The 115343-nt window shown below is 49.2% G+C and carries 88 protein-coding genes and 2 pseudogenes (2 of these 90 running past the window's edge); 72 read left to right on the plus strand and 18 right to left on the minus strand.

Annotated elements, in window-relative coordinates; translation table 11 throughout:
• The 12 genes and pseudogenes from JW799_RS13600 to JW799_RS13655 all read left to right on the plus strand — a co-directional run.
• Positions 1–154, plus strand: partial view of a rhodanese-like domain-containing protein gene (locus JW799_RS13600; protein ID WP_205430253.1) — the 3' portion only. It extends 167 nt beyond the left edge of the window; the window shows 154 of its 321 coding nt (coding positions 168–321); the start codon falls outside the window, past its left edge; its stop codon occupies positions 152–154.
• A 26-nt stretch (positions 155–180) separates the two neighbouring features.
• Positions 181–758: pseudogene (locus JW799_RS13605) on the plus strand (sulfurtransferase TusA family protein).
• A gap of 24 nt (positions 759–782) precedes the next feature.
• Complete coding sequence (locus JW799_RS13610; RefSeq protein WP_062494102.1) at positions 783–1181, plus strand: DsrE/DsrF/DrsH-like family protein; 399 nt, start codon at positions 783–785, stop codon at positions 1179–1181.
• Between the two features lie 19 nt (positions 1182–1200).
• Positions 1201–2340 (plus strand): MBL fold metallo-hydrolase, encoded by a 1140-nt coding sequence (locus tag JW799_RS13615; RefSeq protein WP_205430254.1) that lies wholly within the window; start codon positions 1201–1203, stop codon positions 2338–2340.
• Positions 2341–2364: 24 nt separating this feature from the next.
• Positions 2365–2589: a sulfurtransferase TusA family protein gene (locus tag JW799_RS13620; protein ID WP_205430255.1), complete on the plus strand. Its 225-nt coding sequence runs from the start codon at positions 2365–2367 to the stop codon at positions 2587–2589.
• Between the two features lie 379 nt (positions 2590–2968).
• The gene (locus JW799_RS13625; RefSeq protein WP_205430256.1) at positions 2969–3448 is read left to right on the plus strand and encodes a DsrE/DsrF/DrsH-like family protein; all 480 of its coding nucleotides are present in this window, start codon (positions 2969–2971) and stop codon (positions 3446–3448) included.
• A gap of 64 nt (positions 3449–3512) precedes the next feature.
• Positions 3513–3779: a metal-sensitive transcriptional regulator gene (locus JW799_RS13630; protein ID WP_205430257.1), complete on the plus strand. Its 267-nt coding sequence runs from the start codon at positions 3513–3515 to the stop codon at positions 3777–3779.
• A gap of 11 nt (positions 3780–3790) precedes the next feature.
• A complete protein-coding gene (locus JW799_RS13635) occupies positions 3791–4162 on the plus strand; it encodes a rhodanese-like domain-containing protein (RefSeq protein WP_205430258.1) in 372 nt (123 codons plus the stop codon).
• Positions 4163–4228: 66 nt separating this feature from the next.
• Positions 4229–4618, plus strand: coding sequence for a DUF302 domain-containing protein (locus JW799_RS13640; RefSeq protein ID WP_205430260.1), 390 nt, complete (start codon positions 4229–4231; stop codon positions 4616–4618).
• Positions 4619–4722: 104 nt separating this feature from the next.
• Positions 4723–5409: a response regulator transcription factor gene (locus tag JW799_RS13645; RefSeq protein WP_205430261.1), complete on the plus strand. Its 687-nt coding sequence runs from the start codon at positions 4723–4725 to the stop codon at positions 5407–5409.
• Positions 5410–5440: 31 nt separating this feature from the next.
• Positions 5441–6523, plus strand: coding sequence for a sensor histidine kinase (locus tag JW799_RS13650; RefSeq protein ID WP_205430262.1), 1083 nt, complete (start codon positions 5441–5443; stop codon positions 6521–6523).
• Entirely contained in the window at positions 6504–6671 is a 168-nt protein-coding gene (locus JW799_RS13655) for a class I SAM-dependent methyltransferase (protein ID WP_205430263.1), read from the plus strand. Before JW799_RS13650 ends, JW799_RS13655 begins: the two co-directional genes overlap by 20 nt.
• Before the next feature lie 192 nt (positions 6672–6863).
• Here JW799_RS13655 and JW799_RS13660 read toward each other — a convergent pair whose 3' ends face one another.
• Together JW799_RS13660 and JW799_RS13665 are read right to left on the minus strand one after the other, a co-directional pair.
• Positions 6864–7142 (minus strand): transposase, encoded by a 279-nt coding sequence (locus JW799_RS13660; RefSeq protein ID WP_205430264.1) that lies wholly within the window; start codon positions 7140–7142, stop codon positions 6864–6866.
• Positions 7143–7712: 570 nt separating this feature from the next.
• The gene (locus tag JW799_RS13665) at positions 7713–8474 is read right to left on the minus strand and encodes a C40 family peptidase (protein ID WP_205430265.1); all 762 of its coding nucleotides are present in this window, start codon (positions 8472–8474) and stop codon (positions 7713–7715) included.
• Positions 8475–8647: 173 nt separating this feature from the next.
• Here JW799_RS13665 and JW799_RS13670 point away from each other — a divergent pair, with 173 nt between their 5' ends.
• The 10 genes from JW799_RS13670 to JW799_RS13715 all read left to right on the plus strand — a co-directional run bounded on the left by JW799_RS13670 (position 8648) and on the right by JW799_RS13715 (position 16817).
• Positions 8648–9328: a hypothetical protein gene (locus JW799_RS13670; protein ID WP_205430266.1), complete on the plus strand. Its 681-nt coding sequence runs from the start codon at positions 8648–8650 to the stop codon at positions 9326–9328.
• Complete coding sequence (locus JW799_RS13675; RefSeq protein ID WP_205430268.1) at positions 9321–10043, plus strand: cytochrome c biogenesis CcdA family protein; 723 nt, start codon at positions 9321–9323, stop codon at positions 10041–10043. Before JW799_RS13670 ends, JW799_RS13675 begins: the two co-directional genes overlap by 8 nt.
• 18 nt (positions 10044–10061) lie before the next feature.
• Entirely contained in the window at positions 10062–10619 is a 558-nt protein-coding gene (locus JW799_RS13680) for a peroxiredoxin family protein (RefSeq protein WP_205430270.1), read from the plus strand.
• 18 nt (positions 10620–10637) lie between these two features.
• Complete coding sequence (locus JW799_RS13685) at positions 10638–11285, plus strand: thioredoxin domain-containing protein (protein ID WP_205430272.1); 648 nt, start codon at positions 10638–10640, stop codon at positions 11283–11285.
• A gap of 363 nt (positions 11286–11648) precedes the next feature.
• On the plus strand, positions 11649–12476 hold the full coding sequence (locus JW799_RS13690; RefSeq protein WP_205430274.1) for a response regulator: 828 nt from the start codon (positions 11649–11651) through the stop codon (positions 12474–12476).
• Positions 12477–12708: 232 nt separating this feature from the next.
• Positions 12709–13266 carry a hypothetical protein gene (locus tag JW799_RS13695; RefSeq protein ID WP_205430276.1) on the plus strand — a complete coding sequence of 186 codons (558 nt, stop codon included), beginning with the start codon at positions 12709–12711 and terminating at the stop codon, positions 13264–13266.
• A gap of 608 nt (positions 13267–13874) precedes the next feature.
• A complete protein-coding gene (locus tag JW799_RS13700; RefSeq protein WP_085170049.1) occupies positions 13875–14294 on the plus strand; it encodes an RNA polymerase sigma factor in 420 nt (139 codons plus the stop codon).
• A gap of 118 nt (positions 14295–14412) precedes the next feature.
• Positions 14413–14820, plus strand: a complete 408-nt coding sequence (locus JW799_RS13705) for a DUF6075 family protein (protein ID WP_205430278.1) — start codon at positions 14413–14415, stop codon at positions 14818–14820.
• A gap of 32 nt (positions 14821–14852) precedes the next feature.
• A complete protein-coding gene (locus JW799_RS13710; RefSeq protein WP_205430279.1) occupies positions 14853–16448 on the plus strand; it encodes a hypothetical protein in 1596 nt (531 codons plus the stop codon).
• Positions 16449–16502: 54 nt separating this feature from the next.
• Complete coding sequence (locus tag JW799_RS13715) at positions 16503–16817, plus strand: C40 family peptidase (protein WP_205430280.1); 315 nt, start codon at positions 16503–16505, stop codon at positions 16815–16817.
• A gap of 270 nt (positions 16818–17087) precedes the next feature.
• Here JW799_RS13715 and JW799_RS13720 read toward each other — a convergent pair whose 3' ends face one another.
• Together JW799_RS13720 and JW799_RS13725 are read right to left on the minus strand one after the other, a co-directional pair.
• Positions 17088–18527 (minus strand): tetratricopeptide repeat protein, encoded by a 1440-nt coding sequence (locus JW799_RS13720; protein ID WP_205430281.1) that lies wholly within the window; start codon positions 18525–18527, stop codon positions 17088–17090.
• A gap of 256 nt (positions 18528–18783) precedes the next feature.
• On the minus strand, positions 18784–20085 hold the full coding sequence (locus tag JW799_RS13725) for an IS1380 family transposase (protein WP_205429816.1): 1302 nt from the start codon (positions 20083–20085) through the stop codon (positions 18784–18786).
• Positions 20086–20393: 308 nt separating this feature from the next.
• On the opposite strand from JW799_RS13725, the gene JW799_RS30110 reads away from it, so the two are divergent.
• The 4 genes from JW799_RS30110 (at position 20394) to JW799_RS30115 (ending at position 23584) form a co-directional block, all read left to right on the plus strand.
• A complete protein-coding gene (locus JW799_RS30110) occupies positions 20394–20996 on the plus strand; it encodes a DUF6431 domain-containing protein (protein ID WP_420830679.1) in 603 nt (200 codons plus the stop codon).
• A gap of 172 nt (positions 20997–21168) precedes the next feature.
• Positions 21169–22551 carry a DDE-type integrase/transposase/recombinase gene (locus tag JW799_RS13730; protein WP_080832306.1) on the plus strand — a complete coding sequence of 461 codons (1383 nt, stop codon included), beginning with the start codon at positions 21169–21171 and terminating at the stop codon, positions 22549–22551.
• Positions 22548–23246 (plus strand): ExeA family protein, encoded by a 699-nt coding sequence (locus JW799_RS13735; protein WP_205428197.1) that lies wholly within the window; start codon positions 22548–22550, stop codon positions 23244–23246. Before JW799_RS13730 ends, JW799_RS13735 begins: the two co-directional genes overlap by 4 nt.
• A gap of 116 nt (positions 23247–23362) precedes the next feature.
• Positions 23363–23584, plus strand: a complete 222-nt coding sequence (locus JW799_RS30115) for a DUF5348 domain-containing protein (RefSeq protein ID WP_176220599.1) — start codon at positions 23363–23365, stop codon at positions 23582–23584.
• 114 nt (positions 23585–23698) lie between these two features.
• On the opposite strand, the gene JW799_RS13745 is transcribed toward JW799_RS30115, so the two are convergent.
• Positions 23699–24397, minus strand: a complete 699-nt coding sequence (locus JW799_RS13745; protein ID WP_205430282.1) for a hypothetical protein — start codon at positions 24395–24397, stop codon at positions 23699–23701.
• A 117-nt stretch (positions 24398–24514) separates the two neighbouring features.
• Here JW799_RS13745 and istA point away from each other — a divergent pair, with 117 nt between their 5' ends.
• From istA to JW799_RS13760, 3 genes are all read left to right on the plus strand, one after another.
• A complete protein-coding gene (gene istA, locus JW799_RS13750; protein WP_201317745.1) occupies positions 24515–26068 on the plus strand; it encodes an IS21 family transposase in 1554 nt (517 codons plus the stop codon).
• Between the two features lie 2 nt (positions 26069–26070).
• The gene (gene istB, locus JW799_RS13755) at positions 26071–26823 is read left to right on the plus strand and encodes an IS21-like element helper ATPase IstB (protein WP_201317746.1); all 753 of its coding nucleotides are present in this window, start codon (positions 26071–26073) and stop codon (positions 26821–26823) included.
• A gap of 114 nt (positions 26824–26937) precedes the next feature.
• On the plus strand, positions 26938–28230 hold the full coding sequence (locus JW799_RS13760; protein WP_205428370.1) for an ISNCY family transposase: 1293 nt from the start codon (positions 26938–26940) through the stop codon (positions 28228–28230).
• A 59-nt stretch (positions 28231–28289) separates the two neighbouring features.
• Here JW799_RS13760 and JW799_RS13765 read toward each other — a convergent pair whose 3' ends face one another.
• Genes JW799_RS13765 through JW799_RS13780 form a run of 4 tightly spaced genes read right to left on the minus strand, consistent with a single transcriptional unit; the run spans position 28290 to position 32421 of the window.
• Positions 28290–28688: a DEAD/DEAH box helicase family protein gene (locus JW799_RS13765; protein WP_205430283.1), complete on the minus strand. Its 399-nt coding sequence runs from the start codon at positions 28686–28688 to the stop codon at positions 28290–28292.
• 31 nt (positions 28689–28719) lie between these two features.
• Complete coding sequence (locus JW799_RS13770; RefSeq protein WP_205430284.1) at positions 28720–30693, minus strand: DUF3732 domain-containing protein; 1974 nt, start codon at positions 30691–30693, stop codon at positions 28720–28722.
• A 2-nt stretch (positions 30694–30695) separates the two neighbouring features.
• Positions 30696–31193: a three component ABC system middle component gene (locus JW799_RS13775; RefSeq protein ID WP_205430285.1), complete on the minus strand. Its 498-nt coding sequence runs from the start codon at positions 31191–31193 to the stop codon at positions 30696–30698.
• Positions 31177–32421 carry an ABC-three component system protein gene (locus JW799_RS13780; RefSeq protein WP_205430286.1) on the minus strand — a complete coding sequence of 415 codons (1245 nt, stop codon included), beginning with the start codon at positions 32419–32421 and terminating at the stop codon, positions 31177–31179. The genes JW799_RS13775 and JW799_RS13780 overlap by 17 nt, the downstream gene beginning before the upstream one ends.
• Positions 32422–33359: 938 nt before the next feature.
• Between JW799_RS13780 and JW799_RS13785 the strand changes: the two genes are divergently transcribed.
• Positions 33360–35531 (plus strand): recombinase family protein, encoded by a 2172-nt coding sequence (locus JW799_RS13785; protein WP_205430288.1) that lies wholly within the window; start codon positions 33360–33362, stop codon positions 35529–35531.
• Between the two features lie 323 nt (positions 35532–35854).
• On the opposite strand, the gene JW799_RS13790 is transcribed toward JW799_RS13785, so the two are convergent.
• A complete protein-coding gene (locus tag JW799_RS13790; protein ID WP_080834426.1) occupies positions 35855–36982 on the minus strand; it encodes an IS630 family transposase in 1128 nt (375 codons plus the stop codon).
• Positions 36983–37078: 96 nt separating this feature from the next.
• Between JW799_RS13790 and JW799_RS13795 the strand changes: the two genes are divergently transcribed.
• Genes JW799_RS13795 through JW799_RS13805 form a run of 3 tightly spaced genes read left to right on the plus strand, consistent with a single transcriptional unit; the run spans position 37079 to position 40943 of the window.
• Positions 37079–38578: a spore germination protein gene (locus JW799_RS13795; RefSeq protein ID WP_205430290.1), complete on the plus strand. Its 1500-nt coding sequence runs from the start codon at positions 37079–37081 to the stop codon at positions 38576–38578.
• A gap of 35 nt (positions 38579–38613) precedes the next feature.
• Complete coding sequence (locus JW799_RS13800; RefSeq protein WP_205430292.1) at positions 38614–39843, plus strand: Ger(x)C family spore germination protein; 1230 nt, start codon at positions 38614–38616, stop codon at positions 39841–39843.
• A complete protein-coding gene (locus tag JW799_RS13805) occupies positions 39840–40943 on the plus strand; it encodes a GerAB/ArcD/ProY family transporter (protein WP_205430294.1) in 1104 nt (367 codons plus the stop codon). Before JW799_RS13800 ends, JW799_RS13805 begins: the two co-directional genes overlap by 4 nt.
• A gap of 40 nt (positions 40944–40983) precedes the next feature.
• Here JW799_RS13805 and JW799_RS13810 read toward each other — a convergent pair whose 3' ends face one another.
• Complete coding sequence (locus JW799_RS13810) at positions 40984–41880, minus strand: AraC family transcriptional regulator (protein WP_205430296.1); 897 nt, start codon at positions 41878–41880, stop codon at positions 40984–40986.
• 123 nt (positions 41881–42003) lie between these two features.
• On the opposite strand from JW799_RS13810, the gene JW799_RS13815 reads away from it, so the two are divergent.
• From JW799_RS13815 to JW799_RS13885, 15 genes are all read left to right on the plus strand, one after another.
• A complete protein-coding gene (locus JW799_RS13815) occupies positions 42004–43065 on the plus strand; it encodes a Gfo/Idh/MocA family protein (protein WP_205430298.1) in 1062 nt (353 codons plus the stop codon).
• A 2-nt stretch (positions 43066–43067) separates the two neighbouring features.
• The gene (locus JW799_RS13820) at positions 43068–43802 is read left to right on the plus strand and encodes a ThuA domain-containing protein (RefSeq protein WP_205430300.1); all 735 of its coding nucleotides are present in this window, start codon (positions 43068–43070) and stop codon (positions 43800–43802) included.
• A 149-nt stretch (positions 43803–43951) separates the two neighbouring features.
• Positions 43952–45634, plus strand: coding sequence for a glycoside hydrolase family 13 protein (locus JW799_RS13825; RefSeq protein ID WP_205430302.1), 1683 nt, complete (start codon positions 43952–43954; stop codon positions 45632–45634).
• Between the two features lie 182 nt (positions 45635–45816).
• A complete protein-coding gene (locus JW799_RS13830) occupies positions 45817–47148 on the plus strand; it encodes an extracellular solute-binding protein (protein WP_205430304.1) in 1332 nt (443 codons plus the stop codon).
• A gap of 100 nt (positions 47149–47248) precedes the next feature.
• A complete protein-coding gene (locus JW799_RS13835) occupies positions 47249–48199 on the plus strand; it encodes a carbohydrate ABC transporter permease (protein ID WP_205430307.1) in 951 nt (316 codons plus the stop codon).
• Between the two features lie 12 nt (positions 48200–48211).
• Positions 48212–49045 carry a carbohydrate ABC transporter permease gene (locus JW799_RS13840; protein WP_205430309.1) on the plus strand — a complete coding sequence of 278 codons (834 nt, stop codon included), beginning with the start codon at positions 48212–48214 and terminating at the stop codon, positions 49043–49045.
• A 26-nt stretch (positions 49046–49071) separates the two neighbouring features.
• Positions 49072–50859 (plus strand): glycoside hydrolase family 66 protein, encoded by a 1788-nt coding sequence (locus tag JW799_RS13845; RefSeq protein ID WP_205430311.1) that lies wholly within the window; start codon positions 49072–49074, stop codon positions 50857–50859.
• 130 nt (positions 50860–50989) lie between these two features.
• A complete protein-coding gene (locus JW799_RS13850; RefSeq protein ID WP_205430313.1) occupies positions 50990–52795 on the plus strand; it encodes a cache domain-containing sensor histidine kinase in 1806 nt (601 codons plus the stop codon).
• On the plus strand, positions 52792–54366 hold the full coding sequence (locus JW799_RS13855; RefSeq protein ID WP_205430315.1) for a response regulator transcription factor: 1575 nt from the start codon (positions 52792–52794) through the stop codon (positions 54364–54366). Before JW799_RS13850 ends, JW799_RS13855 begins: the two co-directional genes overlap by 4 nt.
• Positions 54363–55658 carry an extracellular solute-binding protein gene (locus tag JW799_RS13860; RefSeq protein ID WP_205430318.1) on the plus strand — a complete coding sequence of 432 codons (1296 nt, stop codon included), beginning with the start codon at positions 54363–54365 and terminating at the stop codon, positions 55656–55658. Before JW799_RS13855 ends, JW799_RS13860 begins: the two co-directional genes overlap by 4 nt.
• Before the next feature lie 99 nt (positions 55659–55757).
• The gene (locus JW799_RS13865; RefSeq protein WP_205430320.1) at positions 55758–57794 is read left to right on the plus strand and encodes a methyl-accepting chemotaxis protein; all 2037 of its coding nucleotides are present in this window, start codon (positions 55758–55760) and stop codon (positions 57792–57794) included.
• Positions 57795–58024: 230 nt separating this feature from the next.
• Complete coding sequence (locus tag JW799_RS13870; RefSeq protein ID WP_205430322.1) at positions 58025–63370, plus strand: glycoside hydrolase family 66 protein; 5346 nt, start codon at positions 58025–58027, stop codon at positions 63368–63370.
• Between the two features lie 176 nt (positions 63371–63546).
• Entirely contained in the window at positions 63547–64188 is a 642-nt protein-coding gene (locus tag JW799_RS13875; RefSeq protein WP_240353660.1) for an ROK family transcriptional regulator, read from the plus strand.
• Complete coding sequence (locus JW799_RS13880) at positions 64107–64739, plus strand: ROK family protein (protein ID WP_240353275.1); 633 nt, start codon at positions 64107–64109, stop codon at positions 64737–64739. The genes JW799_RS13875 and JW799_RS13880 overlap by 82 nt, the downstream gene beginning before the upstream one ends.
• 282 nt (positions 64740–65021) lie before the next feature.
• A complete protein-coding gene (locus tag JW799_RS13885) occupies positions 65022–68405 on the plus strand; it encodes a glycoside hydrolase family 31 protein (protein WP_205430328.1) in 3384 nt (1127 codons plus the stop codon).
• A 563-nt stretch (positions 68406–68968) separates the two neighbouring features.
• Here JW799_RS13885 and JW799_RS29330 read toward each other — a convergent pair.
• Complete coding sequence (locus JW799_RS29330) at positions 68969–69097, minus strand: hypothetical protein (protein WP_275901461.1); 129 nt, start codon at positions 69095–69097, stop codon at positions 68969–68971.
• Between the two features lie 99 nt (positions 69098–69196).
• On the opposite strand from JW799_RS29330, the gene JW799_RS13890 reads away from it, so the two are divergent.
• The 4 genes from JW799_RS13890 to JW799_RS13905 all read left to right on the plus strand — a co-directional run bounded on the left by JW799_RS13890 (position 69197) and on the right by JW799_RS13905 (position 75930).
• The gene (locus JW799_RS13890; protein WP_205430330.1) at positions 69197–71332 is read left to right on the plus strand and encodes a carbohydrate-binding protein; all 2136 of its coding nucleotides are present in this window, start codon (positions 69197–69199) and stop codon (positions 71330–71332) included.
• Between the two features lie 139 nt (positions 71333–71471).
• Positions 71472–73031 (plus strand): IS1182 family transposase, encoded by a 1560-nt coding sequence (locus JW799_RS13895; protein ID WP_420830625.1) that lies wholly within the window; start codon positions 71472–71474, stop codon positions 73029–73031.
• 183 nt (positions 73032–73214) lie between these two features.
• Positions 73215–75320 (plus strand): sensor domain-containing diguanylate cyclase, encoded by a 2106-nt coding sequence (locus tag JW799_RS13900; RefSeq protein WP_205430332.1) that lies wholly within the window; start codon positions 73215–73217, stop codon positions 75318–75320.
• Positions 75310–75930, plus strand: coding sequence for an ABC transporter substrate-binding protein (locus tag JW799_RS13905; protein ID WP_205430334.1), 621 nt, complete (start codon positions 75310–75312; stop codon positions 75928–75930). The genes JW799_RS13900 and JW799_RS13905 overlap by 11 nt, the downstream gene beginning before the upstream one ends.
• 1 nt (position 75931) lies before the next feature.
• Here JW799_RS13905 and JW799_RS13910 read toward each other — a convergent pair whose 3' ends face one another.
• The gene (locus tag JW799_RS13910; RefSeq protein ID WP_205428726.1) at positions 75932–77380 is read right to left on the minus strand and encodes a transposase; all 1449 of its coding nucleotides are present in this window, start codon (positions 77378–77380) and stop codon (positions 75932–75934) included.
• 180 nt (positions 77381–77560) lie between these two features.
• Here JW799_RS13910 and JW799_RS13915 point away from each other — a divergent pair, with 180 nt between their 5' ends.
• The 10 genes from JW799_RS13915 (at position 77561) to JW799_RS13950 (ending at position 89758) form a co-directional block, all read left to right on the plus strand.
• Positions 77561–78142 carry an ABC transporter substrate-binding protein gene (locus JW799_RS13915; protein WP_205430336.1) on the plus strand — a complete coding sequence of 194 codons (582 nt, stop codon included), beginning with the start codon at positions 77561–77563 and terminating at the stop codon, positions 78140–78142.
• Positions 78143–78171: 29 nt separating this feature from the next.
• Positions 78172–79944 carry a sensor histidine kinase gene (locus JW799_RS13920; RefSeq protein ID WP_205430338.1) on the plus strand — a complete coding sequence of 591 codons (1773 nt, stop codon included), beginning with the start codon at positions 78172–78174 and terminating at the stop codon, positions 79942–79944.
• 312 nt (positions 79945–80256) lie between these two features.
• On the plus strand, positions 80257–80859 hold the full coding sequence (locus tag JW799_RS30120) for a DUF6431 domain-containing protein (protein ID WP_420830679.1): 603 nt from the start codon (positions 80257–80259) through the stop codon (positions 80857–80859).
• Positions 80860–81031: 172 nt separating this feature from the next.
• Positions 81032–82414 carry a DDE-type integrase/transposase/recombinase gene (locus tag JW799_RS13925; RefSeq protein WP_205430340.1) on the plus strand — a complete coding sequence of 461 codons (1383 nt, stop codon included), beginning with the start codon at positions 81032–81034 and terminating at the stop codon, positions 82412–82414.
• Positions 82411–83109 carry an ExeA family protein gene (locus tag JW799_RS13930; protein WP_205428197.1) on the plus strand — a complete coding sequence of 233 codons (699 nt, stop codon included), beginning with the start codon at positions 82411–82413 and terminating at the stop codon, positions 83107–83109. Before JW799_RS13925 ends, JW799_RS13930 begins: the two co-directional genes overlap by 4 nt.
• 116 nt (positions 83110–83225) lie before the next feature.
• Complete coding sequence (locus JW799_RS30125; protein WP_176220599.1) at positions 83226–83447, plus strand: DUF5348 domain-containing protein; 222 nt, start codon at positions 83226–83228, stop codon at positions 83445–83447.
• A gap of 1805 nt (positions 83448–85252) precedes the next feature.
• Positions 85253–87112: a recombinase family protein gene (locus JW799_RS13940; RefSeq protein WP_240353276.1), complete on the plus strand. Its 1860-nt coding sequence runs from the start codon at positions 85253–85255 to the stop codon at positions 87110–87112.
• Complete coding sequence (locus JW799_RS28670; RefSeq protein ID WP_080832319.1) at positions 87039–87575, plus strand: DUF6431 domain-containing protein; 537 nt, start codon at positions 87039–87041, stop codon at positions 87573–87575. The genes JW799_RS13940 and JW799_RS28670 overlap by 74 nt, the downstream gene beginning before the upstream one ends.
• Positions 87576–87612: 37 nt before the next feature.
• Positions 87613–88965, plus strand: coding sequence for a DDE-type integrase/transposase/recombinase (locus JW799_RS13945; protein WP_080832320.1), 1353 nt, complete (start codon positions 87613–87615; stop codon positions 88963–88965).
• Positions 88958–89758: an ExeA family protein gene (locus JW799_RS13950; RefSeq protein WP_080832321.1), complete on the plus strand. Its 801-nt coding sequence runs from the start codon at positions 88958–88960 to the stop codon at positions 89756–89758. The genes JW799_RS13945 and JW799_RS13950 overlap by 8 nt, the downstream gene beginning before the upstream one ends.
• Positions 89759–90063: 305 nt before the next feature.
• Here JW799_RS13950 and JW799_RS13955 read toward each other — a convergent pair whose 3' ends face one another.
• The 3 genes and pseudogenes from JW799_RS13955 to JW799_RS13965 form a co-directional block, all read right to left on the minus strand.
• Positions 90064–90462, minus strand: coding sequence for a retropepsin-like aspartic protease (locus tag JW799_RS13955; RefSeq protein ID WP_080834995.1), 399 nt, complete (start codon positions 90460–90462; stop codon positions 90064–90066).
• 1 nt (position 90463) lies between these two features.
• Positions 90464–90706 carry a hypothetical protein gene (locus JW799_RS13960; RefSeq protein ID WP_080834992.1) on the minus strand — a complete coding sequence of 81 codons (243 nt, stop codon included), beginning with the start codon at positions 90704–90706 and terminating at the stop codon, positions 90464–90466.
• Between the two features lie 350 nt (positions 90707–91056).
• Positions 91057–91483 (minus strand): annotated as a pseudogene (locus JW799_RS13965) (transposase); the annotation flags it as partial.
• Positions 91484–91683: 200 nt separating this feature from the next.
• On the opposite strand from JW799_RS13965, the gene JW799_RS13970 reads away from it, so the two are divergent.
• The 7 genes from JW799_RS13970 (at position 91684) to JW799_RS14000 (ending at position 105644) form a co-directional block, all read left to right on the plus strand.
• Positions 91684–92073, plus strand: a complete 390-nt coding sequence (locus JW799_RS13970) for a DUF6508 domain-containing protein (protein ID WP_205430342.1) — start codon at positions 91684–91686, stop codon at positions 92071–92073.
• A gap of 307 nt (positions 92074–92380) precedes the next feature.
• Positions 92381–93331 carry a helix-turn-helix transcriptional regulator gene (locus JW799_RS13975; protein ID WP_205430345.1) on the plus strand — a complete coding sequence of 317 codons (951 nt, stop codon included), beginning with the start codon at positions 92381–92383 and terminating at the stop codon, positions 93329–93331.
• 203 nt (positions 93332–93534) lie between these two features.
• Complete coding sequence (locus tag JW799_RS13980; protein ID WP_205430347.1) at positions 93535–96432, plus strand: PD-(D/E)XK nuclease family protein; 2898 nt, start codon at positions 93535–93537, stop codon at positions 96430–96432.
• The gene (locus tag JW799_RS13985) at positions 96425–99724 is read left to right on the plus strand and encodes a UvrD-helicase domain-containing protein (RefSeq protein WP_205430349.1); all 3300 of its coding nucleotides are present in this window, start codon (positions 96425–96427) and stop codon (positions 99722–99724) included. Before JW799_RS13980 ends, JW799_RS13985 begins: the two co-directional genes overlap by 8 nt.
• Positions 99725–99829: 105 nt before the next feature.
• On the plus strand, positions 99830–103084 hold the full coding sequence (locus JW799_RS13990) for a helicase-related protein (protein ID WP_205430351.1): 3255 nt from the start codon (positions 99830–99832) through the stop codon (positions 103082–103084).
• Complete coding sequence (locus JW799_RS13995; RefSeq protein ID WP_240353277.1) at positions 103081–103737, plus strand: DUF4391 domain-containing protein; 657 nt, start codon at positions 103081–103083, stop codon at positions 103735–103737. Before JW799_RS13990 ends, JW799_RS13995 begins: the two co-directional genes overlap by 4 nt.
• A 23-nt stretch (positions 103738–103760) precedes the next feature.
• Complete coding sequence (locus tag JW799_RS14000) at positions 103761–105644, plus strand: site-specific DNA-methyltransferase (RefSeq protein ID WP_205430353.1); 1884 nt, start codon at positions 103761–103763, stop codon at positions 105642–105644.
• Here the strand turns inward: JW799_RS14000 and JW799_RS14005 are convergent.
• Both JW799_RS14005 and JW799_RS29635 read right to left on the minus strand, forming a co-directional pair.
• Entirely contained in the window at positions 105613–106782 is a 1170-nt protein-coding gene (locus tag JW799_RS14005) for an IS3 family transposase (RefSeq protein WP_338026357.1), read from the minus strand. The genes JW799_RS14000 and JW799_RS14005 overlap by 32 nt on opposite strands.
• A complete protein-coding gene (locus JW799_RS29635) occupies positions 106674–107177 on the minus strand; it encodes a transposase (RefSeq protein WP_139787343.1) in 504 nt (167 codons plus the stop codon). Before JW799_RS29635 ends, JW799_RS14005 begins: the two co-directional genes overlap by 109 nt.
• Positions 107178–107329: 152 nt before the next feature.
• Between JW799_RS29635 and JW799_RS14010 the strand changes: the two genes are divergently transcribed.
• The 3 genes from JW799_RS14010 to JW799_RS14020 form a co-directional block, all read left to right on the plus strand.
• Positions 107330–110383 carry a type III restriction-modification system endonuclease gene (locus JW799_RS14010; RefSeq protein ID WP_205430355.1) on the plus strand — a complete coding sequence of 1018 codons (3054 nt, stop codon included), beginning with the start codon at positions 107330–107332 and terminating at the stop codon, positions 110381–110383.
• 717 nt (positions 110384–111100) lie between these two features.
• Positions 111101–113785, plus strand: coding sequence for a DEAD/DEAH box helicase (locus JW799_RS14015; protein ID WP_205430356.1), 2685 nt, complete (start codon positions 111101–111103; stop codon positions 113783–113785).
• A gap of 224 nt (positions 113786–114009) precedes the next feature.
• Positions 114010–115343 carry the 5' portion of a DEAD/DEAH box helicase gene (locus JW799_RS14020; protein WP_240353663.1) on the plus strand. It continues 1192 nt past the right edge of the window, so the window shows 1334 of its 2526 coding nt (coding positions 1–1334); the start codon lies at positions 114010–114012; its stop codon lies off the right edge, out of view.

The raw sequence follows: 115343 nt of genomic DNA on the forward strand, positions 1-115343 counted from the left end.
GGAATTGGATCCGGACAAAGAAACGATTGTCATCTGCCGAAGCGGTAATCGCAGCGGTTTGGCGTGTGAGTATCTCGAGTCCATGGGCTATAAGGTCGTTAATATGCAAGGCGGCATGTCCGAGTGGAGCGGGGATATCGAATATGGAAAATAAACATCTATAACAGAAGGGTGATTGTAATGACCATAGCAATCCAAACGAACCGCGTCCTTGAATGCGAAGGGCTGGCATGTCCGATGCCGGTCGTAAAAACAAAAAAAGCCATCGATGAAATGCATCCGGGGGAAGTCCTTGAAGTGCGGGCCACCGATAAGGGTTCCGTCGCAGATTTGCAGGGCTGGGCTAAACGCACCGGCCATCAATACATTGGTCTGAAGGAAGAGAACGGGCTTTTCCGCCATTTCTTGAGAAAAGCATCGGACGGCGAGACAAAACGGAAATAAAATTCCCTCACATCATGAGTAACGAGGAACTAAATCAAAAACTAACTTCTGGTGAAAGTATCAATGTGTTGGATGTACGCGAACCTGCGGAATATGCCTTCGGGCGCATTCCCGGCGCCGTTTCCGTACCTTTGGGACAACTGGAGGAAAAACTGAGTCAGCTGGATCCGGGCAAAGAGTACGCAGTCGTTTGCCGAACGGGGAACCGCAGCGATATGGCCTGCCAAATTCTTGCCGGGCGCGGATTTTTCAAAGTAAAGAATGTGGTGCCAGGCATGTCTCAGTGGCAGGGGGCCACAGAAAGCGACAAATAATAATCGAGTAAAGGAGAACAAAACATGGCAAACAAAAAAGTGGCGATTATCGCATCTTCCGGGGGTCTTGAAACTGCATACAAAGTATTGAACATTGCAACGGCAGCGGCGGCGCTGGACGCTGAGGTGGCTATCTTCTTTACCTTTGAAGGACTGTCGATCATTCATAAGGATTCCGAGCAAATGCTGCAACTCAGACCGGGTAACGAAGGACTGGCGGAAGGCTTCAAAAAAATTAATGTTCCGACAGTAACCCAACTTCTGGACGTGGCCAAAGAATCGGGTGTCCGCATGATCGCCTGCCAAATGACAGTAGATGTGATGGGACTTGACCAAGAGCACTTTATCGATGGAATTGAACTCGGCGGCGCCGCGGCATTTTTGGATTTTGCATTCGACGCGCAGGTGACGCTGAACTTTTAAATGGGAAAGGAGAATAAGAATGGAAAAAGTACCCTTGATTACGGCAGAAGAGCTTCACCGTAAAATGAATTCGGGTGAAGACGTGGTGATTCTCGATGTAAGGAACGAGACAGATTATAACGATTGGAAAATTGAGGGAAAAAAAGTGAGATCCGTTAACATTCCGTACTTTAACTTTCTAGAAGAGGATGAGCAGGTGCACGCCGGACTGCCAAAGGATACGGAAATGGTCGTCGTTTGCGCAAAAGGCGGATCTTCTGACTTTGTAGCGGAAATGTTGATGGAGAAAGGGTATAAAACCTACTCGTTGGAAGGCGGAATGCTGGCCTGGAGCCAGTTCTACCATCCGACCATCGTATACATGGACGAAAAGTTCAAATTGATTCAAATCAACCGTTTGTCTAAAGGCTGCCTCTCCTATGCCGTCATTTCGGAAGGGAAAGGCATGATCATCGACCCGAATCAAAAGGTGGATGTTTACCTTGAACTTGCAAAACAGCATCGTTTCAAGATTGAACATGTCGTGGATTCCCATCTGCATGCCGATCATATTTCCGGAGGGCGACAGCTTGCCGAACAAACCGGCGCAACGTATTACATCTCTTCCGGGGAGGTAAAGGATACGAATTTGAAGTTCGAGCCGTTGGATCGGCATGATCGGATCAGAGTCGGAGAAATTGATGTGGAGGTCTTGGCGATTCCCACGCCTGGGCATACCCCCGGATCGACATCCTTCTTGATCAACAACCGGTTCTTGATGTCCGGAGATACCATCTTTGTCGGCGGTTTGGGAAGACCCGATCTTGGAGGCAAGGCAAAAGAATGGGCGATGGATCTGTACGATACCGTGTTCAACAAGCTGAGCGATCTCCCGGACGATTGTCTCGTTCTGCCCGCTCACTATGCCGACATTCAGGAGATCAACGATAACGGTATTGTTGGGGCCACATTCGGTGAAATTCGCGAGAATAACGAAATTATGCAAAACGCCGACCAAGAAGCCTTTACGGAACAAGTGGCTAGCGCGGTCTCCATGGAGAAACCGCCAAATTTTGAAGAAATTGTGGCCATCAACCGGGGCGAACTCCAAGTCGATGCAGAAAAAGCGGTCGAACTCGAGATTGGACCGAACCGCTGCGCGGTACATCATCAAGGTTAAAATGTAAGGAAGGAGGTTCAACTTATGGCGGATATTGTTGTTGACGCAAAAGGTCTTGCTTGCCCGATGCCGATCGTCAAAGCAAAGAAAGCAATCGATTCGCTCGAATCCGGTCAAATCATGGAATTGCACACAACCGACAAAGGTTCCATTAACGACTTCCAAGCATGGGTCAAACAAACGAACCATGAATTGATCGAAGCTAAAGAAGACAACGGTGTATTTAAGTTTATCGTAAAGAAAGGATAAGTTTTTGAAGGGGATGTGGTTCCAGGCACTGCATCTCCTTCCTACAAGAAAGGAAGAAAACATGATTTGGTTTATTGCAGCAATAACCTTCATTGCTTACCAAATTCGAAATCACGGGCCTGTTCAAGGTCTTCATTATATATCTTTCCCTAAATTGCAAAGAATGAAAAAACAATGGGGCAAAGCCGGTGGATCTTCGCGAAGTGCTGAGCCGCGCAAATTTTAAGAAAGCGTGCAGGATAGAACGAATTGTATGCTTTTCTATATCCGGAAGAAGCTCCTATGATCAACGTAAAAAGAAAGTATGCACCAAGTATGACTAATTTTTTCACTTTTTAATACCCATACCTGTATGAGTTATAAAGAAAGGATGATAGATATGAGCCAAAAAGAAAAAACCACCATCGTTCTTTTTAGCGGAGATTTGGACAAAGCGATCGCCGCCTTCATCATTGCCAACGGAGCGGCCGCTTATGATCACGAAGTTACGATGTTTTTCACCTTTTGGGGATTGAATACGCTTCGAAAAGATCCACCTGTTTCCGTAAAGAAAGGGCTTCTTGAGAACATGTTCGGTAAATTGATGCCGCGCGGAGCGAAAAAACTGGGACTCTCCAAAATGAATTTTGCCGGAATCGGTCCCAAAATGATCAAGCATGTCATGAAGAAACATAATGCGCTCAGCCTGCCTCAGTTGATTGAGCTCGCGCAGGAGCAAGGAGTTATACTGGTTGCATGCACGATGACCATGGATTTGCTTGGATTGCGGAAAGAAGAATTGATCGACGGGATCGATTATGCCGGTGTTGCAGCCTATTTGGGGGATGCTGCAGATGCGAAAGTGAACTTGTTTATTTAAGACCAGTTCCCCCGGATTTAGGTTATAATATACCTATACACGTATAAGCAAATGGGGGATAACGATGAATATGAATTACGATGATGATGTAAAAAGAAGACTGCGCCGCGTGGAAGGGCAAGTACGTGGCGTACTGAAAATGATGGAGGAAAAGAAAAACTGCAAGGATGTGGTGAGCCAGCTCTCAGCTGTCAGAAGCGCAGTCGACAAAGCCATTGCCTATATCGTTGCGGTCAATCTGGAGCAGTGCATTCTTGAAGAAAAGGAATCCGGCAAGGATACGAGCAAACTCGTTCAGGAGGCCGTAGAATTATTGATCAAAAGCAGGTAGGTGATTCCGTTATGAATTATTATTTTTACGCCATATTATTTATTCTTTTAGCATGGTTTCTGTTTAAGCAATTCGCTCCGGTGAAAGGATTGAGGAATCTGAACATCGAGCTGTTCAAGAAGGAATACAAAGGGCAAAGGCTGATCGATGTTAGAGAGGTTCATGAGTTTAAGCAGGGTCACCTTCCAGGAGCGGTAAACATTCCGTTAAGTCAGATTCACAGGAGACTAGGCGAGATTCCGAAAGAAAGTCCTGTCTATTTGTACTGCCGCAGCGGGATGCGCAGCAAGCAAGCCGGTAGGATCCTGAGCCGGAGCGGCTACCGTAACGTGGCTCACTTGATCGGCGGGATCACGGCGTGGGACGGACCTTTAACAAAATAGACGAGTTTTTTCCGGAAAAGATACCATACTATCGTTAGGGTTAATACACTGACTGGAGGAACAGCCATGTTTCATTATACAACCGAAACGAAAGCCAATGTTCAGGATGCCATTGCCGCCTTGGAAACATCTTTAAAGAAAGAGCAGTTTGGCGTGCTGTGGCGGTTTAATCTTCGCGAAAAACTGAAGGAAAAAGGATTTGATTTTGAGCGGGAGTACGTGGTTTTGGAGGTGTGCAATCCTGCGGAAGCAAACAGAGTCGTAAGTGAAAGTGCTTTGGCGGGGTACTTTCTTCCGTGCAAAATCGTGGTCTATGAAGCGGACGGCAAGACCAAAATCGGCATGCCGAAACCGACCGCATTCATGAATATGCTGGAGGATGCTGCTCTGATGGGCATTGCTGCCGACGTGGAAGCCCGATTGATTGGATGCATCAATCAGGCTGCGAATCCATGATATGAAAACCGATGAGTTCATCTCATTGGTTTTTCTTTAACGCATCTTAACAAACGGATGTTATTCTCGGACAAACGGCCAGGTGTTTAGGGGATGTTAGAGGAATGAAGGGCAAAACGATCCTGATTGTTGAAGACGACGCCAAAATCCGACAGTTGCTCAAAATATATCTGGAAAAAGAAGGATACGAGATCCTGTTGGCGGCGGACGGTGCCGAGGGAATGAATTTGTTTGAAAAGCTCGATCCCTGCTTTGTCATTATGGATCTCATGCTTCCGCATAAAAGCGGGGAAGAGCTTTGTCAGTGGATCCGTTCCGACATGAAAAGCGATATTCCGATCATCATGCTGACGGCTAAGGTGGACGAAGCGGATCGAATTCAGGGGCTGCAAATGGGTGCGGACGATTATATTACGAAGCCTTTCAGCCCGCAGGAGGTCGTTGCCAGGGTCGAAACTGTCCTGCGAAGAACGGCCAATCGTTGCAGTAAAATCAGTTACAAAGGACTAACGCTGAAACCGCTTCGAGGAGAAGTGAAGTTCAACGGAGAACTTATTCCGCTGACGATGCATGAATTTAAGCTTTTATATTTTCTGATGCGGCATCCGAATCAAATATTGACAAGAGAACAAATTTTACAAGAGCTGTATCCGAATGAAGAACGTTCTGTAATCGACCGGACCGTGGATGTCCATGTCAGCAAGCTCCGGGAAAAAATCGAATCAGTGGAAGGAGCCCCCCGTTTTATTGAAACGATAAGAGGGATGGGATATCGATTTGATGCCTATTAAACATTGGATGTTTTGGCGAAAGCGTTTGACGATGAAGCTCATGTTGGTCAACGGCCTGGTCATCGCTGTTGTGATCTGGCTCGCTGGGGTATCCGTAAAGGATTTTGCTTGCATGGTGGTGGGCCAATATGAGCTGGTCGGTGAGGAAAAAAGCAGGTTCTTCAATGAAACAATGGAGTTGTATTTATGGAGAGCAAGTGTTTCGGCCATTTTGGTTGCCGCCATTATTCATTATGTTTTTATCAAAAAAATACTTTCTCCTTTAAAACGGCTCACGGAATCGACGAGACTCATGATCGAGGGACATTACCCGGAGCCCATCGAACCGAAATCTCATGATGAAATCGGTCAGCTTACGAAGCACTTTAACGAATTGGCAAAAACATTGAAGCGTACGGAAGAAAACCGAAAACGTCTTCTAAGCAATATATCGCATGAACTGCGCACGCCTCTGAGCAACTTGAACGGCTATTTGGAGGCATTATCAAATGGTGTCATGGAAGGCAATCGGGAATTGTATCAATCTCTGCTTGAAGAATCTCAGCACCTCACCCGTCTTGTAGAACAGCTTCATCATTTGACGGTCTGGGAAGCTCGAGGGAATAACAGTCTGTATCAGACAGAAATCAAAATACATGAACTCCTGCAACAAACGATTCAGGCTTTTCAGTTGGAAAGCGACAAAGCAGGTGTTTTATTGGACGTCTCCATACAAGAGGGAGTCGTTCTCGGCGATGAAGACGGAATCAAACAGGTCATGAACAATTTGCTCAAGAATGCTTTCATGTATCATTCAGGGAATGAGATAAAGATTACGGGAAAAAGGGAACAAAAACAATACCGCATCACGGTTTCCAACATGGGAGAACCAATACCGGATGAAGCTCGCGATTTGGTTTTTGAGCGGTTCTATCGCGTGGATCCGTCAAGACACCGGGAGAAAGACAAGTACGGTACGGGGCTGGGTCTTGCGATTGTGAAAGAAATTGTGGAACGGTTCGGCGGACAAGTCGGACTGCATTCGGATGGTAATCTGCATCATTTTTGGGTTACTCTCCCTTTGGAAATAAAAACGGTAAAGGTGGTTAAGAATCATGATGGAGCGCCGATTTAATCCTGAACATATGGAGAAACTGGACAACCCGGAGCGGCGTAAAGTTCTGCCTCCAGAAAAGTTATTGGGGTTATTGGAAATCCAAGATAACGACATTATTCTGGATTTGGGGGCAGGTACGGGGTATTTTGCCATACCCGCTGCATGAAATACCAACGGGAAAGTGTATAGCTGCCGTGAATCATCGAAGACTTCCTTGACTTGTTCGGTCCATTCTTTGTGCTGGCGTTCACGGTCGCTCTCCGGACGCCCGTTCCACCGATAGTAGCCGTTACGAGAAACTTCCAATGCTTTGCACATCTTCTCCAATCAGTTCTCGAAGCGGTTCGTGTAGATGAATTCATATTTTACCGATGGTCTTTCGCGAAGAAGTGCATGGCCTTTTTAAGATATCGTTCTCTTCTTGTAAATCACGAATTTGTTTCTGAAGTTCCCGTAGCTTATGATTTTCTGATTTAAAAACTTGATTCGCAAAGACTTCTGGCTCACTACCGAACTTTTTCATCCAGCCATATAAAGTGTTTTCCTTGGTTTTTAGCTCGCGGGCTACCTCCGCTATCGCCTTGCCGCTTTCTTTAATATACTGGACTGTATTTCTCTTGTAGGCTTCATCATCCACTGGTTTTTCATTTCTGACACAGACCTCCGGTTTTTAGTCAATCACCAATGTCATCTGTGTCTACTATTTAGTCTAGCTTCATTCTGGGGACATGGGAGCGCGTCATGAATTTCAATGGAACGGGAAATTTAATTCTCCGTGCGAGTTCCAAATTTAAGCCCCCTTGTTGAAGTAAGTGATCCAAGCTTATGAATAAAATGCAGACTTGCAGCCTGTATTCAAACCATCTTTATCAGAACTTAACACAAGACCGGTACGATCAAACAAAAAGCATCCGGAAAGGGAGAGATGAGGATGTCGTTTGGGTACCGGGTCTTGGTTTGCGAAATTTTGATCCAAACTTATTTCGATTTGAAAATAAAGGCTCGGAAAGGAGGGCGGAATTTCCAAACACGACAAGAAGCGCTCACTTTCTTGAAGACCGCCTGGTTTGAAACGTTATGTACCGCCATTGATCTCGATCCTTCCATCGTAAGGAAGGAAATGCTCCGTGCTTCCGCCCCCCCATTACAGGGCCAAGGATTAAAACATAAACAAGTGAAGGGACATGGCTGTCCCTTACACTCCGTGTTACTTGAGTACACTGCCGCCGAACACAAAACGATATTCCCAGTGCTTGCCTTCAATGCTATCGATTCTTACCCCGCCGGATTTGACGGAATACGTGTGCAATATCTTGCCATTCCCCAAGTAAATGCCGTTATGCGTAATTCGTTGTGCGGATTTGTTGATTCCGGAATAATTCGAACTTTTGCTTCCTTTATACGACATAAAGAACATGATGTCCCCCGGTTTCAAGTCACGCCACTTCGTTGTTGTTTTACCGATTTTTTTCACATAAGCAGCCTGTGTTCTGGAATTGCCGGGAAGGATGATGCCAGTTCCGTCTTTAAACGCTTGTCGGACAAAGTCCGAGCAGTCGAACGTTCGGGTATTGGAGCGGTTAGAACCAAATTCGTAAGGCGTTCCCCAATATTTCATACCGGCTTTAATCACGTTGTTGGCTGCGCCGGCAGCGGTTTGTGTGGTTTCTTCGCCGGTTGAGGCGCCCACCATAGATATGTACCGGCTCTGCGTTGTGACATAACCGGTTTGCCCCTGTCCATCCTTGACTTTGTACCAATAGGGGTTCACACGTTCCAAAACATTCACATGTTCGCCTACCTGCAAAAAACGAATGCGCTCGCTGCTAAGGGAAGGCTTGTCCCGAAACTTGACACTTTTCACAATGACGGCATCATCCTTTGCCGCCGAAGCGGAGACTTGTCCCGATAAAATCGTTCCGGCAATAAGAGTCGGCACCAACAGCGCCACAGCCAGTTTTTTCCTCATCAACTGCATTTCCTCCTTGTGGATTTGGATATTTCCCGCGGCGGAAAATTTCGGATCGCGGTCTAATAAAAACCCTATCACAGAAGATGCCGCAAACCTGGATGTATATTTTTCCAACTGCTTAATCATTTCTTTAAAAAAAAGCGTTATCCTCATTTGCAAGGAGGTGGGGGGTGCGCAACATTCAAATCGGTTCTATTGTGTTGAACGGACAACTGATTTTGTATTTCAGTTTTTGGGCGGCGGGTTGGTTGATGTTACAATATCGGCTCCGAAACATGCCGGAGCGGGGGTTGATCTTGTCCTGCGTATCAAACGCATTCTGGCTGTGGCTGATCGTCTGGAAAGCGAGCTACCTGCTCTTTCATCCGGTTGAAGTCATCCAACAGCCTGTTTCTTTCATCTATTTCGATGGCGGGGAACGCGGGAAATGGATGGCAAGCCTGGTTGCCGCGGTTTATATTTGGCAGAAGGCTTTGAAGAGACACATTCCATTAAAAATGGGGTTCGACATTTTCATCACGTATGCATTCGCGGGTTGGTGGGCTTGCCAAGTGTTGTTATTCATGATCGGGGAGGAGCCGGCCTGGTTTCACGCGGCAAGCGCCGGATTAACAGCGGTTCTTTACATGTCTTTCTTGTTTTCTTCAAGAGGATCCGATTCGCCAACAGGACTTGCATACGCCATTTGGTTCTCGATTGGACATGCGATGTTATGGTTTCTGGTCCCCGATCGTTCGATGTGGCTTTTGTCCTTCAGTAAACAGCAGTTGATTTTTCTGCTCGTTGCCACGGGTTTGACCGGATGGGCTTGGTTGGACGAGAAGGTGAAAAAAGGAGGTTCTCATGGATAATCTTTCGGTTTTCGCAGCCTTTGCCGCGGGGATGCTATCCTTCTTATCCCCTTGCGTCTTCCCGCTCATCCCCGCTTACGTTTCCCATTTGACGGGCTCGTCCTTTCAAGACGGCAAACTGGTCGTGTATCGGGGGAAACTGATTGTTCAGTCTCTTAGTTTTATTGTGGGCTTTAGTCTCGTTTTCATCGCGATGGGGGCTTCGGCAAGCTTTATTGGCCGCTTCTTTGCCCAGGAGCGCGATTTGATCCAAAAAATCAGCGGTTTGTTGATTATTGTGTTTGGTCTGCAAATGGTCGGATTATTTAATCTCCGGCTGCTGATGTCCGGTAAAACATGGGAAATCAATACGAACAGGAGCCGCGGCGCAATCCGTTCGCTGCTTACCGGTGTGGCTTTTGGCGCCGGCTGGAGCCCCTGTGTAGGGTTGGCGTTGTCGTCCATTTTGCTTCTGGCCGGGTCTGCCGAAACGCTGTGGAACGGGATTGGGTTGTTGGCCGTGTATTCGCTCGGGTTGGGTGTTCCGTTTTTACTGATTTCATGGTTGCTGACGTATTCGATGAAGATCATGAAAAAAATGAACAGATGGATACCTCTCCTGTCCAAACTGAATGGCTGGCTGCTCATCGGGCTGGGGTTTCTGTTGTTTACCGGGCAATTGCAGAAGATCAGCGCCTGGCTATCCCAATATACGTTTTGGGAGATCAACTTTTAACGAGTGGAGATGAAGCGGATGAAAAAAAGCATGATCGCTGTTCTGGTTTTGATAGGGCTCGTCGTTTATGGCGGATACGATTATTTTCACAAGTCTTCTTCAGAAACCGGACAAATTGCGGAATCGGGGGAAGCAAATCTGGAGACGGGTATTCTGAAGGGGCAGCTTGCGCCGGACTTTGCGCTTACGGATTTGCAGGGGAACACGGTTCACCTGTCTGATTTTAAGGGCAAGAAAGTGCTGGTCAATTTTTGGGCGACATGGTGTCCGCCGTGTCGGGTGGAAATACCCCATATGCAAAAATTTTATGAGGATTACCAATCGAAGAATGTTGTGATATTGGGTGTCAACCTGACACTTACCGAGGAAAATCCGGATTCCGTGCAAGTTTTCGTGAAAGAGCAGCAACTCACATTTCCCATCGTTCTGGACAAGGAAGGAGCCATCATGCAAACCTATCAGGTTGTCGCCTATCCCACGACGTATTTGCTGGACTCGGGTGGAGTGATTCGGGAAAAGTTTCAGGGCGCGATTAATTACGACATTATGGAAGAAGCTGTTTCCAATATCAAATAAGACAGGAGAGTTCATGCCATGAGTCAATCGATTAAAAAATTGATTTTGTTTACACTGTCCGCTTGCCCGATGGGCCGATCTATGAATACGGTCATCGGAGAATTACTTACTTGCAAAAAAGAGTTTGCATATGAGGTCGTCTATGTGGATGTTGACCATGAAACAACCAATCGCTATTGCGTCAAGGTGAATCCGACCACGTTATTTTTGAATCTTAACGGCAGCGAGTTGTACCGCATTGAAGGATTTAAAGAAACAACTGAGGTGTGGGACTTGGTTAGACAGATTGAGGAAGGATCGCTGCGATCGGAAGAGGCGCGGGAAGAGAACCGAGAGATTACCGAAACCTACACGATCTATTTGTTCCAAAACGGTAATGCCGTTCCGGTGGAGACAACAGTGATCAACAAGACCTCCGTGAAAGCGCCAAGAATAACAGCGATTCAACAATTGTTACGCACCCGGCCTGAAGGATTTGACAATCCGTTTCCAATAGACACTTCGCTTGAGCGGGTTTCCTTTCACAATGAATCAGGCGTTGTAACGCTCCGTTCGACAAAGGAAGTGAGCATGGATCAAACCGAGCGGATGAAGATGTTGCTCGCTCGTACCTTGGCAACCTATGGCATTACCGAAGTCAAATTGGAATGGGCGATTTCCCGTTAGCTAACCATGTAGGCAAAGAAGGTTCAAAAGCTTCGACGGAACGAGGCTAGACTTATTCCTTCTGTTTCCGAGAAGAGGATGAACAAGACAGGAAACTGTTGGAAGCCGCCTCGGAAGGTTTTGCCGGACTGATGGATAAGCATACAGGGATCCGTATACCAAAGAGATGCTGAGAAAAGTGGATTCTGATCTCCCAAATCGTTAAAGTCAACGAGCCCGTCAGTCACATCGCTGCCATTACGGAGGAGCAATCGGCGGCAGTGGAGGAGGTGTCTGCACAAATGACAATCATTTCCCAAATTGCGGAAGGAGCCCAATCGCTTACATTCGAAATACAGGAACGCAAAGCCACGGGTCTTCTGCATGCGTGCAATGATCGCCAGGTTACCCTCTCTAATGCTGTCAGGAAAGGGCACGGCCTTCCGAGGGTACGTGTCTTTTTTGTGTTTTCAGAACAATCAACGAGGTGATGAAAAGATGGAGGAGCGTGCAAGTTATGCCGTAGAAGTTGATGAAGTCGTGCGTTGGAAAGAAGGCAAGATACAAGTATTGCTGGTGGACAGCGATCCCATTTGGCAACAACGGATGTCGGGGCTGATCAATGCAGAGCCAGATATGAATATATTTCATATTGCAACAAACAAGGAATCGGCCATTCGAGCGAGTGTGCAATTGGATTTAGACGTGATGATTCTTGATCTGGTATTACATTCATCGCAACAGGATGGGCTCCATACAATTTCCGAAGTTCTGAAAAGGAAAGCGATGCCAATCATTATCTTGACCTCCCTCTACGAGCCTGAAATCATTGTGGAAGCTGTGCTAGCCGGGGCGATCAATTATATTACCAAGATCAACTATGCGGATGTCGCAAATGCCGTCAGGGAAGCCTATCGGGGGCAATCTTCTCTTCATGCAGATGTTGCATCCATTATCCGTAATGAAATTGGGCTTGTTAAGCGAAATGAATTGCATCGAATGCTGACGCCCACTGAAAAAGAGATCTTGCAGTTGATCGGTTGGGGCTATAGACAGCCGGTGATTAGAGATTTGCTAGGCGTCACAGCGAACACCATGAAGTCGCACGTTCGTAACATCATTCGAAAATTCAACGCTTGCTCCATCCATGAAGCGGCGGAAAAAGCAAAACGAAGAGGCTTGTACGATCGGCAAGATCGGATCACGTGCTAGCAATTCACACTCGATTCGAGGAATTTTGCGTTTATTCGACACTTATTGAGATGATAGTGTGATGAAAAAAATCACCCTCCATATTTAATCGCTTTATAGGTAAAATGATAGGTACAGATGGATATTCTTAGGAGGATTATACCGGAGGTGAGAGTCGTAAAAAGAGGAGCGAAGATTGTGAAAATAGTACCTTGTCAACTTCTGCGAATTTAGAAAAGAAGGGTAGATGACAATGGAAATGGAGAGTGAACAATGTACAACGAAGTCGATTGACTGTCCAAACTGGCGGAAAACGTTAAGAAAGCATGCACAGCAAGGAGGGGTTTGTGATGTCGCAGACCCAGTCCCCATTCCCTACGAGAAAGTTGAATCATGGCTGAAGTCCTATAAGGACTGGAAAGCGAGATTGAAGTATGTACAATCCGAACTCACATACATCCCAGAATTGACGCGAACGCTGCATATGGTTGCGGCTCGTAGCAGAGGCAGAAGACAGGAAACGGTATTGCGAACGGTCATACAACGCTTACAAATCACCGAACATGAAATCCCATTGTTACTATCCAGAATCGGTTTGATCGACTACGCTTTCTCGGCTCTCACCCCGGAAGAAAGCAAGTTTGTCCGGTTGCGATATATGGATAATCTGGCGCTTTCAGACGCCATGAGCCGCCTGGCACTGTCCCGTCGCGCATTTTTCTATCATCGGAAGCGGATTTTACACAAAATCTATATAAAAATCAAAGATCGGGCAGTATTGTTGGATTTGGAGTCGTCTCAAGCAGATTGAATGAATTCAGAAGATGCATAGCGCATAGATTTGCCTTAGTTATGCAAATTTGAGGATTGGAGCGCCGGAATTGTATCGAACATGCACCAAATGCTGCACCGGATTTGCCCTTTTTTTGCACGAAGTATGCACACGATATGCACATGTTTCGTGCTATGATGATAACGTGGACAGACAGTGCAGCAGTAGCAACAAGAAAACTCTGTGGTCACTCTTTATCAAGCGTCGTTTCTTTCCCTGCTACCCAGCGGAAAGGATTACGGCGCTTTTTTATTTTGTCGATGCAGTCGTCGGCTAAATCCCGGTTGCCAAGGAGCTGAACCAAGCATAGGGCAGCGCCAAACATCATAGCCCGCCTAATTTCTCACACGGTGTTGCCAGGTGAGAAAGAGGGTGAAGTTGATGTATCCCTATTGCCCATAACTGCAAACGGAGAATTTATCGGCAAGAATGTAATCCAATCTTACAATCTGGCCTGGTCGCAATCGAGCGTTGTCGCGCTCTGCGGCGAGGTCTTTTTTGTTGTGTTTCCTGCTTGCCGGGGAGCGTTGGCTGTCGCTCTCCCCCCTCTGTTTTGGTTTGCCATCAAACCAAATGGAGGGATTCGAATGAAAAAGATGAATTTGCGGGATATGTATCCTTTTTTTAAGACGGATGTATGGGTGGATGTAGACGAAGAAGTTGCCCATGAAATCCGTCGCTTAGACTTGGAAGAAAGCGCCTACAGGCTGCGAACGTATCGCCATCGGGCCTATTACTCGCTAGATCGCAACGATGGGATTGAGCAGCATGTTTTATTTCTTTCGATTTCACCGGAGGAGCATTACGAGCGCAAACTTTCACGGCAGCAACTTTATGAAGCTATGTGCCTGTTGCCGGAGAAATCTGCCAGACGGATTTACGCCCATTATTTCCTGGGTATGAGCAAAGTTGATATTGCCAGAGCCGAGCATGTCGATGAGCGGGCGGTTCGTAAATCAATCCAACGAGGCTTGAAACAAATGGAATACTTGCTCAAAAACATGTAATCGATTCGTCGGAGGGTCCGATTTTCCTGCCAAAATGAACGGTTATATAGAGGACCATGTTCAGACAGCGGCTGGTTGCAACCAGCCGCTGCATTCTCCATGAAAGGGGTATGTGACGATGCATACGATTCGATTTCGAGATGAGGAACACGAGAGGTTTTATGTTCAGATGCTGGATGAAAGGAAATGCAGCGATAGCTACCACCGGGCACTGTTCTATACATTGGGCATTTCCCGAGAAACCAGAAGTCATATCTGCGATTTATATGATTTTTCTAATGGCGGCATTAAGTCCGAAGGCCTTTCGGCCCCTTGGCAAACCGGCAGTACCATCCGAGTGTGTCGGCTCGCCTTTAATTTGTGGAACGGCTGGACCAAAGCAGGAGGCGAACGTTACTCCACTCCCCACGAATTATTCGATTGCAGCTATGCCCCCTACTTTTTTGAAGCGATTCATCTTCGTTATCCCGAATATTGCCGAAGTCACGAGAGAACGATCAATCGGCTGACCGAACAAATTCGCTGAATGGCTGCCAGCGACGGGAGTGGAATGGGACGATGAAGGAAATTAAAACGAGGAGTGTTGTGAAAGACATCAAACGTTTGGACAGATTCCCGAACGTATTGCATCGTGTAAATCGTTCAAGCGCTCGTGCCAAGCGGCAAGTTGATCATGACAAGACGACTTCCCAGTCTCAAGTTGAATATGCGCAGCGCCATTCCGCAGCGGCTACGAAAAAAACGATACGTGCCCAAATGGGGATGAGTCTGCATATCAACAAGAGATTGATTCGGCACATTCTAAAAAGGCGGCCGTTGCCAGATGGTAATTCTGTCACAAGTCAGAGCCCGATTGATATTCATACGGAGTCATCGATTTCGCGTACACCGCGACCTGCCCGTAGCATACGTCTTCGTAAGCCGGTTGATGGAAAATACGTCTTGTCTTCTGGTTCGCATTCAGGAAAACAACGATTTATACGGAGCCGGGTCAATACCCGGCTTCTGCATCGTTCTCGAACAGGCAGCTTTTCTGAACGGATGCAAAAACGGAATATCGGACATCCAAAACCAGTCGGGAAGAAGGAAACATTCTCCACCGCGGTATCTCGTTCAGCAAATGGACGCGTGAAACCGTTAACCCGAGTCCCCTCTGCTATATCGAAACAATCAGATTATACGATCAAACGGAAGGTACGAAATTTCAAGACGTTATCGCCATTTACAAAATATGGGCATCGGCTAGAGCACGCTAACAATCCTTCAGATGCTCAAACTGAAGGGAGAATGAATGCCGTCAAGGAAGCTCAGCGGGCTGCGCAGATGGTGGTGTCTGCTCGTCGATCCATCCAGACCGCGCGAGCTGCCGCGAGATTGAATCGTCTTATCGTTAAAATGGTTGAAAGAGCCGCCGCCTTGCTTGTCAAGGGATTGACGACGCTTTTGGGATTCAGCGGTTCGGTAATTGTAGTTCTATGCATTGTTATGGTGATAGCCGCTGTCATTTCCTCTCCGTTCGGTATCTTTGTGTCCGGTGAAAATACGGATGCCGATGTCAAGCCGCTTTCCCAAATCGTTCAAGAGCTGGACGCTGAATTTGCCGCCCGACTGGTAGAGTTACAGCAATCCGCTGGCAATGTAGACCGGGTGGAATATCATTATCCCGGCAGCGCGGACAATACGCGAATCGATAACTGGATGGACATTATCTCCGTCTTTGCCGTGAAGACCGTCACGGATGTGGAAAAGGGAATGGATGTGGCCACGCTTGATGCAACAAGAATCGGTATCATCCGATCGGTGTTTTGGGATATGAATTCGCTGGAATCTCGTGTTGAGACGATAGAACATAATGAAACGGTTTCGGTCGAACAGGAGGACGGGAGCACCAGCGAAGAGACGATTACCCGATATGAGCGCATTTTGCATATTACGGTCATTAGCCATGCTGCGGAGCAACAGGCAGATATATACCGCTTTACAAATGAACAGATAGAATTAATGAAGGAAATGCTGTCCGAAGAGTTTCGCCCGCTTATGTTTGCGATACTTGGTAAAGATGCTAATATTGGTTTGACGCCAGAGCAGCTTGATTTGGTTCAACAGCAATTGCCCGAAGGGGAACTGGGCAGTGAAGCCGTCAAATTGCGCTGACTCGTCTAGGCGATCCGTATAGCCAACCGAAGGCCGGTCAGGACAACTATACGATTGCAGCTATCTCGTCAGTGGGTTTATCGTCAGCTAGGTATTAGCTTGCCGCGAACCGCAGCTGAGCAGGCCAGATTTTGCGTGGAAAATGGTCTGACAGTAAACGCGGCCGACTTGGTTCCAGGTGACCTTGTGTTTTGGAGCTACGAGAATAATGGTAGATTTATGGATATTACTCACGTTGGGATTTATGCGGGTGATGGCAAAGTTGTAGATGCTTCCTCAAGTCGCGGGCAGGTGGTGTTTCGGGACTTGTTTGATTCGGATAAGCAAGTGTTGTTTGGAAGGCCTGAAATTTTGGACGTTGAACTGTGAGGCTGCCTTCGATAAGTTTTGAAACACTCCTTCAATTAGTGCTAATGGGAGGGTGAAAAGACACAAAACATTAGGTTGAGAGATTCAACTCGATTGTTTGAACAATCAAGAATATATTCTGGGCGAAGAGGAATTATAATTGAACACGAATAAATTTCAATAGTAGACAACACGACAAAGAGCAAATTAAATTTTCCATTGTTGTTGAAACAAACAGGCATTCCCTGAGGATTGCCTGTTTGTAGCAATTTATGTTATTGCTCGGTCTTTTTATTGCCCCCTCTGAATAGGACGAGTAGGAAGAGATTCATATAATTTCACATATGTCATTCCCGCTTCATCTAACAGTTTATTTAATGTAGCTGTGTAAGTGGCACTGTCACTTGTTGTATAAGCATCAAACACTAAAGATGAAATACGATGGGCTAATGAAGAAATTTCTGACGGTGTCCAAATATGCATTTGTTCTCCAGGACTCGCTGTTGGATGAGCCGGTATTATGGGACCGACAATCATTAATTTAATATTTCGGCCAGAGTTCGGGAATTCTTCTTTATACCATTCACTATGATTTAGAGCTTGACCAACATCCCTTTTTGAGTAAAAAGAAGTATCTTTCTTCTCCTCTTTACTTTCAATTAATATATCAACCTCTGGGGAAGTCCAAAATATATCAGGGCCACGTCCCCCTGTTTCTGAATCAGGTCTGTTTGATGCAAAGCCCAAATATCTCCCCAACCATGATAAAGCTTCTTCGTATTGATTAGTCGTATTTTTTTCAGTGAAAAGAGGAGAGAGACGATCCTGCATTTCACTAAAAGATCCATAATTGAAGTCGCCGCGCGCACTGAGAACACTCGCGATTCTTTCTCCTTGCGAATCGCCAAATATTACGGGAGGGGCGTAAGTAGTGACTGATTCAGGATTAATTCGACCCAGGACTCGATAAGCATTAGAAGACCTATTAAAATATCTCTCGGCTGCGGAGGTATTGCCACCTAATAAGTAAGCATAACCTATCCAGTGTGCATGCCAAGCCGCAAGTGCTTTGTCTTGATTAAAAATAGAATCTAAATGTTGTTCCAAGGCGCGTGCTGCTTGTTGATATTCACGATCCCATAAATGTTCTATAAATTTTCGTTCAGCAAATGCAACTTGTATACTGTGTTCTTCAAGTTCACTCACAGAATCTTCTGATGCCTTTTCGTTTGCAACAGAATGAGGTTGTATTCTTGCTCTGTGTACAGAAGTCCATCCGGGATCACGTGGTACGGCTAAAACGGACATAACTAAATTGTGCAAACTCTGGAAGTCGGAGACACTCTTTGTGAGTTGCTCGCCCAGTTCTAATTGAGCACGTGTATATGGAGGTATCACTTTGCGATTGCTTCCTCTTGTGATCCAATCGCCAATGTCATCTCCAAGTAGAAAAACGACACCAAAATCATCATTTCCTCTTGAAATCCTACCCATTGCTTGAATTAACCTAGAAGCAACTGTTCCTTGAAGAAATTTGTTTTCCCCCAAATTGTTCCATAAGAACTTTTCCATATTACCAGTACCAGAAGGGAGACCATCAATAACGAGAAATCTACATGTGTCTCCAGGGAAATCCATTCCTTCAAATCTAGCAGGGGCAACTAATATACCTGTTTGTGCCTTTTTGAATTCTTCTACTTTCTGTGCAAAATCATCTGATGAAAAAGTCATTTCATGCTCACGCCAACGTTTAGCCCTAGGCTCACTTTTGGGTATAATAAGTATCTTGGAGTATTTCGAAATAGCAATAATCCTGAATTTCGAAAGCCCGTAAGTCCAAGATAACGTGGTGATGCAAAAGGAGTACGGGGTGTAAAAATGTGGGTATTTTCCATTCCTGTAGGATTCTTTCGCGATTTACGGATGGTTCTTCCCCCTCCCCAGTGAAGGGGCAAGTTCATTTTCCATGTAACTTTATGGATATTGATCATTCCAGCAAGGCCACTTTGGTCTCGATTCGCTTCCAGGCGTAGCGACCAGCGAAATCTTTCATCAGCTTCAATACGACGGAGCGGCCGTGCCGAATGAGCGTCGCTGCGCAATGAAAGAACTCCAAGCGAAAACGGGCGATCGTATAGCCTTGGTGAATGGGCTCGCAACAGTCGCGTTTAAATCGCTCAAATAAGTTGTAAGCGAGCAGCTTAATGAGCAAGTCCAACTCATTGGCATTGAAATCGCTCGTGGCGATACGGTCGATTGAGAAGCCGTTTTTGGCTTCCTTGATGTAGTTCTCCATGCAGCAGCGTTGGTTGTAAAACCGCCATAGATCAATCGCTTCCCATTCCAGGTTGGTCACGATGGCTTCGTATTGCCAATCGGAATCAAACACGATTCGGCCTTGGCCGTCTTCGAATACTTGCGCTTTGCGAATAACCGCTACACGACGCGCCTTGCTCCAAGATGTCGCTTTGTAGATCAAGCTGATTCCTTCGATGATCCAATCCTCGTCCACAAAGCGTGTCCAATAACGGCAAGCCTGGACTTCACTGGCGAGCCGCTGAGTCCATTTGAGCTTGCCGACGTAACCGATTCCTTGGCCTTCCCAGAGGCTATAGAATTCTTCGCCGCCGAAGCCTTTGTCGAATCGACCATACTTCACCTTGCGCTCGCCGAGAAGCTTGAAGGTTTGCTGCAGAAAGGCGGCGGCGTCAGTGGAAGAGTGGGTGTTGCCCGGCCGTAGGACCGCGTTCAGATTCAAGCGAGTTTGTCCTTCAAAGGCCAGTAACGGATGGTAGCTTTTACGTCCGGGCTTATGTGGATTCGTACCCTTGGCCGCGCCGGTCTGATCGCCGTACACTGTCTCCACCGTGGAATCCAGATCGAGAATAAGGTCAGACGGTAAACATGGTCGGATGATCTCTTGATTGAGCAGCCTCAGCTCGGTTGCCAGCTGCGGACAGGTTCGGCCCAGTCTCCCCAGTTCCTTATACAACAGGCTATGATGTGGACAACGTCCGCCAAGGAAACGGAGTAGCAGCGCGTCAGACTTCAACCGACGAAAATGGAAAATTCGCTCGCAGCCGAGCATCCAGCCGACGATGAAGTAGAGCAGAATTCGATGAACAGGGAAAATCGCATTGTGCGCTTTTCCGCCAGAGAGGTTGCGCATTGCTTCGGTCAGCTTGATTTTTTCGAGAAAGGCCAGAAAGATTTTGACGCCACCGAAGCTTGTGGCGTTTTGCAGTGAAAATTCGCTCTTGATTTTGCTGATGGCTGTGGTAGACTTCACCTAAAAGGTGCTCCTCTCTTTGGGTGATGTGTTCTCGACAAACACCATTCTACCAAAGATTTGGAGCCCTTTTTATATTTTCAGAGAGTGGAACTTTCGAAATTCAGGATAATATAATGTTCGCCGCCTGACTTTATGGCGGGAAAAAGGCATGAATTCGCCATTCGGTGTGGCGGAGCCAAACCGAATAAACAGCCGACAATAGCCTAATCCCTTCTGTACAATGACGGTGGATTAGGCTATTGTCGATTAAAAAGGAAAATGCTCCCGAACCTTTGGCGAGGATCCCCGGGAGCATTCACTTCATCATGTCAAAAATACTTTATTTCGGCCTTTCTTGCAAGGCTTATTTACGCACATTCGGAAATCAATCTCCTGACGTCCAGCTCTGCTGTGAAAACTGCGGTCGGCTTCTCCATAAACACGGTCGTTATTGGCGAGGAATTGTGACGAAGCATGAGGTCATCCAGATCCCGATCTACCGTCGATATTGTCCTACCTGTAGAATAACAATCTCCCTCCTGCCGGAGTTCCTGATTCCATGGGCCCGGTATGCGACTTGGGTGCGAGAAGCGGCATTAAAGCGCAAGCACAAGGGATTCTCTTGGCGGCAGACGACAGAAAGCACAACAACTCCTGCCGTGCGTTATAGCCGCCGTACGTTGAAACGCTGGTGGGCAAGACATCTGCGCCGCGCAGCGGATGCAGCACTATGGGTTGCTGGGAAACTCGTAGCCCAGGGGGACGACACGGATATGCTCCACCTTTACCCCACCATGATGAACCCAACGCCAATGGATACATTGGATTGGCTGGACAAACTGTTACCCCGATTCATCCCCGCTGGCGCATCCAGACGGGGCTATTGGACGTTTCTAAATGCGAGGTTACCTGTAGCATCACGCTTATAAATCCCTTCAGCATCCACCGCCAAGGAGCAAGGCAAACGAAAATCGCCTCCAAAATTGCTTTAAAAATCGCCTGGACGGCAAGTTGCCCTCCTGATCCCACAAAATATGCGCCCTCCCTGGCTTCTAGCGTCTATGCGATACTCTCATAGACCACAGGGAGAGGAGATTTAGCATGGATGAGCAAGCAAGGCAGCAAGAAGCCAACTTCCGTTATGGCTTAATTGCATCACTGGTTAGCCGCAAATTGGATCCCGGAGAACAGATGGCGTTGATGCGCGAAATTGTAAGCCATGAGTATGAAACGTCGTCGGGACAGCGAAGGAGAATTAGTCTACGAACGCTTGAGCGATATTTAAAAGCGTATCGCGAAGGCGGATGGGAGGCGCTGTTGCCCTCCGTCCGAGCAGACAAACTCACGACCAGGGAAATCCCCGAGGATGTGCTTGCCAAAGCGATTGCCTTAAAGCAGGAGCAACCCGGCCGAAGCGTCAGGCAGATTATTGCGATTCTGGAACTGGCGGCATTCGTGGCCCCCGGCACCCTGAAAGAAAGCACGCTTAGCAAGCAGCTTCGCCGCCGCGGCGTCACGCGCAAAGCGTTACTGAATACGGGGTGGAGCCACTTTCGCCGGTTTGAAGCCACGCACCGAAATAGCATGTGGCAAGGCGATGTGCAGCATACCCTTTACCTTCCGCATCCGGACAAGCCCGGCAAGAAGGTCATGGCCTATCTGGTTATTTTCATTGACGATTACTCTCGCTTCGTTGTGCATGGCCAGTTCTATTTCGAGGAACGTGTGGCCCGGCTGGAGGATTGCCTGAAGAAGGCGATTTTAAAGAACGGAGTGCCGGAAATGATCTATGTCGATAACGGCGCCATCTATTCTTCACACCATTTTGAGCGGATTTGCGGGCGACTGGGGGCAGAGCTTAAGCATACTCGCCCCGGACGTCCTATGGGACGCGGGAAGCAAGAAAAGTTCTTCCGATTTGTCGACCAGAGCTTTGTGCCGGAGGCATACGACCTGATTGAACAAGGGAAGATCCAGACGCTTAACGATTTGAATCGATTCTTCTCGGCGTGGCTTGAGATTGCTTACCACCAGAAAGTCCACAACAGCTTTAAGCAGCGCCCAGTCGACCGATACCAAAAAGACGACCACCCGATTCGCATGTTGCCGCCGCATGAACTCATAGAAGTATTCTTGCTGGAGGAATCCCGCAAAGTGGACAAAACGGGATGCATCTCGCTGCTGGGCACGATATTCGAGGTCCAGACAGAGCTTGCCGGCTCGAAGATTCAGGTGCGATTCGATCCGCACGACCTGTCCGTCATCCAGGTGTGGAAGGACGGCCAGCGCTATGAAGACGCGAAGCCAATGAAGCTCCGCGATCCGAAAAACCGGCCGAAGCAGGATGAACCGAAGGCCGTCATGCAACCGCCGAAGACGGGCCTCAACTATGTGGAATTATTGGTGGAAGAACAGAAACGGCAGACCCGCGAAGCGCAAGGCGCTGCGCTTTCGCGAGCGATGAAAGAGGTGAATCGCTCATGATTCGTGGTTTCTTCGGGTGGGAGCGCGTTCCGTTCACCCGGGAGATTGAAACACGGCATCTGCACCGCTCCAAGCGATTCGAAGAATGTGTAGCACGGATGCAGTATATGGTGATGACTCGCTCGATTGGCTGCGTCACCGGTGAAATTGGCTGCGGCAAGTCGACAGCCGTTCGCTACTTGAAAGACCAACTGGATCCGAACAAGTACCGGTTTATCTATCTGTCGGATGCGAATCTGAAACCAAGGGACTTTTACCGTGAACTCCTCCACCACTTCGGCTTGCCGCCCAAGTTTCTGCGCAGCGAAGCCAAACGGCAATTCCAGCACCTCGTATGGGATTTGTACGAGAACCAGCAGAAGGTCGCCGTTATTGTCGTGGATGAAGCGCACCTGCTTTCAGGAGACATGCTGCAAGAAATACGCTTTTTGACGAATTTTCGTATGGACTCGATTTCGCCGCTTGCCCTGCTGCTCATTGGACAGCCGGAACTACAGGCCACGTTGCAACTGAGAATCTTCAAGCCGATTACACAGCGGATGAACGTGCGTTTTCATTTGGAAGGCTTGTCGCTCGAGGAGTGCCGCGATTACATCTCCCACCAATTGGAGGTTGCCGGAAGTACAGGGCCGGTGTTTACGACAGAAGCGATGGACGCCATATACGCGCATGCTCGGGGATATGCCGAGAGATAAATAACGTCTGCACCGCTGCGCTTCTGGATGCAGTGCTGCGAAAAGACAAAATGATTGATACCGTCCATGTGACGAGGATCCTAGCTGAATTTAAGGAACAGTGAGGGATGACAAATATGAATGAGATACGATTTCATGGAGATACCGAGCGTTGGAACGTGTACGATGGAGAAGAGTTGCTTTGCTCGCTACGTTGTGGTGATGCCGTGATGATTCAAGTAGGAAAGCACTTCTTGCCATCCAACCTTGAGCTCGATACGGACTGGTACGTGAAGTTTGGAAATTCGAAGTTCTGGCTCCACCGACATGCCAAGTACCGCGTCCGACCGCTGTTCTAACTGCTCTTCGGAGCAGTTTTTTTACGCCGACAAACAAAGGCGAAATATAATTGTCTCCGAAACGGCGGTGAGGAAAGCAAAAAGCCACCGTCATTGGCGGTTCCGAATCTACCGTCAATTAAAGTGGCTGATGACAATATAATTAAACATGCCTTCCTTAAGTTTAGGATTAACATAAGGTGTCACTATAAGACGCTCAGATTCCCCTGCACTAGTTTTTGGCTCGATATATGCTTCCGGCAAGAAGCCAAAAGTACGAACAAATTCGGGTTTGTTTTGCATAGTTGCGGATAAGAACACTTTAGTTACTGATGAAGACATAAAAGGTAAAGTATTAACTGGTGGTAAGAAAGGCGATATCTCAATTCCATCTGAACTTAGAAATGCTACACATAGATCCAAATTATTTCGTAAGTGTTCCCAAGCAAACATAGAGATCCTTTTAGTTGTAACACCCTCATTTGTAAGTGACTCAATAACGCGACTTACTACTTGCCTCCAAACAAAAAGAGGAATAAAAAGAACACTTGGGTCATCTTTAAAAGTAACTACTTGATCGAATTCAGGTCCCCGGTGAATGGACTCAAAATATTGTCTGACTTGTCCAACCAACGTGGAGTAGGTTGTAGGGAATTCTGATTCAGGAAGATGAAGAGTGAAATTTTCCCTAACAATGTGGGAGGCAACATGGGCATCATCAAAAATTATCCCTTCAATATCTGTCCTAAAACGAGTGTTCTTCCCATTAAATAAGGTTTGATAGTTGGTTAAACATTGAATTTCGCCAGTATTAAATTCAAGCTCATTGACCATATTGTAACCGCTAGAATATAGACAACAGGAATTGCTAGATAAAGATGAACATTTTACAATCCTTCCTCCCCTGATTATCATACATCTTAGAAATAATCATCATGGGTGGGGAAGAGTATGGGACGCTTAAAAAGGTGGCATATGTATTTCTCTATTCATCAAATGAAAGCGAAGGGATTGAAGATTTCACAGATTTCCAGAAAACTGAATGTCTCGAGGAACACGGTGTATAAGTATTTGAGCATGAATCCGGATGAATTTAAACAATTCATGGAAGATCTCGAGACCAGGAAGAAGAAGTTAGACCCTTACGAACAACGTATCATTCAGTGGTTGAGGGAGTATCCCGACCTCTCTGCTGCTCAAGTTTGGGATTGGCTAAAGGAACACCATCCAGAAATTGTAGTTGGGGAAAGCACTGTAAGAAGCTACGTTCGGATGCTGCGAAAGATGTATGGAATCCCAAAGGAAGTGCAACAAAGGCAATACGAAGCCATTCCCGATCCCCCAATGGGTGAACAAATGCAAGTAGATTTCGGAGAGATGAAAATGAAGACTCTCCAAGGGAATCTGGTAAAGTGCTGGTTCATTACATTCGTTCTATCCCATTCGAGATACAAGTTCGTCCATTGGCAAGATCGACCGTTTGTTACGAAGGATGTGATTGATGCTCATGAATTTGCCTTTACATACTATGGCGGAATGACGAAAGAAATTGTTTACGATCAGGATCACTTATTGCTTACCAGTGAAAATTACGGCGATTTAATTCTAACTCATGAATTTGCGGCTTACGTTCGTCATCGGGGCTTTCAAGTCCACATGTGCCGGAAACAAGATCCCGAAAGCAAAGGTCGAATTGAGAATGTCGTGAAATACGTCAAACGGAATTTCGCACGTCATCGGATCTTCGTCAGTGTGGACAAGTTGAATGAGGACTGCTTGGCTTGGTTAGAGCGAACGGGAAATGCCCTTATCCATCATACGACCAAAAAAATACCAGCCGAAGTGTTTGCTATGGAAAAGCAATACCTTCGCCCGGTCCCAGAAAAAATACAAAAACCTAATATGAGTATAACAAGGACCGTGAGGAAGGACAACACCATCTGGTATGAAGGGAACCGCTACTCCGTTCCCCTCGGGACTTATGATGGCATATCGAAAGAGGTCGGCATCCGGGTCAATGGGTTGAAATTGCAAATCTACGATGTAGACACCGGGGAGATCATAGCTGAACATGAGCTCTCGCAATGTCGAGGCCAACTGATCCAGAACACGAATCACCGTCGGGATCGCCAGAAGGGCATTGCTGCGTATCTAGAAAGCGTCAAAAAGCATTTTCCCGATCCTGGCCTTGCTTCACCTTATCTGGAAGAAATTCATCGTCTACACCCTCGGTACACCCGTGATCAGCTTCAGCTCATTCAAAAGACGCTAGATCAAGCAACGAAAGAAGCAGTGGATCAAGCCCTCCGTTACTGCATAACCAATCGACTGTACCGTGCCAGCGATTTTGCTGATGCTGTAAACCACTTCTTAAAGGACAACGAAAAACCAGCGTTGGAATGTAGTCATGTGAAACAGCTGAGCGGAGCCGATCAATCTAAATGGAAAGCCAAGCCTCAAATTCGTGATGTTGAGATTTACCGGCGTATTTTGGGAGGAGGCTGAACATGAACGAAACCATAACGCAATTGAAACAAAGCTTAAGAATGCTGAACCTAACGGAAGCAGCCCAGATTGTTGATGAAAGCCTGATGGAAGCTGAAGAACACCAATGGACATGCAGTGAGTTTCTACAGCGGCTGCTCCGATATGAATTGGTTCGCCGGGAAGAGAAACAACTTGCTAGGCGGTATAAATGGGCGTCGTTCCCAGAGGTGAAGACGCTTGATGAGTTCCGGCTGGAGGAACAGCGGACCTTAAGCAAACGCCAATTTCAGCAGCTTCGGGAACTCTTATGGCTTGAGCAGAATTACAATCTCATTCTGCTCGGGCCTCCCGGAGTAGGGAAAACGCACATAGCCATCGGATTAGGCACGGAGGCGCTAAAAAACGGCTACAAAGTAAGCTTTGTGGCTATGGATCATTTAATCCATCTACTGAAGACACAAGAGATTTCTCGATCCTCACAGTACAAACTCCGGCGGATCTATACCTCTGATCTAGTGATTCTGGATGATCTGATGTTCATGGCTATGGACCGTAATGAAGGGAATTTATTTTTTCAGTTTGTGAATAAGCTGTATGGTCAAACCTCTATCATCCTTACTTCGAACAAAGGACCGGAGGACTGGGGTGAACTGCTGGGTGATCCGGCGATAACGACTGCCATCTTGGATCGTATTTTGCATAAGAGTGAGGTCATCCAATTAAGTGGTGACAGCTACCGTTTGAAGCACCGGCAGACCATTTTCGCAAGCTAAAATTGTTCAAAATGATTAAGCGAAATTTGTGCAAGAGGTCTGTTGTTCGTCTGTGATAATGTCACCCTGTAACTGTTCTGAGATAATGTCACTATGGGACAGGAGACATTAACATTGACCAGAGCAGAACTGAAAAAGGTACTTGTCGTGGAGAAGATTTTAGACGGACACATGACTAATGTGGAAGGAGCAGCGACACTCGGACTAACAGTGCGACAAATGATTCGGCTGAAGAAAAAGTATGTGGAAGAGGGAGGAGCGCAGGCACTGGTGCACCGCAATCGCGGAAAAAAGCCGAAGCACGCCTTGTCCGAGGAAGTTAAACAGCAGGTCGTTGAGTTGTACAACACAAAATACTATGGTAGCAACAACTGCCATTTTGCGGAGCTTTTGGAGGAACATGAAGCATTGAAATTGAGTCCTTCCAGTGTAAGACGTATTTTGCTTTCTGAAGGAATCAAACAAGCCAAGCAGCGCAGACGTAGCAAAGCTCATCAACCACGTCAGCGCAAGCCGCAAGCCGGAATGCTGTGGCAGATCGACGCGACGCCATTTGCTTGGCTGGAGGACCGGGGTCCTGCCTTTGCCCTCCATGCAGCCATCGACGATGCCACAGGCACGGTTGTCGGCGCCATATTCCGGCTCAACGAATGCCGCGAAGGATACTCGCTCGTCATGCAGCAAGGCATTCAGAAATACGGCGTACCGCTCGGCCTGTACAGCGACCGACACACCATCTTTCGCTCTCCTAATGAAAAGCTGACCGTAGAGCAGGAACTGGCTGGTGAAACGAAGCCGCTCTCTCACTTTGGCAAGGCGATGGCCGAACTTCACATTGAGCATATCAAGGCCATTACGCCGCAGGCTAAGGGCCGTGTAGAAAGGCTTTGGCAGACGTTCCAAGATCGCCTGGTCATCGAACTCAGGCTGCTCGGCGCAAAGACGATTGAGGAGGCCAATGCGGCGTTGCCCATGCTGTTGGAGAAGCACAATCGCAAATTTGCTGTTCAGCCCAAAAAAGTAGAATCGGCGTATATGAAGCTGGATCCATCCGTCAATTTGAATCATGTGTTCACGATTCGCGAGTACCGAAAGTTAGGACACGGAAACACACTCTCTTATTACGGGAAAGTGTATACCTTCGCCAAGCCCTGTGATTTCCGTTTCGAAGCCAGAACAACGGTAGAGGTGCGTAAAACGCTCTCTGGAGAAGTGCTCGTTTGGCACAATGGCCAGGCGATTCCGCTGAAAGAGACGGAAAAGCCGGTACGCAAACCGATGTCCAAAACAAAAAAGGCGGAGCCTGCGCAGTCACGCAAACCCGCCGCCAACCACCCTTGGAGGTTGGCATGGAACTGTAGACAACAACAGGATAACACAAAAACGACAGCCGTCCAAGTCACTTGAACGGGCGGCTGCCCAAATTAGCAAAGTGACATTTTTACAGACGAGTTATGGTGACATTTTTACAGCATATTGACAAATTTGTGCAAGAGGTCTTGACGGTTACACATATTTCTATTAAAATATGTGGCTACGGATAGTCCCAGTCTTTCTGCAGCCTGAGCCGTTTGAACAATAAGTTGATTTGATCCACACAGGTAAAAAACTCTATCTAAAGAACGATTAGTAATTGATTGCCCTTCTAAGAGTCCAATTACCGTTTTACCGCCTCCAGTATTAAGAATTACAACAACATGCTTTTTTCCTTGATCTAATACATGATGTATTTCCTCAAGTGCTAAGTACTGCCCTCGCCAGAGGTCATTAACCTTTCCTTTTGGTAAGTTATCATATATTTTTATCGGGTGTTGTTCCCTAGGACCAGTTGTTTTGTTAAAAAATTGGCTAAAGTCAAAAGACATTTCTCCACCCCGTTCTGTTACAAGGTTTTTTTTATTTAATCCATTCTTCAGGAATGAGTTTATTATTGTCGCCGCGCCATTCACAAACTTCATTAACGTTATGAATGTCGCCCCAAATACTGCTGTCAGCATGTTCTAATACGATAATTTGGAATTTTGATTGAGATATTTTTAATGCTTCTGACATTGTTTCAAAGATTTTTTTGACTGCAATCCTATCCTCGTCATTTTCAAGCTTTGGATCTAATTCTTGTTCATTTTCTCTGGCTGCTATTTTTTTAGGAAAATAAACTTGGCTAGGTTGGTCATAAACAATAAATCCAGGTACTGGTGAATGACTTTGTTGATTGAAAAATAATTGGAATGCGAGTGTCACTGAGATGTGATAAGCAAGCCAATTCGAACCGCTGCCTATTTCCCAAAGGTAATCGTCACGCCCATCTTGTCCACTGACAACAACAGTTAAATTTTGATAATCAATCCGAATGGGATCATTTGGGCGTTCTGAATCTAGCAACGGCAAGAGTCTTATTGCATAGCCCCCAATTTTATTTATTGCTGAATTGACCCTTTGTATTACTGCACTTTCATTTACCTGTGCCCTTAAATTTGATAGTGTATTATTGATAGTTTCTATCTCATGAATTAATTCACTATCTGTACCTAATGATTTAAATGTTTCGTTTGCATATTGAACTTGGCCTATAAATCTGGAGATATTTTCAACAGTATATTTTTCATGCTCGGCAGAATTTCTTATTTGACTTTGCAATTTAATTCTTTTTTGTACAGCCGTAATCTGCTCAGATAGTATACTGATTTCTGATTTTACATTTTCAAATTCGCGCTCGAATGCTGCGGGGATTTTATTTGTAAATCCCGTTTCATCTTCAAGTTTAATTAAATTGGTGTAAAATTTATCAATTTGTTCTTTTGGATGGTTCTTAGTTCCGAATATTGGACAGGTTTCATTGTCTTCTGTCAGGCTTTTTAACCACTTAGATATATTTAAGCGTTCAACCTGAATGGTCAAAGATTCTCGATACCCGTCTAGACTATTCATCAATTGACGCATTTCTGTATAACGATTTTTTAAGGATGAGAGCTTTAGAGAGAGTTCGCTTTCTTCCTTTCTTAATGCGACAATTTCTTGAGAGGAAGCTTCAATATTGTTATTAAGAATGCTCGAATCCGATGCTCGTTTCTCCGATATTAATGTCAGCATCTCAATTTGTTCCTCAAACGAGAGGTCATTCAATGCATCCAATTTAATAAGGCCAAACTCTTGTGCTATAGCAAGCCAGCCATTTACTTCGGTTTTCCATTTCTCGGATACCTCTTTGAGCTTTAGTAATTCTTTTTCTTTGCGCTTAAGTACTCTAGTCAGATTATTAATTTCTTGTCGTTTCGCAAGAATATCAGGGGTAACTGCACCAAGTATATATGGGAATATATTTATAAGCTTTGTTCTATGTTCTGTAGTATCCGCTTTATAAAACAATGTGTTTGCATTTGCTACAATATTCTGAGGTTGAAAGCAGAATGCCATTAAATCTCTAAAGGATGGTCTACCTAGGTAGTTGCTTGAATGCTCATCGTCGATGTCTAAGAAAGTTAAAGATGACAATTCATCTAAAAACTTTTTTACTGAATCTCTATTTGTATTTTTTATAGGGATATCAGGAATTTCTACTTCAATACCGGATGCGATGTACATATTATCAGTAGACTTCTGTAGCCCAGGTTCTTGTCTTGCTAGAAGCACTTGTTTTTGATTGACTTCAATGACAATTCCAAACCAACTACAAGCATTTCTGATTGTTTTAACAGGTATGTAACAAGAATCCGAGGCTAAGCAATAATCAATGATCGGAATAATTGCAGATTTCCCAGTTCGAGATGCACCAGTAATTATATTTACAGAATTAGTCTTAAACTCAATCTCCTTAGGTTTGAATTGAGGTTCTTTTGACCAGAGGATAAGTTTTTTTATTTGGAAATCCATTGTTAAAACCTCACTTTTAGTATTTGAGATATTTCATGAAGAGTTAGTTGGGAACACCAAAATCCCAACTTTTCTGAAGCTTTTCCAAGTTTAACTATAGATTTAGGTTCTTGTTTTCGTTCAGTTGTTGTAAAAGGAAAAGCCAGGGCTTCCTCATAATCTAATGCGATTAGGGAAGAGTAGAGAGCTATTTGGATCGACCGAAGTGATAGTTCCTTCATGTTTGATGCGCTTATATGAATATTTGATACAAGATCATTTTTAAGCACTTTTGTTGAAAGAAATTTATTAGCAAAGGTTCGTAGGCCCGAGGGCTTGTTAGTGGAAGACAACAATTCAGAGATATCTTCACGAAATATTACTGGTAAAACAATAAATAATAGAGGGAATGGGACTAAGGATTTATTGTTACTATAGTAGCCTCTTACAAAGCTCCATATAATAAATGCACCGAATGCAGGGTTTTGAACGTTTTGAATTTCCTTATTTAAGTTGGACACTTAATCCACTCCCTGGCATGAAAATATCTTTATAATTAGGATGCCAGCCAATTTCCACATCATCAGATAAGGCGTGATAGCATCCGGCAGTAAAAAAGTCTGGCACATAAAGATGATCAATATTAACTGGATCACTCTTACATTCAAGATACAATAGCTTCCCCAATTCTTCAGGTGAAAGGTTTAGATGCATATTCCGAAGAGAGAGAATTTTTCTTTTAGCATCCCATTTTTTTACTAGTGTTTCTTGATAGCTTGTCAGATTTCCATCACTGATGTCCCCGCGCTTAGCCCAAATTGTTCGGTTAGTAGAGGCCCGGAGATAGTCATTTATCGCTTCGATTTTTTCAGTATAGTCGCATTCCACAACGTCTAATTGTTCTATGTATCTTCTTAATGCATTCATCTCTTCCTGAACTTCTTGTTCGGTGGGTCTTGGAGCTAATTCTTTTAGACTTAGTTTTTGGTTATATTCACGTCTGATCGCAATAAGTTCTGTTCTGTAATCTTGATACGATATGCACATCGGTTGTTTATTTTCAACCAATTCCGATAATCTTTTATCAATCCATCCCAACATATACGTAAATAAAATGTCTCCTAAATCTTCTTCTAGCATAGCCCTTTCGCAGAATGTTTCGTAAAGAAGAGATGTATGGTTTGTTTGAATAGTTTTCAAACAAAATTTTTGAATGATTTGACTTGCAAATAATCTATTCTCAGGTTTAAAAAAACTTCTTATATACAATGCATATTCGTCAGAAAGTTCTTTTTCTTCCCCTGTATCTTTATAAAACTCTTGTTTTGCGGATTCCCAAGCTGCTTGTGCTTTCTCTAATGTATCTGCATCTTGAAAGGAACTCGCAATTGATCCTTTTCTATCTGCTGTTACAAAAAGGATGAATTTTGTGTTGTGAACATCAAGTTCATGATTTGTTACGGATAACAACCAATTATAAAGAGTTTTCCATAGATCTTTCGCGCGATTCGAAATGGGATTGTTGTTTGAAAGAACACTTTTTAGCTGTATGGCGTTTACAGTTCCATCGGATTTTTCAATGGCCACATCTTCAAGAACCTCTACACTTACTATATCGTTAGATGAACAATTCTGAAGTTCGTATAATGCGTGTCGTACTTGCAACGAATAGGCGTAGACTTTATCGGGAACATGTGTGTTAGCTAATTTAACTTCTTCTTTTGGTGTATCTCTTTTAGTTTTGCCCACTGACTTCAACTCCTGGTTCAAAGATAAAAGAGCTATCAGCAGCAAGGTTAGCTAGTTTAGTCATGTTAATATAATTCTGAAGTACCTTGCGTTTACGCATCAATATAATGGTAGCATTAAACTCTTGTACCCTCAACCAAACTCTTCATTCACTACCTATTACCTCCATAGAAGTTCGGGTGACTTTTTCGCATTATTCTGGGAGGAGCGATCCATAAGCCATCCGCAACAGCAAGGTCCGATTTTGCATCAAAAATGAAATGAATAATAGAGGAGCATGTTCCGTTCCTCTCAATGAACTTTGACAACCGAATACAACCCTATCCGGTACGTTCCTCGCATGGCCTGGAAGGATAGCCAAATTGCAGGCGCGCCACGACCATTTTGCCGGTTCTTGTTTTTGCATGTCTTGTTAGCGGAACCGTCAGAAAGCGAGCGATTTTGCCCATGCAATCCATAAATGGTGGTTCCATTTAAGGCGAAGACCCATGCGGAGGGATAATGATACTTCCGTCCAGCCACAGTTCAGCGCAATGGGGGCGGCTTGCAGCGATCCTGGAAGAGGTTTGAAGCCTATGAGGACGGTTAACCACTGTCCGCCGGATAGGGTTAATGGAAGAGAAGCAACCAAAACAGAGGCGGAAACAGAGATGCGCACACGCGATAATGTTTGTTACGCATCTCTGTTTTTCAGCTTTTCTGGATTATTGGGAGGTTTTTATGAACCATAAACTCATCCGGTACAGCATGCAAATCGCTATGATAAAACAATTACTGGCATTATCTTTGATTACCGAAAACGAATTTCATTTGATAAAGAACAAAACGATGCGGGATTACGGCATCATTTCGGACCTTACTTCTTGATTCGCACATTTGTCGGTCCGCCCATCTCTTATTAAACTGATGGCAAGTAAATAAGAATGGAGGACAACATCATGGCTCTCGAAGTAGAAGTAATTAAAGCAAGTAGGAAAATATCCGATCGCAACGCCGGAAAGTTATCGGATGTTCTTCGCGTCGCCCCTTATGCCCGCGTAAGTACCGACACCGAGGAGCAATTGAGCAGCTACAAGTCGCAAGTCGCCTATTACACCGATCTCGTTAGCAAACGAAGCGACTGGGTGCTGGTTGATATTTATGCAGATGAAGCCATAACCGGTACTCAGGTAACGAAGCGCGAGGATTTTCAGCGCATGATTAACGATTGTATGGACGGGAAAATTGATATGATCATCACGAAGTCTATCTCCAGGTTTGCAAGAAATACGCTGGACACGTTGAAATACGTCCGAATGTTGAAGGAAAAGAACATCGCCGTACTTTTTGAAGATGAGAATATCAATACGCTGACGATGGACGGCGAATTGTTGCTCGTCATTCTAAGCTCCGTAGCGCAGCAGGAAGTGGAGAACATCTCCGCCAACGTAAAAAAAGGTTTGAAAATGAAAATGAAGCGCGGCGAACTGGTGGGCTTCCAAAGTTGTCTGGGATATGATTACGATGTGAATACGAAACAGATCACCGTTAATCAAGAAGAAGCCGAAATCGTCCGCTATATTTTTGAACGATATACATCGGGGATCGGCGCTTACGTTATTGCAAAGGAACTGACTGAGGCGGGACATAAGACCAAGTACGGAAGAGTCGAATGGCAGGACACAACCGTTCTTGGTATCATAAAGAATGAGAAGTACAAAGGCGATTTGCTACAAGGAAAGACATTTACCGTCGATCCCATTTCCAAGAGAAGACTGGACAATTACGGCGAGGAAGATCAGTTTTATGTCAAAAATCATCATGAGCCGATTGTCAGCGAGGAAGTTTTTGAAAAGGCGCAGGATATATTGCATCGAAGGGGCGAGAATCGCCGCCGCGGCGCGAAGGGCAAGCGGGACAAGTACAGCAGGAAATTTGCTTTCAGCAGCAAGTTGGAATGTGCTTTCTGCGGAAGCAACCTCTCACGGCGGAACTGGCACAGCGGAACCCCGCATGAAAAGGTGATTTGGCAGTGCGTGACAGCCACGAAAAAAGGGAAGAAATACTGCACTCACAGCAAAGCTTTGGAGGAAAAGCTGATTGAGGGTGCTTTTGTCGAATCGTACAAATTGGTGTGCCGCGACAATTCGGATGTGCTGGACGAGCTTATGAAAAGAATGGCGTCCGTGTTTAGCGACCAGAATAATCAAAAGCGACTGAACAAAATTATCAGCGACATTCAGGCCACGGAGCAAAAACGTTGCAAACTGATTGATTTGTGCCTGGATGAGAAAATAGACAGGGCTACTTACGAACAGAAGTATGCGGAGCTCGATACTTCGCTTACTAAATTGCTCGAAGAAAGGGAACAGTTGGAGCAATCCACGCAAGATGAAATTGACTTGGGAAAACGGCTTGAACATTTTCGCAAAGTGCTTCATACGAATGAGGTTCTGACCGCATTCGACCGGAACGTATTCGAAAGCATTGTCGATAAAGTTATTATTGGGGAGAACCCCGATCAAGGTAGCCCCGAGCCGTACAAATTGACTTTCGTCTATAAAACCGGCTTTCATAACAGCATCCAACGCAAAATGCATAAGCAAAAAAAGTCCATGCGAAGTGAAAGGGGGAAAGTGCCTTCCTATTCCGAGCACAACACATGTGGAGAGCGTGGCAGTGTTGGTGAGGAATCAAACAGTTCGTTAAAAGTCTTGTCATATAAGGTTTTTTTCAATGGGACAGCACCTTCATTTCGTGAAAAAGGTGCTGTTTTTGCTTGTTGCTGTAAAATTGATGTAAAACAAGGGCGGATTCGATCCGAAACCGTCCTAAAACAACAGACAGCAAAGTCATCATCTGCAGCACGGATTGAATTCTGGGGAGCGAACTCATTGGGTAATGCCGCGGGAGATCGGGTCGTGTTCGTAACGTCAAAAATAATTCCACAATTCCACGGTGAGGATTTAGAAGATCTGATTAGCATTGAAACGATTGGACTCATCAAGGCGACCGAGAGCTTCCAGACCGGCAAGGGGACGAAGTTTTCGACATTCGCCGCGCGGTGTATCGTTCTTAGAGCAACGGAGTATCGTCCGAATTGGTATGTCATGACCTGTTCGAGGACCTAGTGATCTTTGGTGTGGTCGGCCGCTTCGAAGCATCTGGTCGGAGATCCATGGTAACGCCTTTATAGACGGGGATTTGCAAATGCATCATGGATGCTCGCAGGAGATGGGCGGCGATTGAGAGGACACTTGTCTTTATTGGACAGAATGGGGGAGGTATCGACAAACGTGCCAGAGATGGAGCGCCGAACCCAAAGTAAACAATAGCCAATACGCGGAATGCCCGGGGGTCCCCGGGCATTTCTGCATAACAGGAGGATGGACAGGGGACATTATAGTACAAATTTTACCTAGTAGAAAGCTCCTGAAATAATGTTCATGACTCATTACCCTTCTAAGCCATATTTCCAGCGGAAGGGCGTCGGGTTTTCGTTCACTTCTCGGAGGTATAACTCAATGCGTTGTTTCAATTCCTCTTTGGACTGAACTCGAAGATGACGAAGTACCTGTTTGGTCATCTTCGCAAAAAAACTTTCAATCACATTCAGCCAGGAACCGTGCTTGGGGGTGAATACAAACTCGAAACGTTCCGGGCGCGTCTGCAAGTAGTCATTGGTCTCCTTTGAGATGTGCGCCGAATGGTTGTCTAATATGATTTGTATGCGTAACTCCGGGCTGTAATGGGCATCCAATTTTTTGAGGAAGTCGACGAACTCGCAGCTGCGATGCCGCTCTTCGACCGAGCCGATGACTTCGCCCGTGACCAAATCAATACCTGCCAGCAAACTAAGCGTGCCATGCCGCTTGTACTCGGAGTCGCGGCTGATCGTCGGATGCTCTCCAGGAACTGGAGGCAAATCCTCGGCGGTATTGCCGATTGCCTGAATCCCGGGCTTCTCGTCGTAGGATAAGTACACGTCGCAGAGCGGTTTCAGTTCTTCATTTTCCAAGATGTACTCGACTTGCTGGTACACGCACAAGACTTCGGCGCGCTTGGCGTCAAAGTCGGGATCGCGGCGCTCCAGGTAATAACGGACTTTGTGTGGTTGTAAGTCATGGGCGTTCAGCAGACGAAACACGCTGCTGGGCGACATGCTGGAGAGGCACTCATGGCCTGCAGAAGCCGCATGACTCCGTACGTGCTGAGCCAGTAGACGTTGCGTCCAGACTTCATACGAGTAGCCCAATTCCTTCGGCTTCTGACAGGCCAGTGAAATGACCCACGCCTTGGCTTCGGGAGTGACAACAGCCGGACGCCCGGAACGCTGCTCTTCGCCTAAAGCGGCCTCCGGCCCGAGTGTCAGCGCTTTATCAACGCAACGATTGACCTTCGGCACCGTGGTCCCAAGCGTCTCTGCAATTTTGGGAATGCTCAGACCGTCGGCATAGTGAAGAAGCATCCGGGCACGTTCTACTCGGCGGTACTCTTCGGAACGGGAGTGACTGATTTTTCGAAGCATCTCTCGATCCATATCGGTAAGCTGCAATTTTTCTTTTTTCGATTGAAATGGCATGTTCTCTCTCCGTTCAATTTCGTTACGAAGAGTATACCACATCTTGCTGGAATATAGTTACATTATTTAGGGGTCGTTATACTAGGAGCCAAAAACATGGGAGTTGACGTACTTGTATCGCAGCTGGCTGAAAATCTGAAAGCCATCGAGGACTCGACGGGTAAGAGCTCTGATGTGGTGATTCGAAGCATCCTAGGCGTTCGGACATCATTTGCACTGGTTTACATTGAAGGGTTGGTCGACACTGACATCTTCAATAACAATATCCTGCAGCCGTTAACGTCTGCCGCGAATCAAGTCAACGACCAATTTCTGGAAGGATTTGAAACGTTTTTCCGCCATCATGTCAACGTCGCGTCGATGGCTGTCACGGATCGGTTTGAGGCCGTTCTTTCCGAAATGTTTAACGGTAACGTGATCGTGCTTGCAGACGGGTGGGCCAACGCGGCCGTCGTAGGTGCGCCGAAATGGAAGCAGCGGAACGTTAACGAACCGACTTCCCAGACGGTCGTGCGCGGTCCGAAGGAAGGATTCGTCGAAGATATCGGGACGAACGTCGCGCTGATCCGGAAAAGGATAAAGAGCCCGAACTTGTGGCGGATTGACCGGACCATCGGAACCATAACGGGGACCAAGGTTTGCGTGATGTATATTAACGGTATCGCCAAGGACAGCGTCGTGCGGGAATTGCTGACCCGACTGGATCGCATCCAAGTCGATAGCATTCTGGAGAGCGGGTACATCGAAGAGTTTATTCAAGACGCGTCCTATACGCCCTTTCCAACAATTCTCAATGTGGAGCGGCCGGATGCCGCGGCTGCCGCACTACTGGAAGGTCAAGTCGTGGTCTTGGTGGACGGAACCCCGTTCCAATTGGTTCTGCCGGTATCCTTCTTTAAATTTTTTCTGTCGAGCGAGGACTATTATCAACGGTTCGATATCGCGACCTTCGTCCGGGGAATCCGGTTCGTGGCTTTCGTTATCGCGATGGTGCTGCCTTCGCTCTATATCTCGGTTACGACCTACCACCCCGAACTACTGCCGACAACCATGCTTGTAACCCTTGCGGCGCAGAGGGAGGGCGTGCCTCTGCCTGCGGTTCTGGAAGCTCTCTTGATGGAGATTACGTTTGAGGTATTGCGCGAAGCGGGCATCCGGATGCCTCGTACGATCGGGCCAGCGATCTCGATCGTCGGGGCGCTCGTATTGGGGCAGGCAGCCGTTGAGGCCGGGCTTGTGTCGGCCGCAATGGTTATTGTCGTAGGGTTTACAGCGATTAACGGCTTCGTCATGCCGGCCTATAACATTGCGGTAGCTGCCAGGCTGATCCGTTTCTTCTTGATGATCATGGCGGGTTGTCTGGGACTGTACGGCGTTACGGCTGCGCTTCTCTTCTTGTTGATTCATATGTGCGGACTCCGTTCGTTCGGCGTGCCATACCTTATGCCGATCTCTCCCCGTATACCGCAGAATCTTAAGGACGTGATTGTCAGGGCGCCGTGGTGGCGGATGCATACCCGACCAAAGCTGATTGCTTCTCCGTCTAACGAAGTGCGTCAGCGGAAGCACCTTAGACCAGGTGCGAGGAGGAAGTAATAAACGCGTCATCTTTCAACAGGAGCGTGTACAAGATGAGACGTATAGCATTAATTGTATGCATTTTGTCGGTTGGCTTGCTGCTTGGCGGCTGCTGGAATCGGGAAGAACTGAACGAGTTGGGCATAGTCAGCGCGAAGGCGGTAGACTTGAACGATTCGGGTGAATGGGAGGCTTCTTTCCAAATCACCGTCCCTCGGTCAACCGCCGCAACGTCGCAAACCAGCGGTTCCCAATCCCCGGTCACGGTTTTCTCCGCGAAGGGAAGAACGATGTTGGAGGCCGTCGAAAGAGCCGGCACCGAATCGCCTCGACGGCTCTTCTTCCCGCATATTCAAGTGATCGTTATTAGCGAGCGGGTCGCACGCGAGAAGGGGCTCAAGGCCGTATTGGAGCTTTACCTGAGAGACCACGAACGAAGAGAGACGGTAAACGTGCTGATCGCTCACGGGCGAGCGCGAGACGTTCTCGACGTGCTGATCCCTTTCGAAAGCAACCCGGCCTACGCGATCGATGGCATAATAAGGCGAACCCGAATGCAATTTCGCGACGTGCCGACACGATTGCAGGATCTGATCATGATGATGGCCAATCCCTATCGGAACGCCGTCGCGCAAGAAGTGCTTGTATCAGGGGACCGCGACAAGCAATCGAACCTCGATGCGCTCCAATCAACAAGAAGCGCCGGCGTGATCAAGCTCGGCCGGATGGGCGTATTCAAAGCGGACAAGCTGGTCGGGTGGATGAATGAACGAGAAACGGTCGGCTGGGCATGGGCTACGAACCACATCAAGGAAATGATGCTGCCGTTTCCTTGTGATGGCAAAGAACTCACCTCCGGTTCGGCTTCTTCGTTCCAAGTCGAGACGGCCAGCACGAAGCAGAAAGCCGTGTACGAAGGCAAAGAGATCGGCATTCAACTCAATATAAGGGCCGAAGGTTCGGTATCCGAGATGGCTTGCCAAACCGACTTTCGGGAGGCCGAAGGACTCCGAAGCCTCGAACGGTCGATTGCGGAAGCCATCCAATCGGATGTGGAGTCCGCTGTCCGCAAGGCGAGAGACCTCGGTGCAGACGTGTTCGGGTTCGGCGACGTCATACATCGGACGGATCGACAAGCTTGGAGCGTGTTGAAAGCCAATTGGCCCAGCCGGATTCGAGAGCTGTCGATTCACACGAACGTCGAAGTGAGCATTCGCAGAATAGGATTGACGAATGACCCTTTCACTAAAGTCTTGGGCAATCAAGAGGATAAGGACGGATGAGCGTGACAGAACGGATCAGCCATAATCAGCTTCGTGCGGCGGTCGTAGTATTTTTGATCGGCAGTACGCCGCTCTTCGAATTGGGCATCAAACAGAAGACGGATGCATGGCTCGTGGCCGGGCTTGGATTTGCATTCGGTTACTTGCTGATGCTGTTGTTCCTTGCGGTGCAGAAGTTCGATCCTTCCTGCAACTTAGTCGAACTTCTAAAGCGGAATTTCGGAAAAATCGCCGGCACAGCAGTCTCCTTGTTATACGTTCTATACTTCGCTTATGAGGCGATGCGTAACGTCCGTGATATTGGCGATCTTACGATCATGACGCTGCTGGACCGCACGCCGCTCGGCGTCGTTATGATCGTGTTGGTCCTACTGGTCGCTTACGCCGTTTACCAAGGAATAGAGGTGGTATTCCGGCTCGCTGAAATCCTCATCTGGGGCATTCTGTTTTTCTATCTCGGACTGGTGATCATCATGTTCTTGTCCGGTAATGCTTTCTTTCGCCATCTTCTCCCCTTATTCGACACGGGCGTCGCCGCGGTAGTGGTGGCCGCATTGCGAGACGCGACGCCATTTCCGTTCGGGCAGATCGTCGTATTCCTCATGTTTTTCAGTTCGGCGGCATACCGACCGGGCTGGTCCCGGTTCGTACAGGCGGGTTTTGTCATCGCTGGGCTCGTCATTCTCTCGACGAACGTTATTAATCTGGCCGTACTGAGCGCGCCGGTCGTACAAATAAGCGCAATTCCGTTTCTGCAGACGGTCCAATCGTTCGAGGTCGCGTATGGCGTCGGTCGATTCGATGTCTTTGTCGTCATTTTGCTGTACGTCGGCATTTTCATGAAAGCGACCGTATGGGCATTGGCGGCAGTGACCGCCTTAACCGCGGCTGTCGGCCTATCACGTAAGAAAGCGACAGCGCTGCTTAGTGCCGCAATATATGGTTCGGCATTCTACGCCCCAAGCTGGCCCGAGCATATCCGAATCGGTGAGATCGTTGCTCTAGAGTACGGGATGAATCCCTTTTTTATCGGTCTCATTCCGTTTCTGCTGCTGATCACAATGTTGTTAAAGCGGCTCTCGTCGAGACGGATCCGGTGAACATAACAAGTGCAACTTGAGGTACGTCTATTGGTGTTATTTAGACTTTACCCACCGTCCCCTCCCGAACTTTCACATAGTATTCTCGTGGCGCCATCCCAACATATTGCTTGAACAGACGGCTGAAGTAATACGGATCGCCGAGACCGGTCAGATAGGCGATTTCGCCGAAGCTTAGATGGGTTGCTTCGATCAATTCCTTCGCGCGGCGGATTCGAACTTCGTTGATATATCTTGTAATCGTCGTGCCCGTCACTTCCTTGAATACACGGTTGATGTAATCGTAGTTGCACTCGAGTTCCTTCTCAATCGCGCTGCTCGTCAATTTATTCATGTAGTGTTGATGGATATAGCCCAGTAAGGCATGAACCTTCATAAACGACTTTGTCTGTCTCCCATCGCCGTTCTGAAGGGTATCCATGAAATGGATCCGGGAAAGTTCGATGAGCATTTCCGAGAACCGCAGACCGGTCAGCCCGCGGTTGAAGCGGGGGCGGAGGTACAATTGGACAAGATCGGTCAGCGCATGCATCACTTGGTAAAAGCTGTTCTTGTCAGGCATGGTGTAATGTTTGGGGAAATAGCATAAGTTCCCGTCTTCTTCCGACTCACGATGCTCGAGAATGAGTTTTCTGCCGAATGCAGCGGGATCTTCAATTGCCGTCCTCTGAATATCGGGATGCTGGAAGTGAATGTAATAATAATCGCAGGTATGCTTCTCCGTCCCCCAATGATCCCGATTCGGTTCAAGCAGGAACATATCCCCTTTTCCGAGTTTATACTGGTCCCCGTTCTCTGCCATGTGCAGCTCGCCGGCCTTGATGACGTAGAGCACATACTCGTTAATGTTGCGTTTGAAGTGGATCCATGGCGCCGTATATTCCACGTAACCCACAAGGTTGATCTTCGGCACATAGTCGATATTCATTCGCAGCATAATTATCCCCTTCTTTGCAAAAGTCGCTATTGTACAAAAACTGTCTCGATCCTTCATTTGCGATCATTCTATCACACTCTATACTGGGGAGGAATTTCGAACTTCATCGGACGGGGTGAAAGCATGTCATCAAAATTAAAAATCGGCATTATCGGATTGGGCGGAATCGCGAACTTCCACATTGCGGGCGTTCAGGCAAGCGACGACGCGGAGGTATGGGCAATCTGCGACGTGAATCCGGAAGCGCTTCGGACGAGAGGCGACGAATTGGGGATCCCCGAGGAAAGGCGCTACGAGAGCCATGAAGCGTTGCTTTCGGCCGCCGGCATCGACGGCGTCATGATCGGCACGCCTAATTTCAACCATTACACGATCGCTTCCGAAGCAATACGACAGGGCATACCGTTTGCGCTCGAGAAACCGATCGCGATGAATGCACATGAAGCGCGGTTGCTGCACGATCAGTGGATGGCAAATCCTGTTCCGCATATTGTCTGCTTTACGTACCGCTACAAAGCGGCAGCCCGTTACGCGAAACGCCTGATCGAGGAAGGAAAGCTCGGGAAAATCCATCATATCTATAGCCAGTACCTGCAAGGGTGGGCGGTCTCGGAAGATATTCCGCTTGTCTGGCGGTTCAACAAAGCATTGTCCGGCTCCGGTGCGCTTGGTGACCTCGGCTCGCACATCCTCGATCTTCACCGTTTTCTCGTCGGCGAGACGGAGAGCGTATCGGCGGAAGCCGATACGATAATTCGCGAACGGGAGCTTGTTGGAGGGGGCGGCAAAGGCGCCGTCGACGTCGACGATTACTGTCATGTGCTGGCCCGTATGGAGGACGGCGTTACGGCTTCGATGGAAATTTCGCGATTCGCACTCGGCCGGGGCAATTATCAGCGGATCGAGGTTTACGGATCGGAAGGTGCCTTGGTGTACAACTTGGAGGAGCGCGACGAACTGGAACTGCTGACGCAGGACGACAGCGGCAGTTCGTTCCGGCAAGTGGTAATCCCGGAAGAATACAGGGCTGATCAGATGCAATCATTCTTTAACTTGCTCAAGGGTAACGGTGACGGGTTGGATGCGACGGTCGAAGACGGGTATATCAATCAATTAACGATCGATTGCATTCTGGAATCCGCCGCCGAGGGGCGGAGAGTTCATATTCAAGACGGGAGAGGGTAAGTATGTCAACCATTCGAGTCACGGTCTGGAACGAATATCGACACGAGAAGCAAAACCAGCATGTCGCGTCCATCTATCCGCGGGGGATCCACCATGCGATCGGGGACTACTTGTCCGGCATTGAAGGTCTTGAGATCGGAACGGCGACCCTGGACGAACCGGAGCACGGGCTGACGGAAGAAGTGCTGGCTAATACGGACGTTCTGATCTGGTGGGGGCACTTGGCCCATGCCGAAGTAAGAGACGATATTGTGGAGAAGGTTCGGGAGCGCGTATTGGACGGCATGGGGCTCATCGTCCTTCATTCGGGGCACGGGTCCAAATTATTCGAACGATTGCTCGGTACGCGGACGGGAAGGTTGAAGTGGCGCGACGACGGAGAACTGGAGCGGGTGTGGGTCGTCGAGCCGGGGCACCCGATCGCGGACGGTCTGGGAGATTGCTTCGAGATCCCGAAGGAGGAGATGTACGGCGAACGGTTTGATATTCCGGCACCTGACGAGCTCATATTTATTTCTTGGTTTGAGGGGGGCGAAGTGTTCCGCAGCGGGTGCACATATCGTAGAGGCAAAGGGAAATTGTTCTACTTCCGTCCGGGCCACGAGACGTTTCCGATTTACCATCAGCCGGAGGTGCTGAAGGTCATCGGCAATGCCGTCCGTTGGGCCGCTCCGAACCCCGGTGCTGCAGTAATTAGCGGCAGGATGGAACCCATACATCCGACATCAAAAGCATAGCCAACCGAAAGCCGCCGTATGGGTTCAAGCCGATACGGCGGCTTGGTTTGTTGGTGTACTTTATTCTGATTTTCGGAGATTTATCGACGTTTTCCAAGCGCCTCCGTTCCTTCATACTTTGGGAAATGACATGGATAGGAGTGGTCAGAATGAAGAAGGCTTTCTGGAAGGAAGCGGTCGTTTATCAGATTTATCCGCGAAGCTTTATGGATTCGAATGGAGATGGCATCGGCGACATTCCGGGCATTATTTCGAGGTTAAACTACTTGAAATTGTTGGGTGTCGACGTCATTTGGTTAAGCCCCGTGTATAAGTCGCCGAACGACGACAACGGATACGATATCAGCGATTATCGAGCGATAATGGACGAGTTCGGCACGATGACGGATTGGGAAAGGTTGCTCTCCGCCATCCATGCCCGTGGAATGAAGCTGATCATGGACTTGGTCGTGAACCACTCTTCGGACGAGCATGCCTGGTTCCTGGAGTCGCGTTCGTCGAAGTCCTCGCCGTACCGCGACTATTATATCTGGCGCTCAGGTCGCGAGGACGGACTCGAGCCGAACAACTGGGTCTCGTTCTTCGGCGGGTCTGCTTGGCAGTACGACGAAGCGACCGGCGAGTATTATCTTCATCTGTTTTCCAGGAAACAACCCGATTTGAACTGGGAGAACCCCGGGCTGCGGTCGGAAGTTTACGAGATGATGAAGTTTTGGTTGGACAAAGGCGTCGACGGTTTCCGAATGGACGTAATCAACTGCATCTCCAAGACACCGGGACTGCCGAGCGTAGGCAGCGACAGGATGGCATGGGGCGGGGAGCACTTTATGAATGGTCCCCGTATTCATGAATTTCTGCAGGAGATGAACCGTGAGGTGCTCTCCAAGTACGAGATCATGACGGTAGGCGAAATGCCCGGAGCAACCGTCGAACAAGCCAAGCTTTACACAGGCGAGGAACGCGGCGAACTGCAGATGGTGTTCCAATTCGAACATATGGACGTCGATTCGGGCCCTGGCGGTAAGTGGGACCTAAAGCCATGGACGTTGAAAGGGCTGCGCGACGTGCTTCATAAGTGGCAAGTCGGCTTGGCGGAGAACGGGTGGAACAGTCTATACTTGAACAACCACGACCAGCCTAGGATGGTCTCCCGGTTCGGCGATGACGGCCAATACAGAAAACAATCCGCCAAGATGCTTGCGACACTGTTGCACACGCTGAAGGGAACGCCGTACGTCTATCAGGGCGAAGAGTTGGGTATGACGAATGTGCGTTTCGAATCGATTGATCAATATCGTGACATCGAGACGTTGAACATGTATCGCGAATATGTCCAAGATCGCGGGTTGAAGCCTGCCCTTGTGATGCAATCGATTTATGCAAAAGGGCGCGACAATGCGCGGACGCCTATGCAGTGGAATGATTCTCCGCATGCGGGTTTTACGACCGGAACGCCATGGATTGAAGTCAATCCCAATTATGAGACGATCAATGCGGAAGAAGCGCTGGCGGACCCGGAATCCATTTTCCATTATTACCGCAGGCTGATTCAGCTTCGGAAAGAACACGATATCATGGTTTACGGTAGATATGACCTCATTCTAGAGGAGCATGAACGGATTTATGCCTATACCCGCACGCTCGGCAAGGAGAAGTGGTTGATCATTTTGAATTTCTTCGCCGACGAGACGCTGTTTGAATTACCGGATCATTTGCGTCATCGGGATCGCGCTATCGTCATTTCGAACTATTCGGATACTGTTTCGCAGATACCGATCGATCGGCTGCTTCTTCGGCCGTATGAGGCGATCGTATATCGTCTGTTCACTTGAGGGCTTGGTGTACGATATTACCCGGAGTCATAATAATCGACACCTTCTGCGCGCAAGCCGAAATTGAAAAGGCAATGATGGAGAAATAGAACACCTTGATCGTAATGCAAGCGGTTACCGATATTCTCCGCCTCAATCATAATAAAGTTGTACTCAAACAAATCGAGGGGAGATAAGCAACAATGCAGAAGAAGAGAAAAGCATTATTCGGCATGCTGGCCTTGATGCTGGTGTTCGCGCTCGCGGCTTGCGGCGGCGGCAACAACAATAACGGCGGCGGCACGAACACGGCCAACAGCGGCACCAACGCTACAAACAACGGGGAAACGGCCGAGCCGGCGGAAAAAGTGACACTCGAGTACTGGCACACGTACAGCGACGCGGAAGAGAAAGTACTGGTGGAAAAGGTCAAGCCGGCGTTCGAAGCGGCTTACCCGAACATCACGCTCAACATCACCCGTATGCCTTACGAGGGACTCAAGCAGCAAGTCATTGCGGGCGTAGCCGGCGATGCGGCGCCCGACCTGATGCGGATGGACATTATCTGGGTTCCGGAGTTCGCCGCACAAGGCGCGCTTGCGGACGTTAGCAAATTCGAAGGTTTCGAGGAGCTGAAAGCCAGCGTATTCGAAGGCCCGATGGCAACCAACTACTACAATGAAGGCTACTACGGCGTACCCGTCAACACGAACACGAAGGTCGCAATCTACAATAAGGACACGCTCGCAGCTGCCGGCCTGTCGGAAGCGCCGAAGACGATGGATGAGCTCGTGAAGGCTGCCGAGGCGCTGAAAGGTCAGGGCAAGTACGGCATCGGCATTTCCGGCATTCACGGTTGGGGCATGCTGCCTTGGTTCTGGAGCCTGGGCGGCACGGTCACGAACGAAGACTACACGAAAGTGGACGGTTATCTGAACAGCGATGCATCGGTCAAGGCGCTCGAAACGATCGTCGACTGGAACAATAAAGGTCTGGTACTGCCGGTTATGCTGGGCGGCGAGCCCAGCGCATGGGACGGTCTGATGAGCGGCGACTACCTGATGACCGATGACGGCCCATGGTTCTACAGCATCAAAATGGGCGAGAAAGAAGCGACCGGCTTCGACCCGATGGAGAAAACGGTTCGCGGCCTGATGCCGGCCGGCGATGGAGGCAGCCTGTCTGTGATCGGCGGCGAGGACCTCGTCGTATTCGCCGGTTCGAAACATCCGGAAGAAGCTTGGACGTTCGCAAAATGGATGCTTTCGGAAGAGCCGCAGCTTATGATGGCGGAGCTCGGCTTGATCCCGACGAACAAGCAAGCTGCAGACAAAATGAAAGAAATGGACATTCCTTTCATCGATACGTATGTGCAACAGCTGGAAACGGCGCTGCCGCGCACGCCGATTCCGCAGTGGGGCGAACTGGAGGGCATCTTTAACCTTTCGCTCGAGAAAGCGATTCGCGGCGAAATGGCACCGAAGGACGCGCTGAACGAAGCGGTACAACAAATCGAAGCGATTCTGAATAAGTAAGGCTGCTTAATCGGGCGGAAGAAGCTACTTCACCGGGCAACGCTGGCGTGAAGTAGATTCTTCATTCCCAACCTGCAAAGAACGAAAGGAGGAGATGCTCATGTCCAGCCCCGTGCCGGTAAAGCAAGGTCAACCGATCCAGAAGACGAAAATCCAGACAGGGTTACGGCAATGGGCGGCCGTGCTGCCCTTTATCGCGATCGGCATCCTTGGGACGGCCGTATTCGTTATTTACCCGATGATCAAGAACATCATGGTCAGCTTTCAGGACTACAGCATCATGCCCAACGCCACCAACGAATGGGTCGGCCTGGACAATTACAAAAAGGTATTTGACGATCCAAACGAAAGGTTTCTCATTGCCATCAAAAATACGTTTCTCAACGTAGTCGCAACGGTACCGATCAACTGGTTTTTGGCAATCTTTTTCGCCGTCTTAATCAATGCGAGGTTTGTCAAGTATAAAATCGCTTTCCGGACGATCTACTACTTACCGATTGTTACGTCCTGGATTATCGTAGCGCTTCTGTTCAAGTATTTGTTCGCCGACGGCGACGGCGGTTTCGTCAACTTTATCCTGCACAAGCAACTCGGTCTGATCTCGGAACCAATTGCATGGAGAAGCCAGTACTGGACCGGCATGCTCCTGATTTGGATATTCCACATCTGGAAGACGGTCGGCTGGGGCGTCGTCATTTACTTGGCCGCGCTGCAAGGCGTGCCGAGAGATCTCTACGAAGCAGCAGACATCGACGGGGCAGGCGCCATTCAGAAGTTCTGGAGCATCACGATCCCGGTTCTTAGGCCGATTACCGTGTTCGTCCTGATCAACTTGATTAACGGTGCGTTCGGCTTCTTCCCGCAAGTGTACTTCGTCACGGGCGGCGGTCCGATGAACCAGACCCAAGTTATTCCGAGTTTGATTTATATCGAAGCATTCTCGAATCTGAAGTTTGGTCCTGCTTCGGCAATGGGCGTTATGATGGGGATCATGGTCTTCTTGCTGACGTATTCGCAAATGAAAAAAATCGGAAGACAACGAATGTTCTAAGGAGGAGCGCAAATGAAAACCCCGTTACTCGCAAAGGTTATCGTCTATGCCGTCATTATCATAGGCGCTCTCCTGTTCGTGTTTCCCTTTATTTATATGATCTTGACAACGTTCTTCCTCGGCACCAATACGTTGCCGAAGCCCGACCAAGTCTTCGCTGTCACCCCGAACTTGACGAACTATGTGACGGTTTGGAACAAAAACAATTTCGTCAATTATTTCATGAACAGCGTAATCGTCACATCCGTCGCAATGGTCGGTTCGTTGTTCCTAGGCGCGTTGACCGCCTACGGGTTCGCCCGCTTTTCTTTCCCCGGTAAGGAAGTGATCTTTCGACTGTTCCTGCTTACGATGTTCATACCAGGCGTCATTAATATTATTCCGACGTTTATCATCGTGAAGGACCTCGGGCTTGTCAACACGTACAGTGGTTTGTGGCTCGTCTATATCGCGGGGGGCGTCGTCGGGAATTTGTTCTTCCTCCGCGGTTTCTTCGAAAGCATACCGAAAGAACTGGAAGAATCCGTGTTGATTGACGGCGGCGGCAACTGGCGCATTTTCTGGAACATTTATTTACCACAGTCGCTGCCCGCGATGGGAACCTTGGCTATCTTCATTTTCCAAGGCACTTGGGAGGAATATTTCCTTGCGCTCACGCTCATTAAGAGCGAAGCGCTGCGGACGCTGCCGATCGCGATACTGATGTTCAACGACAAGTATGCGACCAACTACGGTCAAGTGTTCGCCGCTTCGCTCATCGCGCTGCTCCCCGTCATGCTGATCTATATGACGTTCCAAAAGAAATTCGTACAGTCCGGCTTCAACGAGGGCGGCGTGAAAGGATAACAAACCCAAGGGAGTCAACCAATATCATGAAATCAAGACGAATGCGCACAGCCTTGATCGGTTCCAAGTTGACGATCGCAGCTCTATTGCTTGCCTCCTGCACCGCGAATCAAGGACCGATCGAACCTACGGAAGCCGAAGAAGCACAGATCCTGACGTACGTAACAACTGATAAAGCGCGTTATGCGCCGGGCGACAAGATACAATACAACTTGAAATTGGCATCTTCGCAGGAAGGAGGCAAGATACGCGTCCAATACCGGCACCTCGATGAGGTCATCGAAGAGAAGGCCTTGAATTGGGACGGGTCGCCTGAACTAACGTGGGAGTGGACGCCGCCGACGGACGATTTCAAAGGGTATATGACTGAGATTTATTTGGAACAGGATAAAGATATCGTCGACCATGAGAACATTGCCGTTGATGTGTCTTCCGATTGGGGCAAGTTCCCTCGATACGGTTATTTGGCTGATTTCATGGCCATGGACGACGCTGAACAGGCAGCGGTCATCGAGCGCTTAAATCGATTCCGGATTAACGGCCTCCAGTTCTACGACTGGCAATGGAAGCACCACATCCCGCTAAAGACGGATAGCGGCAAGCCGGCGGCCGAATGGCCGGATATCGCCAACCGACCCGTGTCGTTCGACACCGTCAAGCGATATATTGACCTTGCGCACGGCAAAAATATGAAGGCGATGAATTACAATTTATTATTCGGCGCATACGAAGATGCAGAGCAAGACGGCGTCAAGCGGGAGTGGGGACTTTTCAAGGATCCGCTCGGCCGCAATCAAGACCATCACCCGCTGCCGGACAGTTGGGCAAGCAATATTATGCTGGTCAATCCGGCGAACGAAGAATGGCAGCAATACTTGTTCCGGACGGAGAAAGAAACGTTCGAGCATCTGCCGTTCGATGGTTGGCACGTCGATCAACTAGGGGATCGCGGCACGCTGTACGATGCAGAGGGGAATAAGGTAAATCTTCAGGAAGCTTACGCATCATTCCTGCTTGCTGCAAAAGAAGCGGTCGACGTCGATTATGTCATGAATGCCGTCGGTCAGTTCGGGCAAGCGTTCATTGCCCAGACGCCGGTCAAATTCTTGTACACCGAAGTATGGGGCGGCCACCCGCAATTTCGGAATCTGAAGGAAATTGTTGATCAGAATCTCAAGTTCAGCAAGGGAAAGCTGAATACCGTCTTCGCCGCTTATATGAACTATAACTATTCCAATAGCCAGGGCGAATTTAACGCGCCGGGCGTCCTGCTCGCGGATGCCGTCATGTTCGCATCGGGTGCATCTCACCTCGAACTGGGCGAAAACATGTTGTCTAAGGAATATTTCCCGCACAAAAACCTAAAGATTACGGAAGAGCTTGAGCGTCAGTTGACGGTTTATTATGATTTCCTGACAGCCTATCAGAATTTGCTCCGGGATGGCGTCGAAGAAATCGAGATTCCGGTTACGTCGACCGTCATCGGATTGTCGACGCAGCCCGAATCGGGTAAGGTGTGGCAGTTCGCCAAGCGCAAAGGCGACCAGGATATCCTCCACCTGATCAACTTTACTTCCGCCACGACGATGGAGTGGAACGATACGAATGCGACGCAGGCAGAACCGCAACTCATCTCGGATCTTGCCGTGAGTGTCGAAACGGATCGCAAGGTACGTGCGGTATGGATGGCTACTCCTGATCTATACGGGGGTTCACCGGTACAATTGGAATTCGAGCAGCGGGACGATCAGGTCGAATTGGGCCTGCCAACCCTGAAGTATTGGGACATGATTGTAATTGAATACGAATCGTGAGGAATGCGACGAACGATAAGACGCCGAAACAGGGCGTCTTTCCGTCGTTGCGGGCGCACTAGGGAAATATTGTTTTTTGCCCTGAACCGGCGTTCCACTACAATAGAGTCAGAAGGGAGGTCCGCGAGATATGAATCATCGGCCGGCGATACGCATGTCGTTTACTACTCGAATGGTTTTGGCTTTCGTGCTCGTTATACTGATCCCGACCACATTTACGAGTTTCTCGTTCTATCTAACGGCTGGGGGTACCGTGAAGCAAAATGTCCGCGAATCCTCCATCCAAATTGCTCGGCAAGGGGCAGACGCGCTGTCATTCATCTTGAACGCGGGGAGCGACATTTCCGATCTGATCTACAGCGACCGGCGAATTCAGCAAGTCGTTGCATCCAGTCCGAAAACCATCACGGATTTGACTGATTGGATCGAAGACGAGGAATACATGAAGTCTTATTTGAACAATGTTGTCTATTCCAGCTCGTTCGTTAACATTGCGTACATTCTTAAAGATGACGAGACTGGCTGGGGGAGCGGCGCATTCTCCAAAATCAAACTTGCGGAATACGATCTGCTTCAACAATCCTGGACAGCCGAGGCCCGGATGAAGCAGGGCGGACTCGTATGGGGATGGGTCCAGGCAGACAGTCTGAGCAATGGTGGAGACTATACCGAAATGGTGCTTCCGATCGGGCGCGCGATGATTGACTTCCAAGCCGATAAAATGATTGGTTACGTGCTCGTAAACCTGAACGGTCGATCTTTGATTGATAAAGTGAAAGAGATGAAGTTAGGGCGGACGGGGCAATTCATCGTCGTGAACGAAGAAGCGCAGATCATGATTGCTTCCGATCGCGGACATATCGGCAAAATCGTGCCGAACCTCGAACTCCGAAACCGAATTCTCGGAAACGAATTGGTCGAATTTGAATTTAATCACGAGGGCATCCGTCACTACGGCGTCAAGCAAATGTTGAGCAACGGTTGGATTCTCGTAGGGACGGTGCCCGTTGCCGAGATTACGGAGAAACTAAGCTCGTTACAGCGCAACGCACTCCTCTCCTTCGGTGGATTTACGTTGCTTGGGATCGCAGTGGGCCTTATTGTCGCGAATCGTGTTACGTTTCCCATTAAACGTCTGACGATGCAGATGAAGCTGGTACAGAAAGGCGATTTGTCCGTTCGTTCAGATGTGATGTCGGGAGATGAAATCGGGCTATTGAGCCATCAATTCAATAAGATGATTTCGGACATTAACCAGTTGATGGATCAGGTGGCACGGGAACAGCAACAAAAGCAGGATGCGGAACTTCGTGCAGTTATCCACCGGATTAACCCCCATTTTCTCTTCAATACGCTCGGTACGATAAGATGGTTGATTAAATACGGCGAATCGGAGAAGGCATACGAAGGTATTTCGGCGCTTACTAGGCTGCTGGAGGCCAATATGGGGCGGCAAGGAAACTTCGTAACCATTCAAGAAGAGCTCGACATTATCGAGAAATATCTGGTGATACTTGAACTTCGCTATAATCGGGAATTTAAGTTAGTTGTCCGGATGGACCAAGAAGCTTCGTCATTTATCATTCCGCGGATGCTGATTCAACCGTTGGTCGAGAACGCGATCTTTCACGGCATTGTGCCAATGGATAAGGACGGCGTGATAGAGGTAAATGTCGTTAAATCGGGAGAAGCCGTCGAAATATCCGTGAAAGATAATGGGGGCGGGATTCTGCCGGAGAAATCGTGGCTTGTAGAATCAGTAGGTTCTGCAGTCGAATCCGGCCAAACCGGAATCGGGTTGCGACATGTCCACGAAAGCATTGAATTGTACTATGCCCGCGGGTCAAGTTTATCGCTCGAGCTAGGGAAAGACGGTGTGATTGCCCGGATTGTACTGTGTGCCAGACCGGATCAGCTGGGAGGAGAATTATCATGATGCAGTGGCGAGCACTCATCGTTGACGACGAGCCTGTCATCCGAATGGGAATCAAAGCTTCGGTGGACTGGGCGGCTGAACAGATCGAACTTGCCGGCGATTGTGCGAACGGGGCCGAGGCGCTGGAAGTAATCGCACGCGAATCCGTCCATATCCTGATTACCGATATTAAGATGCCGATCATGGATGGTCTGACGCTCGCAAGCCGCGCCATGGCGGTCAACCCGCGGATCAAAGTCGTGCTGGTCAGCAGTTACAACGATTTCGAGTATGTCCGGCAAGGGCTTAAAATCGGGGCAATCGATTATATTTTGAAGCATACGCTCGAACCGGAAGAACTGCTGCTTGTTATTCGAAAATGCAAGGAGTTGCTTGTTGAAGAGCAGCGAAAAGAAAGATTGCATCAGAGACCGAATGAAATGTCGGTGCGAGATCGCATGCGCTTCGAACAAGAACTGAAACGGCATCTCGTCCATAGAACGGAGCACCTTCCGGAAGACGGATATCCGTCTTGGGTTATGGGCTTGTATCGGGCCATGTACGTAAAACTGAATCGAGTTTACGCAATCGAAGAACAACAAGGGTACCTCTTTAAATCAGTACTGCTCGATCAGTTGGTCGACTCCTTTTATCGCGTCGTTCCGAATGGGGTAGCCATCCAGACCGCAGAGAACGAGTTATTCTTCGTGTTGCCGAGTGGAGTCCCTGAAGCGGTAGAGATATCTAAGTTAAAACAAGCTTTAGAAAAGGATTCGGACGTCACCGTTACGATCGGTCATACGACTGGCAGCGGCCACGGTTCCTTAAGGGAGTGCTTTCTAGCCAGCCGAGAGGCAGCCGAGCGAGGGTTCTTCAAGGGAGCCGGCATTTACGATCACCGTGATCCCGTGTATGTTCGAGCAGCCGGAAAGCGTCTGCCGTCGACATTACTGCCGTATGCAGCCGATGAAGACGAATCGGGTATCGACCGATCGCTTCGGGAATGGTGTTCCGAATGGGAGAACGGCGGCATTTCACCGGCGGTGCTCAAGGAAGAAGCTTGCCGTGTCCTATCCCTCATGTACAAACACAGCGTTGACCCCTATGCGCTTGTCGAGTCGTTCGACCGCTTGTTCAAGACGGAATCGCTTCCGGAATTGTCCCGCTTGCTGAAGGAACAGATCTTCGAACTGCGCAAGCATAAGACGGAAGTTCAAACAAACCAAGCGGCGCGTAATCCGATTGATCGGGCATTGGATTACATCAATGCGCGGTACTTGGAATCGCTGACGCTGCAGGAAGTTGCGGATGCCGTGCACGTAAGCAAGAACTACTTCTCAATTCTATTTAAGAAAATAACGGGACATAATTTTATCGACTATGTCATTTTGCTGCGCGTCCAGAAGGCTCGGGAACTGCTTGTAACGACTGATTTGAAAGTGTATGAGGTGGCGGAACAATCCGGGTTCAATGATGTGAAGTACTTTAGCAAATTATTCAAGAAAATGACAGGGTGCTCGCCGGTCGACTATCGCGACAAGCAGATGGCGTCCGCAGATGGGTTCTGGGGCGCGGGAGGGAATGCCGAATGATGCGAAAGCTTGCCATCGTTTGGTTGTCAATGATGATTTCGCTTACCGGGTGCATGGGCGATTCGATCATTGACGACCCCGAAAAGGTTAAGAAAATGGGCGAGATCGGCAGCAAGAAAATCGTGATTTGGCATACCTACAGTGACGAGGAAACGAGCGTATTCGAGAACGAGATCATTCCTGCTTTCGAAGCGGCGTATCCCGATATTCGGATAGAATCTATACGGCAGACCCACAACCAAGAGTACTTATCCGCTCTAATGGCTCGGGTCGCGGCCGGCAAGTCGCCGGACATCATCCGGATGGATTACTCCTGGATACCGCTGTTCGCGAGTCGGGGACTGCTCCAGCCGTTAGAGGGGTACGAAAGCTTCGAGGAGCATGCATCGCGACTTCGCGGACCCATGTTGGATTCGAATCGATTTGACGGACATGTTTACGGGCTTCCGCTCAATATGGCTGCCAAAGCCGCAATCTATAACCGCAAACTGCTGGAGAAAGCGGGATTACAAACGCCACCGTCTTCGATGGCAGAGGTGATTGAGTTAGCACAAAGCAATGGTTACGTTATCGGAATGGGCGGCATCGGCTTGTGGCATAGCCTGCCATACTTTACGGCACTCGGCGGGCAGCTTGCGGACGAGCGATTTACCAGAACGAATGGTTATCTAAATAGCGATGCAAGCGTTGAGGCCGTTAGGACGCTGCTGAATCTGTACAAACAAGGCATCATCTATCCCAATATGTTCGTCGGCAACGGCGATCTTTGGAACAATATCTATAAGTCCGACCATCTCCTGATGATCGACGAGGGGCCGTGGTATCATAGTATTATGATGAATTCGTCCAGCTTGGATTCGGATCTGCTCGCCGAGACATGGACGGCGCCGTTCCCCACAGACGGTCCTTATGGCTCGATTATAGGCGGAGAAAGTCTCGTCATGACCAAGGGTGCCCAATTCAAAGCGGAGGCTTGGACGTTTATGATGTGGATGACGCGGAAAGAAACGCAACAACGTTTGTTTACTGCTAACCTGATACCGGTAAATATGGACGCACTGGAAGCCGAGACGAAAGCGTTGGGCGAGCATCCGGATCGTCAGTATTTGATGCCCTTTATCACCGGTATTCAAAAAGCGTTTTATCGCCCGCCCTTGGCGGAATGGAACGAGATAGAAGTTATCTACAACGATACGCTAGAGGATATCTTTGTACGAGACAAGGACATCGAAGAGGCGTTGGATCAGGCTGTCCTTCAGATCGATGCGCTTCTCGACCCAACTTCGGAATAAAAGACACGAATATCGAAAAATAAAGCGGTTTCGCCACACCTCCCGTCGACTACACTATTCTCAAAGCCAAATTTACGCGCGACGGGAGAGGACAACCTGATGAGACTGCCGACACGAATTAAGCCATTCCTGCCGGATTTTCGTTCTATTCGATTTAAATTAACGGCCGTTTTGCTCGTGCTGACTCTGCTTCCTATGTCGCTCGTTAGCTCAGTGCTTTACATGAAGTCTTCAGGCATGATTCTTGAGAAAGTCGGAGCAGCGTCAGCCCAATCGGTGCGGCAAGCCGTGGAGAAGGTGGAAGTTCAACTTGCCCAGTACGACCGGCTGGCGCTCCAACTCATGATGGACTCGGATGTCCAGGAAGCTTTGAACGCCGTCGGCACGAATCAGGGCGTGTCGGAGAAGGTGAAACGCGCCAGCGATCGCACGAAAGAACTCATTGCTCCGCTTAAGGAGATCGCCGGTACCTATTACATCACGTCCGACGAAAGACTCGAGTCGCAGTTGCCGCTTTTCTATCGCGTCCCGGAAGCAGAGCGGAATAATGACCTTTATGCCAGTATCCAGGAAGCAGGGGGGAAAACCGTCTACTTCGGGATCGCACCAAGCATCAATTCGGACTTGTATTTGAAAGGATCGCCCGTTATCGTACTTGGGAAAGCGCTTAAACAGTTAAGCGGTAATCGGACGGTCGGCATCATTCTAATGGAAATTCGCAGCGAATCGTTGCTTCAGACGCTTGAAGATCTGAAGCTCCACAAAGACAGCGAGGCGTTCTTCGTTGACGAGCAAGGAAATGTCGTTGCTCATCGCGACATGGCGAGAATCGGTGAACCTAGCCCGATCTCGTCGGGTAGGCCTGATGAAGGTCAGACGGTTGTGGGTGGTAAGAAGTCGATTGCAAGTTCCCATGCTTCGGCTATGACCGCTTGGACATTGATGACGGCAACCCCGATCGAGTTCGTAACACGTGATATTGCGGACCTGCGGATTTGGATTGTCATATGCGCCCTGGCTGCCGCACTCGCAAGCTCGGCCGTATCCTTCTTGGCGGCCCGCCGGATTAGCCGGCCGCTGGATAGCCTCATGGTCGCCATGCGTGAAGCGGAGGACGGAGATTTGACGGTCTGCGTCCCGGTCAGAGGAACGGATGAGCTGGCCCGGGTCGCTGGCAGTTTTAACCGGATGCTGCATAACATTCGCAGTTTATTGCTACAGACGAAGGATGCAACTTCTGCCGTCCTGTCGGCAGCCACGACGCTGGAACAGGTGTCGGCACGTTCGGCCATGACAACCGGCGAATTAGTCGCTGCGACCGCGCAAATCGCTGCGGGATCGATGCAACAGGCTGAAGCTGCCGAAGCGGGTTATCAGAAAACGAGAGACCTACACGAGCAGATGGATTCGTTAAAATCTGTCGCTTCCCACATCCGCGGAATGGCTGACGCCATTCGCGATCGCAGTTTGGAGGGGACGACATATATGGGCCAAATGACGGCGAAGAACAAACAGTCTGAAGCCATGCTTGCAGGTGTGTTTGAACGAATAAATATGCTTGCCGCGAGCATTCTATCGATTCGCAAAGTAATCGTCGTCATGGACGGTATTATGAAGAAGACGAATATTCTTTCCTTGAATGCCGGGATCGAAGCTGCAAGGGCGGGGGCGGTCGGGAAAGGATTTATGGTTATCGCGGATGAAATTCGCCAACTTGCCGCGCAAGCGAAGTTGTCGATCGAACAAGTCGAAGGGATGATTGGCGGTATTCAGCAGGAAATGAACGAGACGACCGAGTTCCTGAACGCCGCGAAGCCCATTTTTGTCGAACAGCATAAATCGGTCTCTGAAGCGACCACCGTCTTTCGCCATATGGAATCCAGCATAGGTGAATTTCACGTACAGCTCGGGGGACTGGAGCAATCCGTTCACACACTCGAAGAGGTCGAACGGGAATTGCAAGGTGTCATGAGCCATGTGGCGGGTACGTCTCAGGAGACCTCCGCATCGACGGAAGAGATGGCTTCCGGCACCGAAGAGCAGAAAAACGTCACTGACCGCCTAGTCAGTTTGTCGGTTGAATTAAAAGAAATGTCCGAGCGACTTCAAGCTTCGGTAAGGACGTTTACCGTTTAAGTGAACAGAAAAACGAAAGAGCGACAGTGGTTACGTGTTAACCTCTGCCGTTTTTTTTTTTTTTTTTTTTGAGGAATAAACGGATCTACCAAAAGATGTGAATATATGACACCCGATCCTGAATGTAAGCGGTTACTTTCCGGCTTGGCAGGATGCATACTGAAATACGAAAATCTATATTAACCCTGAGGAGATGAATGATGAAAGGGACGAGACGGAAGGCTATTGGGTTGCTGCTTGTAGTTGTGATGTTGATGCAGACGGCGCTACCGGTTAGGCAGGCGACGGCTGCCGGTTCCGAAGCAGGCGGAGGCAACAAAACAGCCGCGGCAGACCGGAAGGCGGTTCCAGACGAACCGATCCGTAAGATCGTGACCGGAAAGTCGCGCTATAATCCGGGGGAGACGGCGGAATTCGAACTTCATTTCAACGAATCCACGGATTGGAGCGGCAAGCTCGTGCTCGAGTTTTACCTTGTCAATCAATTGGCGGGTAAGGTTGAGAAGAACATTACGGTACTGCGGCAAGCGGACTCGAATTTGACCGTGAAATGGACGCCGCCTGCCGTCGATTTCCGAGGGTATCTGGTTAAGGCTTACATCAAAGGTAATCCGGACGATTATAAGACGGCCGCCGTTGACGTATCCAGCGACTGGACGCACTTCCCAAGATACGGATATACGTCCGAATTTCCGAACGAGACTCCGGAACAAAGCGAAGCGAAAATCAAGGAATTGTCTCAAGAGTATTACATAAACGGTTATCAGTTTTACGATTGGATGTGGCGTCACGACGTATCCGTTTATTCAAAGACTGACGAGAACGGCAAACCGCTGAGAGACGAGAACGGACACTTTATCGATGCGGAGATTCATGCGGACACATCTTATGACGATTTGCTCGGGAGAAAGCTTTATCCCGCGGCGGTCAAACAGCAAGTCGCCGCGGCGCAACTTTACGGTTCCGCAGCTATGGCCTATCAGATGAACTATGCCGCACGCGAGCAATACGAAGATTTCGGCGTAAAACGGGAGTGGGGGCTCTATCAGAAGCACGCGGAATTCCCCCATCCCGATCCGCTGAAATATCAGTACGGCTTCTTTTTCGACTGGGTGCCCTCGGCCTTATACCTTCAAGACCCCGGTAATCCGGAATGGCAGGCCTATATTACGCGGGAGTTCAACCGTTCGGTCAATGCGTTTGGGTTCGATGGCATCCATTTGGACCAATGGGGCGCTTCGGACAACGATTTTCTCTACGACTACGAAGGCAACGAAAGGTATTACGCGAGGAGTTACGACGAATTAATTAACGCAACGAAAGATGCATTGACCGTCAACAATCCCAGCAAGAATGACGTCACGTTCAACATGGTCGGCGGCAACGCCGGTTATTCGGAGGTAACCGGGCCGAACGTAAAGACGGATTTCGATTACAGCGAGATATGGTCGGACAAAGACAATTACCGAGATTTGAAGGGCGTCATCGACGATACCAGGGCTAAGAACGGGAATAAGGCGATGGTCATTGCCGGCTACATGAACTACAAACAAGCGACGGGCGATACGTATCGCGCAGAGGATCTCGACAACGTCGCCCGTACGGTCGAGTTCGTCTCCCGTATCAATCGGGTTCCGGGTTGGGTAGGCGATTTCGGCAAGAAGGATGAAGATCAAATAATATGGACCGTCGATGCACCTGCTGAAGGGCTTTACGACCTGACGTTGAAATACGGCCACGACAACGGTGGCGGTCACCCGATCGGCCGGTTGACGGTCAACGGTTCGCCGCTCGAAGGAACGATTGACTTCGAGGAACGAACGGGCTGGGGCAACCCGGTCGCGGAAAAAACGGTACGGGCCGCACTCCGTCAAGGCGCCAACGAAATCAGGCTGCAATTGAATACGAACGATCTCTGGTTGAACGTTGACAGCTTGGTTGTCAGCGGTATGGATGAAGCACGGGAATACGAGGCCGAGTATGCTGAACTCATCAGTTGTAAAGTCGATAAATACGGTCACGTTTATTACTTCGAGACGGACGGAGACTATGTGACATTCCAAGTGAGGGCGGAACAAGACGGAGAATACCCGATCGTCTTCCGATACGGCGTTGCATCGAACGGCGTGTCACGGGATGTGTACGTGAATCAGGAACTCGTTCACACGGGACTGAACTTTCCCGCAACCGGTAATTGGGAGTTCTTCAAACATACGGCTCCGATCACCATTCCGCTTAAAGCAGGTTCGAACAGCGTGACATTGAAACTGAACGGTGTCTCCGATACCGGCTTGAAGCTGGATTATGCCGAAGTATTGACGATGCGTTATGAGGCGGAGAAAGCTAGTTACGGCTGGCAACCCTCGAAGACGGCCGTTATCGAGCGGCATGAAGGTTCGGAGACGGAATCGTACGTCCATAACATCCGTCAGGCGCCGGATTCTGTCACGTTTGACTTGACGGCAACCGAAGCGGGCGAGAAGACGGTCGTCCTCCAATATGCATCCGACAATGCTGCTGCCGGTGAATTGCTCGTCAATGACGTGAAGGTGCAGGATGTGGATTTCCCGAATACCGGCGGTTGGGCCGTAGATGGAAAATGGGCGTGGCGTACTGTCAGACTGCCCGTTCGCGAAGGCGTCAACACCGTTCGTCTGGCTCTGACGACGAACGGACAGTTTCTGAATCTGGACGGTATCCTGACCGAGAGCGGCATCATTCGTGTTGACAGTGCGGTTCTGACCGGCGGCGTAACATCGGCCGGCAACGGCGATACCGCGAAGACGGATAATTTCAACGGCGAGTCGGGCAAATCAGCGTCGTTTACGGTCAGCGTACCTGAGACGGGCACTTACAAGCTCGGCCTTTGGTACCGAACCGGAACGGACAATACGTCGGCGTCGCTTCAAATCGACGATGGTGCGAGTTATGTGGTCGGATTGGACAATAACGGTTGGTACGGGCAGGATTGGTGGGGGCTTTCGGAGACGGAAGCGGCACTTACCGCAGGCGAACATACGGTGACGGTCACACTTGGAAGCGAGTCGACCTACGTGAATCTGCATGCTTTATCGTACAGCATGAAGCTCGAAGCGGAAGGCGCATCTGTTCGGACGAATGGAGTCGTAAAGAGCGCGGAATGGCTCGATGACTTCGGACAGTCGGGCGACGCCGTGGTTTGGACCGGCGCGCGCGACACGGCTGGCGACGAGGAGGCCGTCTTCATATACCGTTCGAACGAAACGCTTGAATACGAAGTCCGACTTAACGGCGTTTCGCAGTCGCTTACTTTCGAAGCGTCGGACGGCTCGTGGATGGAGAAGCGGCTGAAGATGCCTTTGCAAGCGGGAGTCAATACCTTGCAGTTAATGCCGATTCGAGAGCTGGAAACATCCATCCAGCTTCTAGTCTTGCAGATCGGCGGGGAGCGTGTAACGGCAGAGTCCATGTCGAGGAAGGGCGCGGCATCGATCGGGAGTGACGGAGGCGATCCCGGTTATGCGGACCGTTTCATGCAGAAGGGCGATTACATTCGTATGGCTTGGGGAGCTGTGGCAAGCAGCGGCGTATATCCTCTGACCGTGACTTATCGAAACCAAGGCACCGACACCGTCCGCAGCGTATATCTAAATGGTAAGAAGGCAGGTACACTGGCGTTACCCGCAACGGGCGAGACATGGAGGGAGGCGACGATTCCGTTATACGTATCGGCGACTCACCCGTCCAATTCGTTGACCATTAAGATGGAAACAGACTCGACGCAAACCGGTATTGCAATCGACAAAGCCGTGATCGACGGCACGACGGTCGAGGCGGAAACCGCCGACATCGGCTGGGAGCCGGTGATCGTCAAGACGGGTGGTGTTCAGCCTTCGCTCGGCAAGACCGACAATCACGGTCACGCCGGACAGACCGTCGTGTTTCAATTCGAGACGCTCCGCTCCGCGAAAGAAATACTTATCAACTATCGAAGCGGCAACAATCCGGTCTTCGATATAATCGTCGACGGCGTTCTAGCGGCTGACGATGTCGTATTCGGCGCAACCCCCGGCGGCTGGGACGGCGGCATGGCAGAGAAAGGCGTGAAGGTCGACTTAGCCCCAGGTCCGCACACGGTCGAAATGACGATGGTATCCGAGGGTCAATATATCAATTTGGATAGCATGGTTGCCGCGGGCATCGAGACCGAAGTCGAGGATGCCATCCTGTTACCGGAAGACCACGGCATTTCCGTCTCGACGGGATCGGTGACCGGGTTCGGCGACGAGAATGATTTCCTGACCTTCTCAGTCGAACTCCCGAAAGCGCAGAACGTTTCGCTCGGATGGCGATACCGGAACCGCGGCGAATCCGGACAGACAGCCGTTCGCGGCGTTTATGTCAACGGAACGAAGCAAACCGATCTTGCATTCCCGCATACCGGTGACGACTGGGAGACGGTCATAACGGAAGAGTTCGCTCTCCGTTCAGGAACGAATACCATCATGCTTCGACTTGAAGACCGTGACGATCAAGGAATCGAATTGGATTATTTGGACGTGGGAAGCCGCAGACTGCACGCCGAGAAAGCGGACTACCGCCCGTCCATGGTTCTCTATAAAGATTTGCTATTGAATTTCGGCCATGTCGGCGACGAGATCACGTTCCCGATTTCGAATGACCAACCCGGCGAGACGTCTTTGATTTTCTCGTACGCTAACGACGGGGTGGCATCGACGAAGACGCTATATATCGACGGCGAACCCGTTACCGGCGCAGACGGAACACCGGTTAAGATTTATTTCTCGCCGACGGGCAACGGGGACGCATTTAACGAAGATGTCTACTACATTGTGCCGTATCTGTCCGCCGGTGAACATACGGTCACGCTCAAACACGAGGCTACGGACAAAGGAAGCATCACGCTGAAGAGCATGACAATCGGCTTCTTCGACGAGCCATCCGTTCGGCTCATGGATGCCGCACTTGCCGCCATGGGGGCGACGCACATCGAACTCGGCACTTCAGAATCGATCGATGAAGGACCGAACATGCTCGCGCATGAATACTATCCGAATCGCAGCAAGAAAATGAAGAATTCCTTGAAATCGGCCATGAAAGAATACTATAAGTTCTTTACCGCGTACGAGAATCTGTTGTACGACAGCGTGGAAGACCGACAAAAGGCCGTCACGGTTACGGATGCCCAAGGGCAGGCCGTCGCGACAAGCCATGATGGAGCAGCCGACGCTTTGATGACGATCGTTCGAAGCAACGACGCGAACGGAGGATTCGAACAATACGAAGTGATCCATCTCGTGAATCTGATCGGAAATGACGGAAATTGGCGCAATGCCGCGGCCGAACCGAAGACGATGACGAACTTGAAAGTTACGTATCCGCTCGGGTTGACCTCGAAAGAAGTGCCGCGTCTCTCCGTCTACGCGGCTTCGCCCGACCGGGAAGGAGGTCTCCTCAAGGCATTGGACTACGAGTGGGACGGCACGAACCTCGAGATCACCTTACCTTCTTTGAATTATTGGGAGATGATCGTCATCGACAAGGATACGAAGAAAGGCAAAACGAACGGAAAGTAAGCTAGACGCGGCCGTCTCCGAAGGGGGACGGCCTTTGTTCTTCTTTATATGTACCCGGGCGGCTTTCCGCGTCGACTGATCATGGCGTAAAATGGAGCTTGAGCCTAACGGCAGGGGGTGGATCTGCTGCCAGGGCCGGTGCGACTTGAACAGATTTGGGGGGATACGCTGTGGAGATGCCGTTGAAGGGCAACATGGAATTCGTCAAAGAATTGAACCGTTCGCTCGTCATTCGGAGGATCCGTGACGACGGACCGATATCACGGACGGAGCTTGCAGCCGCCACGGAGCTCGGTTTATCGACCATCACGTACATCGTCGAAGAATTGCTGGCCGATGGACTTGTTCGGGAGGCGGGAACGGCTTCCTCTTCCGCCGGCCGCAAGCGTGTGATGCTTCAGTTCAACAACGGTCGTTACTTTATCGCGGGCGCCAAGATCGAAGAAAGTTGCATCGAATTTGGCGTGTCGGACTTGAACGGAACGATTCTGGAACGAATCCAGGCGGAATTCGCCGCCCTGCCGACCGAGAGCGGGCCTGTCAATGACATCATGATTCAGTCGATTCGGGAACTGTCGGTACCGTTGCGCGAGGCGGGGATGGAGTGTCTTGGGGTCGGAATCGCCGTCTCGGGCTTGGTTGACCGGAGTACATTGAAAGTGGTCAGTTCCCCTTCCTGTCTTGGGAAAACCTCGAATTTACGAAGTTACGCGAAGCGCTGGGCGTTCCGGTCTATTTGGACAATGACGCGAACGTGTACGCCTTGGCGGAGAAGTGGGTCGGTCACGGCAAGGGGTATTCAAACTTTATCGCGGTAACCGTCGGTCCCGGGATCGGGTCGGGCATAATGCTCGGAAATACGTTGTATACGGGCGGGAATGGCGACGCCGGCGAGTTCGGGCATACCGTCATTCAAGGAGACGGCGCCGTCTGTTATTGTGGCCAGCGAGGTTGTTTGGAACTGTATGCGTCGGATAAATTCGTCGTGAGCGAAGCCTATCGCGCGATCGTGTATGAAACTCATCCGACGCGATTGAAAGAGTTGAATGAGGTGAGCGCCGAATCGGTCTGCCTTCTTGCGGGCGAAGGAGACGAATGCGCGAGAGGGATCTTGACTCGCCGGGGCGAGTACTTGGGTATCGGATTGCGCAATTTGATCAATCTATTCAACCCGCAGGCCATCATGCTCGGCGGAGAAGGTCTTTGCGGGAGCCAATACCTGATGGAAGGCATCCGGAGGCGGCTCGGAGAATCCGAGTTTCGCCAACCTTTCGATTTGCACCTGTCGCAACTAGGGGAGGACGCTTGGCTGATTGGGGCATGCGGCTTGGTCGAAAGCAAAGTATTCAAACGTTCGGGTTGGCGATGACCGCGTCGAATATTTTTCAGGATTCGAAAAAAATGGCTGGCAAAAATACGGCCAGTCAAGCTGCAAGTATAGATATCCAGAAAGATTACTCATGATCTACATGTTTGAATATTATCGGGACATCGAAAAACGATGTCCTTTTGCTCTTTATTACTTCATAGATTGAAGTAATGGGGGGTACCAAAACAAAAGTATACTTTCGATTGTCGGGACTGAACGGCTTCTTGAATCTCGCGTGTGCTTTTTTCACTTCGGCAGTTTGCCGGTTTACGGAGGTGGATGATGTCAGTAACAGTGTCTAAGATGGGGCAGATCAATCGGCTGACAAAGATCGCGATGATCGCCCTGCTTGTCTCTGGTTTGCTTTCCGGTCTTGCCCGGGGCGGAACGGTTTCGGCGGCACCCGTGGACAACTTCGTTTTGAATCCCGGCTTTGAGACCGGGGAGTTGGCACCTTGGACGGAATGGCATCCGGAGGGGCAGGCTCCCGCGTACGGCGTGGACGGTTACGATGTCTACGCAGGTTTGAGGAAGCTTTATTTTTACTCGCAGTCCAAATATCAACAGAGCGTGCACCAGCAAATCGGCGGGTTGTCGAACGGCACGTACATCGTGTCGGCGCGGGTCAAGCAGCAATACACCGTTCCCGATACGTCGCGCATGGAAATTTCGCTGCACGGCACACCCCGAATCGACGTCAATATCCGGCACACGGACGGATATCAGCAAATCTCGGCAACCGTGCCGGTCACGACAGGCATGCTGGACATCGGGTTCTACATCGCGTCGCCGGGCGGCACCTCGCTCCAGATCGACGAAGTGCGGGTCGAACAGGCCGAGCTGCCTTTGCCGAATGCGGGCTTTACGAACGATTACGAACACTGGCAGCGGACGCATGACACAGGCGCGGCAAAGATCGGCGTCGAAGGGGCCGGCAATAAGTACGTCGACTTGTATTCGCCTGTCGCCTACAAGGTCGATCTGTTCCAGCACATGAACCTGACCGCGGGGAACTACTCGCTTAAGGCCAAAGTGAGGCGAAGCGGAACGTTCGTCAATAGCGTCATGTACGCGGACTTCGGAGGCCGGACAAGAACCGTTGCGACACCGTCTACCAGCGAATGGGCGGAGATTACCTTAACCGGCATAGCGGTCGGGAGCGACGGCGAAACCGTCAAGTTCGGGTTCTGGACGGACGCCGGTGCGAGCAGTTGGGTCCATATCGACGACGTCACGGTTATCCGCCAAGAACCCGCTCAGCATTTCATGGGCGACTATGTCTCCCATGAACAAGTGGGGAATGCTGTCACGTTCAACTTGACGAATACGCCGAAGGTACGGATCGAATTCGTGAAGTCCGATATCGCCCGAATATGGATGGAGCCGAGCGGCGTATTCGCAAAAGACGCTTCGTTCGTGGTCGACAACGAAACGTTCGCACCGATCCCCTATACCGTCAGCGACCAGGGCCAATATATCCGGCTCCAATCTTCGGGTCTGACTGTAAGGGTTTATAAGTCACCGTTTCGAATCGCGTATTACGACGGGACCGACGTGAATTGGATCGCAGGCGAACGGGAGATCGGGGGGCTGGGGCACACGTCCGGGACCGGCGTCTTCGCGTATATGAAGCTGCCGCCGAACGAGCATTTTTACGGGCTCGGCGTCGATCGGCACGCGCAATCGCTGGATCGCCGCGGCAAGCGGATCGAGATGGACAATGCGATGGTCGGAGGCTACGGCGGCAACACGGCGGACATCTCGGGCACGTTCTTCGCGAGCACGGGGGGATACGGCATTTTCTTCGACAATACGTACCAGTATACCGCCTTCGACATGGGTCAAGAGAATTCAAACTACTATACCTTCTCAGCCCCCGACGGCGAGATGGTCTATTACTTCTTGAACGGTCCGGCCATGAGCGACGTTTATGCGAAGTTTTCCGACCTGTCCGGCAAGGCGCCGCTGCCTCCGAAGTGGGCGCTCGGCTATGTCCAGTCCAAGTACGGTTACGACAGCTGGAACGAAGTGCACCAGGTAGTCGATACATTCCGGGCGAAGGGAATTCCGCTGGACGGGATCGTGCTTGACGTCTATTGGGCCGAGAACAACCATTATTTCGACTTCACATGGAATACGTCGGGCGGATTCGCCGACCCGAAAGGCAATCTGGCGAGCCTCCGGAGCAAAGGAGTCCGCGTCACCAATATCGTGGATCCTTATGTCCAACAGACGGCGGACAATTTCAACCCGGGAAGTGCGAACGGTTACTTCGCGAAACAGAACGGGGCGACGAAAATTTATCAAGCGTGGTACGGTCCGTCGGGCTTGGTCGACTTTACGAACCCGAACGCGGCGAGATGGTATACGAACGACCCGAACTCGACGATGGACGTCCGCAAGCTGTGGGACGACGGCGTGCGCGGTTGGTGGATCGACCTGAATGAACCGGAGACCCCTACGAATCCGGGCGACGTCTTCGCTCGCGGAACGTCCGATAAAATCAAGAACGTTTATGCGTTAGCCGAATCGAAAGCGTTCTACGATGCGCAGCGCAGTTATACGAATGAACGGGTATGGAACCTTGCGCGCTCCGGCTTCTCGGGCATCCAGCAATACGGAACGACAATCTGGACCGCGGACGTGGATGCATCCTGGGAATCGTTCCGGCACAATCTGCAGCTGGGCCTTAGCGCGGGTCTGTCCGGCATGCCATACGTCGCGCACGACACGGGCGGCTTCAACGGCAAGCCGACGCCTGAATTATATACCAGATGGATGCAGTCTTCCGCCTTTATGCCGGTCTTCCGAGCGCATGGCTGCGAATGCGGCGATCCGACGAACGTTCGTGAGCCGTGGGCGTTCGGCCCCGAAGCGGAAGCGATCGTCAAGGATGTGATCAAGCAGCGGTACCGGTTGCTGCCCTATATTTATTCCGCCGCACGGGACACGTACGAGAATGGCACACCAATAATGAAAGCGCTTGTTCTAGACTATCCGAAAGATTCGAATGTCGCGAACCTCCAAGACCAATGGATGTTCGGTCCCTCGCTGCTGACGGCGCCCGTGCATTCGCCCGGCGCGACAAGCCGCGCGGTCTACCTGCCGAGCGGTACGTGGCACGATTGGAACAGCGGCGCGAAGTATACTGGCGGACAAACGATCCTATATGATGCGTCGTTAAATAAGATCCCGATATTCGTCAAGGAGGGATCGATCGTGCCGCTCGGAAAGGATAAGAATTTTGACGGTGAAGTGGTAGACGATTTTTACAACTTGAAAGTTTATCCGCACGCAGCCGGCGGCACGACGACGTTCACCTTGTTCGAGGATGACGGGACTACGTACGGATATGAGAAAGGCGTCAACTCGTCGACGACGATCACGGCCGTCAAATCCGGCAATACGATTGCGTTGACCATCGGCCCGATTCAGGGCGCATACCCCGGGATGGTGACGAACCGTCAGTGGCGATCCGAAGTGAAAGTCGAAGGGTTCAACGTAGGCTCGGTTACGCGCAACGGCATCGCGCTGCGGAAGGTCGAGACGTTCGAGGAATTCAATACGGGTCGTGACGTGTGGTTTAACGATACGAGCGTCGGGAAAGTACTGCTCCAGACCGACTTCGCTCCGACGTCCGTAGCGCAGACGATCGTGCTCAAGTAATTAAAAGTAAGTCACGACCTCGAGGAATGGTCCAGGTTGTCGAGCAATGATCAAGATTTTACCCGAGAGGTAGACAGGATATTCCCTTAAAGTGCGATGATTATTATAGTATTTTTATTGTAGGGATGAATGCGCTTTCATAATAATTGTGTGCTGCCATCCCTTACATTCGAACGGAGGGATATCATGTTTCTCTTAAGGAGTCGTATCTTGCTTGCATTGACTGCATTGCTTGTAGCGGCGACGGCGTTCTCGGGCGCGGCGCAGGCACGTGACAGCAAGCATACGCGTCACGGCGCCGGGCCGATGTATTGGATGGCTTACGAGAATCCGTACTCAACGAACGTCGCCATCCCGGAGGACCGCTGGAAGGCCAATGTGGACTGGGTAGCCGAAAAGTTTCTTCCCTACGGTTACGACATGGTCAGCCTGGACGGCTGGATCGAAGGCGCAACACAAACGACGCCTAACGGTTATGTTCTGAAACATAACGACAACTGGCAGAACACGTGGAAGCAGACGGGTGATTATGTTCGGAGCAAGGGGTTAAAATTTGGCGTCTACTACAATCCGCTGTGGGTAACGCCGGCCGCCGTCCAAGACCCTTCGAAGACGGTCATCAACAACCCGAACATCAAGGTCGGCGATATCGTAAACCAGTCGACGACGACCCGTTCGGACTTGTCGAACATTACGCTTCCGGGCGACCGCTTCGTTACGGATCAAGGCGACCGCTCGTTATATTGGGTTGAGGTCAACCGGCCGGGGCGGAAGATTTCGTCAAAGGCTACGTGCAATACTTTAAAGATGCCGGTGCCAGCTTCCTCCGCATCGACTTCCTTTCGTGGTATCAGACGGGGACGGACGGCGGAACGGTCAAGGTGGGCAACGCGCATTGGAACGAATATCAGACGGCGTTGCGTTGGATTCACGAGGCCGCGGGCGAAGATTTGGTCGTCAGCTTGGTCATGCCGTACTTGCAGAACCATGCCGAGACGGAATTGAAATACGGTGACATGATCCGCATCGACGAAGACGTGTTCGGCGGCGATTGGGACCATATCAGCGGACGGGGGCAATCGTGGAAAGACGGCTGGTCACAATGGCGCAATGCGTTCCAAGGACTGACCGGCTTCTCGGACATCGCCGGCCGCGGTCAAATGATCATGGACGCCGACTTTATCCGGATGAATCGGTACGGGTCGTCTGCCATCGACGACAACGAACGGCGTTCCACGATCTCGCTCTTTACGGTCAGCGGCTCGCCGATCGCGATCGCGGACCAATACGACACGATCAATCTGACCGGCAGCAACAACGAGCGGTTCTACCAGAACTCCGAAATCGTCGAGCTGAATAAGCTCGGACTCGCGGGCAAGCCCATCTACCGGAATGCCAATCCGTTCTATCCGGGCCCCGGTTACGTCGAAGGAACCAGCCGCGATACGGAGCGCTGGGTCGGACAATTGCCGAATGGCGAATGGGTCGTCGCGCTCTTTAACCGCTCCGATGCAGACGCGGCGAAGAGCATCGATTTCATCTCGGAATTGGGCTTGACGGGCGAGGCGCACGTCCGGGACTTGTGGGCCCACCAAGACTTGGGTTACATGAACGGTTACGCATCCGTTATTGCCCCGCATGACGTCAAGATGCTGCGGGTTACGCCGCGTAATTCAAAGAAGTATGAGGCGGAGGTTGCCTCCTGGATCGGATCGAAGTTCAACAATAACCATGCCGGTTACTCCGGCTTCGGATTCGTGGATAAGCTCGAAGCCGCGGCCGTCGTTAACGGCGTAGGTCCGAAGGTCGTCTTCGCGGTCGAAGCGCCGGAGACGGGGAGCTACTGGTTTAACCTAAAGTATGCCAACGCGACGGGCGTCACGGCAACGACGACGATCGACGTCAAGGACGGGCACGACAATACCGTCACGAGTCCCCGGAAAGTGGAGTTGCCGGCCAGGACATCTTGGGATGATTGGGGCAATCGGAACGTCGAGCTGAATCTGGTCAAGGGCTTAAACCTGATCACGGTCGAGCGCCGGGCCGACGATCAGGGCGCGTTCAACCTTGATTATATTGAATTCAATCCGCATGCCGGCAATATCGCAAAGAATCCGGGATTCGAGACTGGAGGGATCGACGACTGGACCGAGTGGCATCCGTCCGGCCAAGCGCCGGCTTACGGGGTTGACGGAAATGACGTTTACGCGGGAACCAAGAAACTGTATTTCTACTCGAACGCCGCGTACAAGCAAAGCTTACACCAAACGTTGACGGAATTGGATAACGGCACCTACACCATCAAGGCAAAAGTGAAACGGACGGGCGCGAACCCGACGACTGCCAGGCTCGAGGTACAGCAATACGGCGGTGCGGACCAATTCGTCAATATTCCGCAAACGTCCGGTTATCAAGAAGTGACGGCTACCGTCAACGTTACAAATGGCCAGATGAAATTCGGCTTCTATGTCGATTCGCAAGGCGGAACTTCGCTTCAGGTCGACGATGTCACGGTTACCCGCGTCTCGCTGCAGAACCATGGCTTCGAAGACGGCTTCCGGGGATGGACTCGATCGGATATGGCTGTGACCAAGGTTGCATATGACAACAGCAACGCGTATGCCGATATCCACAATTCATCGCCTTATTCAGCGGATATATACCGGTACGAATCGCTGCAAGCCGGAACGTACACGGTTAAAGCGAGAGTTCGTCAATCCGGCGGCTTCGCGACCTCCGGACTTTACGTCGACAAAGGCGGTTCGTTGGCAGGCAACGTCGTCTTTGCTTCCGATTCGAATTGGCATGAGGTTGCGATCAGTAACATAACACTCACCCGTGATGAAGTCGTGAAGTTCGGAGTTTTTGCTCAGGGTGACGCCAACGCTTGGTTGCATGTCGATAAGATTTGGATTGAGAAAAATTAGTCGCTTCAAGAGGGGCTGTCCCAAAAGTCATCGTAGATGACTGAGGGACGCCCCTTCTTTCATTTTTGTAAACAAAAAGAAACCTTTCCTTGGTAAAATGGAGGTACCACCCAACCACTAACCAAAAGGAGAGGTTTCTTTGTTTACTCAATATATCATGGACCAACTGTTTCTGCCAATGGATTTGGAAGAGGATATCCCGAAGAATCATGTGGTTCGCGTCATCAACGACGCCGTTAATCGGATCGACGACAAAATCTTCGAAGCAGCCTATCCCGGTGGTGGCCGCCACAGCTACCACCCCAAACTCATGACGAAAATCATCATCTACGCCTACAGCCAGCGGATTTATTCTTCCCGTCAAATCGCCAAGGCCGTCAGGGAGAACATCCCCTTCATGTGGCTTGCCGCCCGCCAGCGTCCGGATTTCCGCACCATTAACCGCTTCCGCTCGGAGCGGATGAAAGACGTACTCGAAAAAGTCTTCACGGCTGTACTGGAGCTGCTCGCGGACGAAGGCTACGTGAAGCTGGAGCACTACTTCGTCGACGGTACCAAAATCGAAGCAAATGCCAATCGGTATACGTTCGTCTGGGGAAAAGCGGTCGCTAAGCACCAGGTGAAGCTCGAGGAGAAAGTAAAGGCGCTCTTTGCCGAGATTGAAGAGGATGAGTTGCTGGAGGATGCGTCAAACGCGGGCAAGGATCTGGCTGAACTGGGCGAGTCCAGCGAACTGACCAGCGCCAAGCTCGAGAAGGCCGTTGCAAAATTGGAGCAGAAGCTGAAAAACGAACCGAAGAACAAACCGGTCAAGAAAGCCGTCCGCCTGCTGCGCAAGGATCTGCTTCCCCGCAAGCAGAAATATGAGCTTCACCAGAAACTGCTGGGTGAGCGTAACAGCTACAGCAAGACCGATCCGGATGCAACCTTTATGCGCATGAAAGAAGACCACATGCGGAACGGTCAGCTCAAGCCGGGATATAACGTCCAGGTCGGTACGGAAAACCAATTCATCGTCGGCTACTCCTTGCACCAGCGGCCGACGGACACGCGCTGCCTCATTCCCCATCTCGAGAAAGTCAAAGAAACGTTGGGTAAGTTGCCGAAGACTATCATTGCGGATGCCGGTTACGGCAGCGAAGAGAACTATGAGTACCTCGAGAAGGAAGAGCGCGAGGCACTGGTCAAATACAATACCTTTCACAAAGAGAACTCGAAAGCGTGGAGACAAGACGTCAGCAAGATCGACAATTGGACATACCAGCCGGAGACTGACAGTTGGGTATGTCCGAACGGCCGTGAACTTCACTTCCTGCGAGAGCGCAAGAAAAAGAACGAAAGCGGTTATGAGCTGCGGGTACGCCATTACCGGAGTGCGGACTGCGAGGGCTGCCCGTTCAAAGATAAATGCAGCAAGACGAACGGAAACAGAGAGATTGAAGTGAGCATGACCTTTCTTCGCTATAAGGCAGAGGCAAGGGAGAAACTTCGCAGCGAGGAAGGACGAGCGTTATCCGTCCGGCGCATGGTTGAGGTTGAGAGTGTGTTCGGACAAATGAAAAACAATCGAGGATTCCGGCGGTTCCTGCTTCGAGGCTTGCCTAAAGTGAGCCTAGAGGTCGGGTGGCTTTCGCTCGCCCATAACCTGCTCAAGCGAGCGGCAATAAGCCAACAAGCGAAAATGGTCGGCCAGGGATAGAGCGCCCTGACCGACCATTTTTCTTGTAAACTGTGGGGAATAGCTGTCTCACTAAAGATGTTCTCCCTTTTGAGACAGCCTCTTCCGTGTTTTCGGCGGTAACAGGAGGATAATGAGGGGATTTGTCGAACTTCTGGGTACATCGTATGATGCCAGGGGTGACGGTATAGGATGATAGGTTCATTGGGGTGGCTTCGCGGCATGGTGCCGCATACCGTAAGCAGAAAATTGTTTTTGACTTTTTTTATTGCGATGTCCGTTCTTGTCTCGGTTTTCGGCGCTGTTTCATACAGGATTGCCGAATCCAAAATCGTTAACAAAGTGAAAGAAAACGCACTTCAAGCCGCCGAGCAGACGATAAAGCGGTTTGACTTGCGTTTCGCCGCATACGAACAGATGAACTTTCGTCCCACGGACGATCAAGAGATGCAGTTGGATCTGGTCGTAAGCAGCAGGCGGAGCGCAGAGGCACTGCCCTATGATAGCTTACAAGCTTCTACGAGATTGAAGAACGCATTATACGCCATGCGAATGACCGATCCGTTCATCCTTTCGTACACGCTGTACCCGTACGATTTAAAGACGACAGATGACTGGTATGAAGCGATTGTCGAGGGAAACGGAGCAAACGTTTGGCTCGAGACTAAGGAACGGGGGTTCATTTCCCCGCAATACGTCAATGTGTTCGGCGTCGGCAGGGTTCTGAAGGACAATGAAAAAAATAAGCCGCTTCGAATTCTTATTATGGAACTGGATGGACGATTGATCGAAGACGAGATGAAAGCGCTTCAAACAAGCGACCGCAACACCCTTTACATGATCAATACCGACGGCCAGATCGTTCACCTTGCCGGAGAGAGCAACTACGGGATCGGACGCCGATTGCCCTGGTGGGAGATGGCTCCACTCCCTGCCAACGAGAAGGCGACAGCGGTCCAGATGAAGGTCGGCAGGGAGTCCTTCCTGATCGTAACTTGCATCTCACCCAAAACGGGTTGGATATTGGTTAATCAGATCCCGTTAAAGCAGTTGTCAAGAGAAGCGGCGGACATCTGGGTGATGACGGCCGTTATGATCGTCATTTCCGTCATTCTATCCGTCTTAATCGGTATGACCATCGCTCGCCGAGTCGGCAAACCGCTGGCGGAATTAAGCCGCTTGATGCAACGAGGTGAGCAGGGGGATATGAATGTTCGTGCCGAGATGCGAAGCAGGGACGAGATCGGGCAAGTTGCGAACAGCTTCAATAAGATGATCGGACAACTCCGTGAAGCCTTGCTGCTTACCGCCAGAACCGCTCACTTGGAAGCGCAAGTCGAAATGGAGGCCATCCAACGAAAGCATGCGGAGACGTTAAGTCAAAGCGTGATCATACTAAATAAAATCACGAGGATCGAGGACATTGTCCGCATGTCGCTGTCCGGCATCGGAACGATGGCCGGTTGCATATCCGCCGGCGTATTCGCTTATGAACACGGAACTCAACTGCTGCAGGAAACAATCGGCACCGTCTCGGACGGGAGTTATGACAGATGGAAAGATATGCAGAAAAATGAGCAACGATGGGCTGTCGAGGAGGTTCCGAGCGGAGAACGGTGTTACAGCGTAGCGGCCGGATCGCTGCATGTCGGCGTGTTGTTCCGATTCACTTGCGGTCCGAACGACCTACCGAACGAATCGGTACTCGAAGCCCTGTTCACGTATGCCAGTCAAGCGGCGGCGACAATCGAGAACGTCCGGAGATACGAAGAGATGGAACGGCTGGCCACGACGGACGGTCTGACGGGTATCTGGAATCGCAGGCACTTGATGAAGTTGACCGAACTTGCTTTCGAGCAGGCAAGAATCAATCACTCGCCCGTATCGATTCTATTGTTCGATATCGATCGTTTCAAAAGAATCAATGATGAATATGGCCATTCTGCAGGCGACGAGGTGCTGAAACACGTATCGCGGATCGTCTCGAAGCGGCTGCGTCCGGGCAGTATTTTCGGCCGGTATGGCGGGGAAGAGTTTATGATTGTAATGCCCGGCTCGATCCTCGACTTAGCGGGAGTAACGGCCGAAGCGTTGCGAAAAGCGGTCGAATCTTCAACCGTCCAACTGGAAGACACCGAGTTGCGATTCACGGCAAGCTTCGGGGCGGCGGAGTCGGATCCGGGAGAGCCGTTCGCAGCTGTTGTTAACCGCGCGGATTCGGCGCTTTATCAAGCGAAATCGGAAGGACGGAATCGCGTCATCGTTCATCCTAACAGGCCGTCAATCGGAGGGGACCGACATGAACATTAATCGGATATTCGCCGTAACGAGTGTCATCTTGAGCGGCGCCTTGCTCATGGCTGGCGGTTGCTCGTCCTTGGCAGGCAAACAACAACTTACGGTCGCCCCTGAGGAACGAGATGGCGTCGTCAAGCTCCGATTTCTACAAACGAAACCCGAAGCCAAATCGATCTTCGACGAACTGATCTCGGAGTTCGAAGCGGAAAATCCGTCGATCGATATCCTGCAGATCAGCGATTCGGATGCCGAAGGGGTATTGGTAGAGGACTTGTTGAAGCGTATGGTCGCCAAGAACGATGTCCCCGACATTATCGGGATCGGCGCCACGGACACGTTTACCACGTTGGCTCGAACGGGTGTTTTGCAAGACTTAAGCGATCATGAGAAAGCCGGAGAAGTTTTGGATAACTATTCTGAAATCATCCGAAATCAAAGCATGACGGGTCAACTCAACGGGATTGCCTACACTGCTAACGCCAACGGCATTTTGTACAACAAAAGGATCTTCACGGATCTAGGTCTATCTGTTCCCCGAACGTGGCGTTCGTTGCTGGAAACCGCAGAAACGTTGAAACGGAATGGTTATGTTCCATTTTACTTTACCTTAAAAGTCCGGTGATTTAGGTCAGTTGTAACCGTCTCTTCGGCATAAAAAAAGAGGAAAACAACCCAACCAGCGCCGAAATGAGCAGGTCCGACACTGCCTCCATCATCACGGATTTCGGTTTTGGACATGCCAAAACACCGGTTTGTGGTCGCTTTTTCTTAAACCGGCACAGTCTTTTCAGATTTTGAACGATGGCCGTGAGCACCGCCTGCTCTTGCATGCAGTCCAATCCACGGCTCCGTGCGCGGCCCAGGCCATGCGCGACTTTGCTTTCGGCAAACACATGCTCGCACCGCGTCCGCAACTTTTGCAGATGACGGTAAGAACCCATAAGCTGAATTCGTTTGGCTTTGTTTCGAATTTGGATTTCCCGGATTTTGGCCAGCCGTTTGCGTTGTTTCTCCGGATCGTTCGTTTGACGTTTCCAAGCAGGTACATCTTCCAGTGTCAGGTTGCGAAGCGAAACCAGGGGAACAATCCCTTGCTCGAACAACGCTTGCAGATAATCTGTCGTACCGTAGGCTTTATCGGCAGAAAGCGTCCGAATCCGGATTTGCGGATGGGCAAAACGGATCGCGAAGAGCTGCCGCAAGCTCGTTTCACGCTCAGCCGTTCCGGACGCGATGCTCGCTTGCGTAGACAGAATGACGCCGGATTTGATATCCGTCACATCATGCACCAAATACCGCAAATGCGCTTCCTGACCGTTGCTCTTTTTGTACAAGCGGGCATCCGGATCCGTTACGCTGCGGTGGGTCTTGTTCGAGAACGTTTTGCCATGAAAATCTTCATGCGTCGCTTCGTCTTCCAGCAGCCGCTCTTTTTGCGCGGGCGGTGCGGGCGGCTGTCGGTCATCATCGGAATCATGGGCGACACCACCGGTCTCTTCATCTTGCCGGGCCATGCGAGCCAAATAGTCTTCAATCGACTCCACCGGGGCCAGGGTGATTTCTTTCAAGCTGTGAATGGATGCGTTGGCCCGTACCTGGGTGCCGTCGACGCCGACATGCACATCGGGTTGGACCAGTCCCGCGGCGATGCACTGATCGACGACATGTTTCATCAGCTTCTCAAAAACACCGTGCGTTCGCCACAATTTCCGGGTCTTCACCAAGGTCGTCCGATCCGGCAGGGACGGCCGCGATGAGTCCGGGCGCACGACGGATTCGAAATCCAGTCCGCAAAACCACAAATAGCCCGCATGCATGGGCAACAGTTGATACAATTCCCGTTCGGAATGGTTGAACAAATACGAAAGCAGCATCAGTCGAACCATCCGCTCCGGGTCAGCCGCCGGGCGGCCGGTACGTTCCGTATATAGAGGCGCCACCCAATCATGAACGATGGAAAAATCAAGCGCTTCGTTCAGTTGGCGCAGGATGTGCTTTTTCGGCACGAGTTCATCCATATCCACGAATTGGAACATCTGAGGCTGGATAGCCGATGACTTGCGGGCTTTCATACCTAATCACTCTTTCGATAGTCGTGTTACGATATTAATTCGACAAAACCGTGATAAAAGCCTGCTTACGCGGACTTTATCACCGGACTTTTAAAAGAACCATGGACAACGTTGGTGCCGTTTAACGGACTGGCTTCCAACTTGCAGAGCGGAAGCTTCCTGCAGAGACGGCGATCAAGCTTGACGACATTCGTTAAGGAGTATGGCGAAATTGCCGAGAAGCAGTTTCAACTGCTTAGCTACGCAAATCCTGATCGTAACGAGAAGACATATCGCCAAGGCAACGAGGCATTCGCCCAAGAACAATCGGCGATGTATGTGCAAGGCATATGGGCCATTCCCGAGATCAAGAAGTACAATTCCTCACTAGAGCTTGGCGTGTTTCCGTTTCCGTCTTCGGATGACCCATCGAGAAATCATCTCGTATCCGGCGTCGACACGGTCTTGACGATTTCCTCCACTACTTCCCATCCGGAGGAAGCAGACCGGTTCATCGCATATTTGACGGAAGAATCCATCATTCGTCGATACATAGCCGACCAAGGGGTATTCCCGGCATTCCGGAATATTGACGTATCCAATCCCGACTTATCGGGCGTAATGCCCGACTTTAGGAATGGCCGCATGGTGGACTATGCCGATCACTTCTTCCCGAGTTCGATGGATTTGGAAACTATTGTTCAGCAGTATCTCTTCACCGGAAATACGGATCATTACCTGAAGCAGCTCGACCAGGCTTGGGAGAATGCACAGCGCGGGTAATGCGATCGTCGGAGGGACGTGACGCACAAATGAACGGACTATGGACAAGCGGGGTCATTGCCCGAATTACCAGGAAGTTGTCCTATAAAATTATGCTTTTTGTTTCCGCCGTCATTCTTCTCGTCGTTGCCATTCTTACCCAAATTTTCTACGAGCGGACGACGACATGGATGAAAACAACCTATATCGCGAACAGCAAAAAAGATTTGACCCACTTGGGAAAGAGCTTGGATGACTATGTTTCCCAGGTCGACGCCGTTTCGTTGACGTTCCGGAGAGACGAAAACTTCATGACTTCGCTCTTGATCGGAGAAGGCAAGGATCTGTCCAGCCGTACGGCGATCGAGGGTCAGCTTCGGAATCTGTATTTCTCCTCGCGAAAGGAATACGATTCGATATCTTTTTATATTCCGGCAACGAAAGAGGTTTTTGCTATTTCCAAAAACGGTCCCCGGGTGAATTTGACGAACGGCAGTTACGTAGGAGCCCGAGAATCGGAGCCGTGGTATTTGACTGCTGCGTCCGCTCCCAATTACCGAAGTATCGAACCGCCCGCAGCGGATGGCCAATTCTTTACTTTCCACCGCGCGCTGATCCATTTCTCAAGCCGAAAACCGCTCGGACTCGTGTCCATTACGCTGAATGACAAGAAGCGAGAGGAAATGCTTCAAGACCTCGTTTCCGATGAAGGCGAGATGATCGGCATCTTTGATCGCGACGGGCGGCGTTACTACGCGAACGAACCGTTTTTGTCCAGGCACGCCGCCGACATTCTGGGTCGGTTGGCGAAGGACGGCGACAAGGAGCTTATATGGTCGGACGGTCTCGACTCGTATTTAGCTGTCGAGGCGGTATCGGATGAAGGAAGTTGGCGTTTCGTGAAGTTGATCTCGATCAAGCAACTGAACAACCGCGCGGACGAAGCGAGAAATCTCGTACTTTTAGTCGGAGTATTCTTAATCCTTTTCTTTATTCCCATCGTGATGTACTTATCCAGCTTGATTACAAGAAAAATCGGAGTATTGGCAAAGCAAATGGAAAAAGTCGGAGAGGGTAACTTCGATACGTATGTAGAGATTCAAGGCAATGACGAAATTTCATACCTGTCTAAGAAGTTCAACTCGATGGTGAAACGGATCGACGAATTGATCATGGAAGAGTACAAGGCCAAGTTAAACGAGAAAAATGCACGGATGAAAGCGCTCGAAGCGCAAATCAACCCGCATTTCCTATATAACGCGCTGCAGGTGATCTCGACGCAGGCGATGATGCTGCAAGCTGAAGAAATCGAGAAGGTCGTCAACTCGCTTGCCAAAACCCTACGGTATGCGATCAAGGAAGGGGATATGGTTACGTTAGGGAGAGAGCTGGAACATGTAGAGCATTACGTTTATTTGCAAAAGGCCCGATTCGGTCATCGGCTGTCCGCATCGATCGAAGTCGATCCGTCTTGCCTGGAAACGAGAGTGCCGAAATTATCGATTCAGCCACTGGTGGAAAACGTCATTAAGCACGTGCTCGAAAAGATGAACGAGCCGGTCGCGATTGTCGTAAGAGGATGCTCGGATGAAAATGGCGTCCGGTTAACCGTATCGGACAACGGACCCGGCATTACCCCGGAAAGGTTAAGTCAAATCCACATGCTCCTGAATAACGGACAATGGCTAGCAAACGTACAGGAAAATATCGGACTTAAAAGTATAAAGGAGCGGCTGCAGCTGCTCATGGGAGACCGCGCGACCCTTGCAGTCATCGGCTTAAATCCCGGGACGGAAATTCGGTTGTTTATCCCGAACCAATAGTTCTCGATTTTACCCTTGACTTTCTTTTGATGTTCCATATGATCCAATCATCCCTCCCGATATAATGACGTCAAGAACCTCACACTCTTGAATGGGCGGGATGCAGCATGGGTCGGTTATTTGTTCGCCGCCTGACTTTATGGCGGGAAAAAGGCATGAATTCGCCATTCGGTGTGGCGGAGCCAAACCGAATAAACAGCCGACAATAGCCTAATCCCTTCTGTACAATGACGGTGGATTAGGCTATTGTCGATTAAAAAGGAAAATGCTCCCGAACCTTTGGCGAGGATCCCCGGGAGCATTCACTTCATCATGTCAAAAATACTTTATTTCGGCCTTTCTTGCAAGGCTTATTTACGCACATTCGGAAATCAATCTCCTGACGTCCAGCTCTGCTGTGAAAACTGCGGTCGGCTTCTCCATAAACACGGTCGTTATTGGCGAGGAATTGTGACGAAGCATGAGGTCATCCAGATCCCGATCTACCGTCGATATTGTCCTACCTGTAGAATAACAATCTCCCTCCTGCCGGAGTTCCTGATTCCATGGGCCCGGTATGCGACTTGGGTGCGAGAAGCGGCATTAAAGCGCAAGCACAAGGGATTCTCTTGGCGGCAGACGACAGAAAGCACAACAACTCCTGCCGTGCGTTATAGCCGCCGTACGTTGAAACGCTGGTGGGCAAGACATCTGCGCCGCGCAGCGGATGCAGCACTATGGGTTGCTGGGAAACTCGTAGCCCAGGGGGACGACACGGATATGCTCCACCTTTACCCCACCATGATGAACCCAACGCCAATGGATACATTGGATTGGCTGGACAAACTGTTACCCCGATTCATCCCCGCTGGCGCATCCAGACGGGGCTATTGGACGTTTCTAAATGCGAGGTTACCTGTAGCATCACGCTTATAAATCCCTTCAGCATCCACCGCCAAGGAGCAAGGCAAACGAAAATCGCCTCCAAAATTGCTTTAAAAATCGCCTGGACGGCAAGTTGCCCTCCTGATCCCACAAAATATGCGCCCTCCCTGGCTTCTAGCGTCTATGCGATACTCTCATAGACCACAGGGAGAGGAGATTTAGCATGGATGAGCAAGCAAGGCAGCAAGAAGCCAACTTCCGTTATGGCTTAATTGCATCACTGGTTAGCCGCAAATTGGATCCCGGAGAACAGATGGCGTTGATGCGCGAAATTGTAAGCCATGAGTATGAAACGTCGTCGGGACAGCGAAGGAGAATTAGTCTACGAACGCTTGAGCGATATTTAAAAGCGTATCGCGAAGGCGGATGGGAGGCGCTGTTGCCCTCCGTCCGAGCAGACAAACTCACGACCAGGGAAATCCCCGAGGATGTGCTTGCCAAAGCGATTGCCTTAAAGCAGGAGCAACCCGGCCGAAGCGTCAGGCAGATTATTGCGATTCTGGAACTGGCGGCATTCGTGGCCCCCGGCACCCTGAAAGAAAGCACGCTTAGCAAGCAGCTTCGCCGCCGCGGCGCCACGCGCAAAGCGTTACTGAATACGGGGTGGAGCCACTTTCGCCGGTTTGAAGCCACGCACCGAAATAGCATGTGGCAAGGCGATGTGCAGCATACCCTTTACCTTCCGCATCCGGACAAGCCCGGCAAGAAGGTCATGGCCTATCTGGTTATTTTCATTGACGATTACTCTCGCTTCGTTGTGCATGGCCAGTTCTATTTCGAGGAACGTGTGGCCCGGCTGGAGGATTGCCTGAAGAAGGCGATTTTAAAGAACGGAGTGCCGGAAATGATCTATGTCGATAACGGCGCCATCTATTCTTCACACCATTTTGAGCGGATTTGCGGGCGACTGGGGGCAGAGCTTAAGCATACTCGCCCCGGACGTCCTATGGGACGCGGGAAGCAAGAAAAGTTCTTCCGATTTGTCGACCAGAGCTTTGTGCCGGAGGCATACGACCTGATTGAACAAGGGAAGATCCAGACGCTTAACGATTTGAATCGATTCTTCTCGGCGTGGCTTGAGATTGCTTACCACCAGAAAGTCCACAACAGCTTTAAGCAGCGCCCAGTCGACCGATACCAAAAAGACGACCACCCGATTCGCATGTTGCCGCCGCATGAACTCATAGAAGTATTCTTGCTGGAGGAATCCCGCAAAGTGGACAAAACGGGATGCATCTCGCTGCTGGGCACGATATTCGAGGTCCAGACAGAGCTTGCCGGCTCGAAGATTCAGGTGCGATTCGATCCGCACGACCTGTCCGTCATCCAGGTGTGGAAGGACGGCCAGCGCTATGAAGACGCGAAGCCAATGAAGCTCCGCGATCCGAAAAACCGGCCGAAGCAGGATGAACCGAAGGCCGTCATGCAACCGCCGAAGACGGGCCTCAACTATGTGGAATTATTGGTGGAAGAACAGAAACGGCAGACCCGCGAAGCGCAAGGCGCTGCGCTTTCGCGAGCGATGAAAGAGGTGAAACGCTCATGATTCGTGGTTTCTTCGGGTGGGAGCGCGTTCCGTTCACCCGGGAGATTGAAACACGGCATCTGCACCGCTCCAAGCGATTCGAAGAATGTGTAGCACGGATGCAGTATATGGTGATGACTCGCTCGATTGGCTGCGTCACCGGTGAAATTGGCTGCGGCAAGTCGACAGCCGTTCGCTACTTGAAAGACCAACTGGATCCGAACAAGTACCGGTTTATCTATCTGTCGGATGCGAATCTGAAACCAAGGGACTTTTACCGTGAACTCCTCCACCACTTCGGCTTGCCGCCCAAGTTTCTGCGCAGCGAAGCCAAACGGCAATTCCAGCACCTCGTATGGGATTTGTACGAGAACCAGCAGAAGGTCGCCGTTATTGTCGTGGATGAAGCGCACCTGCTTTCAGGAGACATGCTGCAAGAAATACGCTTTTTGACGAATTTTCGTATGGACTCGATTTCGCCGCTTGCCCTGCTGCTCATTGGACAGCCGGAACTACAGGCCACGTTGCAACTGAGAATCTTCAAGCCGATTACACAGCGGATGAACGTGCGTTTTCATTTGGAAGGCTTGTCGCTCGAGGAGTGCCGCGATTACATCTCCCACCAATTGGAGGTTGCCGGAAGTACAGGGCCGGTGTTTACGACAGAAGCGATGGACGCCATATACGCGCATGCTCGGGGATATGCCGAGAGATAAATAACGTCTGCACCGCTGCGCTTCTGGATGCAGTGCTGCGAAAAGACAAAATGATTGATACCGTCCATGTGACGAGGATCCTAGCTGAATTTAAGGAACAGTGAGGGATGACAAATATGAATGAGATACGATTTCATGGAGATACCGAGCGTTGGAACGTGTACGATGGAGAAGAGTTGCTTTGCTCGCTACGTTGTGGTGATGCCGTGATGATTCAAGTAGGAAAGCACTTCTTGCCATCCAACCTTGAGCTCGATACGGACTGGTACGTGAAGTTTGGAAATTCGAAGTTCTGGCTCCACCGACATGCCAAGTACCGCGTCCGACCGCTGTTCTAACTGCTCTTCGGAGCAGTTTTTTTACGCCGACAAACAAAGGCGAAATATAATTGTCTCCGAAACGGCGGTGAGGAAAGCAAAAAGCCACCGTCATTGGCGGTTCCGAATCTACCGTCAATTAAAGTGGCTGATGACAACATAATAGAGATGGTACGTTGATTGGCTTGTATCATATATGTGTAAGGATCTACGAAGTATAGCGTACAGATATTGCAAAATATATCTGTACGCTATTTTTGCTTAAAATAATTGTGAATAGGAATTAAAGTTTGTCGCTATTCCTATATTTATCCTCGGCAGGAGCCACCCGCTGGGTTCCTTCGTTAGATTGGAGGAATGCGTATCCGAAAGCGGAACGCAAATTCACAGCGGGAGGTCATCACGTCTGAGTAGCATAGGTCTCAGCCAGCGGAGTAAAGCGTCGAGTTGCAAATATTCACGAAACACCGACCTCGAGGTGTTAAACCGTGCAAATATGGCAAAATACGCCTCCTCAAGTCGGGGACAGGTAGTAAACCGCAATCTGTTCTATGCAGATAAGCAAGTAAGATTTGGCTGTTCTCATATTATGAGGTAGATTTCCAGCATGGATGCAGCATCGCAAGTTCATAAGAAATCGGCTCGATCCTAGTAATCTCTCGCACACTTTTGGTATAATGTTCAAGTACAACAGACTTGGGTGGGGAAGTATCGCCTTCAGAGTGGAGGTGATGCTTATGCAATTTTCGTTGACAGAAGTGATCATGCTAGGCATGTTTGTGCTGGCTCTGCTCACATATCTGAAAAAACGAAAATAACCCGCCCAGGTTAGCGCCAAGGGAACGGGTTATTTTCTCTAACTTCTTTGGAGGTTTCCCACCCAAATGTTGTGCAGGGAGTCGGATGGCCGTCCGGCTCCTTTTTCTATCCTAATCATAACACGACTATTTCATTCACGCAATTTACCTTTCGCCGTAATCCATCCATTTCCCATCGATATTGAACTCCTCTCCCCTTAATGTCGAAAGCAACAACCATCCTTCGTAAAACTGACGATGCTCCCCGACTTCAATCCTTACTGCCTTGTTCCAACAAATAATTTATTGTCAGAGAGTCCGATTTTGCATGAAAAATGAAATGAATAGTAGAGGGAAAAGTTTCGTTGCCCTCCTTGAACCTTGAAAATTTCATACGTTCTAATCCGGTACATTCCCCGCACACCTATATATAGGTAAGCCAATTTGCAGGTGCGCCATGACCACTTTGCCTGTTCTCTTTCCAGTATACGCTGGTGGAGATGATGGCGGAGAGCGAGCGATTTCTCCTTGCAATTGTAAATGGTGGTTCCATTTATGGCGATGACACATGCGGAGGGATAATGATACTTCCGTCCAGCCACAGCTCATCGCAATGGGGGCGGCTTCCAGTGATCCTGGGAGAGGTGAGAAGCCTATGAGAGCGGCGATACCACCGTTCATCGGATTGGATATTTAAGCGAGAAACCAAAACAGAGGCGGAGTGCAGAGATGTGCATGATGCTGTAGCACATCTCTGCTTTTCGCTGTTTCATGAAACGTAGGTGAACCGTATGGGAGGTTAGTTTATGCAGCATAAGGTAATCCGATATAGCATGCAAATCGCGATGCTGAGACAATTGTTAGCTTTGTCGCTGATAAACGAGCATGAGTTTCATGTATTAAAAAACAAAACCATGAGAGACTATGACATCCAATCTGACCTTACCTCTTGATTCGTACCTTTGTTAATCAAACGAAAATTTATTACGCTGTAAGCGTCATAAATGCGAATCAAAGGAGGAACTCGTCATGTCTATTGCAGTTGAAGTCATTAAGGCAAACCGAAAACTGTCAGATCGCACTGGAGGAAAATCGGAATTTCTTCGCGTTGCTCCGTATGCCAGAGTGAGTACAGACACCGAAGAACAGTTAAGCAGCTATAAATCGCAAGTCTCATATTATACGGAAATGATTAATCAACGCAGTGATTGGGTGTTGGTGGACATCTATGCGGATGAAGCCATTACGGGAACACAGGTAAAAAAGCGCGATGACTTTCAACGGTTAATTTCCGATTGTTTAAATGGAAAGATTGATATGGTCATAACCAAATCCATATCGAGATTCGCAAGAAATACAGTAGATACGTTAAGGTATGTTCGGATGCTTAAAGAAAAAAATGTTGCCGTTTTTTTTGAAAAAGAAAATATCAATACCCTTACAATGGACGGTGAATTGTTACTCACCATTTTGAGTTCTGTCGCGCAGCAAGAAGTTGAAAATATCTCATCGAACGTCAAAAGAGGACTAAAGATGAAGATGAGCCGCGGCGAACTGGTAGGCTTTCAAAGCTGTCTTGGATATGACTACGACCCTGTTACGAAGCGGATAACGATTAACGAAGATGAGGCTGAAATTGTACGTTACATTTTTGATCGTTATATTTCGGGCATTGGCGCGTATATGATTGCGAAAGAATTGACTGAACTGGAACGCAAAACAAAGCGCGGAAATATCGAATGGTGTGATACAAGCGTTTTAGGTATCATTAAGAATGAGAAGTATAAGGGCGACGTTCTTCAAGGAAAGACCTTTACGCTCGACCCTATTACTAAACGAAGACTTGATAACCGTGGAGAAGAAGATCAGTATTATATAAAAAATCATCACGAGCCGATTGTCACCGAGGAAGTTTTTGGAAAGGCTCAAGACATACTTCATCGCCGTGGGGAAATTCGCAGCAAGCTGGAAGCAGGCGGGAAACGGGAAAAATACAGCAGAAAGTTTGCTTTCAGCAGCATGCTGGAATGTGCTTTCTGCGGCGGTCATTTTTCGCGGCGGAGCTGGAATAGCGGGACAACGCATGAAAAGACGATATGGCAATGTTCAACCAACACGAAGAAGGGAAAGAAATATTGTCCTCATAGCAAAGGGATTGAAGAAAAGATTGTTGAAGGTGCTTTTATTGAGACGTACAATTTAGTTTGTGACAACCATAAAGATGTGTTGGACGAGCTTTTAGTAAGAGCGGAATCTGTCCTGATCGAGCAGAACAGCCAAAAACAGTTGACTAAAATTATCAACGAAATTCAGGCTCTTGAGAATAAGCGTTGCAATTTGATCGACTTGCATCTGGATGACAAGATAGATCGTCCAACATATGAGCGTAAGTATGCAGAACTTGAATCGCTCTTGAACGAACTGCTTGACGAAAGAGCGAAATTAGAGGAAGCTGCACAAGATGAAGTCGATGTTGAGAAAAGGATAACCCATTTTCGCCAAGTGCTTCGGTCGAATACGGTTCTGCCTACGTTTGATCGAAGCGTACTTGAAAGTGTTGTCGATAAAATCCTGGTTGGAGAAAATTGTGATGATGGCAGCACTAATCCGTACAAACTAACGTTTATATACAAAATGTTGCCGCCGAAAGATAACGTCCAATTGCTGGCGGGATTGCCTGTCCGAGAGTTGCTGAATATAATGACCGTATCACAGAAAAGGAAAAGGATGCCTCCCATGTATGTGGGCCTGCGGGAACAGGCTCACGGGATGCATCCCCCAAACAACATGGTCATTGTATCAAAGTATGAGCTGGATGAGAAGTCACCCGGCGTTTTTTGTTCGATGTGCAGAATTGGTTCCCTCTCCCTGCTGTGGAGAAGCGCTTAGTGTCATTGGCAGTCGGAAGCGGAAGCTCACCAGCGAGGACGGAGATCGCCGCTTGCTCGTCATTCGCCGGCTGCGTTGTACACAATGCCGGAAGATCCACCATGAGCTCCCGGATTGTGTGGTGCCGTACAAACGGTACGAATCGGCATGCGTGGAACAAGTCGTATCGGAACATGCGGCTCCATCTACGGTAGCGGCAGATGACGCGACTTTGCTTCGCTGGAAGAACTGGTTTCGCGAACAGACCACATACCTGCTCGGAGCTCTAAGATCTATCGCCATTCGCTTTCATCAGGACCCTGCGAAGAAGCCGTCCGTCTCTACGCAGACTGCACATCACCCTTTCGGACACTACGTCGGGGACGCCCCCGGCTGGCTGGCGCGAATTGTCCGCCCGGTCGCAAATTCAAATTTGTGGTTACATACCCGTTCTGCATTCTTGTCCGGCAAGATGCTGCGGTAGACTCATCTGGAAGTCTACCAAGCGAGGTGCAGAACAGATGAAAGATCAGAAGAAAGCAGAGGCCGTCGCGTCGGAACGCATGCAGCTCCTGTCGCCGCTGCTGGCGGAAGGGCTGGACACCGCCAAAGCCAGCCAGATCAAGCGACAGATATGTGAGCAAACTGGACTCTCCGAGCGGACGCTGCGCCGGTATCTGGCCAAGTATCGCCAAGACGGCTTCGGCGGCCTGAAGCCACGAGGCAAGGGACGCCAGCCGTCAGAGGAGATCATTCCACCAGAAATTGTGGAGCAGGCCATTTTGCTGCGCCGGGAGGTGCCCGGCCGAAGCGTTGCCCAGCTCATTCAGATCCTGGAATGGGAAGGCCGTATAAAACCCGGGCAGATCAAGCGCAGCACGCTGCAGGAAAGATTAGCAGAGCGCGGTTACAGCACGCGCCATATGCGCATGTACGCCGAATCGGGCGTCGCCGCACGGCGGTTCCAAAAGCGCCATCGTAATCGCTTGTGGCACTCGGATATCAAGTATGGCCCGTACTTGCCCATCGGCCCCGGAGGTACCATGAAGCAGGTATTTCTGGTGACGTTTATCGACGACGCGACGCGGTTTGTGCTTCATGGCGAATTCTACCCGGTCATGGACAAGACCATCGTGGAGCACTGCTTCCGCCAAGCCATTCAGAAGTTCGGCGCTCCCGAGGCGGTCTATTTCGACAACGGCAAGCAGTACCGGACCAAATGGATGACGAGGGCATGCTCCAAGCTCGGGATCCGGCTGCTATTCGCGAGGCCCTACTCGCCGGAGGCGACCGGCAAGGTCGAACGGTTTAATCGCGTGGTGGATGCGTTCCTGAGCGAGTCCGCGCTTGAGAAACCGAAAACGCTCGAGCGGCTCAACGAACTGTTTGCCGTATGGCTGTCGGAGTGCTATCAGAACAAGCCGCATTCGGCGCTGGAGAACAAGCGTAGTCCGGAAACGGCGTACCGTAGCGACAAGCAAGCGCTTCGGTTCGTGGATCCGGACGAGCTCGCGAATGCATTCCTGCACTGCGAGACACGCAAGGTCGACAAATCCGGCTGCATCAGCTTCATGGACCGGAAGTACGAGGTCGGCCTGCCGTTCATCGGCTGCACGGTGGATGTGGTGTTCGACCCTGCGGACATCACCGAGCTTACGATCGAGTACGAAGGCCATATACCTTGGCGCGTGCGGGAACTCATCATCGGCGAACGCGCAGGCAAGCGGCCGCAGCTTCCGGAGCATATCGGTCCGCTGCCGGCAGATGCGTCAAGGCTGCTCGCGGCAGCGGAGGATCGCAGCAGGAGTCGCAAAGCGGAGCAGGCGCCGGCCGTGGCTTATCGCCGGATGACCAAGGAGGACGGTCATGTTTGAGTCCTTCTACGGCCTTACCCGCTCACCATTCTCCCGGGACATCTCGACCAGCGAGTTGTACGAATCGGTCACGCTCGAGGAAACGCTCGGGCGTCTGGAGTACGCTGCCCAGCGGCAGTGGTTTGCGGTTGTTACCGGCGATTGCGGCACGGGGAAGACGACGACGATTCGGCGGTTCACCGAAGTGCTGGATCCGGCAAAGTACAAGGTGCTCTACCTATCGGACTCTAAGCTGACGCCGCGGCATTTTTACAAGGGGTTGCTCGAACAACTCGGCTGCGAATCGAAGTTCTACCGCGGCGATGCCAAGCGCCAGCTGCACCGCGAGATTGAGCTTATGCGCGGTATTCATCGATTGCAGCCGGTTGTCGTCGTCGACGAGGCCCATCTGCTGGATCGCGAAATGCTGGAGGAAGTGCGTTTCCTGCTCAATTTCAAGATGGATGCACAGAGCCCTATGGCGCTCATCCTGGTCGGTCAAAGCGAGCTGTGGGATCGCCTGAATATGCAAGCGTATGCGGCGATCCGCCAGCGGATCGACCTGCAGTGCAAGCTGCCGCACTATGATCGTGCCCAGACCGGCGATTACATTAGGCGTCACATGACGTTCGCTGGCGCGGAGCATGACATCTTTACCGACAGCGCGATCGACGACATCTACCGATTCTCGAGCGGCGCCGCAAGGCTGATCAACAAAGTATGTACACATGCACTCATCTACGGCTCACAGAACAAACATCGGATCATTGACGATCATATGGTCAAGCGTGTCATCCAGGGAGAATTATCGTGATTCTCCCTTTTCCTTAAACATCAGGGGACAGATTGACCATCACCAGCAGGACAACTTACACCGTCAACTGGCGGGCATTATGCGTTGGCAGTAACAACAAAACAGGCTTTAAGAGCAGTGTCCAAGCCAAGATGAAGAGCCAGAATCAAAAAAAGACTTCATTAAATGAGGGGAGTGATCCATGTTCCTATTCCCAGCACAACACATATCGAGACGGTTAGTTCCTTGATTTATAAAGGTTTTTAGCAGGTGTATGGGATAATAGGGGACGAAATGGGGACGCGAGGTAAATTCGCGTCCCCATTTTAATGCTGTTTGATGTTTGCCGGATACATGTGCATCCGATGGAGGTCGATGATCATATTGCCGCTTCTCAGAATATCCAAACCTATCAGTCCGTTAATGCTGCTTATATCGTCATGGAAGACGCCAAAGTCTAACGAGATATCACGTAGGATTAAATCGCCGATCTGGATTTGATTAACCTGCTTTCGGAACGAATACTCATCGCCACCAATTCCGAAGCTTCGCACCAATCTGTCTCCGTTTTCAAATTTGATGCCAACATCTGATACGATATCAGATGAAAGAAGGGAGTGTGCCGCTCCAGTATCAATCACTAAGTTATCTATTGTTAGTGAATGGTCTTTGTAGCAAAGTGTCATGGAAGCTTGAAGTAAGTTATCGATTAATTCTATCTGCATCTTATCGACCCCTGTATAGAGGATTTCTTCTAAGCTCTATAGCTATTTTCTCTTGACCCGTATGGTAGACAATGTTGTTATCTCTGCATTTTAACAGTTCCTTGGTTGCTTCATCTGGATCTTGAATTGCTTTGATCAGAGCCACTTCGTCAACGTATTGCATGCTATCCTTTGTATGAGAATTTAGGATTTCGAGAAGCACATATTGATCGGGGTAAATATTACGAACCTCTTGCCATTGCATAGGATAGCACCTCGCTTTTGGGGATTTTCTCTTTATTATACCATAATCCTAATAGTTAATGACTCGGGAGAGGAGTATGGTTCATCTTATTATTGCTTAGCAGACAAAATGGACTCGAACTTATCAGCAGCGGCTTTATCAGCTGAACGGAGGGCGAATTCATAGGTGTTCATTGTTACTTGAATATTCCCGTGGCCAAGTCGTTCTGAAATAATTTTCGTGATGTGATCGCCCGATCGGCGATGTCCACGTGTGGAGGACACCGCCCAAGCGAAGGCGCTGGAGTCATGGTTATCCACTTGTGGATTTGAGAAGGACGCTCGGTTATACACCTCTGCCGGCGTATGATTTTACAGCGACTGATGCGGCAAATAGTCATTCTGCAAGCCGATATATCGCTCCACGCCGCGTCGTACTTCCCGCGGACTGTTGTACTCGTTGCGGCCCTTGCCGTCCATGCTGATCCGAACCTCGTTTTCCTTCAGCAGATCGATATACTGCGGGCTGGTAAAATGACTGCCCTGATCGAGTTGCCAGTCCACGATGTACCGGGAATACCAGTCCATAACGGCATACAGATACATCCAGCCGTGTTTCATGCGTATGTACGTGATGTCAACCGACCACACGTGATCCGGATGATCGATGCAGAGCTTGCGCAGCCATGATCCCCATCTCTCGCATCCTGTAGCCCATGAACGCGTGCTCCGTGTACAACTCGTCAATCCGGTGCTTGAGGCGTATTTCCTCCGGAGATGGAGGAACCGGCTTATAGTAGGGGCCCAAGTAAGGGTCTTGGCTTACAATCCTGAGCATCCCGAGGAAACTTATCGGGATCTCATGATAGTGATACGCCAAATTATATCCTAAGGAAGTGTTTGCCGATGGAAGGAATTCTGTGTCTATTCGGGAATTTAGACTAAAGAACTATTTGGATGAGTTTGTCAAAATCGAGTTTTCTCTGAAAGGAGCTATTCATGACTAAATATGACCGACTCTTCGAGTTCATCCCCTTTTTAGAAACCGCTTCGGCTGATGAGATTGTTCGTTGGGGCGGTGGTGATCGAAGTTCCGACGGTATTATTACCTTGCCATACCCTATATACGACGAGCGAGTGGTAGCTTTTATTAATACGGTCTATGAATGTGACCTTCTCAACCGTGATTATTTTCAAACGATAAAATCATATGGAATATGTACGGCGAAAGAATTAGATAACGCCATAAATGACGCCGATAGTAGGGTGGTTATTGCTCTATTAACCTACTATGTTCGGCAGGAACGATTTTGTGATGGATTATGGGGAAAAGCCATTGAGGAAAAGATATTTCTGCGATTAATTAAACGACTCTTTGAACTAAGCTAGGCAAGAATTGTGATTGGAGTGAGGTTTTTTTAGAGGACCAATTTATTTTCCAAGTATTGGGTAATTTAAGTTCTGCTCTTTCTTGCCTTGGATACTTATTGGGTGGGGTGTAGATCATCTGAAACGATGGACAGCCCTATCAACTGCCAAAGCACTGTGGAAACAGGCGATTTCTGAAACAAATTGAGTTAGAGTAAAAATCCAAGCATTCAGGCAATTCCGTCTGTTTCTCTTCATAGATTCCTCTATCCATGATACGATAATCAAAAATGGATGTTACCTATTATGGGAAATAGAGGGGATCGCCATGATTGACAAAGTCATTCGCATTTTTAATATCATTAACGCCATTCAGGCAAACCCTGGAATCTCGGCCAAAGATCTTGCTTTCAAGTGTGATGTGAACATCCGGACGATTTACAGAGATATGGAAATTCTCGAACTGATTGCTCCGGTTTCCAGAGAGGGCAGGGGAACCGGATATCGGTTTATGGGTAAGTTCTTCCTATATCCGCTTAACTTTACCGAACAGGAAGCTCTTGTGTTTTCTTTGCTCCCTTCCATGCTGGACAAGGACAAGCTGCCACCTGGTTTCGATACAGCATATGATAAGGTAATGGGAACTCATCGAAAGGAGAAATCGCGTCAAAATAATCTAATTGAGGATATTGTCGGAGTCATTCAGATGGGTACACCTGCGTACCGTAAAGAAAATCCCAATTTTCTGCAGCCAATCATTCAAGCCATCTTGGAGCATAAAACAATCGACGTCGTCTACCATACTCAATACCGCAATGAAACGACGCAGCGCAAAGTCGATCCGTATTATCTCGTCCCGCGCGATCAACGGTTTTATTTGATCGGTTATTGTCATTTAAAGCAGGATATTCGAACTTTTCGGATCAGCCGTTTCCAGCAGGTGGAGCTTACCGGGCGGCAGTTCGACAGAGGCGATTTTAATATCAAAAAATACTTGAAGAACACGTGGTCCATTGACCGTGGGGAAAAGAACGTCACTTTCAAAGTTCGTTTCCATGCAGAAGTTGCCCGTTACATTAAGGAAGAAGAACTGTTCGTACAACCGCGCATGAAGGATCAGAAGGACGGAAGCCTTATTTTCGAAGTCACCGTCAATAATGAAAAAGAGTTTTTAAGATGGATCCTGCAGTATGGTTCGTCGGCGGAAATTCTAGAACCCAGAACCGTCCGGGAATCGTTAAAAGAGCAGTTGTCGCAGTGGATCATGATGTATCAATAAAAGTAACCCAAAGAGAGCCTCGCCTCGCTTCGCTATGAAGCGAGGTATTTTGTTTTCTAGAACGTATATTCGCTGACATCCTGCTGTCTTTACGAGGTTTTAAAATAAAGTTGAGACCCGCATTCATTTCCGGTTAGTGGAAGGGAAGAGGGTGTGTTTTGGAGAATTTAGGTATATTGGATTATTCGTAAGGGGGCTTTAACATGGATCTGGTCGATCGGTTGTATCAGAAAATCAACGAGGCTCCATTGTCTCCGAAAGTGTTGCTGGCCATATCCTATGCACAAGGACACCAACTGCTCGAGCAGATATGCAAGCGTTATGGAGCTATTGTTAACGTAGAAGTGCAGACTCTTCGTGGAATCGTGACCGCGAATACAAGGTCAGAGCTGTTTCGTAGAAAAATCAGTCTGCTTGATGAGGGGCAGGCCATTTGGGTTGTCCGTCAGTTGATGAAGCAGTTGGCCATAGAGAATCCGATGAGCTATATAAGCGAGTCCATGTTGAAGCCCGGTATCGTGAATCAAGTGAATCGTGTTATATCCGATATGCGGTTGGCCGGTCTCCGTTCGGATGAAGTGAAGGCGGAATGTTTCACAAATTTGCATAAAGGCGAATATTTGAAACGATTGTTAGCATCCTATGAGACGTATCTGAGGGAAAATGGAAGGACAGATGTTGCCGGACTGGTTGACTACTTGAAACCAGGAGGGGACGAATCCGTCTATCTGGCGTTTGCTCCAACAGGGTGGACGTTGGTGGAACGGAACATGATCCACAGACTGACGGGGGATCGTCTTTGTTTCCTGAATTCGGATGCTCCATTTTATATAAACGAAGACTTCTCAACCAATAGATTTACGATGTTCCGGGCGACAGGAAGTTTAGCGGAGGTCAGAGAGGGTTTTCGAAGAATACTTTCGGACCATGCGGCTCTTGATCGAATGGAAATCATTTTGTCCGATTATGAGCATTATGCACCCATTATTCACTCGCATGCCGAAGCGCTGGGCATCGAATATACGCTCTCGAACGGGCTGCCGCTTGCATTTTGTGATGCTGGGAAAGCGGCTGCAGGCATACTTGAGTGGATTGCAGAAGGCTTCCCGGTAAAGAGGCTTACGGAAATGCTGCGACATGGCTATATTTCGTTCTCAGATAAGCGCTGGTCTCGCACCGATTGGGTTCGCTTACTGGAGAGGTCCGGTATTGGTTGGGGAAGGGAACGGTATCTTGCTATTCTTCGTCCAGAACGACTGAGTGAGGAGGAGCGGGAGCAAGGAAATGCTTTATTGACTTACGTGAAGGATTGGTTTGATCGGCTGCCCGAAGGCCATGAATGGAGTCCACTTATCTTGTTAGAGTGGGTGACGGATTTCGTTCAGAAGCATGTGCCGGCAGGGTCACTAGATGATGCAAACGTAGGAGTATCGTTGAAGGAGATGACGAAGCGTTACTCAGCAAGTCCATCTGAACCCATGCCGATGGATTTGGCTGTCCAGTACGTGAAAGAGATGTTAGCGGGGATTCGTATTCGCGCCACCGCAACGCCGAAACCGGGTGCGATTCACATCAGCTCTTTAGAAAACGGCGGGTGGAGCGGGAGAGAGCGGACTTGGATCTTGGGTATGGATGAGAGAACTTGGAGTATATCTGCAGCACAAGACCCTTTTCTCTTGGACCAAGAACGTTTCACGCTGTCTAAGCACTTGGAGTCAGCCAAGGAACGTGCGAAGAATGCCAGAAGCGAACGTGAATCCCGACTGTCGCAAATTCGGGGCGAGATATGGTTAAGCTATCCTTCTTATGATATAGGGGAGCAGAAGAGCAACAGCCCTGCTTTTGAAATGCTTCAAGTGCTGCGGCTGCAGTCTGGAGATTTGTTATTAGATTATGGAGCATTGGAGCATTCACTGGGTGAACCTTACGGGGTTATGGATATCATGCATGCAGCAGAGTTAGCTGCTCCGTTTGACGGAATCGATGCGTGGGCTCGACTGCTCCGGGAACCAAACGGCAAATCCAAGGATGGATGGCAGGTTATGATGGAAACGTACCCTGCTCTAGGCGCGGGTTATCAAGCTCTAACTTTCCGATTAGGTGAGAGGATATCAGCCTATGACGGTTGGCTGGAGATCGACGGTTCTCCAAGTTTTCATGGCTTAGATGACGTTCAACGCAGCGATACCATAAGTGTAAGTCAGCTAGAAAAGTATGCGAGCTGCGGGCTGCAATACTATTTCTACTATGTCTTGAAGCTTCGTCCGAAGGAGGTCTCGGAATTCGATCGGACCCGCTGGCTGCAAGCAAGCGAAAGAGGATCCTTGCTGCATGACGTTTTTAGAAGGTATTTAGAAGCCGTTACGGACAAGGGGACGAAACCGGCCATGCATGACAAAGGCCGATTGCGCGAAATTGTGGATGCCGTGATCCGAGAGAATGCCCTACTTATCCCTGCCCCTAATCAGCATGTGTTTGCCAAGGAATGTGAAGAAATCCGGCGTGATGGGGAAATCTTCTATCTCCATGAAGTCGGCAGAACGGAGCAGCCATGCTTCTTCGAATTAGAGCTCGCGACGCAGGATGGAGAGTCCATGGAGATTCAGCTGCCCGGCGGCATTCACTTTAAACTGAAAGGCTTCGTCGACCGGGTCGATCGAATAGGACATCACGAGTACCGAATTGTGGATTATAAAACGGGCAGCACTAGCAAGTACAAGGCTGCAGAATATTTCAGCGGCGGAACACAGCTGCAGCATGCAATCTATTCCATTGCCGTAGAGCAGTGGCTCCGCGAAACAGGGGTGGATCCTGAAGCCAAAGTGACGGAGGCGGAATATTATTTTCCAACCGAACGTGGACGCGGCGAGAAGGTAACACGGCTACAGAACCGGAGAGAAGACCTTGCTTCTGTTGTTGCCAAGCTGTTGGATTCGCGGAATCGAGGGGTCTACATTCCGGCTAAGGATTCGATGGTCTGCAGGTGGTGTGATTATCAAGCCGTATGTGGATCTCATGCGGAGCGGATGGCGGGCAAACGTGAATCGTCTGCAAATGCTGATATTCTTAGTTCGCTGCTGGAGGTGGAGGGACATGACTGAATCGTACCGCCTTACTGCACCTGCAGACCAAGCTGACCGTGATCGGATCCTAACGGATTTAGATACGACTTTGCTTGTGGAGGCAGGGGCGGGATCGGGTAAAACGACCAGCCTGGTAGGCAGACTTCTTGCATTGATCGAGTCCGGTGTCAACATCGGCCAAATTGCCGCCATTACGTTCACTAACAAAGCGGCAGACGAGATGAAGGAACGCTTCCGGCTGGCGCTGGAGAAAGCCTATCGAAGATCATCAGAGGGTTCTATCGTTCGTGAGCGGCTGTCCGAGGCGCTGGGGAATCTTGATCTGATCTTCATCGGAACCATCCATTCGTTCTGTGGATCGTTATTGCGCGAGCGTCCCATCGAGGCAGGGCTGGACCCTTCTTTTGAAGAAATGGACGAAGAAGGCGATAAGCAATTCCGCGCGAGTTGTTGGGATGATTACATGGCTGAGCTGGATGGAGAAGCGCGATTACAATTCGAAGAGTTAGTTTCACTGCGGGTGGATGTGAACACCCTTCGGGACGTATTTGACCGCGTGTCTTTGTTTGCGGATGTTGAACTGCCATGCGAGGAGCGGGAGCGGCCCAACTTTGATCGAATTCGGGATACGCTGCTTCCTTTGCTCGATGCTGCAGCGCCCTATATTCCGACGGTAGAGCCTGAGAAAGGCTGGGATACGGTTCAGAAGCTTGTCAGGCAGACGCGTCAGAAGCTGCGCTACATCGACTTGTCGGATGATACGCGAATGCTTGAGATCGCAAAGGAGTTTGACCGCAAGCTCGACGTGACGCTGAATCGATGGACATCCAAAGAACATGCCGGCGAGATGAAGAAGCTCTTTCCCGATTGGCAGATGAGCGTCCTTTTTCCATTTCTTCAGGAATGGCGAGAATATATGTATCCGAAGCTGATCCGCTTCGTGCGGCCTGTACTTGATTATTACAAGACACGCCGGTATGCCGCGGGAAAACTGAATTTCCAGGACTTGCTCATGGAAGCTGCCAGGCTTGTACGTGAAAATAGTGAAGTAAGAGCGTATTTCGCCGAACGATACCAGAGGCTGCTTGTCGATGAATTTCAGGATACGGATCCGATTCAAGCGGAGCTGGTGTTTCTGCTCACAGGGAACGCTGAGGGTGGGGGGTTCGAGAAAAACTGGCGGCGGCTTACACCACGGCCGGGTTCCTTGTTCGTGGTCGGGGATCCGAAACAGTCCATCTATCGTTTCCGCAGGGCAGATATTTCAATCTATAACGAGGTCAAGGCGCGCATTCAGGAGTGCGGTGCGGTTTGTTGTCTAACAGCTAATTTCCGTTCTGTATATTCCATCGGCGATTACATAAATGGTCAGTTTGTCGGCAAATTTCCGTCTTCGGAAACGGAGGTCCAGGCTGCGTTCGTGAAGATGGAGACCCGAGCAGACGATCCCAAAGGCGCTCGTAAACCGCCACATGGGATATACGTGCTTAATTATCCCAAAGTGCCGGGAGGCAAAGCTGCCGTTGCGCAAACAGATGCCGAGCAGATTGCAAGATATATATCGTGGGCATGTCATAATGGCAATTTGCAGATTGTAGATCGTGATGGAGGAAACCGAAATGCGGTTCCGAGTGATTTTCTAATTCTGACGAAAACGAGGGAGTTCATCCACCTGTATGCGGAACAACTCGACTTGTTCGGAGTTCCGGCTGATACTTCAGGCAGTACGACGGTCTATGAGGAACTGCTGGCCTTATACCAACTGGCTCGTTATTTAGAGGATTCCGCTGATAAACCGGCTTTGCTCGCGGTTATGCGCGGCATGTTGTTTGGCCTGAGCGATCGGCAGCTGTGGGCTTATAAGCAGGAAGGTTTATCGTTCTCGTTATTTGACTTGCCGTCGTTGGAGGCTTGTTCTGATGAAGTCAAGGCAGTTGTTACGGTGCTGGGAAAGCTTCAGCAATATAAGGGGTGGGTTCGCACGTTAAGCGCGGCGACCGCGTTCAGCCGAATCGTGGATGATCTCGGTATTCTGCCCTACGTGTCGACGCTGCCGGCCGGCTCTGTTCGCGCGGGGACGCTGGTGAGAATGCTGCAGCTGTTGCATGGAGATCCTGCGGCGAGTTCAAGCTGGTCGGAATTGTGCCGATTGATCGAGCACATGCTCGCGGATCGAGGGATGGAGACATCGAGCCTGTACGCCGGCGGCAACCAAGCTGTCCGGATTATGAATCTGCATAAAGCCAAGGGACTTGAAGCACCCGTCGTGTTCTTGGCCTGTCCCTGCGGGGAGTCGGATCATGATGCGACGCAGTATATCGATCGTTCCGCAGATCCGGCTGCAGGTTACTTTACGATAAGTAAATCAATCGGAGAGTTCAAAACGGAAGTGATCGCTCAACCCTTAGGATGGGGTGAGATGAACGAACGAGAGCGTGCTTTCTCAAATGCAGAGAAAGATCGGTTACTTTATGTCGCGGCTACACGCCCGAAGCAAATGCTCGTTATAAGCTTGTATCCCGATCAACCGGCGAAGTGCCCTTGGACACCGCTCGTAGATGGGATGGATCTCGCACGCGAACTTGATGTGCCGGCGATGAAGCCAGAGAAGAAGACGGAGTTGACCGAGGGGCCGGATTTGCAAAAGGTCGCGGAAGCTCGAAGGATGAGGCTGAATGCGATTCGTGAGCCTACTTACGCCGTCTTGTCCGTTACCGGCCGGACGAAAGCAGCCGGCGATAGGCCGGAGTGGTCCGCGGAGGGCAAAGGTATGGCATTCGGGAGCGTCGTTCACCGTACCCTAGAGCTGCTTGGTAAGGGGTTACCGGAGTTGGAGATTGAGGATACGATACGCTTCTTAGCGGATGAGGAAGGCATGGCTGAGGATTTCATAAGCGAAGCCGCTCGAGTTGTACGAAGTGTAATCGCCAGCGAACTCTGGCAGCGCAGCCTGCGCGCTCGCCGCCGCTTATTCGAGGTGCCGCTGATGTTTCGAAAGAATGCCGATGAATTCAGCGTACCTAGCGATGTTGGGAGTACAGCCTCAGAGGTTGCGGCCACATCGGAAGGCACAGGTTCAATTCAGTATGCCTATGTTCGTGGAGTCATTGATTTCCTCTTCGAGGAAGAGGATGGCTGGGTGATTGTTGATTTCAAGACAGACAGCGCAACAGAAGAGAAGTTACAGTCATTCCTTGATTTCTACCGGCCGCAGGTTCAGGCTTATGCGTCGGAGTGGGGAGCGACTTTTGGTTATAAGGTGAAAGAAGCGGGGTTGTATTTTGTTCAGTTGGGAAAATGGCTTTCGTGATGAAGTAACGTAGTATTTGGGTATTTAGAACTAGTTTAACAGGAATCTTAGGAAGTGGTGTCGAATATGAATATTACTTAGTCTCGGTAAAACTAGAGGTGGAGAATGGAAATTCTGAATAACATCGACCGTCTACTCGGCGATGACCTTAAAAAATCGATCCGAAAAGGTTCGCGGCTGTCGATCGCAGCATCCTGCTTTTCGATCTACGCCTATGAAGCATTAATGAAAGAGCTGAATCAGGTGGAAGAAGTGCGGTTTATCTTCACTTCGCCTACCTTTATTGCGGATAGCATCAAGAAAGAGAAGCGGGAGTTCTACATCCCGAAGTTGACCCGTGAGAAAAGCCTGTACGGTTCCGAGTTTGAAATCCGGCTCAAAAATGAAATGAACCTCAAAGCGATTGCGAAAGAATGCAGCGACTGGATTCGGAAGAAAGTCACCTTCAAGTCGAATCGGACTTCAGGTGCAATGCAAGGGATGTTGAATTTGCAGACATCCGATGAAGCCATCACATACATGCCAGTCGATGGCTTTACGACGGTCGATCTTGGATACGAGAAAGGCAACGCTTTATCCAAGATGGTGAACAAATTCAATGAGGTTCCTTTTACCAAAATGTATTTTGATTTGTTCAATCAAGTCTGGAACGACAAGAACAAACTCGAAGATGTGACCAATCAGGTGGCCGAGCACATTTCATCCGTTTATAAAGAGAACTCGCCGGAGTTCATCTACTACGTTATTCTCTACAATATCTTCAACGAGTTCTTGTCAGATATTACGGAAGACATACTGCCGAACGAAGCAACTGGCTTCAAAGAAACGGAAATCTGGAAGCGGCTCTATCACTTTCAGAAAGATGCGGTGCTCGGTGCGATTAACAAGCTTGAGAAATACAATGGCTGCATCCTTGCAGACAGCGTCGGCCTTGGGAAAACATTCACCGCTCTTGGCATTATCAAGTATTACGAGCTTCGCAACAAGTCTGTCTTGTTGCTATGTCCGAAAAAGCTTGGTGATAACTGGCTCACATACAAACAGAACGTGACCAACAACATCTTGTACGCCGACCGTCTGCGATACGATGTACTCTACCATACGGACATTTCTCGTGAGAGAGGAAAGTCCAATGACATTCCACTCGACAGATTGAACTGGGGCAACTATGATTTGCTCGTCATCGACGAATCGCATAACTTCCGCAATAACGAAGCGAAGAAAGATAAAGAGACACGATATCAGAAGCTGATGCGGAAAGTGCTAAAGAGCGGCGTCAAGACGAAGGTACTGATGCTGTCGGCAACTCCGGTGAATAACAAGTTCATGGATCTCCGTAATCAGCTTGCTCTTGCGTATGAGGGAAATCCTGAAGAGATCAACAACAAGTTGGGCACGGAACGGGGCATCAACGACATCTTCAAACGGGCTCAGTCTGCCTTCAATCAGTGGTCAAAGCTAGATGCCGCTGAACGGACAACAGAGACGCTGCTAGGTATGCTTGACTTTGATTTCTTTGAGCTGTTGGATAGTTTGACCATCGCTCGCTCCCGCAAGCACATTCAGAAGTATTACAAAGCTGAGGAGATCGGCGAATTTCCTAAGCGATTGCCGCCATTATCCAAGTTCTGCAATCTGACAGACAGGACGGATGTCATCGGCTATAATGATATTTTTATGGAGTTGTCCAGAATCAACCTCGGCATTTATGCTCCGTTCAAGTACATTCAACCGAGTCGCTTGCGACTGTATGAAGAAATGTATGATACGAGTGTAAAAGGCGGAAGCGGGAGCTTCAAACAATTGGACCGGGAAGGCAGCTTGCAGCTCCTGATGCGGATCAATTTGCTTAAACGGTTGGAGAGCTCCGTAGAATCCTTCCGGTTGACGCTGTCCAAGATTATTTCCAAGCTCGGTCAGACATTGGAGAGAATTGAGGCTTATCAGCGAAGCGGAAAATCAGATGCGGTTGGATACACGGAGATTGAAGATGCCAGTCTCGATGATGACGATTGGTTAGATGATGACTTTACCATCGGGGATACCATCAAGATCAATCTATCCGATATGGACGTGCTTCGATGGAAAGAAGACTTGATGAGTGATCACCAAATTCTATCTGCTCTTCACGAAGAGATGCAGAAAGTAACGCCCGAGCGAGACGAAAAGCTGAATGCCTTGAAACAAGTCATCGATGATAAAATCAGACAGCCAATCAATCCGGGCAATCGTAAAGTGATCATCTTTAGTGCATTCACGGATACCGCGGCGTATTTGTACAACCATCTATCTGCATACATGAAGTCGAAATACAACATCGATACTGCCAAAATTGTTGGCAGCGATGAGAACAAAAACACCGCCGGACTTCGGAACGACATCAGTACATTGCTCACCTGCTTCTCGCCGCGATCTAAGGAGAAGAAGTTGACGATGCCGGATGTGGATGGCGAGATCGATCTGCTCATTGCGTCCGATTGCATCTCCGAGGGGCAAAACTTGCAGGATTGCGATTTTCTCATCAATTATGATATTCACTGGAATCCGGTACGAATCATCCAGCGGTTTGGACGAGTTGATCGGATCGGCTCCCAAAACAAATCCATTCAGCTCGTGAACTTCTGGCCCAACATGACGCTGGACGAATACATTCAATTGAAAGAACGGGTCGAGAATCGCATGGTTATCATGGATATGACGGCAACTGGCGACGACAATGTTCTGTTTAATCAGTCCAGCGATTTAGAATACCGGAAGCAGCAGCTTAATCGCTTGCAGAAAGAAGTCGTCGATCTGGACGAAATGAACACCGGAGTATCCATAACGGATTTAGGTCTTAATGATTTCCGCATGGATTTGGTGAACTACGTCAAAGAGAATGGCGAACTGGATACCGTTCCTAGCGGACTGCATGCTGTTGTTTCTGCTGATGAAGATAATGGAGTACAGCCAGGCGTCATATTCGTTCTTCGCAATGTAAATGAAGAACTGAACCCGGACAAGCAGAATCGCTTGCATCCTTTCTACCTGGTCTACCTGAGTGACGATGGTGAAGTCATCACCAATCATATGGATGTCAAGAAGACACTCGATGTTTTGCGTGCCCTGTGCAGAGGACAATCTGAACCTGTCCTGGAGGCATGTCGCAGCTTCAATCAAGCGACGAAAGACGGCAGGAAGATGGATGCTTACTCCATGCTGTTGGAGGAAGCGATCCGCTCTATTGTACAGGTGAAGGAAGAAGGCGATCTGGATAGCTTGTTCAGTTCGGGAGGCACAACGGCTTTAATCGATTCCGTCAAAGGTCTTGAGGATTTTGAACTCATTACCTTTGTTGTCATCCGGCAGGTGAGTGCATGATGTTCAAGCTACCATCAAGCACACTTGTAAATCGCAAAATACCGAAAAATAAGTTTTATGAGAAGCTTCACGCCAATCAACATCTAAAGGAACTGTTTACCGAGCAAGTCGAGTCGATTATTTGGAAGCACAAACTATCCAAAGAGACGATTCGCCTCGAACCGAAAGATGACATTGAGGAAGTTCAGGTGTTTGAGGTTCACTTGAAAGAGCGAACCTATTCACTTGATCTGCTACGTAGCATCGACAAGGCGATTCCTTACCCCATACTGCACGTCATTATATACGAAGATCAGGCAAAGCTCGCAATCGCCTACAAGGAGCGGAATCAGACCGATGATAACCGCTCCGTTGTACGTTCTTATCACGAATCGGAATGGCAGCCTGTAGAAGAATTGAAGCTGGACATCATTCAAGGACTTGATTTAAAGGCCGTATACGAGAACATCATCCGTCAACTGTTGTCGATTAACTCGAAGCCGGAAATGGAGCTTACAGCCGTACTGGAGCGGCAAGCAAGCATAGACAAGCTGACGCAAGAATGCCAGCGGCTGGAGTCGAAGATTCGCGGAGAAAAGCAGTTCAATCGCAAGGTCGAATTGAACATGGAATTGCAACGTAAACGTAAACAATTGAATCAACTACTTGACTAAGTAACTGGAGGTCTAACCAAAACATGAACCATCTGACGATGAAATCAACTGATCTGACTCAGGTCAATATCGACAAGATAGCGGAATTGTTTCCTAACGTAATTACAGAAGCAAGAGATGAACAAGGAAAGATTAAACGTGCGATTGATTTTGATTTGTTGAAGCAAGAGCTTTCCGATTACCTTGTTGAAGGGGAAAAAGAGCGGTATCAATTGACTTGGCCCGGGAAAAAAGAAGCTATCCTTCAAGCCAATGCTACAATTGATAAAACACTACGACCAGTCAAAGAAAACAGCGTAAACTGGGAGTATACGCAGAATCTTTACATTGAGGGTGACAACCTTGAAGTTCTGAAATTACTTCAAGAATCTTACTTGAATAAAATCAAATTGATTTATATTGATCCACCATATAATACAGGAAAAGATTTTATTTATAGGGATGACTTTAAATCATCATTAGATGAATATGCAGAAGAATCTGGCCAGGTAGATGATCATGGAAATCGTCTTTATCAAAATACAGAAGCTAATGGTCGATTTCACAGCGACTGGCTAACTATGATGTATTCTCGATTGAGAACTGCAAAGAATTTATTAAGAGAAGATGGATTGATCTTTATTAGCATTGATGATAATGAGGTAGATAACCTTAAGAAAATATGTGACGATTGTTTTAGTCGCACTAACTTTATTGGAACATTTGCTTGGAGACGAAGTATTTCGTCCAATGATGCACAAAAACATTTTAGTAATGACCACGAGTATATATTGGTTTATGGCAAATCTTCAAGTTCACAACTACTTGGATTAGCAAAAAGTGATGCAGATTATACAAACCCAGATAATGATCATAGAGGTCCTTGGAAAAAAAGTGTCTTAGTTTGTAGTAAAACAAAAGACGAAAGGCCGAATCTTTATTATCCAATAACTGATCCAGCTACCGGAATTACTTACGAATGTAATCCCAATCTTGTATGGGCTTATGAAAAGAATACAATGAAAAGACTAATTGAAGAAGGGAGAATTATCTTCCCTAAGAACGGACAAGGGAAACCTGCTCTAAAATTATTTTGGAATGATCTGAGATCACATCGAAAGCCGGTTTCATCATTTATTGATAAGCAAGAGGGATTCGAGTTCCAATTAAATTCAGCGGGAACAAAAGAAATAAATAATATATTTGAAGGCAAAGTGTTCACGTATCCAAAGCCTTCAGAAAACATCAAACAATTAATAAACGTGGCCACAGAAAACGATGATATTATCCTAGACTTTTTCTCCGGCTCTGCCTCAACAGCACACGCTGTTATGCAATTGAATGCTGAAGACGGGGGTAAGAGAAGGTTTGTTATGGTGCAAGTACCGGAAGCTACAGAGGAAAGTTCAGAAGCCTATAGAGCAGGATTCACAACGATTTGTGAAATTGGCAAAGAACGCATCCGCCGTGCTGCCAAAAAGATCAAAGAAGAAACAGGAGCAGACATCGATTACGGCTTCCGTGTGTACCGAGTAGACTCAAGCAACATGAAAGATGTCTATTACACGCCGGACAAGCTAGGCCAGATGAATCTGGATGATGTGGCGTCGAACATCAAAGAAGACCGTACTGGCGAGGACTTACTCATCCAAGTGATGCTGGAGTGCGGACTGGAGCTCTCATTGCCAATGGAATCCAGAGTAATTGATGGGAAAACCGTACATTACGTTGCTGGCAACTCTTTGATTGCTTGCTTTGATGATGAGGTAACAGAGTCGGTTATCAAGAAGATCGCAGAGGATCAACCACTTCGCGTTGTATTCCGTGACAGCTCTTTCCGGGATGATTCCGGTATTTGTCAAGATAGTTGTCGCGATTTCTTAGGGAAAGTAAACGTTAAGATAGCGATTTTTTTGCAGCTTGAATAAGCGTCACTTTTTCAGGATTCAGCCAGACTTCATCTTTCAGGCTCCAGTCGCGAATGGTGCCAGACCAGCGATTAGGGTTTCTGGCTTTTGCGGCCAAATAAATCTCCTTGCGTTTCTCAAACACTTGGTGTGCTAATCCTTCATGCCGCTGGTTAGGTGTAATAAAATTCAGTCCGCTGTGTCGATGTTGTTCGTTGTACCAGCGAACAAATCGCATGACCCATTCACGCGCCTCTGACAAGGCCTTAAAGCCTTCCGTTGGATAGCCAGGACGGTACTTGCATGTGCGGAAAATCGATTCTGCGTAAGGGTTGTCGTTGCTGACGCGTGGTCGGCTTCGAGAGGGGGTAATGCCCAAACTGTACAGGGTCTCCAGCAACGTGGCCCCCTTCATCGGGCTTCCGTTATCCGAGTGAAGCACAAGCGGCTGCCGACGAATCACGCATTGCTCTCGCACGACCGTACGACGGATCAATTGACTGGCATGCTCGGCAGACTCTTCTTCCCAAATCTCCCAGCCTACAATTTTACGGCTGTACAAATCCAGGATGAGATACAGGTAGAAGAACAACCCCTTCACGGGCCCTGGCAACCAAGTGATATCCCACATCCATACTTCATTCGGGCCGCTCGCAGCGTGGCTGGTGATGGGTTTAGGCGTGCGTTTCTTGCTGCGCCCGCGATGGTGCTGCTGATTGTATTTATGCATCACCCGGTAAAAGCTGGACTCGGAGGCGATGTAGGTTCCTTCATCGGCCAGCGCCGGCACAATCTGGCTTGGCGGCAGGCTCCTGTATGGCGGCTGCTGAAGAACCTCCAGCACCTGCTGCTCTTCTGCATCGCTTAGCTTGTTAGCGGGTGTCGGCCGTTTGGCGTGAGGGCGTCCGTCTACGGTGCCGCCTTGCTTGCGCCAGCGCTGGAGCGTCCGCTGAGTCAGTCCGAGCTCTCGGCAAGCAGCCGCTTCTCTTGCACCGGCGGCAACGGCTTCTTGAATCAGTGTAAGGGCATGCTCGCGATCTGAGGCACTGATCATTCGTCCTCTTGGTCCCCCCAGATCGCTTGGGCCTTTTTTCGCAACACCAACAAGGCGGCGGCTTCGGCGAGCGCTGCTTCTTTGCGCTTTAGCTCTCGATTTAATGCCTTGTTCTCTTGCTCTTTCTCGCGGAGTTCCTTCTGAAGCCTGTTCGCTTGCGAGGCCATTCCGCCATTAGCTTGCATACACGCATCGCGCCATGCTTCCACCTGCTCAACAAACAGCCCTTTTGTCCGACAATACTCCGCCAGCTCGATTTCGCTCAAACTTGCGGTTTCGACAACGACAGCGAACTTCTCCTGCGTACTCCAACGTTCGGGCTGTACGTCATCGGCAGGCGTCATACCTTGTGCTTTTGCCGCCTTCTTCCACTTAAATAAAGTCGTCTCCGATAGACCGATTTCCTTAGCAAGCCGACTGACCGGCTCGTTGTACGGGGGCATCATACGTTGTACAATGCTTTGCTTGAATTCTTTGGTTACGGGATTCACGTTCTCCACCTCGTCCTCGTTTCTCCTCACTATATATTCAATTTGGGGGTACGACAACTATTCTGACAGAGGGGGATTCTGCCCGCATCAATGTTGAAGAACTGTTCAAGCTACTCTCCCCAAGCACTGAAATTCAAGTGCTGTAAGGAAGGTGAGCAGCGATGAAGATTAAATTCAAACACCAGCAGTTCCAATTGGATGCAGTAAAGAGCATTGTTGACGTATTTCAAGGACAACCCAACGAATCCTCACGTTTTACGCTTGATAAAGGTCGGAGACAAAAGAGTGTGGAAATCGGCGACCTTTTTCAACAAACAAGCGGCATTGATTCGGAATATGGGTTCAAGAACAATCCCATCAAGCTAGTCGATCAGGAAGTTCTGAGCAATATTCAAGCGATGCAACGTCAGAATGGATTGAAACTATCGGAGCGGCTTGAGGGCAAATACAATTTGACGGTTGAAATGGAAACTGGTACGGGTAAAACCTATACCTATATTCGGACGATGTTCGAGTTGTACAAAAAGTACGGTTGGAGCAAATTCATTATCGTTGTTCCTTCGATCGCGATTCGTGAAGGTGTACTGAAGACATTTCAGATTACCGAAGACCACTTCATGGCGGAGTATGGATCGAAGGCACGTTACTTCGTTTATAATTCCAAGCAGCTGCATCATATCGAGAAGTTCGCCAGTGACGCTGGCATTAACGTGATGATTATTAACGCTCAGGCGTTTAATGCCAAGGGAAAGGATGCAAGAAGAATAACGATGGAGCTGGATGACTTTCAATCTCGACGACCGATTGATGTAATCGCTAGCACCAATCCTATACTCATCATCGACGAGCCGCAATCGGTTGAAGGTCAGAAGACGAAAGAGGCATTGAAGGATTTTAAGGCGTTATTCACGCTGCGATATTCGGCAACTCACCGAGAAGACTACAACAAGGTCTATCGCCTCGATGCTTTGGATGCCTACAACATGAAACTGGTCAAGAAGATTAGCGTCAAAGGCATCTCAGTCAAAGGATCAAGCGGAACGAACAGTTATGTGTACCTCGAAGGAATCGATGTCAGCAATAAGCATGCCCCAATAGCCCGGCTTGAGTATGAAAAGCGAACCAAAACCGGATTAACCAAAGTATCCAAGAAGATTGTCGCTGGCGATGACCTCTATCAATTGTCTGAGAACTTGGAGCAGTATAAAGGTTACAAGGTATCCGAAATCAACGGTCAGAATAACAGTATCAGCTTTATAAATGGTGTTACGCTGTTCGCCGGAGACGTGCAAGGAGATGTGAGCGAGCTTCATTTCCGGCGAATCCAGATTCGAGAGACGCTGAAATCTCACTTTGAAAAGGAGCGGGTGCTGTTTCATAAAGGGATCAAAGTGCTCTCGCTCTTCTTTATCGACGAAGTTTCCAAATATCGACAATACGATAAGGAAGGCAACGAACGGAACGGCGATTATGCGGATATCTTTGAGGAAGAGTACATGGAACTCCTGAACGAACAACTGTCATTGTTCGCGGATGACCCGTATGTTCAATATTTGAATATGATTCGCGTAAAGGATACGCATAAAGGTTATTTCTCCATCGACAAAAAGAGCAATCGGTTCGTTGATTCCAAAGTGTCTGCCAGAGAAACCGACTCCGATGATGCGGATGCATACGACCTGATTATGCGACAGAAGGAGCAACTTCTCAGCTTTGAGGAACCAACGCGTTTTATTTTCTCCCACTCGGCGTTGAAGGAAGGCTGGGACAACCCGAACGTATTCCAGATTTGCACGCTCAAGCACAGTGATTCCACGATCAAGAAGCGGCAGGAAGTTGGGCGTGGATTGCGGCTCTGCGTGAACAAATATGGCGAACGGATCGACTCCAGTATTCCGGGTATTGACGTTCACGAGATCAATGCACTAACCGTTGTCGCAAGTGAATCCTATGAGCAATTTGCCAAGCAACTTCAGGGCGAGATTGCCGCGACATTGTCGGATCGCCCACGCAAGGCAGATAATAGCTTCTTCTTGGAAAAAGTCCTTGTGAATGCCCGCGGCGAACAATTGAAGATCGATGAGAGACTCGCAAACAAGCTGCAAAACGCGTTCATTCGTAACGGCTATACCGACGATGACTATAATCTGACGGATGTTTATTTTGCAGCGGTTGAAGAACAAACCATTAAACTGCCCGACGAGTTGAATGCATATCAAGAGCAGCTCATTGAACTGGTTAAAACGATCTACGTTGAAGGCAAGTCGGACATGACGAATGATGACAGGAAGAATACAGTTCCGAATATCACGGTGAACAGCAACTTCCATAAAAAAGAATTCAAGGAGTTGTGGAGCCGGATCAATAAAAGATCGGTTTACACAGTTCAGTTCGACTCGGAAGAATTAGTGCGGAAGAGCATCATGGTGATTGATATGAGCTTGGACGTGCCTTCCATTCGGTATTCCATCAAGCATGGAGAAATGAATGAGATCGAATCCCGTGAACAACTGAAGCAGGGAGAAGCATTCGTTATTCGAGAGACGGACGCGGATTACATTCACCAAGCTGCGGCATCGAAGATCAAATACGACTTGATCGGCAAACTGATGGATGAAACGAAGCTCACCAGAAAAACGATTGTGGCCATCATGAAAGGCATCAAGCAAGCGAAGTTCATGCTGTTCCAGAAGAATCCCGAGGAGTTTATACTTCGGGCGTCCAGACTGATCAATGAGCAGAAGGCGACGACGATCATTGAATCCATTACGTATGATGTGATCAATGATACGTTCGATACCGATGTGTTTACGAAGAACACGCTGAAAGGCCAGCTGGGACAAAACGCGATAGCGGTTGAGAAGCACATCTATGACTATGTCGTGACGGATTCCAAGATCGAGCGGGCTTTCGCAAAAGAGCTGGATACGAGCAACGAAGTACACATTTATGCCAAGCTGCCGCGAGGCTTCTACATCCCGACGCCTGTCGGCGATTACAACCCGGACTGGGCGATTGTATTCAAAGAAGGCGACGTGAAGCACATATACTTTATTGCTGAAACTAAAGGTTCTCTGGACTCCATGGAGCTGCGTGAAGTTGAGAAGGCTAAGATTGAATGTGCACGAAGGCATTTTGCTAAGCTGAATTCGGATCAACTGAAGTACGATGTGGTTAACAGCTATGAGAAGTTGATGGAGATAGTGCGAGGATAACACAAGTGGACAGCAGTTAAAGGGAGATGTTTTCATTGCAAACAGTAGAGCTGACTGAGGGAATTCAAAGGTTGGGCATAGACTTCCAAATGCGATTACCGCAGGGGCTATCCGGACAAGAAGGCAGAACGGGTATGTAACCATAAATGAACATGGACGACTGGCCGGACAACTCATCCCAGCCAACCGGCGGCGTTGCCTACCAGTTGTCCGATTCCATGGTGTGTAGAGTGCGAATGAACGGACGATCTCTCCGCAGGCTCTAAGGAAAGCGACGATGAATGGAGCGAAATGCACTGAGCAAGTAGACACTTTGTTTACGGAACCAATGCCGCCATCGTCAGTTTCGAGTCGTCCACGGCAACGGTAAATCACCGGGAGACTTGGAGAATGCTTCCGGTATGTCTGTTCCCGCAGACGAACGGACAAGGGGGGCATCCTTTTCCTTTTCTGAGATACGGTCATTAGACAGCAACTTCCGGACAGGCAATCCCGTCAGCAATTGGACCTTATCTTTAATTAGTAACACTTACCCAAACAAAGCGGTTATTTATGGCTTTGTTTGGTTTTTTTATTTATACAGGACTTAATGCCTATATTGTCGAATAAACAATACAGGGATTTTATTCCATAAGAACGTATATTCGATGACAACCTATTGTCTAATCATTATGTTTTAATTTAATCAGCAGATATTAACGATGGAGGGGATCAGGTATGGCATTTCTGAAATGCTCGGAATGCGCCAATATGCTAAAGGCAATTCAAATTTCCAATAAAATCAGCCAAGTTGGGGAGCAACGATTACTTGAATATTCGCCAACCGGGATTAAATGCTCAGACTGGACTCCCGTAATTGAAAACCTCCGAGGATTCGCAGAAGGAATTTACTGTCCGTCTTGTTTTGCTATCGTTCCTCTAGAGAAGGAAGAATTTGTACTATGTGAGGATAACCGAATTCCCGGCGTCGTAAGTCATGAATTTTCATCAGAAGATGTACTGGATAAGCTGAAGAAGTTGGCCGAGGAAGAGGCCGCTGAGATTTATGTACATACACTTCCTGCCAAAGAAGCAACTTTTGCAGATATTCCTGAATCTACACCGGAGCCCATTAAGGACGCCTTGCATCGAATGGGAATTAAGCAGTTATATTCACACCAAGCAGAAACGGCCGATGCAGTCCATTCTGGTTCTAATGTTGTCTTGGTCACTTCAACATCATCCGGAAAGACGTTGTCCTATAACCTGCCGATTCTTAGTCGTTTATATAATCATCCCGAAGAACGTGCGTTATACATATTTCCAACAAAAGCGTTAGCAAATGATCAATTGGATCAAATTAGGCGTTTTGGCTTGCAACTGACGGAGAATCCTTCTTCCCTGGATGAGTGGTTTGAGACCCAGTTGCATTTGGGAGATCGTCTGATTCATATTGGCCGGCTGGATGGAGATACCGAGAATGGGCCGCGGCAGCGTATCATAGAAAAAGCACAGGTATGGATGACGAATCCGGATATGATTCATTACTCCATTCTCGGGCAAGTTCAGAAGGTGAAGTACGCAACCGCACACCACATTCGGAATTATTTGCGGAACCTCAAATTTATCGTGCTTGATGAGATGCATATGTACCGCGGCACATTCGGAAGTCACGTCGCATTGGTACTCAGACGCTTGCTGAAGGTTTGCCGAGAACTTGGCAATAATCACAAGATCCAGATTATAACGAGTTCAGCTACGATTGAAAATCCTACCAGATTAGCGGAGGATCTTACGGGTTTGACCGGTTTTACACTCATTAATTCAGATGGTTCCGCTCATCAGAAAAAGGGGATCGTCCTCTGGAATCCAGGGATGTCAGCCGATGAACAAGTCCGCCGCGCGCCTTCTACCGATGCCATTACGATGGCAAAACAGATCATGACTGTGGATCAGAAAGTGATTAAAAGTATCATTTTTCAGCCTTCTCGAAGCCAGACGATGGTATTTACTCGTTATATCAAAGATGTATTGCGTCAGCCTCTTCGACTATCTAAAGAGAAAGTGGAAGGAGAAAAACTTGCGGCATTTTATACCGGAATTCTACCGAACGATACCCGAAAAAGGATTATTGAGCGGCTCAAGTCCCACGATATTCATGTCATCATTACGACCAATGCCCTTGAAGTAGGGATTGATATCGGGGATTTGAGTCTCGCGGTTTTAGTTGGTTATCCCGGTTCGAAAGCGGCTTTCTCCCAACAGATTGGACGCGTTGGCCGCAAAGGCGAGGGTGTTGCTGTACTGATCTGGCAGGACGAACCGCTTCAGCAGTATTACATGCGTAACCCACTGGAGTTTATTCACAAGGCTCCGGAAGTCGTTCGAATTAATCCAACAAATTACAAGTTGTTGGCTTTGCATATTCCTCTACTGAGAGAAGAGCTCGGGAGAGAAGTCACGAAGGAAGACTTGCAGAACATGTTCCCCGGGTTAGTTGAAGACTATATCGAGACTGTTCTCCAGGTTGCCGCATCAGCGAATCAAGAGGAAGTCGTTGATAAAAAGTTTAGCCTTCGATCCATCTCCGGGCAAAACTACAGCGTCACCATTCGGGGGCAGGATCAAACGATAGTTGACGGTCTGGATGAATGGAGTGCTCTTCGTGACTTTCATGAAGGAGCGATCTATTGGACTCCTGGAGAAAAAGGCTATCGAGTAGACTCTATCAATCGCAGAAAAGGCGAAATCATTCTATTGCCCATTCAAGAACTAACTTATTACACCCAATCTACTTATCGTGATGCCATCGATATTGTGCAGACTTATCAGAAGCAAAATATCGAAGGAATCGATATGGCTTATGGTGAACTGGAGATCAAGCGGAGCGTCTTCGGTTATAAAAAAGTTTACTTCGGACAGAAGCATGAATCGGAGCAGGTTCAATTGGATCATCCGTCCGTCACCCGATTTACTCCCGAAGGAATGTGGGTTACATTAACGGATTCCCAATGGGGTCACTTGAGGAATAACATCCAGGAATGGGCAGATGAAGGCAGACCCGTTGATCTGTTGGCTGAAGGCTCTCTTCACGCTGCAGGTCACGCCATGACTTCCGTTATTCCGGACCTCATTATTTGTGACGCGAATGACTTTACAGGTTTTTCGGCGAGTACAATGACGGCTTTTGCCAGTAGACCTGTTATCGGCTTCTATGGCGAGAACGGGTCCGGCCTTGGAACCATCGAGGCGATTTACGAGAAATTCCCTCATGTACTTCGAAAAGCGCTTGAGCTTATTGAGAGCTGCCCTTGTTCCGAAGGTTGTCCTAGTTGCGTGCAGCTCCCTGGTAAAGGAAATATTGAATTGTTCAAACCTGGAGCCAAAATGCTGCTGAAGATTTTGATTGAAGGGAACGATTAAGAATGCCTGTAATCTGCTCTTCTTGTGGGGGCCAACGGCCATATGGAGACTTTGCCCAAATTGGTTATAAAGCTGATTCGAAAGGATATTACCGTTATATCCATCAACGTGCAAACGGGATTCGAATTTCGAATTGGCGCTCCCTTGAACCCGATATGGAGTCCTATATAAACAAACAAGCAGGCGTTTATTGTACGCATGATGGATGCTTGATCTTGGACGGGATGTTGACACCGGAAGAAATGGAAATGATCTCGGACCGAAGACTTCCCGTGCAACAAGCATTCGATAGTGATATGCTCGTCCAAAACTTGCTTGAAGTCGGAACTCGTGTCCGAAGCGAAGTGCATGTGCATCAAATTGACGCCAATCAAGGCGCTTATGCTGACCAAATCCTTATGCCCAGTTGGCTGGAACGGAAGCTGCAATCTCTGGGGATCAATAAGCTATATGAGCATCAAGGAGAAGCTATACAGAACATCCGGGAAGGACGCAATGTCGTTCTCTGTACGAAAACCGCCTCGGGAAAATCATTGGCTTACAATGCTCCCATCATGGAGAAATTGGTATCTGATCCGGATGCGTGTGCGCTATATTTGGCTCCGTTCAAAGCATTGGTCGAAGATCAGTTTACCCACTTGAAAGAATGGGCCGATGATATAGAAGAGCAGGGAAATAAAATTTCGATTAATGGATTTTCGCGATTCACTGTGAACGGACAAAAAATATCTGCTGGACTTCTTCATGGGCAACGGAATGTTCCAGAGCATATGAGAAAAGATCAGGCGTCTAGCTTCGTGTTCTCTGAGGGACGTTATTGGCTAACCAATGTTCACTACCTGCACTTAATTCTTCAGGGTGCAGGTTCACCTAAGGGGAAAGGCCCTGGGCTGTTGCGCTTTCTGCAAAATCTTCGATTTGTCGTTATTGATGAGCTTCATCAATACTCAGGCTTGTTAGGTTCAAAGGTTTCTTTGGTCCTACGCAGATTAAGAATGTTATGTGACAGGTTGGGGAATAAAAACGTCCAGTTTATTGCCTGCTCGGCTACCATTGCTAATCCAAAGTATCTGGCTGAAGAATTGACAGGAATGCGTGGAATGAAAGGATTTCATGAAATATCGGGTGTACAAGCGCCAGTAAAGAAGAAAGCGATTTTGATGTGGAATCCTGGCATATCAGACGATGAGCAAAAGAAAAGGGCTGTTGTTTCCGATTTCTATGAGATTCTGCGTACGATCTACAAGGATGGAAGATGGCCAAGAAGTATCATTTTCACAAGCAACCGCCAACAGGCTCAGCTTTTAAGTCGTGAATTAAACATGATATTGCGCAGCCACCTTCATGATCATGGCGGGCTTTCGCCAGACGAACCGAATGAGTTTTTTCTGCCGTACCATGCATACCTCACGCAAGAAGTTAAAGATCGAACCGTACAAAAACTTGAGCAAGGCGAGATCCTTGGAGTAGTCACAACCAGCGCGCTAGAGGTTGGAATTGATGTGAAGTGTCTGGATGTATGCATTCTGCTAGGATATCCAGGTTCTCAGGCATCCTT

The sequence above is a fragment of the Cohnella algarum genome (assembly GCF_016937515.1).
Taxonomy (GTDB): domain Bacteria; phylum Bacillota; class Bacilli; order Paenibacillales; family Paenibacillaceae; genus Cohnella; species Cohnella algarum.

What these genes read in the sequence shown, in the direction of transcription:
- JW799_RS13610 (WP_062494102.1), top strand. Translation starts at nt 783, where the DNA reads ATGGCAAACAAAAAAGTGGCGATTATCGCATCTTCCGGGGGTCTTGAA.
- JW799_RS13615 (WP_205430254.1), top strand. Translation starts at nt 1,201, where the DNA reads ATGGAAAAAGTACCCTTGATTACGGCAGAAGAGCTTCACCGTAAAATG.
- JW799_RS13620 (WP_205430255.1), top strand. Translation starts at nt 2,365, where the DNA reads ATGGCGGATATTGTTGTTGACGCAAAAGGTCTTGCTTGCCCGATGCCG.
- JW799_RS13625 (WP_205430256.1), top strand. Translation starts at nt 2,969, where the DNA reads ATGAGCCAAAAAGAAAAAACCACCATCGTTCTTTTTAGCGGAGATTTG.
- JW799_RS13630 (WP_205430257.1), top strand. Translation starts at nt 3,513, where the DNA reads ATGAATATGAATTACGATGATGATGTAAAAAGAAGACTGCGCCGCGTG.
- JW799_RS13635 (WP_205430258.1), top strand. Translation starts at nt 3,791, where the DNA reads ATGAATTATTATTTTTACGCCATATTATTTATTCTTTTAGCATGGTTT.
- JW799_RS13640 (WP_205430260.1), top strand. Translation starts at nt 4,229, where the DNA reads ATGTTTCATTATACAACCGAAACGAAAGCCAATGTTCAGGATGCCATT.
- JW799_RS13645 (WP_205430261.1), top strand. Translation starts at nt 4,723, where the DNA reads ATGAAGGGCAAAACGATCCTGATTGTTGAAGACGACGCCAAAATCCGA.
- JW799_RS13650 (WP_205430262.1), top strand. Translation starts at nt 5,441, where the DNA reads ATGAAGCTCATGTTGGTCAACGGCCTGGTCATCGCTGTTGTGATCTGG.
- JW799_RS13655 (WP_205430263.1), top strand. Translation starts at nt 6,504, where the DNA reads ATGATGGAGCGCCGATTTAATCCTGAACATATGGAGAAACTGGACAAC.
- JW799_RS13665 (WP_205430265.1), bottom strand. Translation starts at nt 8,474, where the DNA reads ATGAGGAAAAAACTGGCTGTGGCGCTGTTGGTGCCGACTCTTATTGCC.
- JW799_RS13675 (WP_205430268.1), top strand. Translation starts at nt 9,321, where the DNA reads ATGGATAATCTTTCGGTTTTCGCAGCCTTTGCCGCGGGGATGCTATCC.
- JW799_RS13680 (WP_205430270.1), top strand. Translation starts at nt 10,062, where the DNA reads ATGAAAAAAAGCATGATCGCTGTTCTGGTTTTGATAGGGCTCGTCGTT.
- JW799_RS13685 (WP_205430272.1), top strand. Translation starts at nt 10,638, where the DNA reads ATGAGTCAATCGATTAAAAAATTGATTTTGTTTACACTGTCCGCTTGC.
- JW799_RS13690 (WP_205430274.1), top strand. Translation starts at nt 11,649, where the DNA reads ATGCGTGCAATGATCGCCAGGTTACCCTCTCTAATGCTGTCAGGAAAG.
- JW799_RS13695 (WP_205430276.1), top strand. Translation starts at nt 12,709, where the DNA reads ATGGAAATGGAGAGTGAACAATGTACAACGAAGTCGATTGACTGTCCA.
- JW799_RS13700 (WP_085170049.1), top strand. Translation starts at nt 13,875, where the DNA reads ATGAAAAAGATGAATTTGCGGGATATGTATCCTTTTTTTAAGACGGAT.
- JW799_RS13705 (WP_205430278.1), top strand. Translation starts at nt 14,413, where the DNA reads ATGCATACGATTCGATTTCGAGATGAGGAACACGAGAGGTTTTATGTT.
- JW799_RS13710 (WP_205430279.1), top strand. Translation starts at nt 14,853, where the DNA reads ATGAAGGAAATTAAAACGAGGAGTGTTGTGAAAGACATCAAACGTTTG.
- JW799_RS13720 (WP_205430281.1), bottom strand. Translation starts at nt 18,527, where the DNA reads ATGACTTTTTCATCAGATGATTTTGCACAGAAAGTAGAAGAATTCAAA.
- JW799_RS30110 (WP_420830679.1), top strand. Translation starts at nt 20,394, where the DNA reads ATGTCAAAAATACTTTATTTCGGCCTTTCTTGCAAGGCTTATTTACGC.
- JW799_RS13730 (WP_080832306.1), top strand. Translation starts at nt 21,169, where the DNA reads ATGGATGAGCAAGCAAGGCAGCAAGAAGCCAACTTCCGTTATGGCTTA.
- JW799_RS13735 (WP_205428197.1), top strand. Translation starts at nt 22,548, where the DNA reads ATGATTCGTGGTTTCTTCGGGTGGGAGCGCGTTCCGTTCACCCGGGAG.
- JW799_RS30115 (WP_176220599.1), top strand. Translation starts at nt 23,363, where the DNA reads ATGAATGAGATACGATTTCATGGAGATACCGAGCGTTGGAACGTGTAC.
- JW799_RS13745 (WP_205430282.1), bottom strand. Translation starts at nt 24,397, where the DNA reads ATGGTCAATGAGCTTGAATTTAATACTGGCGAAATTCAATGTTTAACC.
- istA (WP_201317745.1), top strand. Translation starts at nt 24,515, where the DNA reads ATGGGACGCTTAAAAAGGTGGCATATGTATTTCTCTATTCATCAAATG.
- istB (WP_201317746.1), top strand. Translation starts at nt 26,071, where the DNA reads ATGAACGAAACCATAACGCAATTGAAACAAAGCTTAAGAATGCTGAAC.
- JW799_RS13765 (WP_205430283.1), bottom strand. Translation starts at nt 28,688, where the DNA reads ATGTCTTTTGACTTTAGCCAATTTTTTAACAAAACAACTGGTCCTAGG.
- JW799_RS13770 (WP_205430284.1), bottom strand. Translation starts at nt 30,693, where the DNA reads ATGGATTTCCAAATAAAAAAACTTATCCTCTGGTCAAAAGAACCTCAA.
- JW799_RS13785 (WP_205430288.1), top strand. Translation starts at nt 33,360, where the DNA reads ATGGCTCTCGAAGTAGAAGTAATTAAAGCAAGTAGGAAAATATCCGAT.
- JW799_RS13790 (WP_080834426.1), bottom strand. Translation starts at nt 36,982, where the DNA reads ATGCCATTTCAATCGAAAAAAGAAAAATTGCAGCTTACCGATATGGAT.
- JW799_RS13795 (WP_205430290.1), top strand. Translation starts at nt 37,079, where the DNA reads ATGGGAGTTGACGTACTTGTATCGCAGCTGGCTGAAAATCTGAAAGCC.
- JW799_RS13800 (WP_205430292.1), top strand. Translation starts at nt 38,614, where the DNA reads ATGAGACGTATAGCATTAATTGTATGCATTTTGTCGGTTGGCTTGCTG.
- JW799_RS13805 (WP_205430294.1), top strand. Translation starts at nt 39,840, where the DNA reads ATGAGCGTGACAGAACGGATCAGCCATAATCAGCTTCGTGCGGCGGTC.
- JW799_RS13810 (WP_205430296.1), bottom strand. Translation starts at nt 41,880, where the DNA reads ATGCTGCGAATGAATATCGACTATGTGCCGAAGATCAACCTTGTGGGT.
- JW799_RS13815 (WP_205430298.1), top strand. Translation starts at nt 42,004, where the DNA reads ATGTCATCAAAATTAAAAATCGGCATTATCGGATTGGGCGGAATCGCG.
- JW799_RS13820 (WP_205430300.1), top strand. Translation starts at nt 43,068, where the DNA reads ATGTCAACCATTCGAGTCACGGTCTGGAACGAATATCGACACGAGAAG.
- JW799_RS13825 (WP_205430302.1), top strand. Translation starts at nt 43,952, where the DNA reads ATGAAGAAGGCTTTCTGGAAGGAAGCGGTCGTTTATCAGATTTATCCG.
- JW799_RS13830 (WP_205430304.1), top strand. Translation starts at nt 45,817, where the DNA reads ATGCAGAAGAAGAGAAAAGCATTATTCGGCATGCTGGCCTTGATGCTG.
- JW799_RS13835 (WP_205430307.1), top strand. Translation starts at nt 47,249, where the DNA reads ATGTCCAGCCCCGTGCCGGTAAAGCAAGGTCAACCGATCCAGAAGACG.
- JW799_RS13840 (WP_205430309.1), top strand. Translation starts at nt 48,212, where the DNA reads ATGAAAACCCCGTTACTCGCAAAGGTTATCGTCTATGCCGTCATTATC.
- JW799_RS13845 (WP_205430311.1), top strand. Translation starts at nt 49,072, where the DNA reads ATGAAATCAAGACGAATGCGCACAGCCTTGATCGGTTCCAAGTTGACG.
- JW799_RS13850 (WP_205430313.1), top strand. Translation starts at nt 50,990, where the DNA reads ATGAATCATCGGCCGGCGATACGCATGTCGTTTACTACTCGAATGGTT.
- JW799_RS13855 (WP_205430315.1), top strand. Translation starts at nt 52,792, where the DNA reads ATGATGCAGTGGCGAGCACTCATCGTTGACGACGAGCCTGTCATCCGA.
- JW799_RS13860 (WP_205430318.1), top strand. Translation starts at nt 54,363, where the DNA reads ATGATGCGAAAGCTTGCCATCGTTTGGTTGTCAATGATGATTTCGCTT.
- JW799_RS13865 (WP_205430320.1), top strand. Translation starts at nt 55,758, where the DNA reads ATGAGACTGCCGACACGAATTAAGCCATTCCTGCCGGATTTTCGTTCT.
- JW799_RS13875 (WP_240353660.1), top strand. Translation starts at nt 63,547, where the DNA reads ATGCCGTTGAAGGGCAACATGGAATTCGTCAAAGAATTGAACCGTTCG.
- JW799_RS13885 (WP_205430328.1), top strand. Translation starts at nt 65,022, where the DNA reads ATGTCAGTAACAGTGTCTAAGATGGGGCAGATCAATCGGCTGACAAAG.
- JW799_RS29330 (WP_275901461.1), bottom strand. Translation starts at nt 69,097, where the DNA reads ATGTTCGACAAGTCCGAACGGGTCGTCGTCGACTGGTTTACGATATCG.
- JW799_RS13905 (WP_205430334.1), top strand. Translation starts at nt 75,310, where the DNA reads ATGAACATTAATCGGATATTCGCCGTAACGAGTGTCATCTTGAGCGGC.
- JW799_RS13910 (WP_205428726.1), bottom strand. Translation starts at nt 77,380, where the DNA reads ATGAAAGCCCGCAAGTCATCGGCTATCCAGCCTCAGATGTTCCAATTC.
- JW799_RS13920 (WP_205430338.1), top strand. Translation starts at nt 78,172, where the DNA reads ATGAACGGACTATGGACAAGCGGGGTCATTGCCCGAATTACCAGGAAG.
- JW799_RS30120 (WP_420830679.1), top strand. Translation starts at nt 80,257, where the DNA reads ATGTCAAAAATACTTTATTTCGGCCTTTCTTGCAAGGCTTATTTACGC.
- JW799_RS13925 (WP_205430340.1), top strand. Translation starts at nt 81,032, where the DNA reads ATGGATGAGCAAGCAAGGCAGCAAGAAGCCAACTTCCGTTATGGCTTA.
- JW799_RS13930 (WP_205428197.1), top strand. Translation starts at nt 82,411, where the DNA reads ATGATTCGTGGTTTCTTCGGGTGGGAGCGCGTTCCGTTCACCCGGGAG.
- JW799_RS30125 (WP_176220599.1), top strand. Translation starts at nt 83,226, where the DNA reads ATGAATGAGATACGATTTCATGGAGATACCGAGCGTTGGAACGTGTAC.
- JW799_RS13940 (WP_240353276.1), top strand. Translation starts at nt 85,253, where the DNA reads ATGTCTATTGCAGTTGAAGTCATTAAGGCAAACCGAAAACTGTCAGAT.
- JW799_RS28670 (WP_080832319.1), top strand. Translation starts at nt 87,039, where the DNA reads ATGAGAAGTCACCCGGCGTTTTTTGTTCGATGTGCAGAATTGGTTCCC.
- JW799_RS13945 (WP_080832320.1), top strand. Translation starts at nt 87,613, where the DNA reads ATGAAAGATCAGAAGAAAGCAGAGGCCGTCGCGTCGGAACGCATGCAG.
- JW799_RS13950 (WP_080832321.1), top strand. Translation starts at nt 88,958, where the DNA reads ATGTTTGAGTCCTTCTACGGCCTTACCCGCTCACCATTCTCCCGGGAC.
- JW799_RS13955 (WP_080834995.1), bottom strand. Translation starts at nt 90,462, where the DNA reads ATGCAGATAGAATTAATCGATAACTTACTTCAAGCTTCCATGACACTT.
- JW799_RS13960 (WP_080834992.1), bottom strand. Translation starts at nt 90,706, where the DNA reads ATGCAATGGCAAGAGGTTCGTAATATTTACCCCGATCAATATGTGCTT.
- JW799_RS13970 (WP_205430342.1), top strand. Translation starts at nt 91,684, where the DNA reads ATGACTAAATATGACCGACTCTTCGAGTTCATCCCCTTTTTAGAAACC.
- JW799_RS13975 (WP_205430345.1), top strand. Translation starts at nt 92,381, where the DNA reads ATGATTGACAAAGTCATTCGCATTTTTAATATCATTAACGCCATTCAG.
- JW799_RS13980 (WP_205430347.1), top strand. Translation starts at nt 93,535, where the DNA reads ATGGATCTGGTCGATCGGTTGTATCAGAAAATCAACGAGGCTCCATTG.
- JW799_RS13985 (WP_205430349.1), top strand. Translation starts at nt 96,425, where the DNA reads ATGACTGAATCGTACCGCCTTACTGCACCTGCAGACCAAGCTGACCGT.
- JW799_RS13990 (WP_205430351.1), top strand. Translation starts at nt 99,830, where the DNA reads ATGGAAATTCTGAATAACATCGACCGTCTACTCGGCGATGACCTTAAA.
- JW799_RS13995 (WP_240353277.1), top strand. Translation starts at nt 103,081, where the DNA reads ATGATGTTCAAGCTACCATCAAGCACACTTGTAAATCGCAAAATACCG.
- JW799_RS14000 (WP_205430353.1), top strand. Translation starts at nt 103,761, where the DNA reads ATGAACCATCTGACGATGAAATCAACTGATCTGACTCAGGTCAATATC.
- JW799_RS14010 (WP_205430355.1), top strand. Translation starts at nt 107,330, where the DNA reads ATGAAGATTAAATTCAAACACCAGCAGTTCCAATTGGATGCAGTAAAG.
- JW799_RS14015 (WP_205430356.1), top strand. Translation starts at nt 111,101, where the DNA reads ATGGCATTTCTGAAATGCTCGGAATGCGCCAATATGCTAAAGGCAATT.